At 64.3% G+C, this 89,565-nt stretch carries 87 protein-coding genes, 1 tRNA gene, 1 rRNA gene and 1 pseudogene; 33 read left to right on the top strand and 57 right to left on the bottom strand.

The window, feature by feature from the left end; translation table 11 throughout:
• The 3 genes from H292_RS0125630 to H292_RS0125620 all read right to left on the bottom strand — a co-directional run.
• The coding region (locus H292_RS0125630; RefSeq protein ID WP_020113297.1) for an MlaD family protein at positions 1 to 576 on the bottom strand (576 nt) is incomplete at its 3' end.
• Positions 577 to 731: 155 nt separating this feature from the next.
• Positions 732 to 1,595, bottom strand: coding sequence for a CPBP family intramembrane glutamic endopeptidase (locus tag H292_RS0125625; protein WP_231383928.1), 864 nt, complete (start codon positions 1,593 to 1,595; stop codon positions 732 to 734).
• Positions 1,596 to 1,680: 85 nt separating this feature from the next.
• Positions 1,681 to 2,868: an MFS transporter gene (locus tag H292_RS0125620; RefSeq protein ID WP_019667723.1), complete on the bottom strand. Its 1,188-nt coding sequence runs from the start codon at positions 2,866 to 2,868 to the stop codon at positions 1,681 to 1,683.
• Between the two features lie 53 nt (positions 2,869 to 2,921).
• Between H292_RS0125620 and H292_RS0125615 the strand changes: the two genes are divergently transcribed.
• On the top strand, positions 2,922 to 4,112 hold the full coding sequence (locus H292_RS0125615; protein WP_230620912.1) for an ROK family protein: 1,191 nt from the start codon (positions 2,922 to 2,924) through the stop codon (positions 4,110 to 4,112).
• 10 nt (positions 4,113 to 4,122) lie between these two features.
• Here the strand turns inward: H292_RS0125615 and H292_RS0125610 are convergent, their stop codons facing one another.
• Both H292_RS0125610 and H292_RS0125605 read right to left on the bottom strand, forming a co-directional pair.
• Complete coding sequence (locus H292_RS0125610; RefSeq protein ID WP_019667725.1) at positions 4,123 to 5,148, bottom strand: Gfo/Idh/MocA family protein; 1,026 nt, start codon at positions 5,146 to 5,148, stop codon at positions 4,123 to 4,125.
• Positions 5,149 to 5,182: 34 nt separating this feature from the next.
• Positions 5,183 to 6,106, bottom strand: a complete 924-nt coding sequence (locus tag H292_RS0125605) for a sugar phosphate isomerase/epimerase family protein (protein WP_019667726.1) — start codon at positions 6,104 to 6,106, stop codon at positions 5,183 to 5,185.
• A 212-nt stretch (positions 6,107 to 6,318) separates the two neighbouring features.
• Between H292_RS0125605 and H292_RS0125600 the strand changes: the two genes are divergently transcribed.
• Together H292_RS0125600 and H292_RS0125595 are read left to right on the top strand one after the other, a co-directional pair.
• Complete coding sequence (locus H292_RS0125600) at positions 6,319 to 7,350, top strand: LacI family DNA-binding transcriptional regulator (RefSeq protein ID WP_020113295.1); 1,032 nt, start codon at positions 6,319 to 6,321, stop codon at positions 7,348 to 7,350.
• Positions 7,351 to 7,473: 123 nt separating this feature from the next.
• Positions 7,474 to 8,427, top strand: a complete 954-nt coding sequence (locus tag H292_RS0125595; protein ID WP_020113294.1) for a hypothetical protein — start codon at positions 7,474 to 7,476, stop codon at positions 8,425 to 8,427.
• Between the two features lie 54 nt (positions 8,428 to 8,481).
• Here H292_RS0125595 and H292_RS0125590 read toward each other — a convergent pair whose 3' ends face one another.
• A complete protein-coding gene (locus tag H292_RS0125590; RefSeq protein WP_020113293.1) occupies positions 8,482 to 9,783 on the bottom strand; it encodes an MFS transporter in 1,302 nt (433 codons plus the stop codon).
• Between the two features lie 64 nt (positions 9,784 to 9,847).
• On the opposite strand from H292_RS0125590, the gene H292_RS0125585 reads away from it, so the two are divergent.
• Both H292_RS0125585 and H292_RS0125580 read left to right on the top strand, forming a co-directional pair.
• Positions 9,848 to 10,294 (top strand): MarR family winged helix-turn-helix transcriptional regulator, encoded by a 447-nt coding sequence (locus tag H292_RS0125585; RefSeq protein WP_019667730.1) that lies wholly within the window; start codon positions 9,848 to 9,850, stop codon positions 10,292 to 10,294.
• Positions 10,295 to 10,439: 145 nt separating this feature from the next.
• The gene (locus H292_RS0125580; protein WP_020113292.1) at positions 10,440 to 11,894 is read left to right on the top strand and encodes an MATE family efflux transporter; all 1,455 of its coding nucleotides are present in this window, start codon (positions 10,440 to 10,442) and stop codon (positions 11,892 to 11,894) included.
• Here the strand turns inward: H292_RS0125580 and H292_RS0125575 are convergent.
• The gene (locus H292_RS0125575) at positions 11,876 to 12,487 is read right to left on the bottom strand and encodes a GyrI-like domain-containing protein (protein ID WP_020113291.1); all 612 of its coding nucleotides are present in this window, start codon (positions 12,485 to 12,487) and stop codon (positions 11,876 to 11,878) included. The two genes, H292_RS0125580 and H292_RS0125575, sit on opposite strands and share 19 nt — an antisense overlap.
• 180 nt (positions 12,488 to 12,667) lie before the next feature.
• Between H292_RS0125575 and H292_RS0125570 the strand changes: the two genes are divergently transcribed.
• Positions 12,668 to 14,032 carry an MFS transporter gene (locus H292_RS0125570; protein ID WP_020113290.1) on the top strand — a complete coding sequence of 455 codons (1,365 nt, stop codon included), beginning with the start codon at positions 12,668 to 12,670 and terminating at the stop codon, positions 14,030 to 14,032.
• Between the two features lie 79 nt (positions 14,033 to 14,111).
• On the opposite strand, the gene H292_RS0125565 is transcribed toward H292_RS0125570, so the two are convergent.
• From H292_RS0125565 to H292_RS0125500, 14 genes are all read right to left on the bottom strand, one after another.
• Positions 14,112 to 14,903 carry a TIM barrel protein gene (locus H292_RS0125565; RefSeq protein ID WP_020113289.1) on the bottom strand — a complete coding sequence of 264 codons (792 nt, stop codon included), beginning with the start codon at positions 14,901 to 14,903 and terminating at the stop codon, positions 14,112 to 14,114.
• A complete protein-coding gene (locus H292_RS0125560) occupies positions 14,900 to 15,931 on the bottom strand; it encodes a Gfo/Idh/MocA family oxidoreductase (RefSeq protein WP_020113288.1) in 1,032 nt (343 codons plus the stop codon). The genes H292_RS0125565 and H292_RS0125560 overlap by 4 nt, the downstream gene beginning before the upstream one ends.
• Positions 15,932 to 16,099: 168 nt before the next feature.
• Positions 16,100 to 16,738, bottom strand: coding sequence for an ABC transporter ATP-binding protein (locus H292_RS0125555; RefSeq protein WP_020113287.1), 639 nt, complete (start codon positions 16,736 to 16,738; stop codon positions 16,100 to 16,102).
• Positions 16,735 to 17,646: an ABC transporter ATP-binding protein gene (locus tag H292_RS0125550; RefSeq protein ID WP_020113286.1), complete on the bottom strand. Its 912-nt coding sequence runs from the start codon at positions 17,644 to 17,646 to the stop codon at positions 16,735 to 16,737. Before H292_RS0125550 ends, H292_RS0125555 begins: the two co-directional genes overlap by 4 nt.
• Complete coding sequence (locus H292_RS0125545) at positions 17,643 to 18,464, bottom strand: ABC transporter permease (protein ID WP_020113285.1); 822 nt, start codon at positions 18,462 to 18,464, stop codon at positions 17,643 to 17,645. Before H292_RS0125545 ends, H292_RS0125550 begins: the two co-directional genes overlap by 4 nt.
• On the bottom strand, positions 18,457 to 19,527 hold the full coding sequence (locus H292_RS0125540) for an ABC transporter permease (RefSeq protein ID WP_020113284.1): 1,071 nt from the start codon (positions 19,525 to 19,527) through the stop codon (positions 18,457 to 18,459). The genes H292_RS0125545 and H292_RS0125540 overlap by 8 nt, the downstream gene beginning before the upstream one ends.
• A complete protein-coding gene (locus H292_RS0125535; RefSeq protein ID WP_020113283.1) occupies positions 19,482 to 21,095 on the bottom strand; it encodes an ABC transporter substrate-binding protein in 1,614 nt (537 codons plus the stop codon). The genes H292_RS0125540 and H292_RS0125535 overlap by 46 nt, the downstream gene beginning before the upstream one ends.
• A 70-nt stretch (positions 21,096 to 21,165) precedes the next feature.
• On the bottom strand, positions 21,166 to 22,044 hold the full coding sequence (locus H292_RS0125530) for a sulfurtransferase (RefSeq protein ID WP_020113282.1): 879 nt from the start codon (positions 22,042 to 22,044) through the stop codon (positions 21,166 to 21,168).
• A gap of 39 nt (positions 22,045 to 22,083) precedes the next feature.
• Positions 22,084 to 22,950: a TetR family transcriptional regulator gene (locus H292_RS0125525; protein ID WP_020113281.1), complete on the bottom strand. Its 867-nt coding sequence runs from the start codon at positions 22,948 to 22,950 to the stop codon at positions 22,084 to 22,086.
• Between the two features lie 111 nt (positions 22,951 to 23,061).
• Entirely contained in the window at positions 23,062 to 23,835 is a 774-nt protein-coding gene (locus tag H292_RS0125520) for an enoyl-CoA hydratase/isomerase family protein (RefSeq protein ID WP_019667743.1), read from the bottom strand.
• Positions 23,832 to 24,593, bottom strand: coding sequence for a 3-hydroxyacyl-CoA dehydrogenase (locus H292_RS0125515; RefSeq protein ID WP_020113280.1), 762 nt, complete (start codon positions 24,591 to 24,593; stop codon positions 23,832 to 23,834). The genes H292_RS0125520 and H292_RS0125515 overlap by 4 nt, the downstream gene beginning before the upstream one ends.
• 100 nt (positions 24,594 to 24,693) lie before the next feature.
• Positions 24,694 to 25,524 (bottom strand): SDR family oxidoreductase, encoded by an 831-nt coding sequence (locus H292_RS0125510; RefSeq protein ID WP_020113279.1) that lies wholly within the window; start codon positions 25,522 to 25,524, stop codon positions 24,694 to 24,696.
• Between the two features lie 12 nt (positions 25,525 to 25,536).
• Positions 25,537 to 26,727, bottom strand: a complete 1,191-nt coding sequence (locus H292_RS0125505; protein ID WP_020113278.1) for a thiolase family protein — start codon at positions 26,725 to 26,727, stop codon at positions 25,537 to 25,539.
• A gap of 29 nt (positions 26,728 to 26,756) precedes the next feature.
• On the bottom strand, positions 26,757 to 28,154 hold the full coding sequence (locus H292_RS0125500) for a 4-hydroxyphenylacetate 3-hydroxylase N-terminal domain-containing protein (protein WP_019667747.1): 1,398 nt from the start codon (positions 28,152 to 28,154) through the stop codon (positions 26,757 to 26,759).
• 207 nt (positions 28,155 to 28,361) lie between these two features.
• Between H292_RS0125500 and H292_RS0125495 the strand changes: the two genes are divergently transcribed.
• Positions 28,362 to 29,909 (top strand): acyl-CoA synthetase, encoded by a 1,548-nt coding sequence (locus tag H292_RS0125495; RefSeq protein ID WP_020113277.1) that lies wholly within the window; start codon positions 28,362 to 28,364, stop codon positions 29,907 to 29,909.
• Positions 29,910 to 29,976: 67 nt separating this feature from the next.
• Here H292_RS0125495 and H292_RS28255 read toward each other — a convergent pair.
• Positions 29,977 to 30,069: pseudogene (locus H292_RS28255) on the bottom strand (GTP-binding protein); the annotation flags it as partial.
• 4 nt (positions 30,070 to 30,073) lie between these two features.
• Here H292_RS28255 and H292_RS0125485 point away from each other — a divergent pair.
• From H292_RS0125485 to H292_RS0125465, 5 genes are all read left to right on the top strand, one after another.
• Positions 30,074 to 30,559, top strand: a complete 486-nt coding sequence (locus H292_RS0125485) for an MFS transporter (protein WP_020113275.1) — start codon at positions 30,074 to 30,076, stop codon at positions 30,557 to 30,559.
• 264 nt (positions 30,560 to 30,823) lie between these two features.
• Positions 30,824 to 32,284 (top strand): GntP family permease, encoded by a 1,461-nt coding sequence (locus H292_RS0125480; protein ID WP_019667751.1) that lies wholly within the window; start codon positions 30,824 to 30,826, stop codon positions 32,282 to 32,284.
• 68 nt (positions 32,285 to 32,352) lie between these two features.
• Complete coding sequence (locus H292_RS0125475) at positions 32,353 to 33,558, top strand: CaiB/BaiF CoA transferase family protein (protein WP_026348238.1); 1,206 nt, start codon at positions 32,353 to 32,355, stop codon at positions 33,556 to 33,558.
• Entirely contained in the window at positions 33,558 to 34,511 is a 954-nt protein-coding gene (locus H292_RS0125470) for a hypothetical protein (RefSeq protein WP_019667753.1), read from the top strand. Before H292_RS0125475 ends, H292_RS0125470 begins: the two co-directional genes overlap by 1 nt.
• A complete protein-coding gene (locus H292_RS0125465; RefSeq protein ID WP_019667754.1) occupies positions 34,508 to 35,497 on the top strand; it encodes a 2-hydroxyacid dehydrogenase in 990 nt (329 codons plus the stop codon). Before H292_RS0125470 ends, H292_RS0125465 begins: the two co-directional genes overlap by 4 nt.
• Here the strand turns inward: H292_RS0125465 and H292_RS0125460 are convergent.
• The gene (locus H292_RS0125460) at positions 35,485 to 36,267 is read right to left on the bottom strand and encodes an IclR family transcriptional regulator (protein ID WP_020113274.1); all 783 of its coding nucleotides are present in this window, start codon (positions 36,265 to 36,267) and stop codon (positions 35,485 to 35,487) included. The genes H292_RS0125465 and H292_RS0125460 overlap by 13 nt on opposite strands.
• Positions 36,268 to 36,343: 76 nt before the next feature.
• Positions 36,344 to 36,958, bottom strand: a complete 615-nt coding sequence (locus H292_RS0125455; protein ID WP_020113273.1) for an SACE_7040 family transcriptional regulator — start codon at positions 36,956 to 36,958, stop codon at positions 36,344 to 36,346.
• 115 nt (positions 36,959 to 37,073) lie between these two features.
• On the opposite strand from H292_RS0125455, the gene H292_RS0125450 reads away from it, so the two are divergent.
• From H292_RS0125450 to H292_RS0125425, 6 genes are read left to right on the top strand one after another with little or no spacing between them, the layout of a single operon-like run.
• Entirely contained in the window at positions 37,074 to 38,651 is a 1,578-nt protein-coding gene (locus H292_RS0125450) for a carboxyl transferase domain-containing protein (RefSeq protein WP_020113272.1), read from the top strand.
• A gap of 5 nt (positions 38,652 to 38,656) precedes the next feature.
• A complete protein-coding gene (locus tag H292_RS0125445) occupies positions 38,657 to 40,654 on the top strand; it encodes an acetyl/propionyl/methylcrotonyl-CoA carboxylase subunit alpha (RefSeq protein ID WP_020113271.1) in 1,998 nt (665 codons plus the stop codon).
• Positions 40,651 to 41,817: an acyl-CoA dehydrogenase family protein gene (locus tag H292_RS0125440; RefSeq protein WP_019667759.1), complete on the top strand. Its 1,167-nt coding sequence runs from the start codon at positions 40,651 to 40,653 to the stop codon at positions 41,815 to 41,817. The genes H292_RS0125445 and H292_RS0125440 overlap by 4 nt, the downstream gene beginning before the upstream one ends.
• Entirely contained in the window at positions 41,814 to 42,314 is a 501-nt protein-coding gene (locus H292_RS0125435) for a MaoC family dehydratase (protein WP_027499085.1), read from the top strand. The genes H292_RS0125440 and H292_RS0125435 overlap by 4 nt, the downstream gene beginning before the upstream one ends.
• Positions 42,311 to 43,126 carry an HpcH/HpaI aldolase/citrate lyase family protein gene (locus H292_RS0125430; RefSeq protein WP_020113269.1) on the top strand — a complete coding sequence of 272 codons (816 nt, stop codon included), beginning with the start codon at positions 42,311 to 42,313 and terminating at the stop codon, positions 43,124 to 43,126. Before H292_RS0125435 ends, H292_RS0125430 begins: the two co-directional genes overlap by 4 nt.
• 53 nt (positions 43,127 to 43,179) lie before the next feature.
• Positions 43,180 to 43,998, top strand: coding sequence for an Fpg/Nei family DNA glycosylase (locus H292_RS0125425; RefSeq protein WP_020113268.1), 819 nt, complete (start codon positions 43,180 to 43,182; stop codon positions 43,996 to 43,998).
• Positions 43,999 to 44,071: 73 nt separating this feature from the next.
• On the opposite strand, the gene H292_RS0125420 is transcribed toward H292_RS0125425, so the two are convergent.
• Both H292_RS0125420 and H292_RS0125415 read right to left on the bottom strand, forming a co-directional pair.
• Entirely contained in the window at positions 44,072 to 44,830 is a 759-nt protein-coding gene (locus tag H292_RS0125420; protein ID WP_020113267.1) for an SDR family oxidoreductase, read from the bottom strand.
• A 76-nt stretch (positions 44,831 to 44,906) separates the two neighbouring features.
• On the bottom strand, positions 44,907 to 45,749 hold the full coding sequence (locus tag H292_RS0125415; RefSeq protein ID WP_231383927.1) for a helix-turn-helix transcriptional regulator: 843 nt from the start codon (positions 45,747 to 45,749) through the stop codon (positions 44,907 to 44,909).
• A 49-nt stretch (positions 45,750 to 45,798) separates the two neighbouring features.
• On the opposite strand from H292_RS0125415, the gene H292_RS0125410 reads away from it, so the two are divergent.
• Positions 45,799 to 46,176, top strand: a complete 378-nt coding sequence (locus H292_RS0125410; protein ID WP_020113265.1) for a VOC family protein — start codon at positions 45,799 to 45,801, stop codon at positions 46,174 to 46,176.
• A 42-nt stretch (positions 46,177 to 46,218) separates the two neighbouring features.
• Here the strand turns inward: H292_RS0125410 and H292_RS0125405 are convergent, their stop codons facing one another.
• A complete protein-coding gene (locus tag H292_RS0125405) occupies positions 46,219 to 47,397 on the bottom strand; it encodes an acyl-CoA dehydrogenase family protein (RefSeq protein ID WP_019667766.1) in 1,179 nt (392 codons plus the stop codon).
• Between the two features lie 106 nt (positions 47,398 to 47,503).
• On the opposite strand from H292_RS0125405, the gene H292_RS0125400 reads away from it, so the two are divergent.
• Complete coding sequence (locus H292_RS0125400) at positions 47,504 to 48,316, top strand: oxidoreductase (protein WP_231383926.1); 813 nt, start codon at positions 47,504 to 47,506, stop codon at positions 48,314 to 48,316.
• Between the two features lie 30 nt (positions 48,317 to 48,346).
• Here the strand turns inward: H292_RS0125400 and H292_RS0125395 are convergent, their stop codons facing one another.
• From H292_RS0125395 to H292_RS0125350, 8 genes are all read right to left on the bottom strand, one after another.
• Complete coding sequence (locus H292_RS0125395) at positions 48,347 to 48,778, bottom strand: hypothetical protein (RefSeq protein ID WP_020113263.1); 432 nt, start codon at positions 48,776 to 48,778, stop codon at positions 48,347 to 48,349.
• 104 nt (positions 48,779 to 48,882) lie between these two features.
• Positions 48,883 to 49,404, bottom strand: a complete 522-nt coding sequence (locus H292_RS0125390; RefSeq protein WP_019667769.1) for a DUF3995 domain-containing protein — start codon at positions 49,402 to 49,404, stop codon at positions 48,883 to 48,885.
• 234 nt (positions 49,405 to 49,638) lie between these two features.
• Complete coding sequence (locus H292_RS0125385) at positions 49,639 to 51,630, bottom strand: TerD family protein (RefSeq protein ID WP_020113262.1); 1,992 nt, start codon at positions 51,628 to 51,630, stop codon at positions 49,639 to 49,641.
• A gap of 144 nt (positions 51,631 to 51,774) precedes the next feature.
• Positions 51,775 to 51,897: a hypothetical protein gene (locus H292_RS28780; protein ID WP_020113261.1), complete on the bottom strand. Its 123-nt coding sequence runs from the start codon at positions 51,895 to 51,897 to the stop codon at positions 51,775 to 51,777.
• Positions 51,898 to 52,096: 199 nt separating this feature from the next.
• A complete protein-coding gene (locus tag H292_RS0125375) occupies positions 52,097 to 53,026 on the bottom strand; it encodes an aldo/keto reductase (RefSeq protein WP_020113260.1) in 930 nt (309 codons plus the stop codon).
• Between the two features lie 74 nt (positions 53,027 to 53,100).
• Positions 53,101 to 53,595, bottom strand: a complete 495-nt coding sequence (locus H292_RS0125370) for a pyridoxamine 5'-phosphate oxidase family protein (protein ID WP_020113259.1) — start codon at positions 53,593 to 53,595, stop codon at positions 53,101 to 53,103.
• Positions 53,596 to 53,678: 83 nt separating this feature from the next.
• Complete coding sequence (locus H292_RS0125365; RefSeq protein WP_026348243.1) at positions 53,679 to 54,002, bottom strand: YbjQ family protein; 324 nt, start codon at positions 54,000 to 54,002, stop codon at positions 53,679 to 53,681.
• A gap of 423 nt (positions 54,003 to 54,425) precedes the next feature.
• Complete coding sequence (locus H292_RS0125350) at positions 54,426 to 55,046, bottom strand: TetR/AcrR family transcriptional regulator (protein ID WP_020113257.1); 621 nt, start codon at positions 55,044 to 55,046, stop codon at positions 54,426 to 54,428.
• A gap of 157 nt (positions 55,047 to 55,203) precedes the next feature.
• Between H292_RS0125350 and H292_RS0125345 the strand changes: the two genes are divergently transcribed.
• The 11 genes from H292_RS0125345 to H292_RS0125295 are packed head-to-tail and all read left to right on the top strand — an operon-like array spanning position 55,204 to position 65,818.
• A complete protein-coding gene (locus H292_RS0125345; RefSeq protein WP_020113256.1) occupies positions 55,204 to 56,433 on the top strand; it encodes a sedoheptulose 7-phosphate cyclase in 1,230 nt (409 codons plus the stop codon).
• Positions 56,430 to 57,467 carry a 3-oxoacyl-ACP synthase III family protein gene (locus H292_RS0125340; RefSeq protein ID WP_020113255.1) on the top strand — a complete coding sequence of 346 codons (1,038 nt, stop codon included), beginning with the start codon at positions 56,430 to 56,432 and terminating at the stop codon, positions 57,465 to 57,467. Before H292_RS0125345 ends, H292_RS0125340 begins: the two co-directional genes overlap by 4 nt.
• A gap of 3 nt (positions 57,468 to 57,470) precedes the next feature.
• Positions 57,471 to 58,673, top strand: coding sequence for an MFS transporter (locus H292_RS0125335; protein WP_020113254.1), 1,203 nt, complete (start codon positions 57,471 to 57,473; stop codon positions 58,671 to 58,673).
• Positions 58,670 to 59,665 (top strand): zinc-dependent alcohol dehydrogenase, encoded by a 996-nt coding sequence (locus tag H292_RS0125330; protein WP_027499082.1) that lies wholly within the window; start codon positions 58,670 to 58,672, stop codon positions 59,663 to 59,665. Before H292_RS0125335 ends, H292_RS0125330 begins: the two co-directional genes overlap by 4 nt.
• Positions 59,658 to 60,491 carry an SDR family oxidoreductase gene (locus H292_RS0125325; RefSeq protein WP_020113252.1) on the top strand — a complete coding sequence of 278 codons (834 nt, stop codon included), beginning with the start codon at positions 59,658 to 59,660 and terminating at the stop codon, positions 60,489 to 60,491. Before H292_RS0125330 ends, H292_RS0125325 begins: the two co-directional genes overlap by 8 nt.
• Positions 60,488 to 61,387: an NADP-dependent oxidoreductase gene (locus H292_RS0125320; protein ID WP_020113251.1), complete on the top strand. Its 900-nt coding sequence runs from the start codon at positions 60,488 to 60,490 to the stop codon at positions 61,385 to 61,387. Before H292_RS0125325 ends, H292_RS0125320 begins: the two co-directional genes overlap by 4 nt.
• A complete protein-coding gene (locus H292_RS0125315) occupies positions 61,384 to 62,175 on the top strand; it encodes a VOC family protein (RefSeq protein ID WP_020113250.1) in 792 nt (263 codons plus the stop codon). Before H292_RS0125320 ends, H292_RS0125315 begins: the two co-directional genes overlap by 4 nt.
• Positions 62,172 to 63,053: a TIGR03619 family F420-dependent LLM class oxidoreductase gene (locus H292_RS0125310; RefSeq protein ID WP_020113249.1), complete on the top strand. Its 882-nt coding sequence runs from the start codon at positions 62,172 to 62,174 to the stop codon at positions 63,051 to 63,053. The genes H292_RS0125315 and H292_RS0125310 overlap by 4 nt, the downstream gene beginning before the upstream one ends.
• Positions 63,050 to 63,754 (top strand): HAD-IA family hydrolase, encoded by a 705-nt coding sequence (locus tag H292_RS0125305; protein WP_019667785.1) that lies wholly within the window; start codon positions 63,050 to 63,052, stop codon positions 63,752 to 63,754. Before H292_RS0125310 ends, H292_RS0125305 begins: the two co-directional genes overlap by 4 nt.
• Positions 63,751 to 64,710: an ROK family protein gene (locus tag H292_RS0125300; RefSeq protein ID WP_020113248.1), complete on the top strand. Its 960-nt coding sequence runs from the start codon at positions 63,751 to 63,753 to the stop codon at positions 64,708 to 64,710. The genes H292_RS0125305 and H292_RS0125300 overlap by 4 nt, the downstream gene beginning before the upstream one ends.
• A 10-nt stretch (positions 64,711 to 64,720) precedes the next feature.
• Positions 64,721 to 65,818: an alcohol dehydrogenase catalytic domain-containing protein gene (locus H292_RS0125295; RefSeq protein ID WP_020113247.1), complete on the top strand. Its 1,098-nt coding sequence runs from the start codon at positions 64,721 to 64,723 to the stop codon at positions 65,816 to 65,818.
• 34 nt (positions 65,819 to 65,852) lie between these two features.
• Here H292_RS0125295 and H292_RS0125290 read toward each other — a convergent pair whose 3' ends face one another.
• The 3 genes from H292_RS0125290 to H292_RS0125280 all read right to left on the bottom strand — a co-directional run bounded on the left by H292_RS0125290 (position 65,853) and on the right by H292_RS0125280 (position 69,063).
• A complete protein-coding gene (locus tag H292_RS0125290; RefSeq protein WP_020113246.1) occupies positions 65,853 to 66,998 on the bottom strand; it encodes a metallophosphoesterase in 1,146 nt (381 codons plus the stop codon).
• A 111-nt stretch (positions 66,999 to 67,109) separates the two neighbouring features.
• Entirely contained in the window at positions 67,110 to 67,526 is a 417-nt protein-coding gene (locus H292_RS0125285) for a DUF1761 domain-containing protein (protein WP_020113245.1), read from the bottom strand.
• Positions 67,527 to 67,602: 76 nt separating this feature from the next.
• The gene (locus H292_RS0125280) at positions 67,603 to 69,063 is read right to left on the bottom strand and encodes an MFS transporter (protein WP_020113244.1); all 1,461 of its coding nucleotides are present in this window, start codon (positions 69,061 to 69,063) and stop codon (positions 67,603 to 67,605) included.
• A 186-nt stretch (positions 69,064 to 69,249) separates the two neighbouring features.
• On the opposite strand from H292_RS0125280, the gene H292_RS0125275 reads away from it, so the two are divergent.
• Both H292_RS0125275 and H292_RS0125270 read left to right on the top strand, forming a co-directional pair.
• On the top strand, positions 69,250 to 69,891 hold the full coding sequence (locus H292_RS0125275) for a TetR/AcrR family transcriptional regulator (protein WP_020113243.1): 642 nt from the start codon (positions 69,250 to 69,252) through the stop codon (positions 69,889 to 69,891).
• Positions 69,888 to 70,913 (top strand): aldo/keto reductase, encoded by a 1,026-nt coding sequence (locus H292_RS0125270; RefSeq protein WP_020113242.1) that lies wholly within the window; start codon positions 69,888 to 69,890, stop codon positions 70,911 to 70,913. The genes H292_RS0125275 and H292_RS0125270 overlap by 4 nt, the downstream gene beginning before the upstream one ends.
• A 409-nt stretch (positions 70,914 to 71,322) precedes the next feature.
• Here H292_RS0125270 and H292_RS0125260 read toward each other — a convergent pair.
• The 19 genes from H292_RS0125260 to rrf form a co-directional block, all read right to left on the bottom strand.
• Positions 71,323 to 71,396, bottom strand: a tRNA-Pro gene (locus H292_RS0125260).
• An 82-nt stretch (positions 71,397 to 71,478) separates the two neighbouring features.
• Positions 71,479 to 72,924: a ribosome biogenesis GTPase Der gene (der, locus tag H292_RS0125255; protein WP_019667868.1), complete on the bottom strand. Its 1,446-nt coding sequence runs from the start codon at positions 72,922 to 72,924 to the stop codon at positions 71,479 to 71,481.
• Positions 72,921 to 73,619, bottom strand: coding sequence for a (d)CMP kinase (gene cmk, locus H292_RS0125250; protein ID WP_020113240.1), 699 nt, complete (start codon positions 73,617 to 73,619; stop codon positions 72,921 to 72,923). Before cmk ends, der begins: the two co-directional genes overlap by 4 nt.
• A complete protein-coding gene (locus tag H292_RS0125245; RefSeq protein WP_019667870.1) occupies positions 73,619 to 74,722 on the bottom strand; it encodes a pseudouridine synthase in 1,104 nt (367 codons plus the stop codon). Before H292_RS0125245 ends, cmk begins: the two co-directional genes overlap by 1 nt.
• Positions 74,723 to 74,733: 11 nt before the next feature.
• Entirely contained in the window at positions 74,734 to 75,417 is a 684-nt protein-coding gene (gene scpB, locus H292_RS0125240) for an SMC-Scp complex subunit ScpB (protein ID WP_019667871.1), read from the bottom strand.
• Positions 75,410 to 76,249, bottom strand: a complete 840-nt coding sequence (locus H292_RS0125235; protein ID WP_019667872.1) for a segregation and condensation protein A — start codon at positions 76,247 to 76,249, stop codon at positions 75,410 to 75,412. The genes scpB and H292_RS0125235 overlap by 8 nt, the downstream gene beginning before the upstream one ends.
• A gap of 3 nt (positions 76,250 to 76,252) precedes the next feature.
• Positions 76,253 to 77,152 (bottom strand): ParA family protein, encoded by a 900-nt coding sequence (locus H292_RS0125230; protein ID WP_026348255.1) that lies wholly within the window; start codon positions 77,150 to 77,152, stop codon positions 76,253 to 76,255.
• 305 nt (positions 77,153 to 77,457) lie between these two features.
• Positions 77,458 to 78,372: a site-specific tyrosine recombinase XerD gene (xerD, locus tag H292_RS0125220; protein WP_020113238.1), complete on the bottom strand. Its 915-nt coding sequence runs from the start codon at positions 78,370 to 78,372 to the stop codon at positions 77,458 to 77,460.
• Positions 78,373 to 78,379: 7 nt separating this feature from the next.
• Positions 78,380 to 79,036 (bottom strand): NUDIX domain-containing protein, encoded by a 657-nt coding sequence (locus H292_RS0125215; RefSeq protein WP_020113237.1) that lies wholly within the window; start codon positions 79,034 to 79,036, stop codon positions 78,380 to 78,382.
• Positions 79,033 to 80,778: a CTP synthase gene (locus H292_RS0125210; protein ID WP_020113236.1), complete on the bottom strand. Its 1,746-nt coding sequence runs from the start codon at positions 80,776 to 80,778 to the stop codon at positions 79,033 to 79,035. The genes H292_RS0125215 and H292_RS0125210 overlap by 4 nt, the downstream gene beginning before the upstream one ends.
• 152 nt (positions 80,779 to 80,930) lie before the next feature.
• The gene (locus tag H292_RS0125205; protein ID WP_026348256.1) at positions 80,931 to 81,875 is read right to left on the bottom strand and encodes a copper transporter; all 945 of its coding nucleotides are present in this window, start codon (positions 81,873 to 81,875) and stop codon (positions 80,931 to 80,933) included.
• Positions 81,872 to 83,056 carry a putative cytokinetic ring protein SteA gene (gene steA, locus H292_RS0125200; protein ID WP_026348257.1) on the bottom strand — a complete coding sequence of 395 codons (1,185 nt, stop codon included), beginning with the start codon at positions 83,054 to 83,056 and terminating at the stop codon, positions 81,872 to 81,874. The genes H292_RS0125205 and steA overlap by 4 nt, the downstream gene beginning before the upstream one ends.
• A gap of 157 nt (positions 83,057 to 83,213) precedes the next feature.
• On the bottom strand, positions 83,214 to 84,980 hold the full coding sequence (gene recN / locus H292_RS0125195) for a DNA repair protein RecN (RefSeq protein WP_027499081.1): 1,767 nt from the start codon (positions 84,978 to 84,980) through the stop codon (positions 83,214 to 83,216).
• A 2-nt stretch (positions 84,981 to 84,982) separates the two neighbouring features.
• A complete protein-coding gene (locus H292_RS0125190) occupies positions 84,983 to 85,939 on the bottom strand; it encodes an NAD kinase (RefSeq protein WP_020113233.1) in 957 nt (318 codons plus the stop codon).
• On the bottom strand, positions 85,936 to 86,763 hold the full coding sequence (locus H292_RS0125185; protein ID WP_020113232.1) for a TlyA family RNA methyltransferase: 828 nt from the start codon (positions 86,761 to 86,763) through the stop codon (positions 85,936 to 85,938). The genes H292_RS0125190 and H292_RS0125185 overlap by 4 nt, the downstream gene beginning before the upstream one ends.
• 1 nt (position 86,764) lies before the next feature.
• Positions 86,765 to 86,980, bottom strand: a complete 216-nt coding sequence (locus H292_RS0125180; protein WP_019667883.1) for a hypothetical protein — start codon at positions 86,978 to 86,980, stop codon at positions 86,765 to 86,767.
• 58 nt (positions 86,981 to 87,038) lie between these two features.
• A complete protein-coding gene (locus H292_RS0125175) occupies positions 87,039 to 88,055 on the bottom strand; it encodes an HAD-IIA family hydrolase (protein WP_020113231.1) in 1,017 nt (338 codons plus the stop codon).
• Positions 88,052 to 88,945 (bottom strand): hypothetical protein, encoded by an 894-nt coding sequence (locus tag H292_RS27995; protein WP_020113230.1) that lies wholly within the window; start codon positions 88,943 to 88,945, stop codon positions 88,052 to 88,054. The genes H292_RS0125175 and H292_RS27995 overlap by 4 nt, the downstream gene beginning before the upstream one ends.
• A 383-nt stretch (positions 88,946 to 89,328) precedes the next feature.
• Positions 89,329 to 89,445: ribosomal RNA gene (gene rrf, locus H292_RS0125165) — 5S ribosomal RNA — on the bottom strand.
• Positions 89,446 to 89,565 lie beyond the last annotated feature (120 nt).

The raw sequence follows: 89,565 nt of genomic DNA, 5'->3' as shown, positions 1-89,565 counted from the left end.
ACCCTTGAAGATCGTGTCCAACCGATCGATCGTCAACCCCAACTCCTGACCACGACCACTCAGACCCTGCGCCAACGCACCCAACGTGCTCGCCAGATCCTGCGGCGGAATCGCTTCGAGCAACGGCAGCAAGTTGTCCAACAACTGACCGACCTCGATGGCACTGCCACTGGTGTCCTGCCTGAGCACGGTCCCGTCGGTGATCGGCGACGCCGTGTCGTTCTCGGGAATCTGCAACGCCACGTACCGCTCACCGAACAACGTCTTGGGCAACAACCGCGCCGTCGCGTTCGACGGAATCAGATCGGCCTTGTCCGGATCGATCGCCAACTTCGCCGTCACCACACCGTCGACCGACGACGCCGACCGCACTTCACCGACGATCAAACCGCGAACCTTCACATCCGCGTTGCTGGGCAACGCATTACCCACCGAATCGGTCACCAGGTCGATACTGACGACTTTCTTGAAAGTCTTGCTGTACGAGGTGACCGACCACGTCACGAACACGATGATCATGAGAAACAGCAGCAGTCCCAGCAGCCTGCGCTTCACCGCGGAGGTGGATTCGATCATTGTTCGGAGCTTAATGTAACCGGCGGTAACGCCCACTACGCGGCGACGGTTACCTGTATCACCTGCACGAGGGCCACGTGCTGCGCATCACACTCACGGTGTCGGTTACCGCGGGTACGGTCGCTGAACCGGTCACGTCCATTCGGGAGTGACGCCTACCGTTCGACGGGCGGCGTTGTCGGCCGCGGGACCTCGTCGGACACAGGGGTGGACGGAATCCCTCCGAGGGCGCGTGGCACCAACCACATCGTCAACGCACCGAACATGATCAATATGTTCGCCCACTGAAGAAGCGTGGCGGCGCTGTCGAGCGGAATCACTCGGTCCAGCACCTGAATGTTCATGGCGATTCCGTGAACGACGACGAGCACCCACAGTCGCCGGTACTTGAAGTACACCCATACTGCGGCCGCTCCCCACAGTGCGGCCCACACGAAGCCGCCGCCGCCGAAGAACAGGTACAGGAGCCCTCTCATGCACCCGGCGAGGATCATGACCCACCCGATGGGTATTCGACCGACCAAGAGCAACACAGGAAGTGCTGCCAGCAGTGGTTCTTCACGTAGTCCGGCGGACAGGGCGGTGAGCACTGCCAACGCCGGAGATTCGACCACTGCCGGCACCGAGAAATCGAACCGCGCCACCGAGAGTCGGTCCAGCACGAGAGCGAGGGCCGACGCGGCGGCGATCGCGGCACACCAGGCGACTGCTGCGTCGACGGCCGTTCCTTGCCTGCGCGGTAGAAGTTCCCCGATGTCCGATCGCCGTAGGTAGGCGACCGCGGTGATCGCGATCGTGCCGAGTGCGAGCTGTACAACCAGCACCGCGAGGTCGGCGGCTTGATCTCGGACGCTCAGGATCGGCATCGGTGCGTTCGGATCGCGCAATCGCCAGAGAGCGCCGAGGATGCTGACCGAATACACGGCCGTCCACAGCGACACCAGGACGACCACCAGCGCGCACGTGACCGCCGGGTTCGGGCGATACCAGTCGGCGGCGCGCCCCCACATGCGAGACATTCTCGACCCCGCCTTCGCTTCGTGTCGTCCGCGTCGCTCGGTAGGTGCTGCGCGGTCCGGCCTGTGTCTACCACGAGGGACACGGTCACGACGAGGTGGCGGAGGCCGAAACGCTGGTTCGGGCGAAGGATGCGACGAGCAAACCAGCGGCGACCAACGCTGCTCCCGTGAGTGCGAGGCCGCCGAGGCCGAGCCACGGCAGAACGATGCCTCCCACCCCGGCACCGCCCGCGATCCCCACGTTCGCCGTCGCGTTGATCCACGCGCCTGCGGTCTCCGGTGACGTCGGTTCTGTTCGGACTGCGGCGGACTGGTACATCGACGGAACTCCCCCGAACGCACCGGACCACACAGCGGTGCACACGAGAAGCGGCAACAACCACAGGTGTGTGCTCCCGACTGCCACGATCGATGTCGCGACGAGACCGAGCACCACGAGCATCGTTCGGCGCGGACTGCGGTCGAGCGTACGTCCGGTGAGCCACAATCCGAGCACGCCGCATGCTCCGAGGATCAAAAGCACCGGTCCGAGCGCAGATTCGACGACTCCGGCATTCAGAAGCAGGATGCTGATGTAGGTGTAGACGGTGTAGTGGCCGAGGAAGGTGAGCGCGTTGGAAGTCACCACGACCGAGAGACTGCCGTGGCCGCGAGACTTTTCGCGTCGGCCCGCGTCGCCGGGGACTGCAGGGAGAAGGATTGTCACGGCGACGACGGTGGCGGCGGACAGCACGGCAAGTACCACGAAGGACGATCGCCATCCGATGGCATTGCCCATCGATGTCGAGATCGGCACTCCCAGTACATAACCGGCCGTGGCACCAGCTGCAGCGATCGCCAATCCCCTGCCGAGGTTCGCCGGTCCGACGAGTCGGGGCACGTACCCGATGCACAGAGAAAAGAACAATGCGTGCGCGACGCCGCCGATGCCGCGACCGAACGCAAGCCATTCGAGTGAGTGCGACAGGGCGACGACGAGGTTGCTGACGACGTATCCGCCGAGCGTCGCGACGAGAATCGGTTTACGTGGCAACCGGCGTGTCCAGATGGTCATCGGCACGGCGAGAAGCGCCACAAGACCCGCGTACAGGCTCACCAGAAGGCCTATCGACGATTCCGCGACGCCGAACGATCGGCCCATCACCGGGAGCAGCCCCACCGGCAGCATCTCGGTGGTCACCGCCAAGCACGACGCCAGCGACAGGGACAGCAGCCCCTTCGTATTGGTGCGCAGGCCCCCGTCGGTTCGCGTGCTCGTGTCTCCGGTCGACATCGGACGTAATATACTCAATTGTTGAGTTTAATCAAGTGAGAAGATGATCCGCGATGGCAACTACTTCCGATACGTCCGCGCGCGCTCGATGGCTCGGCGCGGCCCAGTTGACGGCCGTCGTACGCGCGAACCCCGGCATCACCAGGGTTGAAGCTGCTCAGCGTCTGGGCATCGGGAGCGGAGGGGCAACCGAGCTCGTCGCCCGACTGAAGCATGCGCGCATCCTCGACGAAACACCGGCGAAGACACGCGGCCGCGGTCGTCCGACGACGGTCCTCGGACCGCACCCCCAAGGTCCGCTGGTACTTGCTGCGGAACTCCGCTCGAGCGATTGGCGGCTGGCTGTCTCCGACATCTTCGGAGATCCGGTCATCGTGTCGCGCGCTCCTCGCTCGCGGCCGGATCCCGACGAGGTGCTGGCGGGTATGGCCGAGGAGATCGAGCGCATCCACCTCGAATCCGACGGCAGGGTCCGCGCGGTATCCCTTTCCGTGGCAGGCACGGTCAGTGACAACACACTCGTTCAGTTCACGCCGCGTGGCTGGACGGATGCAGACCTCACACCGATGACGGCGGGGCTTCCGTCGGATGTGGCGTTCCTTGTCGGGAACGATGCAACGTTGGCCGGGTTGGCAGAGGCGAGAACAGGTGCGGCCAGAGGAGCGTCGACGGCTCTGCATCTGATCATCGCCGTCGGAATCGGCGGGACGCTCGTCGTCGACGGCACGCCGACCACCGGTGCCCGCGGCGCGGCGGGCGAGTACGGCCACATACCGTTCGGAGACCCTGCCGTGCAGTGCCCGTGCGGCGCGCGGGGTTGCTGGGATCTGTCGATCGACGGGCGCGCACTGGCGTCGTCGATCGGCGACGCTCCCCCGGCGGATCCGGTTGGCTACGCCCGCGACCTCGTGGCGAAGCTGGACGCCGGAGACAGCGGACTCGCCCCTGCGTTCGACTGGGTCGCCAAGTCCCTCGGGCGCGGGATCGCCGGCTTGGTGAACTTGCACGACCCGGAGGTCGTCACGCTCGGCGGCCTCGCTCCTGCCCTTCGAGGCGCAGCGCAGGACAGTTTTCGCCGCGCGTACGTCGAGGGCCTCATGTCCTTCAGAAAAGCCGCTCCCCCCGAGGTTCTCGACGGGGTACACGGCGACGACGGCCCGCTGTACGGGGCCGTGCACCGAGGAGTGGACCACATCACGACGGATATCTCCCTCGCGGAGTGGTCCACCCTCGGACTCGGGTGAAGCGGGTGTGTCAGATGCTGGAGCGGTCGACCATGTCGACGGCGACACGCTCACCGGACTCGAGCGACTTCACGCCTGCTGCACAGACGGCTGCAGCCGCGTAGCCGTCCCATGCGCCGGGTCCGTCGATGTAGTTGCCGGTCTCGGCGCCTGCCTTGACGGCGTTGACCCACCGCTGGATCTCGGTGTCGTACGCCTGTCCGAAACGCTCCTTGAACGACGGAGTGATCGTGCCACCCCAGTTGCCGGGCTTCGTCTTGCGCACGAGGCCGACGTCGAGGCCGATCTGCGCGCTGCCCAGTTCTGCGACGACCTCGGTGCGAACCTCGTACGCAACGCCGGTGGTGACGAACACCTCGGCGTCGACGTGGCGTCCGGACTCGGTCGCGAAGATGGCGATCTGCGGATCCTGTAGGCCTTCGGGTGCATTCGCGTTCGCCGACGGCTTGATGATCTGGACCGACGTGATCTCCTCGTCGAGGAGGAAGCGGGTGACGTCGACCTCGTGCACCAGTGAGTCCTTGACGATCATCGCGCTGTCGAAGTTCGGCGGCACGGCGGGGTTGCGGTGCGCGCAGTGAACGACGAGCGGGCGGCCGATGTCACCGGAGTCGATGAGCGCTTTCAGCTCTGCGTACTCGTTGTCGAATCGACGCATGAAGCCGACCTGGATGAGGGTCTTACCCAGGGCTGCTTCGGCTTTCACGACGGCGAGTGAGGTTTCGACCTCGGTGGTCAGCGGCTTCTCGCAGAGGACCGGCTTGCCGTGCTCGAGGCATGCGAGGAGCTGCTTCTCGTGGGTGGGTCCCGGCGTCGCGAGCAGGACGGCGTCCACCTCGGGGTCGGCAATGGCTTCGAACGGGTCGGCCACGGCACGAGCACCAGGGATCGTGGCTGCCAGTTCCTCGGCCTTCTCGGTGAAGTAATCGTTGACCACGGCCACACGCGCGCCGGCGATCTTGTTGGTGATTCGAGCGACGTGGTCGGCGCCCATCATTCCGACACCGAGTACGGCGATGCGGAGTTCGTTCGACATTGAAGATCTCTTTCGTCAGGGTGCGGCGGGCGCGTTACTTGAAGGTGACGGAGGGAATTCCGCAGGAGCTCAGGTACTTCTGGGTCCTCTGCGCGATCGGCAGCGGCACATCGGGAGCGCACGGGTACATGTCCTGCTCGACGATTGCGAAGATGTCCGCGGTCAGCTTGCCCTCGTCGGCAAGGCGCTCGATGGTTCCGAGCAGCGGCGGCATGTCCGGGATTCCCAGCGGCGGCTCGGTCATCGCGCCGAGCTTGCACGCCTCACCGAACGGAAGATCCTCGGCTTCGACCTTGGCCCGGACCTCGACGTTGACCTGCTTGAGGTGGAGGTATCCGATGCGCTCGGGAGCGCGCTCGATGATGGCGATGTTGTCGCCGCCGCAGTAGCTGATGTGGCCGGTGTCGAGGCACAGGTTCACGAACTCGCTCGACGTTCCGTCGAGGAATCGGTAGACGTTCTCCTCGGTGTCGACGTGGCTGTCGGCATGCGGGTGGTACTGCGCCTTGACGCCGTACTGCTCGAACATGCGCTTGCCGAGCTCGTTCATTCCCTCGGTCTTCTTGCGCCACTGGTCTGCGGTGAGGTTGCGGTCCTCGAGAACGGCGCCCGTGCCCGGGTCACGCCACATCTCTGGGATGACGACGACGTGTTTGCCACCGACCGCAGCGGTCAGCTTGGCGACGTCCTCGATCTGGGTCCAGACCGCATCCCAGGAGTCGTCCTGGTGCAGGTGTTCGAACACGGTTCCCGCCGAGAGCTTGAGGTTGTGTGCCGCCAACTCGTCGGAAAGCTGCTTGGGGTCGGTGGGCAGGTATCCGAAAGGACCGAGCTCGATCCACTCGTAACCGGATGCCGAAACCTCGTCGAGGAATCGGGTGTACGGCGTCTGCTGCGGGTCTTCCGGGAACCACACGCCCCACGAATCCGGTGCAGATCCAACGCGGATCACGCTCATGGTTGTCCTTTCGAGAAGTCTCGGTGCGCGCCTCGACGCGCTTACGAGGAAGATCTGGATCTGACGCGCGTTACTGACGCGCTTCAGTCGTATACTATGATGATCCACTGTGTGATTGTCAAGACATTCTGAATGCCGCTTCGTACGCGGTCACTTTCCAGGGGGACACCGTGCATCCATCGCCGGAATCAACGCCGCATCGACGTCCGACGATGGCCGATGTCGCCGAGCGTGCGGGTGTGTCGCGGACACTTGTGTCGCTGATCTTCAGCGACAAACCGGGTGCTTCCCAGGAGACACGCGACCGAGTCCTCGCCGCGGCCGACGAGCTCAGTTATCAACCGGATCGGGCGGCACAACTGCTCGCTCGTGGCCGGAGCCGCACTCTCGGAGTGTTGACCGACGTGAAGCAGACGTTCCAGGCCGAGATGCTCGGGACCGTCTACGACGCCGCCGAAACCGCCGGATACGACGTGTTGTTGTCGGCCAGCGGCCCGACTCGCGACGAACGCAAAGCGATCGAGGCCTTGCTCAGCCACCGGTGCGAGGGGCTGATTCTGTTCAATCCGCTCTCCGATTCCGAGTACCTGCGGTCCGTCGCGGCCAGAGCCGTCCTGACGATCGTGGGCCGCAAGATTCCTGCCCGTGGGCCCGATTCTCCCCCGGTCAACACGGTTCGTTCTGCGGACAGCAGAGGCATCCGTGCGTCGGTCGATCATCTCGTCGAACTGGGTCACTCTCGCATCGTCCATGTCGACGGCGGTGATCACGCTGTGTCGGATGCGCGCAGACGCGCCTACGTCGCGTCCATGCGAAGGCACGGACTCGATACGTTCGCCCGCGTCGTGGGCGGTGCGCACGACGAAGAAGCAGGCGCCGCTGCTGCGCGATCGTTTCTGTCCGAGGCACAGCTTCCGACGGCGGTCATGGCAGGCAACGACCGATCGGCGCTGGGCATCATGGACGAACTCACCCGGGCGGGGGTGTCCATTCCGGGCGACGTGTCCATCGTCGGCTACGACGATTCGCCGTTGTCGCGGCTGGCGCGTATCGACCTGACCACGGTGCGCCAGGACGGCGAGGAATTGGCCAGGAGGGCACTCGAGTTCACCGTCACCCGGCTGGACGACGATCGGACCGAAGGCTTCGAGTGCGTCATCGAACCCGAGCTGGTCGTTCGATCGACGACGGGTCCGCCCAGGAGCGAGGGATCCGACGGTACCGCCGACTACCGCGGCGCCTGAGAGCTTGGTCACACATCCGCTCCACGGTTTGCCGTGGTCGTGCGTGGGCTACCCGACGACACAGTGCCTGGCACGACAGTTGGCACCGATCGGAACCACCCACTCGACCAACAGGAGCGCACGATGGCTACACCCACCCTGTTCGCGCAGTTGCGAGCCGTACTTCAGCTGACCAACACCGAAATTCAGGTCGCGGAAACCCGTGTGGCGCAGGCCCGCACGGATGCCGTCCGTACCGAACTCACACAGAACGCCGCGAACGGGCGCGAACGTGCGGCCGCCATCGAGTCGGAGTTGCGTGATCTCGGCGGGCTTCCCGACATCGTCGGGCCTCTCGTGGGTCGGACGCTTGCATTGTTCAAGACGCTCGCCGAGCAGGCCCAGCCGTTCGACGAGGCGCTTCTGGGCGACCTCGCTCTGGAACACCAGCTGGTCAGTCGCTCCAAGTACATCAAGGCGCTTGCGACGGCGGATTCCGAGCGGAGCGTCGTCCAACTGGCAGACCGTCTCGTTCGTGCGCACTCGGCCACGGTCGAGTGGCTGGAGACAGTTCTCGCCGAGGAAGCACTCGGAGGCCCCGTCGCCCTGCGCAGGACACCGCTTCAAGCGGCTGCCGGTGGGGCCGTCAAGATCGTGAACGCGCCCGCGACGTGGTCTGCTCGGGGCATCGACCGCGCACTGGATGTCGCCCGATCCACACCGAATCGTTTGTCCGAGCTGTTGGGCCGCGGCGCGCATGCGGGCGACATCGCCGCTCGAACGCTGTCGGCGAGCCGCGACGCGGCATTGGAGGCTGCGGAGGACGTCGTGCGCGAGGAAGGTGTCGACGGCGTCGCCGACGCCATCCACTCTGCACGTTCCGCCGCAGGCGTTCTGGACGCCGACGAGCTACCGATCGACGACTACGAATCCTTGAACGTCGCGGAAGCCGTGGCAGCGATCAAGGACTCGAGTGATCCGAAGGAGCTTCGGACGATTCTCGCGTTCGAGGAAGCACACAAGAACCGCCACGGTGTGGTCTCCGCGACGCAGACGAGACTGGCCGCGATCGCCGGTTCCATCATCGCCGTCGACTGATACTGCGGTCCGGCCCCACTTCCGTTGGGGCCGGGCCGTTGTCGGGCCCTGCGCTCACGCGCGCGTGACACGCGGCGGAAAGGTCTCCTTCAGCCCGCTGGGCCCGATGCCTCGGTCGAGCGCGACGAGAAGGACCAGGCATCCGATTCCGGACAGAATCAGTGCAACGCCGAAGACTGCCGTGAACCCGAATGCGTCGCCGACCACGCCGGCAGCGAGCCCTGCAGCACCCTGCGAGAACACCACCGCACATGCGACCAGTGTGTAGTCGGCTCCTGCGAAACGCTTGTCGGCTGCATCCATCATCAGTGCGAAGATCGCGACGGTCGCTGCGCCTCCGAGTACGTGCTCTGCCACGCTCGCAGTGACGAGGAGTGGAAATCCGCCGACGCCCAACGATGCGACCACATAGAGTGCCAGACTTGCGGTTTGAGTGACACCACCGACGAGCAGTGACCGCCGTCGTCCGTAGCGCACAGACAGCCACGCGCCGAGTGCAGCGCCGCCGAGCGCCGCCACCGAGGACAGTCCCCCGTCGACGAACGCGATCTGGGCGAGAGTCAGGCCGCTGTCGGACATGAAGGGGCCGACGAGCGCCGAGCCCATCGAGTTACCGAACTTGAACAGCGCGACGAGCCCGATGAACGCCACCATCCCCGGGCGTCGCAGCCTGGCCAACCATCCGATGGTCAGGAGCGAAGCCCGAACGAGCGGGCCCGCTTCGGATTCGTCGGTGGTGTCCACGTCGGCTTCGGCTAGTGGTCGACGGGCGAACAGGACCGGAATCGTCGTGGCGATCAGCAGCACGGACATCGTGACGAACAGCGCGCGCCATCCGGCGAGCGAGAAGAGCCACAGCAGCAAACCTCCCCCGCAGATCATTCCGATCCGGTATGCACCGACTTGAATTCCGTTGCCCACGCCGCGTTGTCGGACACCGAGGAGTCGGACGGCGAGGCCGTCGGTGACGATGTCCTGAGTCGCGGACAGAACGTTGACGAGGAAGATTCCGACGAACAGCCAGCGCAGGCTCGTGGACAGTTCGAGGAAGGCCATTCCCAGGGCCACGGCAGCTGCGCCCAGTTGCAGGCCGAGCAACCACCGTCGCCGGGTGCCGTAGCGATCCACGTACGGTGCCCACAGGAACTTCAGTGCCCAGGGCAGGAACAGGAACCCGGTCGCGCTGATCTTGACGAGGGAGTATCCGGACTCGCGCAGGACGACCGGCAGCGCAGTGGTGAAGAATCCGTAGGGAAGACCCTGGGCGAAATAGAGCGCGGTGAGCAGCGTGAGAGTGCCGACCGTGAACGAAGTCCCCCGCAACGCGAACGTCATGACCGACATCGTGTCAGACATCGGACTGAGGCAGGGATCGAGCACGCCGTTGACAGTTTGAACTCTAACGGTTAGATTTCTAACTATGACCGGACCTGACGTCAATCTCACCAGCACTCTCGACCTACTGAGGTGGATCGGATGGGCTCAGCAGCAGGCCGGCCTCGACTGGATTCGTGAACGCGACCTCGGTCACCAGCAGAGTTTCGTCCTCGGTTACCTGACCAGGTCGCCCGGGGCGATCCAGCGGGACATCGCGAACATGACACGGACCACGCCCGCCAGTGTGTCGAGTCTTCTGCAGGGACTCGAGGCACGAGGGTTGATCGAGCGGCGTCCCGATCCGACGAACGAACGCATCAAACGGGTCTACGCCACAGAATCCGGCAGCGCACTGATCGCCGGATTCGACGACGCGATGAGGGCGATCGAGGACAAGCTCCTCGGGCCGCTCGACGACGACGAACGAACCACTCTGCACACGCTTCTGAGCAAGGTCACCGCAGAGCTCGCGCCCCCGTCCCGCGACTGACCGACCTCGCCCCACCTCCGACGCATCGACGACGCCGATGCGTCGACCGACCGTGCCCGCGTACCGCGTTGTCGGACAGGGCTTTCGCACCCATGCCCGGATCCCAACCATGCCCGGATCCCACCGCTGCACACGAGGAGTTGCCATGAATACCTCCACCGCCTCTACCGAGAACGTCACCGAGACCGAAGGTTCGAACCGGTGGTATCTGTCGTCCGCACCGATTTTTCGTGCGCTCGTGCACTTGTGTATTCCGATGGCCGCCGCGCTGATCGTGACCGCGGTCTACAACGTGGTCAACGCAGGGTTCATCGGTTCGCTCCACGACGCCACACTCCTCGCTGCCGTCACCCTCGGTTCACCGGTTCTGGGAATCGTGATGGCCGTGGGCGGAGTGTTCGGCACCGGCGGTAGCGCATTGATCTCACGGCTGCTCGGAGGGTCCGAGGCCGATCCGTCGAAGGCCGGAGAGATCAAGCACGTGGCCTCGTTCTCGGTGTGGGGAGCTGCCGCGGTGGGTGTCGTGATCGGTGCCGCCGGAGTCGTTTTCGTCGATCCACTCGTTGCGATGCTCGGCGCGCAGAGCAACGAGGTCCATGCCACGACGGCGTTCGTGGTGGTGCTGCTGGTGTTCGTTCCGGTGCTGACGACGTCCTTCTGCCTCGAGCAGCTGGTGCGAGCAGAGGGCGCGACGCGGCAGGTGATGATCGGCCTGATCCTGTCGACCGTCGCGAACGTGGTGTTCGACGTACTGTTCATTCTCGTACTGCACTTCGGTGTCGCCGGTGCGGCACTGTCGGTCGGCCTCGCGAACGTTGTCACCGCCGTGTACTTCGTGACGTGGCTGTCACGGCACAGTGAACACGTCAGCCTCGCACCGAGGCATGTGAGGCTGACGCGGTCGATCACCGGGCCGGTGTTCGGAATCGGCGTCGGTGAGCTGACTCAGGCAGGTTTCCTGGTGGTCACCTCGTTGGTTCTGAACAACCTCGCCGCTGCGTACGGTGACGGACCGCTCGCGGCCATGGGTGTAGCGGTACGCATTGCGCAGGTGCCTGAATTTCTCATCATGGGTGTCACGCTCGGTTGCCTGCCGCTGCTCGCCTACGCCTACGGCAAGGGTGATGCGCGGCGACTGTATGCATCGGTGCGGGGTGCCGGTGTGGCCGTCGGCGTCATCGCGCTGGTCTTCTCCGCTGCGGTGTTCGTGTTCCGCGAGCAGGTGTTCGCAGCGTTCGTCGCAGACACCTCGCTGCTCGCCCTCGGCGGTGTCGTGATCACGGCTCAGTTGGTGTCGATGATCTTCAACGGTGCCGCGGGACTGGTCACTACACTGTTCCAGGCAACCGGTCGCGTACTTCCGGCGACGATCATGTCGATGACGCAGGGTCTTGCGTTCGTCCCCATCGTCGTTCTCGGCAACCTCTGGTTCGGGCTGAACGGCATCATCTGGGCGCTGACCGTCAGTGAAGGTCTCGTGCTCGTCGCGGGCGTCGCTTTGTGGCTCGCCTCGCGAACCGCCATCGCACGAGGCCTGGACGAGGGTGATGCCGAACCGGCCGACGCCGTACTCGGTGCCGGTCAGGGAGAGATGGGCTGACGCAGAATCGTTCTGAGCCTGGACGGTTCGACCCGTCGTGCATCGCTCAGGTATATCTCGTGATGCTTCCCCGTCATCGACGCACCGGTTCGTGGGATGACGTCGTCGTGCATCGTCGCCAGGATTGCTGCCTCGTCGTCGTACGGGCCGACGTGCAGTGTCTGCACGCACCGGCCTTCGTCCAGCGTCATGGTTCGGATTCGCCGAAGACCCACTGGGTTACCTGTTCGCTCGACGGAATCTTGTGCGGCAGAAACTTTTTCGTCGTCGATCCAGTCGGGGATCAAGCTCATCGCCGTCCACTTCCACTGCGCCTTGTCTCGGGCGGTGGTGAAGGAGTTCATGTTCGGTGCCCACCAGAGCGCTTCGAGCGGCATGACGACGTAGTCGCGCCCGAGCTCGTTCTTGCTCGCGAATTTGATGGCGTAGGCGACGGGGAACAACGCTTGGAGCGCCTCTCGGTACTCCGGGGCGGTGTTGGGATCACCGGAACCGTCGATCGCGATGTACTGCAGGGGCGGGACCTCCACGACGTCGAAGCGCCCCTGCCGCGCGGAGTAGGTCGGGATCGTCTTCTTGAAGTCGATCTTCATCGCCTGCTCCCCTCGCGCCGTTCAGGTGGCCAGGGGATCACCGTACCGCCAGGGGTCCCTCGCGTGCGATCTTCTCGGTGGACCGGATACCCCCATGCGGGGGTAGTCGACTATGGCGCGCGTCACATAACGTCTCGATCCTGAACCGACCACCCTTTCGGCGCCGATTCCTGGAGAGACATGACATCACTGACACCCGACGACGCGGTCACCCGTCGAACCCCCGACGCGACACCGTCGTCCGCACCGCATCCGGTACCGACGACGAGTGTTCGCAAGGTCGCGGTCGCGAGCGGCATCGGCACGACCATCGAGTTCTACGACTTCTTCATCTACGGAACCGCCGCCGCACTTGTCTTTCCGACGGTGTTCTTTCCTGCTCTCGGCTCGACGGCAGGAACGGTCGCATCGTTCGCGACGTTCGCGGTCGCCTTCATCGCGCGTCCGGCGGGCGCAGTGCTCTTCGGCCACTTCGGTGACCGGATCGGCCGTAAGAAGACGTTGATCTCCACGCTCCTCCTCATGGGAATCTCCACCTTCGTGATCGGACTTCTGCCCGGTGCTGCCACGATCGGTGTTGCGGCGCCGATCATCCTGGTCGTTCTTCGGTTCGGACAGGGGTTCGCAGTGGGTGGTGAATGGGCGGGCGCAACGCTGTTGACCGCCGAGTACGCGCCTGCGAAGAAACGTGGCTTCTACGGTATGTTTCCGCAGCTCGGCCCGTCGGCGGCGTTCATTCTCTCGAGTGGGACGTTCCTCATCACCGGGGCGGTGTTCGGTGACACCAACGAGGTCTTCCTCGACTACGGCTGGCGAATTCCGTTCCTTCTCAGCGCGGTGCTGGTGTTGATCGGTCTCTACATGAGGCTGGCGATCGAGGAGACACCGATCTTCCGTGCGAACCAGGCAGAGGAAGAGAAGGTACAGGCCCGCGCGACGAAGCTCCCCGTGCTCGACGCGTGGCACGTGCAGAAGCGCGAGGTCCTGCTCGCCGCAGGTGCACTGGCATCGCTGTTCTCCCTCTTCTACATGGGCACCGCATATCTGACCAGTTACGGGACCAAGACTCTGGGATTCGACCGGCCGTTCGTACTGTGGACCGGAATCCTCGGGGCCGTGGTGTTCGGCATCGCAATCGGGCTGTCCGCGGTGTACTCCGACCGTGTCGGCCGTCGCCGCGTCATCATGGCGTCCTGCTCGGTGGCGATTCCGTGGACACTCGTCCTGTTTCCGCTGCTCGATACCGGCAACCCCGGTGCGTACGTGTTTGCGATGTGTGTGACCCTGTCCATTTTCGGTATTGCGTACGGTCCCACGGGCGCCCTGCTTCCCGAGCTGTTTCAGACCAGGTTCAGGTACACCGGAGCGGGACTCGGGTACAACCTGGCGGGTGTACTGGGTGGCGCGATTCCTCCTCTGCTTGCGGCCCCGTTGACCGCGCAGTTCGGCAGTATCGCCGTCGGCGTGATGCTTGCACTGCTGTCCGTTCTCAGCCTCGCCTGCACCAAGGCCCTCGTAGAGACGAAGGCTGTGGACATGATCTGACCCCCACGTAGCGGGTCGACTGCCCGGGGACGCCACCGACGGTGTCCCCGGGCCTTGTCCGTGTCTGTGTCGTCCCAGGTCAACGCCTGGCTGCGGCAAAGGCTGTCTCGAACGCGTCGAGAGCATCGTCGGAGTCTGCGGACGCCCATGCCTCGAGCCCCACGACCCCGGTGTAGCCGATGCGTTTCAGCGCGGACGCAATTGCGGCGTAGTTGATCTCTCCGGTACCGGGCTCACACCTGCCGGGCACGTCCGCGACTTGGATCTCACCGATGTACGGCAGAGCTTCCGTGACCGACTCGATCAGATTCCCCTCCCCGATCTGAGCGTGGTAGAGGTCGAGATTCAGACGAAGGTGGGGATGGTCGACAGCGCGCACCAGGGACAGGGTGTCCGCGGCGGATGCGAACGGTGTGCCGGGATGATCGACGGCGACGTTGAGATTTTCGAGCACGAACGTGCGGCCTGCCTTCTCCCCCAACTCCGCGAGCGTGCGCAACGTGTCGGCAGCCGTGAGCCACATCGTCGGTGTGACCACCTGTACGGGCCGTAGTGGCAGACCGCCCTCGCCGAGGCCGGTACCGTGCAGATTCAGCCGAGGGCATGCGAGACGGTCGGCAACGTCCAGGGACCGCGCGGCGGACGCGAGTATCTCCGCGATACCGTCGGGTTCGGTCAGGTTCCCGGTGAGATAGCCTGTCATGGAGGAGAATTCGGCCCCGGACGAGGCGAGAGCATCGATGTCCTTGTTCGACCAGTCCCAGATTTCCACCAGCAGGCCACGGTCGGATATGCGCCGAACTCGTTCGAGCATCGGCAGATCGAGATAGAGCATCTCCGCGCACGCGGCAAGGTCGACCCCGCCGATCATGCGTCGAACCCGGTTGCGTCGATGTCCACGGAGCGTGCGGTGGCTGCGCTCTCCATGGCCGCGAGTGCGACGGTCAGTGCTGTGCGCGCGTCCTGACCGGTCACCGGCGCATCGGTTCCCTCACGGATCGCATTCACGAATGCGACGAACTCACCCAGGTACGCGTCGCGCAGCAGATCGGTGTCGCGACGGGCAGTGTCGACTCCGATTCCGCCCGGACCGTAGTAGGTCATGTCGCTCGACCGTGCGTTGCCTGCGGTGACCATGCCGCCCGATCCGAACACTTCGGCGCGTACGTCGTACCCGTACAGCGCACTGAAGTTGGCCTCGGCAACAGCAATTGCGCCGTTGTCGAATTCGACGGTGACGACGGCAGTGTCGAGGTGGCCGTCGGCTTTCGCGTCGGGACGGATCAGCGCATCGGCGATTGCGGTCACGCGCGTGGGGCTCGCGCCCGGATTGAGGAACGCCAGTGCGTCGAAATCATGGATGAGTGTCTCGAGGAAGATCGTTCCGGGCGGTATTCGTGCCGGATCGGCTGTGAACGGACCTGGATCGCGGGTGACCGACCTCAGAAGCTGCGGGGTGCCGACTCGTCCGGAGTCGATTGCGGCGCGAGCAGCGATCCAGCCGGCCGCGAAGCGGCGATTGAACCCGACCTGCAGCACCACGTTCGCAGCGCCGGCAGCGGCGATCGCTCGATCGGCGTCGGCCAGCGTGATGGCCATCGGCTTCTCGACGAAGACGTGTTTGCCGGCTTCGGCGGCCGCGACCACGAGCTCTGTATGCGTCCTGGCCGGCGTGGTGATGACAACTGCGTCGACGTCGGCGCGCGCGAGGATCGCCGCTGCGGATGTCTCCGCGATGTCGACGCCGAGTAGATCGGCCAGCCGTTCACCGCTCGGCGTCGGGTCCGCAATGGCGACGAGCTCGGCTCCGGGGACGTGGCGGGCGATGAGTTCGGCGTGGCTGGAGCCGATTCGTCCGGCACCGATCAGGGCCAGTCGAACTGGATTCTTCGTGGACATCGTTATTCCGTTCTGAAGACTAGTACGTACTAGTAGTACGTACTAGTGCAGACTAGGGCTACACCGGTCGACGGTCAACCACGTGGCGTCCGAGAGTGCTCTAAAGCGCTACCACCTTCCCGGCAGCTCTGGTTGCCGGCGAATCACAATCCTCGGGCCACTTCGTCTTCAGCTCCCGATGAACGTGGTGTCGGCGCCGATCGCAGACAGGAGTTCGACGTCGTGACTGATCATCAACACACCCATGCCGGCCGCATCCGCAGTTCGTTGGATCAAACGGACGATCGCCGCCGTGGTCGCGGCATCGAGCATGGCCGTGGCCTCGTCGCAGATCAGATACTTCGGTTGCTGCGCGAGAGCTCGTGCCACGCAGGCACGTTGAAGTTGACCGTCGCTGACCTGGTGAGGCTTCCTGGCCAGGAGGTCGGTGGTCAATCCGACACTGTCGGCGAGCTCGTCGACATCCGCGGCACGACGCGCGATCACAGCGGGTTGCTCGATGATCGACCGCAACGTCATGCGTGGATCGGTCGCCGATCGCGGAGATTGGAAGAGCAGCGCAACCTTCCGCCGCACATCGGGTGGGACGGAGAACCCCACCCCGCTCACGTCCACGCCGTCGATGCGGACGACACCTTCGCGCGGCGCGAGAAGTAACGCGAGGACTCGGGCCATGGTGGATTTGCCGGAACCGGACGGTCCCGCGAGACCGACGAGTTCGCCGGGAGGCACCGACAAGGACTGCCGGACGAGTACATCGTTCGTGCCGGGGTACGCGGCCGTGATATCCGACGCGTCGAGGCTCATGATGTCGCCTTCGTTCTGTAGGACCTGGCCCCGACGGTGACCAGCTCCGTCGGTCCACCCGAGAACATCGTGTCCGGTCGTCGGAGGTGGTACACGCACTCGTCGGGCAGGTCGGTCAGCTGCGGCGGTATTCCCGGCATCGGGTTCAGGCCACGGGACGGCAGGGCGTTCAGGAGGTCGCGGGTGTAGTCGTGCAACGGATCGTCGAGCACGGACCGAGCTGGACCCGTTTCCATGATGCGCGATGCGTACATGACGGCGACTCGATCGGCGACGGACGATCTGAGGAGGGACGACAGGTCGTGGGTGATGAGCAGGACGGCGGCACCGTTGTCCGCCGACCGACGCAGCAGTGCCAGCACGCGATCGGCGAGTTCGGTGTCGAGGTTGGCCGTCGGTTCGTCGGCGACGATCACCGAGGGATCCCCGACGAGCGCCCCGGCAATCGCGACCCGTTGCGCCATGCCCCCGGACAACTCGTGTGGATGGCAGTCCAGCGCCGCCGGGTCCAACCCGACTCGAAGGGCCAAGTCGTCCGCAGTGTGGGTGGACCCGAGCACCCGAATCGTTTCGTCTAGTTGTGAGCGCGCTGTCCGTACCGGGGTCAGATAGGACGAAGCCGACTGCGGAATCAGTGCCACGTCCCGTCCGCGGAAGGACTTGTCGGTGAACACGTCGACCGTCCGGGTGTCGGTCCTGACCGAAATCGAGCCCGTCACCGACGATTCCTTCGGGAGCATCGACATCACGGCAGACGCGAGAATCGATTTGCCACAGCCGGATTCGCCGACAAGCGCCGTGATGGTACCCCGTTCGACCGAGAGGTCCACGTTGCTGGCCGCGTGCACGACGCCACCGCCGCGCACCGGAATCCTGACGGTCAGATTCTCGATCGTCAGAGCGCTCACAACCGCAGCTCCGATGGCACGGGTGGTGCGATCGACGAGCGCAAGGCCGAGCCCGCCAGCGCCACGGACACCGTTGCGAGCACGAGAATTCCCGCCGGAAACACCAGTGTCCACCATCCTCCGAGGAGCAACGAGCTTCTCGCTTCGGACAACAGAGTTCCGAGGCTCGGCTGGTGCGGTGGAAGTCCGAAGCCCAGGAACGACAACGTCGACTCGTGCCAGATGGCGTGAGGCAACAGGAGTACGACAGCGATCAGGGCTTGCGGCATCACTGCAGGCAGCAGGTGCCGCACTGTGACGTGGCGTCGACTCGCGCCGGCAAGGATGGCGGCGTCGATGTAGGGCCTGCCCCTCAGTCCGAGTATCTCCGATCGAACGATGCGAGCGACCTGCGTCCAATGTGTGAGTGCGATCGACAGCATCACCGCGGTCGCACTACCTCGGAACATCGCGACGATGACGATACCGAGCAGCAGATGCGGGAGCGCATTGACGGCGTCGGTGCCCCGCATGACGACCCGGTCGAACCAGCCACCACGGAGTCCGGCCGCTGCACCGACGGCAGTCCCGATCAGCGTGGCGAGCACCGCGCACGACGCGGCGATCAGGAGGGACGTCCGTATCGCGCTTGCGCTGCGTACGAACAGATCTCGGCCTGCCGAATCGGTACCGAACCAGTGCGAGAACGATGGCGCCAACCTTGCTTGCTCGAAATCGGTGATGCGATCGTCGATGCCGGACAACCAGGGAACGCCGACGGCGTACAGCGCGAGGAGCGAGAGAACGGCGACAGCGACGACCGAGCGTCGCCTAGCCATCGGTGTTCACCCGGGGATCCAACACGGCTGCGGACACGTCGGCGATCAGGGAGCCGAGCATGACCGCAACGGTCGTACCGACCGTCAGAACGGCCAGCAACGCCATGTCGAGATCCCGCGCGGACTGAACGAGGGCGCCTGCGATGCCGGGCCACGAGAACACTTCCTCGACGAGTACGGCTCCGACGACGAGCTCCGGTAATCGGGCTCCCACGACGTTGACGAACGGGGCGAGTGAGGCCGGGACGATATGCCGAGTCGTGACCGTCCGGCCCGGAATTCCTCGCGCGACAGCGCCCGCCACGAAGTCCTCACCACGAGAGGTCGATACCGATTCGCGCACCGCCAGCAGCAACCACGGTAGCTGTGACAGGGCGAGCACCGACACCGGAAGCGCGAGGTGTTCGAGCACTCCGACAGGAGTCGGGTCGGCACCCGCCTCGGTGAGTCCTGCTACCGGTAGCCATCCCAGTCCGAGCGCGAACAGCGCAATCGCGCCGAGAGACAGCACGTACGGCGGCACTCCTTGCACAGCTAGGCAGACTCCGGTCGTCACGCGGTCGAGCCATCCTCCGCGACGACTACCGGCAAGGACGCCGAGCACCAGCGCAAGGGTCGCGGCAAGCAGCAGACCGAGTCCTGCGAGCAGCAGAGTCCACGGGACGCGCTCCACCACCACCTGAGTCACTGGTTGTCCGAACGATCTCGACGTTCCCAGATCGCCGGTGAACACGCCCTGTACCCACTGTCCGTACGCGTCGTACCACGAACGGTCCAGACCGAGTTGTTCGGTGAGGACAGCCTTGTCCGCCTCCGATGTCGTGGTGTACCGCACACCCAGGTATGCCACGAGAGGATCGAACGGCGACGCCGCCGCAGCCGCGAACAGCCCGACCGACACGGCCACGCAGACCGGCACCACGAACAGCAGTCGCCTACGCACCATGGCGACGATCGAACGCCGTCGGGCGTGGCGATCCCGCCGAGCCGTCACCCGTCGCCGAAGCAGTGTGGAGGTCACGGTGTTGTCGTCCAGGTCTGCAAGGACCACCATGGTCCCCACGTGACGCCGTGAGAGTGCGGCTCCAGAATCGGGCCCGACACTGTCCAGTCCGAGTCCTTCGCGACGTAGGTGTGATCGAGAAACACCAAGTACACGTACCCCGGATCCTCGACGTAGGCTCGCTGCATGTCGCGGTAGGCACGGTCACGCTCCGCGGTGTCCAGACTTCGACGCCCCCGCTCCAACGCAGCATCGACGTTCGCGTTCGAGTAATCGCTCGCGTTGTCGTACACGCTGCCGACATCGGGGCGAAGAAACACGGAGTTCAACGCGTTGTATGCCTGCGTGTCCGGGTCGTACGGTTCGGAACCACCGCCGAGGAGTGTCCCGTCGTACGAAATCCTGGGATCGATCCGGTCCCAGGACAACGCCTCCAGACTCACGTCGATACCGACCGCCGATGCGTCGGACGCGAAGGCCTGAGCAAGGTCTCGACGTACTGTGTCCGTCGAGTTGTACATCACCGTGAACGCCGCGCGGGTGCCGTTCCTGGCGCGCACCCCGTCCGCGCCGAGCCGCCACCCCGCGCCGTCGAGGACACGCGCCGCACTCCCGGGGTCGTACGAGAACACCGCCGACGGTTCGTACGCGTCACCGTAGACCTCCGGGATCGGCGTAGCCGCCGGCCGCCCGAACCCACCCAGGATGCCGTCGACCATCGATTGCCGATTCACCGCGAGGTTCAACGCCATCCGCACGGCCTCGTCCCCCGCCACCGGATTGTCCGTCGGGAGGGACACCCCGCGCCAGTCCGCGGAAGTGTTGGACGCCAGCGACATTCCGTCGCGCCCACCGATCGACTCGGCGAGCAGTGGAGGAAGGTTCGTACCGTCGATCTCCCCGGCCGCCATGCGTTGGGCGCGCGTGTTGTCGTCCGGCACGTACAGCAGGGTCAATTTCTTCACCTCGGGCGCGCCACCGAAGTACTTCTCGTTCGCCTCGAATATCGCGCGGTCCGGTGTCAGGTCGACGAGAGTGTAGGGTCCGGTGCCGATCGGCGCGGTGTTGAGGCTCGATTCCGCAGCAAGACCCGGCGTGGCCACCGATTCCGAGGGAACTATGCCGATCAGCAGTTTCGTGGGCAGCGCCGAGTACGGATAGGCGAGACGGAACTCGACCGTACTGTCGTCCACTGCAACGACGTCGCTGATCATGTCGAACGACGACCGCGCTTCCGAAGCCGATGCCGGGTCGAGGATCGCACGGTAGGTTGCCACCACGTCGGCGGCATCGAATTCCGAGCCGTCCGAGAACGTGACGCCGCCGCGCAGCGGCACCGTCCACACCGTCGCATCCGCGTTGGCTGTAGGGATCTCGGTGGCGAGAGCAGGTGTGAACCCAGGGAGACCTGGTGTGCCATCCAGGCGTAGGAGCCCGTCGTACATCTTGGCCTCGCCTGCGGAGCCGTAACCCGCGATCGGGTTGTAGCCACCGAGTTGATACCCGTCGGCGAGGACGATGCCCCCCTCGGACGACACATTTGTCGAACCGGTGGGCGCACCGCAGGACGCGAGCGCGAGGATGCAGACCGCTCCCGCGGCGCAGCGATGTCCGAAACGTGTGTTCATCTACCTTCTTCGTTCGTACGGAAGTTCAAATGTACAAACGTTCAGATGAAAATGCGCGTCGGCGGTGCACTCACTCGCGACGCAATTCGGCGGCCGACGCCGGTCCGATCGCGACAGATCGGGTCGAGTCGTTCGACCACTGGGACCACGAACCCGGGTACAGGGCCGCCTCCATGCCCAGAATGTTCAAGCCCGCGATCACATGAGCGGCGGTGACTCCAGATCCGCAGTACACAGCGGCAACGTCGGTGCCGTCCCCCACGTGGTCGGTCAGCGCCGATCGAAGCTCGTCGTCGGCAAGAAATGTCCCGTCCTCCGCCAGCAGAGCGCTGGTCGGGAAATTCTTCGCGCCTGGAATGTGACCGGCCTTCGGATCCACCGGTTCGACCTCGCCTCGAAAGCGTTCGGCTGCGCGTGCGTCCACAAGTCGGCCCGACTCGGCGAACCGTGCCGCGCCATCGGCATCCACCGTTGTGAGGCTGCCTGCACTCAGCGTCACGTTGCCGGATTCGACCGATGCCTCGCCCGATTCGACTGGACGATGCGATCGGGTCCACGCAGCGAAACCGCCGTCGAGGATCCGCACGTTCGCGACCCCGGCCCACCTCAGTAGCCACCACGCCCGCGCCGCCGACGTACTCGGACCCGCGTCGTACACGACGACGTCGTCTCCGTTGTCCAATCCCCACCGACGGGCGGACGCCTGAAGATCGGCGATGTCCGGCAACGGGTGCCGCCCTGCTTCCGGCCCCGCGTTCCCGGCGAGTTCGGTGTCCAGGTCCACGTAGACTGCGCCCGGTATGTGCGACTGCCGGTACAGCTCGTGGCCGTCGCTTCGTCCGAGTGCCCACCGCACGTCGAGAACCACGACGAGTCCGTCCGCCGACGCGGCACGACCGAGTTCCTCGACGCTGACGAGCACCGAACTGCGGGATGTCTGCGAAGTCATCTTTTCTGTCCTATGGTTGGTGAGACCAAGACCTTTCGATCAGTGCTTGACCAGGTCCAATGCGAACTCGATGTATGCGGCTGCGACGTCCTCCGGTCGCTCGTTGCGCGCGGTGTCGAACCACTGGGCCACGGCGACGCACATCGCCACGACGGCGCGTGCGGCCTCACGCGGCCTCGTGGTGCCGAACAACCCCTGCTCCACCCCCGCGTAGACCTCGGCATCCACCATGCGCTGGACCTCGACACGTTTGGCTGCGATGCGCGAGTAATTGGAGTCCTCGAGACTACGCATTTCACTGGACCCGATGAATCCGAGCTCCTTGCGGTAACTGTGATATAGCGTCAGGCTCTCGATCAGCCGGGCGAATCGACTGATCGGAGAATCTCCTTCCACCTCGTCACGGGCGGCGGTGACACGACGTAGGAGGTCGGTCATCGTGAGCTCGAAGATGGCTACGAGCATTGCCTGTTTACTCGGGTAGTAGTGGTAGAGAGCGGATACACTCGAGTTCGCTTCCTCGGCTATGTCGCGAATGGAAGAGCCCTCGTATCCCTTCCGCACGATGCACGCCACCGCAGCTCGCAGCACGACGTCCATGTCGAGCTCACCGTACTCACGCCAGTTCGGGGGCCGATCTCCAGCAGCGTTCGAGTTCGCGCTGCCGGACGCTGCTGGGGCGCCCGTGAACAGATCACCGGGCGCGATGTCGAGGACAGTCGCGATAGCGTGCAAACGATCGATGCTCATCGTGGTTCGACCGGTCTCGAGAGCCGTGATGGTAGCCGGGCTCAGGTCCAGCCGGCGCGCCAGCTCCCGGAGGGATATCCCCTGCTGAGTACGCATGTCCCTGACCCGGGCACCGACATACGCGCCGGGACTGGGCGACGATTCTGCACTGGTCATGCGTTCAGCCTACCAACCCACTGCCGTTCACCAGCACTGAACAGCGGTGCCGGGTCCACCTGTTCTGCGGTTGATCCCCTCGTTCTGGCACCCCGCACCGTGCCGGATCGATCATCTGCCGGCGAAACGGCCGATACGGCCTTGGGCATCGTCGGACGTACTGACCCTGGCGATCGTCTCGGCTTCGTCGTCCAGATGCTCCTGATACGACGACGTCATCGCCTTGCGCATCAGCCGCCGTGTTTCACCGAGTGCCGGATGGGCACCGGCAACGAGGGCCGCCGCCAGTTCTTCTGCGCGGGTGGTGATGTCGGAATCGTCCACGAGGTCGGTGATCAGGCCCGTGTCGAGCGCCTCCTGGGCGGAGACGACGCGGGATGTCAGCAACATCCGAGCGGCGTTGCGTGCGCCCACGACCGCCGGCAGCAGCGCGGACACTCCGCAATCCGGAGACAGACCCACGCCCGAGTACGCCGCAGCGAACTTGCTCGACGGTCCGGCGACGACGAAATCGGAAGCGAGAACGAGGCCGAGCCCTGCACCCGCGGCCGAACCCTGCACGGCAGCAACGACGATGACCGGCAGTGTGTCGAGCTTCGCCAGTGCCCGGTGAACCACACCGGCCAGATCGCGTAGAAATCCGGGAGTGTCCTCCGCCGCCGCCATCTGCCGTACGTCGCCACCGGCGCAGAAGTTCTTGCCGTCTCCGCTCAGCAGGACCACGCGGACCGACGGGTCCGCGGCGACATTCTCGACTGCTCGTTCGAACGCCTCGGCCAGATCCGTATCGATGGAGTTGGACGCGGCGCCGCGCGAGAGACGGATGCGAGCAACCGCGCCGTCTGTCGAGTAAATCACCGGCTCGTCGACGATCGCGTCGGTCATCGTGGTGCCATACGGATGGCGCCGTCCAATCGGATGACCTCACCGTTCAGCATCGGGTTCTCGACGATGTGGCGTACGAGCGCACCGAACTCGTCCGGGTCACCCAGCCGCGACGGGTGTGGCACCTGCGCACCGAGAGATGCCCGTGCGTCTTCCGGCAGCGTCTTCAGCAGAGGTGTGTCGAAGATTCCCGGCGCGATGGTCGCGACACGGATCTGGTGACGCGCGAGCTCACGGGCGATGGGGAGAGCCATCGACACGATGCCGCCCTTGGATGCCGCGTAGGCAGGCTGACCGATCTGGCCGTCGAACGCCGCCACGGACGCAGTGTTCACGATGACGCCCCGCTCGCCGTCGACACTGTCGGTGGCCGCAATCCTCTCTGCTGCAAGGCGAATGACGTTGAACGTGCCGAACAGGTTGATCCGAACGATACGTTCGAAGTCCTCGAGGGGAAGCGGGCCGTTCTTGCCGAGGACCTTTCCGGGAGGGCCGACGCCTGCGCAGTTCACCACGACTCGGAGCGGTCCCTGCTCCGACAGTACGTCCAGTGCCTGCGACACGTCCTCGGTCGAAGTCACGTCTCCGGGCAGGAACGTGACGGAACCCGCGTGTGCTTGCGCGACGGCCTCACCGGGGGATCCCGGCAGGTCGAGGATGCCCACATGAGCTCCTGCAGCCACGAGCGCCTCGGTGGTGGCCAGTCCAAGACCGGACGCACCTCCCGTGACCAATGCGGTGATGTTGTCGGTCTTCAACGAAAAGCTCCTGTTCTGTGTCCACGACGAGTGTGTTCCGTCGTGAGTGGTGGTTCGATCATGGACGGGCGAGTGAAACAGCCGGTCGGACCGGGGAGTGTCAGCGTGGATCGACGAAGATGTCGTAGTCGAGTGGTTCGACTCCCCCGTACTGCTGCAGGTCGGTGACTCCGGCCTCGGCCAGCACGTCGACATCGATGGTCGTTCGTCCCGTTCGGTGGCTCGGGCGGTGAGCCAGCAGCAGCGCCGCTGCATCCGCCATGATCTGCGGATCGCGTGCGTGAGATGTTCCTTCTTCTCCGCCCAGCAGGTTCTTGACGGCAGCGGTTGCGATCGTGGTCTCGGGCCACAGGCAGTTGCTTGCAATACCGAACTCGGCGAACTCGGCGGCGAAACCGAGTGCAAGCAGGGTCATTCCGTATTTTCCGAGCATGTACCCGGGATGTTTGCCCAACCATTCGTTCGACATGTTCATCGGTGGAGACAGCGTCAGAACCTGCGCGGAATCGGACTTCTTCAGGTGCGGAAGGCACGCCTGCGTCAGCGCAAACGTCCCGCGCACGTTGACCTGCTGAATGAGGTCGAACCGTTTGAGCGGCAGGTCCTCTGTCTTCGCGAGATTCAGCACGCTCGCATTGTTGATGCAGAAATCGATTCCGCCGAACGTGTCCATCGCGGTCTGGGCAGCTCGCTGAACGTCGGCGTCGATGCGCACGTCTCCGACGACTCCGACGGCCTTCCCGCCTGCGGCCTCGATCTGTTCGACGGCGGAGTGAATGGTCCCGGGAAGCCGGGGGTCCGGGTTGTCGGTCTTGGCCAGCAGGACCAGGTTGGCACCACCCTTCGCCAGCTGTGTGGCGATGGCCAAGCCGATTCCGCGGCTGCCACCGGACATCACCGCGGTGAGTCCGTCGAAGCGTAGGTCGCTCATGATGTTCCTCCGTCAGATTCGTTCGATGATCGTCGCGTTGGCCATGCCGCCGCCTTCGCACATGGTCTGCAGGCCGTACCGACCGCCCGTGTGCTCCAGGTAGGTCAGCATCGAGGCCAGAAGTCGACCGCCGGACGCTCCGAGGGGATGCCCGAGCGCGATCGCGCCGCCTGCGGGGTTCAAGCGCTCGGGGTCGGTGTCGAAGTGGCTCTGCCACAGCAACGGAACCGGCGCGAACGCTTCGTTGACCTCGTACGCGTCGATCCGGTCGAGCGTCAGACCCGACTTGGCGAGAATCTTCTCGGTTGCCGGAATCGGACCGGTCAGCATCAGGAGCGGATCACTACCTGCGACGCTGAAGCTGTGGAACCGAGCGCGGGGGGTCAACCCGAGCGCCGACGCCTTCTCCTCGCTCATGATGAGGGCCGCCGACGCGCCGTCGGTCAGTGGCGAGGAGTTTCCGGCGGTGATCGACCAGTCGATCTCCGGGAACCGGGCGGACATCTCGTCGGTGCGGAACACCGGACGAAGCGATGCCAACGACTCTGCAGTAGTGGACGATCGGACGGTCTCGTCGACGCTCACCAATACGTCGTTTCCTGATGCGTCCGTGGTCCTGACAGGCACGATCTGGTCTGCCTGCAGGCGCTCGGCTGCCTGCGACGCGAGCCGATGCGAGCGGGCTGCGTACGCGTCCAGTTCCTCACGACCGAACTTCCACCGTGCTGCGATCAGTTCGGCTCCGATGCCCTGTGACACGAGCCCCTCGGGGAATCGTGCCTTCAACGGTCCCACGTTGGGATCGGCGCCCCCGACGTTCGAGAACATCGGGGCTCGGCTCATCGACTCCACACCGCAGGCGATGACGATGTCGTACGCACCCGCGGCGACGCCTTGAGCTGCGAATGCTGCGGCCTGCTGGCTGGAACCGCACTGGCGATCGATGGTGGTGGCCGGTACGGATTCGGGAAATCCGGCAGCAAGAACAGCGGTACGAGCGATGTTCACGGCCTGCTCGCCGGACTGGGTGACGCAGCCTGCGATGACGTCGTCGACGAGAGCCGGGTCGAGATCGTGCTTGCGAACCAGCTCCGCCAACAGATCGGCGAGAAGGGTGGCCGGGTGTACCGATGACAGCGAACCGCCGGGCTTGCCCTTGCCCGACGGTGTGCGGATGACATCGACGATGACTGCTGTGCTCATGGGAATTCCTCGCTGGAGTTGATCGAATATCAGAAGCCGAGAAGCTCGGACACGTAGCCCCGAGCTCTGGATGCGTCGAAGGACCGTGCAATCTGCATCTTTTCGGCCTCGGCCGAACCTTCTGCATGGGTAGCGAGCACCGACTGGTACCCACCCCAGCTGCCGGTGCAGAGATCGCCGATCAGATTGATCAGCCGAAGTCTTTGCTCGGCCGGAACCGCTGCCGCAAAGTACTTCTCGAGGACCTTACGGGTGTCGGGGTCCGCCCAATCGCCCGCGCCTGGACCGGTGGCCACCAGTCCGCCTGCGAGGTCGAGGACAGCCGCGGTCGCTGCATGGAATCCGTGTGCGAAGTGATACTTGGCCATATTCACAGCGAGCGGGTCGGGCAACTGAACTCCGTTGTCTCCCTGCGTCGACCGGATCGCGGCGAGTTGGCCGAAACCACGAACGGTTTCTGTGTACGAAATCAGCTCGGTCAACTTGCTTTTCACGTGACCGGCCTTGGAGATTCCGTTGGCCTCGGCGACCATCGTCGCCGATCCGACGAGCAGGTCGAGCAGAGGCAACTTGTAATTGATGGCGGTGTACCGGTGGTAGTCGACGAATGCGATCGCAAGCGGACCTGCCAGTTCGGGTTGCCGAGCGAGGAACACGCGGTTCTTCGGGACCCGAACGTCGTCGAAGACGGTCAGGCTCTCCAGGAGCTTGTGCTTGGAGGAGAGCGGGTGGGTGAACTCGTCCCTGTCTCCGTGCAGGTAGGGCGAGACGTACAGGGTGAGCCCGGGTGTGTCCACCGGCACAGCGAAGCTGAGCGCATAATCCGCATCCGCGGGACCCATTGCGCGCGTGGGCAGGACCAGGATTTCGTCTGCGTTCGCGGAGAAGGAGGTGTGCACCTTCGCGCCACGAACCGTGATCGTCTCGGCGTCCTCGTCGACGATGTGCAGGTACAGATCGGGATCGGCCTGCTGATGTGGTGCAAGCATCCGGTCGCCCTTGACGTCGGTCTGTGCGACCGCGATCGCGACGTCGTTCGCGCAGCAATGCTCGTAGAACGCCTTGGCGTTCTCCAATCCCTCCCCGGACAGAGCACGCAGGAGACCGAACAGTGCGTCGCTACCGACCTCCTTCAAGACGATCGTGCCAGTGCCGAGTTTGCACACACTTTCGATCAGCCGCCCGCGACGCTCGATGTCCTCGGCGGTACGTGGTACTCGATAGAACGCGGTGTACGGACCCTGTCCATCGTCGGCGATGGCCAGATCGGGTTCGAGTTCCGCGATGTCGTACGCAAGCCCCGAGTGAGAGATCGCCGTGTCGAACTCGGAGAACGCCGTGACGTCGTCGACCTTCTGGCCCTGGTACACGACGTTACGGCCGTCTCGCAGCCCCTCTCGGTACTGGCGTGCTGTGCGAATGCCCATCTGACGAACCTCTCGGAAGTGACTTGCACACGACTACAACGGTACGACAGACCGTTCAACCGTTCGACTTCTGTTTAGTTTGTCAGCGGTGCATTTATGTGTCAACGTCTGAATTCCAAACCACGACCTTGATACTCGCGGAGTGCGACCCCGATCGTTGATACGGTTGCATCGATCGAACGTTCTCTGTTCAGCGAAAGGCATGCCATGTATCCCGGGGCCCACGTTGCGACCCACCCGAGCAAAGCTGCTGTAGTCATGGCCGAAACCGGTGAGACAGTGACGTTTGCCGAACTGGAATCCCAGTCCGTCCGCATTGCTCGCTATCTGCGCGACGCCGGACTTCGCGTAGGCGACCACATTGCGCTCGTCAGCGACAACACGGTCAGGGTGTTCGAAGTGTATTGGGCTGCGCTCCGGTCAGGTCTGTACATCACTGCCGTCAACCGTCATCTCACCCCCGCCGAGATGGCGTACATAGTCGACGACTGCGGAGCCCGCGCTGTCATCACCTCCGCTGCGCTCGGGGACACTGCCACGAAGGTTGCCGACTTGGTCGACGGCGTGGACATCCGCTTGGCCTTCGGGGGTCCGGTTCCGGGGTTCGACGACCTCGACGACGCGATCGTCGACCTGTCGGACGAACCCTTGGCCGATCAGCCGCGCGGCGCGGACATGCTGTACTCCTCCGGAACCACGGGCAAGCCCAAGGGGATCGAGCCGTCACTTCCGAATCGGCAGATCGAAGAACCCGGAGACACGATGGCTGCGTTGGCGTCGACGATCTGGAGTGTGGATTCGTCGACGGTCTATCTCTCGCCGGCCCCTCTCTACCACGCTGCTCCCCTTCGCACCGCCGCAGCGGTACAGGCTCTCGGCGGAACGGTCGTCGTGATGGGGAAGTTCGATGCCGAGCGCGCACTGTCCTACATCGAGAAGTTCGCTGTCACGCACAGTCAGTGGGTGCCGACAATGTTAGTTCGTATGCTGAAACTCCCCGACGAGGTCCGAGCGAAGTACGACTTGTCGACGCTGCGGGTGGCGATCCATGCAGCGGCGCCATGCCCGGTCGACGTCAAACACGCCATGATCGAGTGGTGGGGGCCGATTCTCGTCGAGTACTACTCCTCCACCGAACTGGCCGGATTGACGAGCATCACATCTGCGGAGTGGCTGAAGAAGCCCGGTTCGGTCGGTAAGGACGGGTTTCTGGGCACAGTGCGCATCTGTGGTCCTGACGGCGAGGTCCTGCCTCCCGGCGAAATCGGCGACGTCTATTTCGAACGAGACGTCATGCCGTTCGCCTATCACAACGACCCTGCCAGGACGAAGAGCGCACAGCACCCACTGCACGAGAACTGGTCCACAACAGGGGATGTCGGCTACCTCGACGAGGATCGCTATCTGTTCCTCACCGATCGTGCAACGTTCATGATCATCTCCGGTGGGGTGAACATCTATCCGCAGGAGATCGAGAACGTCCTGGCCTCGCATCCGAGCATCCTCGATGTTGCTGTGATCGGCGTACCCGACCCGGAAATGGGCGAGCAGGTGCTCGCCGTCGTGCAGTTGCTGCCCGGTGTCGAATCTTCCGACGAACTGGCCGAGTCGATCCTGAGCGAGGCACGAAACTCGTTGGCACGGTACAAAGTTCCGCGTCACATCGTCTTCACTTCGGACCTCCCGCGCACACCGACGGGCAAGCTCGTCAAGGGACGCCTGAAGGGCAAGTACGACAGCGTCGTACTTGGATGACCACAACATCGGACCGCCCGAAAACGGGAAGTTCGTTGCCCTAGGATTCACCGATGCGGCAGGACCTCCACCTGCGCTCGAGGGCCGGCGCTCCGACGGTCTCGACGAGATCCTCCCGCAGCGTGCAGCAGGTGCACCCGTAGCTGAGCTCGACGAGTTTCGTCGTGGGCATCGCCTTCGTCGGTCTTACGTGGGCGATCGCATGGCAACTCGCATCGACGGACGATCCGCGCGACAGTTCACGGGTCGACGCCGCCGAGCTCGCATTGATCAGGAAGGACGCCGGCACCGAGCAGCGCACTGCGCAGGAAATTGCCGGTGCGAGTCACTCGGCCTGGCGGGCAGTGGTTCAGCCCTCCGTGCTCGCAATCGCGTTGTCCCTGTTCTGCTACAACTACATCCTGTTCTTCTTCATGACGTGGTTCCCCGACCATCTCGTCGACGCGCAAGGCGTCAGCCTCCGTGACATGTCTTTGTTCACCGCCGTCCCGACCGTCACCGGCGTCATCGTCGCGGGCGACCACTACGGCAGCGCCTTCGCGACCGCCGGTGCGCTCGGCATCGTCGGTGCGGTCATCGTTCTTGTTCTCGTCCGGCAACGCGAGCATGCAGACGTTTCAACCGAATCGAGCACCACGTCGAACCCCTGAAACAGCTACAACGGGCACCGAACGGGTGAGCCGGCAACCCCTACACATCGAAGGCGCCTGCGAGCGAGGGCGGGCTCCTCCCACACGGCCGATATCTGCACCACTTCTGGACTCTTACCAGCGCACCCCGGGAGTGTTGCAAACTCCGCCGAATCCAAGCTTGCTCACGAAGTAAATGTATGCCCATAATGTGGGTGACAGTGTGGCGCGTCACAGCCAAGTTTCCTCCATGACGCCACTCACAACTCGTGGGAAGACCAACCGATGTCCGACATGTGGATCGTGATCAACACCGCCATAGCAGTGCTGGCGGTCGTTATCTTCATCGTGCGCTTTCGTTTCAACCCCGTCGTTTCGCTCGTCCTCGGTGCCGCCTACCTCGGCCTCGCCACCAAGCTGGGCGTCGAGAAGACGGTCGACACCATTGCCGGCGGTTTCGGCGAAATCATGGCCGAAGTCGGCCTGCTCATTGCATTCGGCGTTCTCATGGGCTCCGTGCTCCAGGAGATGAACGCCATTCAACGGCTGGTGGGCACACTGCTGCGCACCTTCGGCCCGAAACGGATGCCGTACGCGTTGTCGCTGACGATCGCGACCGTACTTCAATCCATCTTCCTGGACGTTCTGCTCGTCATCTCTGCACCACTCGCCCGGAACCTCGGACCCAAGATCGGTAAGTACGGCACCGCCCGCATGGCCACGGCGCTGGCCATCGCACTCGAGTGCGGCATCGTGTTCATGGTTCCCGGTGTTGCCGCCCTGGCTCTTGCGGGCCTACTCGGTGTGCCGCTCGGCAAGATGATGATCTACGGACTCATCCTCATCGTCCCCGTCGTCGTGCTCTCGGTCGCGATCATGTCGTTCGTCTTCCGTCACGGCTGGTGGAACGAGGAGAAGGACGAGGAGCAGGTCGCGGTCATCGACGAGACGGTCGGGCCCATCGACGGTGCGGACACGAACGACGAGCTGGGCGGAACGCCCGCTGCAGGAGGTTCCGTCAGCGGTACGTCGAACGACGGTGCGTCCGGAAACGGTGGCTCGGGCGCGGTCGGTGTCGCCGAGAAGGTGCGTGAGGAAAAGCAGACCCGCCTCATCGTGTTGCTCTCCCCGTTGCTGCTCTCGCTTTTCCTGATCGCCACCGGCGCGGTCTTCGAAGTCGCCGAACTTTCCCAGCCCATCGTGGAGTTCGTGGCGAGCCCGGTCATCGCTCTGCTGTTCGGTCTCGTCGGTACGTGCCTGATCGGCCGGTACCACGTCGGGCAGAAGCGCGTCGAGAAGGCGTTGGCACGAGGATTCGCCGAGAGTGGGCAGATCCTCATCCTCACCGGTGTCGGCGGATCGTTGGCGGCAGTCATCAACGAGGCAGGACTCGGTGAGATTCTGGGGCAGTACTTCACCGCGAGCACCGCAGCGCCGTTGTTGATGGTGTGGGTCATCGCTGCCGCACTGCACATCGCCGTCGGCTCCGTCACGATCTCCGCCATCACCTCGGCCGGAATCCTGGCCCCTGTCGCGCCGCTGATCGGACTAGACCCCGTCTTCATCGCTCTTGCGGCAGGCGCCGGTTCACTGTTCGCGGTTCACGTCACGAGCAACACCTTCTGGCTACTGCAGTCACTGATGGGCCAGACCACCCGCGGAACGCTCAAGACGTGCTCGGTCGGCGTGTCCGTCGCCTCCGTGATCGCCATCCTGCTGATCATGCCGATGAGCCTCGTACTGTGACACCCGACTCGAGCCGCACGGACCGTGCACACGACCAGAATGCAGTGCCGAGTACCGAAAGGAACACCATGACCGACCAAGCCCTACCACTGAGCGGAGTACGGGTACTCGAGCTCGGTAACTACATCGCCGCACCGACTGCTGCCCGTATGCTGGCCGATTTCGGCGCCGAGGTGATCAAGGTCGAGCGACCGGGCACCGGCGACGAACTCCGCAACTGGCGTCTGTACTCCGGCACCACCTCGATGCTCTACCGCACGATCAATCGCAACAAGAAGTCCATCGTTCTCGATCTTCGAACCGACCAGGGCCGGCAGGACGTCATCGACCTCGCCGAGAAATGCGACATCGTTCTGGAGAACTTCCGCCCAGGGACGCTCGAAAAATGGGGAATCTCGCCGGAAGTTCTCAGCCGCAAGAATCCCGACCTCATCATCACCAGGATCTCCGCATTCGGACAGACCGGACCCATGTCCGAGCGTCCCGGATTCGCCGCAGTTGCCGAGGCATACGGGGGTTTCCGCAACCTCGTCGGCGATCCCGACCGACCACCGGTGCGCGTCGGAGTCTCGATCGGTGATTCGATCGCAGGTCTCTACGCGGCGTTCGGATGCGTCATGGCCCTGTTCCAACGGCAGACCGCGAAATCCACTCTGTCTCTGACACAACGGTCCATCGACGTGGCCCTGAACGAATCCATCCTGTCGATGATGGAATCCCTGATTCCGGACTATCTTGCCTACGGCGTCGAACGCGAACGCGTCGGAGGCCGCATGGAGGGCATCGCACCGTCGAACGCCTACCCGTGCAACGACGGTCACTCCATCATCATCGCGGGTAACGGCGATGCGATCTTCCAGCGCTACATGGAGACCATCGAGCGACCCGACCTGGGCGCAGATCCCGACCTCCAGTCCAATGCCGGCAGATGGAAGCGTCGCGACGAGCTCGACGCCGCGATCAGTGCGTGGACCGGGTTGCATTCTCGTGACGACGCCCTGAAGCTCCTCGATGCTGCCGGTGTTCCGTCCGGCCCGATCTACACTGCCGCCGACGTGGTGGCAGACGCGCAGTACAACGCGCGCAACATGATTCAGAACTTTCAGGTCGACACCGGTGACAGTGAACCGGCGGACGTCGGTTTCGTGGGCATCGTTCCCGTCATCGGCGACACGTCGCTACCGATCCGATCCGTCGGCCCCGAGCTGGGCGAACACACAGCAGAAGTACTGAAGAACCTCCTGGGTAGAGAATCCGAAGAGATAGGCGCCTGATGTACACGTTCACTCCCACAGCGCACTTGCGCGACGTCACGTTGCGCGACGGACTCCAGCTGACGGGCAAGTTGCTCTCCGTCGAACGCAAGCTCGACATCACCCGACAGCTCATCGCTCTCGGTGTGCCCGAGATCGAGTTGGGCTCGCTCGCCAGACCGGACAAGGTTCCCCCGATGGCGGGAACACTCGAGCTGATCGGCGAACTGACACCGGAAGAGCTCGAGCGGTGCTGGGTGTGGGTCGCCACGCCGCGCCACGTCGAGAAGGCCGCAGCGGCCGGTGCACGTAATTTTCAGTACTGTCTGTCGGCGTCGGATGCACACAATCAGGCCAACATCGGCCGTTCGACGGAGACCTCGATCGCCGCGATGCCCGACGCCACCGCGATCGCCGAGTCGGTCGGGGGCAAGATCGAACTGTGCATCGCCACGTCGTTCACCTGCCCGTTCGACGGCCACGTTCCCGAGGATCGCGTACTGTCCATCGCCAACGACGACAGAACGGCCGGATCGGTCGACATCGTCATCTGTGACACTCTCGGACAGGCCGTTCCCGCTCAGGTGACATCGCTCGTTCAGCGAGTTGCTGCCGAGTCCCCGCAGCGACGCATCGTCTATCACGGTCACGACACGTGGGGCCTCGGGGTTGCGAACACGCTCGCCGCGATCACTGCAGGTGCCACTCTGGTCGACGGGTCCCTCGGCGGTCTCGGGGGTTGCCCGTTCGCTCCCGGTGCGAGCGGAAACACCTCGACCGAGGACATCCTCTTCGCCACTCGTCCGGACTGGTTCGACCCCGATAAACTCGCCACCATGGTCGAACTATCGGAGAAACTGCTTGCCGAGCTCGGTGAACCCATGCGGTCCAAGACCGTTCAGGGTGCACGCTCGAGTCGCGGCACCCGCACCGAGGGCACCGGATCCGCCAACGCATTCGAGTGGGTCATATGAGCAAGATTCTGGTCACGACCCCCATCCCGGCTCCCGGCATGGACATCCTGGCTGCAGCCGGTGAGGTCGAGGTGCTCGCGCTCGATCACGCGGGCCTCGTCGAACGATGTGCGTCGGGTGAGTATTCGGTCGTCGTGTCCCAACTTCGCGACAAATTCGACGCCGAGTTGTTGGAATCGGCCAAGCTCACCGGAATATCCAATTACGCAGTCGGATTCGACAACATCGACGTGGCAGCGGCAACCGCGCGCGGCATCACCGTCGGAAACACCCCTGGTGTGCTGACCGACTCGACGGCAGACATCGCGTTGCTGCTCATGCTGTCGACGGCACGCCGCGCGGTGGAGGCGGACAGCCTCGTGCGATCCGGAGGCTTCACCGGCTGGGCACCCGAGTTCATGCTCGGCACGGACGTGTCCGGGCGGGTTCTCGGCCTCGCCGGTTTCGGCCGGATTGCGCGCGCGACGGCGCGGCGTGCACTCGGTTTCGGTATGCAGGTCAAGTTCTGCCCACGTCCACCGTCGGATCGAGACGTCAGCGACGCCGAACTCGGTGAATTCGCCGGGCGCGTCGAGCACGTGACGTGGGACGAGCTGGTGACGACAAGTGACTTTCTGTCCCTTCACGTTCCGCTGAACGACGCGACGCATCACCTCGTCGACGCCGACGTGATGAAGGCGATGAAGGACTCGGCGATTCTGATCAACACAGCGCGCGGACCCGTCGTGGACGAGGCCGCGCTCGTGGAGGCACTCGGACACCGAACGATCGCCGCTGCAGGACTGGATGTGTTCGAACGCGAGCCTGCACTTGCGCCGGGTCTCGCGGAGCTCCCGAACGCTGTGCTACTCCCGCATGTGGGCAGCGCGACGGTGTCGGTGCGGTCGGAGATGGCCAGATTGTGCGCCGAGAACGCCGCCGCAATGTTCGGAGGTTCCCTTCCTCCGCACCCGGTCAACCCCGAAGCGTGGACTCACGCCGGGTAGCGACCACCGAGAGTTCGGGTGATCTGCTCGGCGTGCGAGACCAGCAGATCCACCCACTCCTCGCATTTCGAGAGAGGCATCCGGAGCGTCGGGCCACTGATCAACACGGCGCCGATGACGTCGGCCGCGGAATTGAAAACCGGGGCCGACAATCCGGATGCTCCTGTGTCCCGCTCGCCCGTCGTGATGGCGTAACCGTCGGATCTGGTTTTCCGCAGCAGTTCCCGAAGAATGTCGGTATCGGTCACCGTTCGGTCCGTCACCGGCTGAAGTTCCTGTGCCAGAATCTCTTCCGCCAAGTCGTCGTCGTACGCAAGCAGCACTCGCCCCGCAGAACCCGCGTTCAACGGAGCGATCTTGCCCACGTACATGTCGCGCCGGAGGGGATGCCGCGTCTCCGCCAACGCGACACACACTCGATAGTTCTGTTCCGCTCGAAAAAAGCACGTCGTCTCGGTGGTCTCGTCCCGCAAGTTCTTCAGGATCGGGGTCACGATGGACAACACGTCGAGGTCCTTGGCGGCAGTCGCGGCCCAGTAGGACATTCGCACGCCGATCCGAATCCGGTCGCCGCTTCGATCGAGAAAACCCTGTTGCACCAGGTTGGTGACCAGCCGCTGAACCGTCGACGTCGGAAGACCGGTGGAGTGCTGGATTTCACCCAGTGTCAACGACGGACGATCGAAGGAGAAGGCGTCGAGGATCTCGGTGATCTTGCCCAGAACGAGCAAGGGCTGCTGCTTGGATCCCGAAGAGTTGTCCGTGCTCACGACTCAAATGTATCCCGATATGCCGCTACGGTCCGACACATCCGAACCGGAGAAGCGGCCCGCATTCTGGCGAGCATCATGCATCGATCCCCAGCGCACCGGTGGTCATCTCCCGCAGCAACGGGCGGACATTCTTGGACCTAGTGCGCCCGGCGCTGTAGGGAGTCGAGTTGATCAAACCGAACACCGCGTGCGCTTTTGTGCGAGCATCGCTTTCGCTGAGGTTCGTGTCGTGAGCCCTCAGTTGGGCAACCCATAGCTCAACGTATTCGCGCTGCATCCGGCGCACCTTTCGCCGGGCTGCGTCCGGCAAATTCTGCAGGTCGCGGTCCTGGATTCGAATGAGCGCCGGGGATTCGAAGGCGAAGTCGAGGTGGAACTCGATCAGGTCGTCCAGCACGGTACGACCTGCAGGCTCGCGCTCTGCTACTCGCCGTCCACCGTCGAGTAGGTACTCCGAAATTCCGACGAGAAGTTCCACGAGAACGGACTCCTTGTTGGGAAAGTGCCGGTAGACGGCCGGCCCACTGACACCCACTGCAGCGCCCAGATCTTCGAGCCGCACGGATGCGAAACCGCGGTCGGCGAACAGTTCGGCCGCCGCGGAGAGTAGCTGCGCACGCCGTTCCGCCTTGCGGCGCTCGCGCAGCGTTTCCGGCTTGGGCTCGCCTTCCACGGTCTGTTCGGCCATCGATTCCCCTCCCCATCCTGGACAACTCGGTTAATTCTAGTTTACTATAAGTTCAGTTATTTCTAGTTAACTGAAACTATTCGTTTCGCAGGATCGGACCGAAGGCGCGCACCACATGGCACATGAACCCAACGCCAGCAGGGCAGAACACCAGCTCCTCACCGCCGAACTCTCCGAACGCCTCGCCGGCGCCGCGCTCGGCGGTAGCGAGAAGTCGAGAGAACGTCACGTTGCTCGAGGCAAGCTGCTCCCCCGCGATCGCGTGAACGAACTGCTCGACCCGGGAAGCCCCTTCCTCGAGATCGCTCCGCTCGCAGCCAACGGCCTGTACGACGACGAGTGCCCGGGCGCAGGGGTCATTGCGGGAATCGGCAGGGTGTCAGGGCGCGAGTGTGTCGTGATCGCCAACGACGCAACGGTCAAGGGCGGCACGTACTACCCGATGACGGTCAAGAAGCACTTGCGTGCCCAGGAGATCGCGCTGCAGAACACCCTGCCGTGCATATATCTGGTCGATTCCGGCGGTGCGTTTCTCCCCCGCCAGGACGAGGTGTTTCCTGACCGCGACCACTTCGGCCGCATCTTCTTCAATCAGGCCACCATGAGCGCCAAGGGAATTGCGCAGATCGCTGCGGTGATGGGGTCGTGCACCGCCGGCGGCGCGTACGTTCCGGCCATGAGCGACGAGGCCGTCATCGTCAGGAATCAGGGAACCATTTTTCTCGGTGGTCCGCCCTTGGTCAAGGCGGCCACCGGGGAGATCGTCACGGCCGAGGAGCTCGGCGGCGGTGACGTGCACTCCAAGGTCTCCGGTGTCACCGACCATCTGGCCGAGGACGATCGCGACGCACTGGACCGAGTGCGCAAGATCGTCTCGACGCTCGGACCTCGCACCCCGCGCCCGTGGGACATCGTGACGCCCCGTGAACCGATCGCAGACCAGCACGAGTTGTACGACGTGGTCCCCACGGACCCACGAACTCCGTACGACGTGCGCGAAGTGATCACCCGAGTCGTCGACGCAGGTGAGTTCGACGAGTTCAAGGCCGAATACGGTAAGACTCTCGTCACCGGCTTCGCGCACATCCACGGTCATCCCGTCGGTATCGTCGCCAACAACGGTGTTCTCTTTTCCGAATCGGCGATGAAGGGCGCTCACTTCATCGAGCTCTGCGACAAGCGCAGCATCCCACTCGTGTTCCTGCAGAACCTCTCCGGCTTCATGGTCGGGCGCGACTACGAGGCGGGCGGAATTGCCAAACACGGTGCCAAGATGGTGACTGCCGTCGCGTGTGCCCGCGTTCCGAAGTTGACCGTCGTGATCGGCGGATCGTACGGCGCAGGCAACTACTCGATGTGCGGGCGCGCCTACTCCCCCCGCTTCCTGTTCATGTGGCCCAACGCGCGCATTTCCGTCATGGGCGGCGAGCAGGCCGCGTCGGTGTTGGCGACCGTGCGCAGCGACCAACTCGATGCCGCGGGCAAGACCTGGTCGGAAGAAGATCAGGAGTCGTTCAAAGCGCCGATTCGCGCCCAGTACGAGACACAGGGCAACCCGTACTACTCGACGGCCAGGCTGTGGGACGACGGCATAATCGACCCGGCCGATACCAGAACTGTTCTTGGACTGGCATTGTCGGCGTGCGCCAACGCACCGCTCGAACCGGTCTCCTACGGCGTTTTCAGGATGTGAGACAAATGGTCGAAAGAATCGATACCGTTCTGATCGCCAACCGCGGTGAGATCGCAGTCCGCGTGGCTCGAACCCTGCGCACGATGGGGATCACCTCCGTTGCTGTCTACAGCGATGCGGACGCAGGAGCTCGGCACGTCACCGAGGCCGATACTGCCGTACGCATCGGACCGGCTGCAGCGAAGGACAGCTATCTGTCGATCCGCAACGTGATCGAGGCAGCCGAACGCACAGGCGCCCAGGCAATTCACCCGGGGTACGGATTTCTCTCCGAGAACGCAGAGTTCGCGGCCGCGTGCGCGGAGGCCGACATCGCATTCCTCGGCCCATCGGCCACGGCCATCGCCGCGATGGGCGACAAGATCACGGCGAAGGACGCCGTGACCCAGTTCGGGGTCCCGGTCGTTCCGGGCATCTCGAGGCCCGGGTTGACCGACGCCGATTTGATTGCCGGCGCCGACGAGGTCGGCTTCCCGGTACTGGTCAAACCGTCGGCAGGCGGCGGCGGAAAAGGAATGCGGCTGGTGGAGCGAGCAGAGGACCTGCCGGCCGCTCTGGCCAGTGCCCGCCGTGAGGCTGCGTCGTCGTTCGGCGACGACACGCTCTTCCTCGAACGGTTCGTCCTCCGGCCCAGACACATCGAAGTGCAAATCCTGGCGGACCAGCACGGCAACGTCATTCATCTCGGTGAACGCGAGTGCAGCCTGCAACGCCGGCACCAGAAGGTGATCGAGGAAGCGCCGTCGCCCTTGCTCGACGCGCAGACCCGCGCCCGAATCGGCGAAGCGGCGTGCAACACGGCCCGCAGCGTCGACTACACCGGCGCAGGAACTGTCGAATTCATCGTCTCCGCAGACAGCCCCGACGAATTCTTCTTCATGGAGATGAACACCCGCTTGCAGGTCGAGCACCCGGTCACGGAGATGGTGACGGGACTCGATCTCGTCGAATGGCAAGTTCGTATCGCTGCAGGTGAGGTACTGAGTCTGCAGCAGAACGACATCGTTCTCGCCGGTCACGCCATCGAGACCCGCGTGTACGCGGAGGATCCTGGCCGCGGCTTCCTACCTACCGGTGGCACCGTCGTCGGGCTCCGCGAACCCGGCGGTGACGGGGTTCGGGTCGATTCCTCGCTTTCCGTCGGTACCGAGGTGGGAAGCAACTACGACCCGATGTTGTCGAAAGTGATTGCGTACGGGCCCGATCGACCCACCGCCCTGCGCACACTCGATCGCGCGTTGTCGGAGACAGCCGTACTGGGCGTCGTCACCAACATCGAGTTCGCCCGATTCCTGCTCGACGACGACGACGTTCGAGCGGGCACGCTCGACACAGGTCTGTTGGACCGCCGACTGGAAGATTTCACTCCTGAGTCGGTGCCGGATCAGGCGCTGATCGCAGCTGCAGCCGTCTCCTGGCTCGAGATGTGGATCGGCACCGGGGCCGACATCTGGTCGTCCCCGACCGGATGGCGGGTGGGCGAGCACGCGCCGTTCACTGTGCGATTGTCCACGGGCGAAGCGGCAGTGCACGTCTCGATCAGAGGTGTTCCTGGATCTGCGACGGTTGCCGTCGGCGATGGGCCGTCCAGGCCCCTGCACGCAGAAGTACGAACGGACACCATCGTGACCGTCGTGGACGGTCACCGTGAGACTGCGCGATTCGCCCACGCCGAGAATGCGACGTGGATTTCCAGTTCACGCGGAACCTGGTCGATGTCGACGGTGTCCGAGCCGAGTGTTCGCGCCGAGGAAGCCCACTCGGGTAACGCCGAGATCGTCAGCCCGATGCCCGGTTCGGTCATCGCTGTCGAGGTCGCTACCGGCGACGCCGTGAGTGCAGGAACCGCCGTCGTCGTCGTCGAAGCGATGAAGATGGAGCACGCCCTGACTACACCTGTCGACGGAACCGTCGAACTCGCAGTGTCGGTCGGAGACCAGGTTCAGGTGGACCAAGTTCTCGCCCGCATCATTCCCAACGAAGATTCAGAGGTGCAATCGTGACCGACTACCTGTCATCTTCCTCCCTGCCGGACGAGTATCGCCAACTCAAGGACTCGGTAGCCGATTTCGCGAAAACGGTGGTCGCGCCGGTGTCGGCGAAACACGACGAGGAGCACTCCTTCCCCTACGACGTCGTGGCGAAGATGGGCGACATGGGCTTGTTCGGACTCCCGTTTCCCGAGGAGTACGGCGGGATGGGCGGCGACTACTTCGCGCTCTGCCTTGCCCTCGAGGAGCTCGGCAAGGTGGATCAAAGCGTCGCGATGACACTCGAAGCAGGGGTGTCCCTCGGCGCGATGCCCGTGTTCCGATTCGGCAACGACGCGCAGAAACAACAGTGGTTACCGAAATTGACCACGGGTAGGGCGCTGGCGGCCTTCGGTCTCACCGAGCCGGGAGCGGGCAGCGATGCCGGCGGCACCAAGACCACCGCGAAGCGCGACGGCGGTGACTGGATCATCAACGGCAGCAAGCAATTCATCACCAATTCGGGAACCGAGATCTCCGAGCTGGTGACGGTGACCGCAGTGACCGGGGTCGACGAGGCGACAGGCAAGAAACGCATCTCGTCGATCCTCGTGCCGACCGACACACCGGGATTCGTCGCCGAACCCGCCTACAACAAGGTCGGGTGGAACGCGTCGGACACACATCCGTTGAGCTTCACCGACGTCCGCGTACCCGTGGAGAACCTGCTCGGGGACGAGGGGCGCGGGTACGCCAACTTCCTGCAGATCCTCGATGAAGGCCGTATCGCCATCGCTGCCGTGTCCGTCGGTGCGGCACAAGGATGCGTCGACGAGAGCGTCAAGTATGCGAAGGAGCGCGAGGCGTTCGGCGCACCGATCGGACGCAATCAGGCGATTTCGTTCAAGATCGCGCGGATGGAAGCGCGTGCGCACACCGCCCGTACCGCGTACTACGACGCCGCCGCGCTGATGCTGGCAGGTAAACCGTTCAAGAAAGCAGCGTCGATTGCCAAGCTCGTCGCCTCCGAGGCTGCGATGGACAATGCCCGAGACGCGACGCAGATCCACGGTGGATACGGATTCATGAACGAGTACGTGGTGGCTCGGCATTATCGGGACAGCAAGATCCTCGAGATCGGCGAAGGAACGACCGAGGTCCAATTGATGTTGATTGCGCGGGGGTTGGGACTGTGAGCGGGAGGACTATTCGGCAGCGAGGCCTGTGGTTCGAGGAAATGGAGGTCGGCGTCACCTACGAGCATCGGCCCGGCCGAACCGTCACCGAGGCGGACAACACGCTGTTCACGACCCAGACGATGAACACTCAGGCACTGCATCTCGACGCCGCGTACAGCGAGAGCACATCGTTCGGTGAGCGGTTGGTCAATTCGATGTTCACGGTGTCCACCGTCGTTGGCCTGTCCGTCGCACAGCTGACTCAGGGCACCATCGTGGCGAATCTCGGATTCTCCGAGGTGACGTTCCCCAAACCGCTGTTCCACGGCGACACGCTGTACGCCGAGACTTCGATCTCGGACAAGCGTGAGTCCAAGAGCCGGCCCGGCGAAGGCGTCGTCACGTTCACGCACACCGGGCGTAACCAGCACGGCGACGTTGTCGTGGTCGCTGTCCGCAAGACACTGGTTCGGATGAAGCCGGCCACGGACCCACTGTCGGAGGATCGTTCATGAACTGGGTGCCGCCCGGTCCGGCCTGGTTGTTCTGCCCGGCGGATCGACCGGAACGGTTCGAGAAAGCGGCCGCGCGCGCAGACGTCGTCATCCTGGACCTCGAGGACGGCGTTGCACCGGCGGACAAGGCTGCTGCGCGCGAAGCACTGGTTGCCACCCCACTCGACCCGACCAGAACCATCGTCAGAGTCAACGCGCACGGCACCGACGACTGCTCGGCGGATCTCACCGCACTGAACAGAACCGACTACACCGTCGTCATGCTTCCCAAGTGCGAGAGCCCCCAAGACGTGTCCGCCCTGGCGCCCCGCGATGTGATCGCGTTGTTCGAGTCACCGGCCGGGGCCGTCGAGTGCCACCGTGCTCTGGGCGCCGACAACGCTGTCGGCGCGATGTGGGGCGCCGAGGATCTCATCGCCGCCTTGGGCGGTAGCTCCAGCCGATTGCCGGACGGCTCGTATCGAACTGTCGCGCACCATGTCCGGTCTCAGGTTCTGCTCGCCGCGAAAGCGCGGGGTTTGTTCGCCCTCGACTCGGTCTATCTCGACATTCCCGATCTCGACGGTGTACGCGAGGAGGCCGACGACGCCGTGGCCGTAGGCTTCGACGGCAAGGTCGCGATCCATCCCAGTCACATCCCGGTGATCCGCCGCGCCTTCGCGCCGACGGACGACGAGATCGATTGGGCCGAGCGCGTTCTGGACGCCGTGCAGTCGAACCGCGGCGTGTTCAGCCTGGACGGCAAGATGGTCGACGCGCCGGTGCTCACCCATGCTCGACGAATCCTGGCGCGTCGGACCACGTCCCCGTAGCTCGGCGCACCGGTGCAGGCATAGACGATCGCCCGACGGGGTAAGGACCATCGGTGCCCGAACTCCCCGAAGTCGAGAACGCCAGACAAGTCGTCGAGAAGGCGCTCGATCGCGTCATCGTCGAGATCGACGACGCCGACACCTTCGAATGCAGACCCCATCGTCCGGGCGACATTGCCCGGGCACTCACCGGCGGCATGCTGGTCGAAGCGCGCCGCCGCGGCAAAGCGATGTGGTGCGAGACCAGGCTCGCCGACGGCTCCGACGGCCCGACTCTTGGAATTCACCTCGGTATGGGTGGACGCATCATCGTCACCGCACCGGACGGCGAGCAGACGTCCCGGTACGGCGGCGGCGATCCGCATGTCGGCGAACGGGACGCGGACAAACCCGAGTGGACTCGGTTCGCGATCACGTTCGACGACGGCGGACAGCTCCGTCTGTTCGACAAGCGGCGGCTCGGCCGTGTACGGCTCGAACCCGATATCGACGCGCTCGGCCCGGATGCCGCCGAGATAACCCGCGACGATTTCCGGCACCGCATCGGCATCAGCGGTGCTCCTCTGAAAGCACGCTTGCTCGATCAGGCCGCGGTGTCCGGGATCGGAAACCTCCTCGCCGACGAGGTTCTGTGGCAGAGCGAACTGTCACCGTCACGCCGTGCGAAGACCCTGACGGTCGACGAACTCGACGAACTCCGAGTGATTCTGCGGCGCGCGATCAGGTCCGCCATAAAGAAAGGCGGAGTACACACCGGTGAGATCATCCCGTTCCGCAAGAAGGATGCGACGTGTCCTCGCTGCGGCGCACCGATGTCTCGCGGAACCGTCGGCGGCCGTACGACGTGGTGGTGTTCCCGCGAACAGGAGTGATGTCGTTCCCAGAGTCTATTCGGGCAGAGTAAATTCGGGCAGAGTCGACCCGGGCAGAGTCGACTCCGACGAGTCAGCCCCGTCCCATGTACGGCATCCGGTTCGCCATGATCGTCATGGTCGGGACGTTCACGTCCAGCGGCAGGTCCACCAGCTGCACGACAGTGTTCGCGACGTGCACCGGATCGAACGTAGGTTCCGGGCGGCTGGACCCGTCTGCCTGCCGAGCGGCGTGTGCGATGCCCGCGGTCATGTCGGTCGCGGCGTTGCCGATGTCGATCTGGCTGCAACAGATGTCGAAATCGCGGCCGTCGAGGGCGATGGACTTGGTCAGCCCGGACACTCCGTGCTTGGTTGCGGTGTAGGCGACACTCCCGGGACGCGGCGTGTGCGCGGAGATCGAACCGTTGTTGATGATCCGGCCGCCTCGTGGGTCCTGGGCCTTCATGATGCGGACCGCCTCGCGCGCGCAGAGGAACACCCCGGTGAGATTCGTGGCAACGGTCTGCGACCAGTCGGCGGGATCGACCTCGTCGATGCTTCCCGACGGCCCGAACGTGCCCGCGTTGTTGACGAGCACGTCGAGTCTCCCGAAGTCCGCGACCACTCCTTCGAACAGTCGTTTGACCGAATCGGGCACGGACACATCACATTCACGGACGTCTGCTCGATCGTGTCCTTCGGCAACCTCGTCGAGACTCGACCGGGTCCTGCCCACCAACACCACACGATGGCCGACGTTCAGCAGGCCTGTCGCCATGGCGCGCCCCAGCCCGGATCCCGCTCCGGTCACGACGATCACACGAGGCGCACGTTCGACTTCGGTCACCATGACTCCATTCCATCACGCCGCCAGAACGAGGCTTGCATCTGCGCACCCGACGCGCTCGACGCCCTACCGCCGACGGTCAGGTTTCAGTCGGTCGTGCCTGTGCATAGGTTCCCGGCGGAACGCCGACGAGTTCGGTGAACTCCCGCGTGAAGTGAGCTTGGTCGAACCAGCCGTAGCGAGCCGCGAGGTCCGCAAGCGATCCGGAGTAGCCGTTGTCCAGATCCGTCACCGCGTCGTGAATGCGATAGCGCGCCAGTACCCACTTGGGTGTGGCGCCGACGAGCTTCTCGAAAAGTCGCTGCAGCCGCCTCGTCGCGATCCCGCACCGGTCCTCGACCTGCTGGACTCGGACGAGGGAGCGGTCGTGCAGCATCACCTCGATCATGTCCAGAACTGTGGAGTAGTCCGGCTCGACGCCCCGCACGTACGGGCGGAGTGCGGCGTCCATGTGCAATCGACACTCGTCCGGCGTGAGATGCGAATCCAGAGTTGCCAGCGACCCGACGGTCTCCGTCGAGAACGCGACGGGAGGTGCGACGAGCACGTCGCGCAACGTGCGGGCGTGAGTGCCGGTGAACGACGCGAATCCTCCCGGACGAAACTTGGCCCCGAACACCCATCCGGAGTGCGCCAGTCGGACGTCGAACCGTCGAGTGAGTACGCCCGTCACGACCACCGGATCGGTCACCCCTTCTCGAAGGTGCCCGCGTTCGACGCTCAAGGTGCATGCTGGGTGCGCAAGCGTCGAGCTGGCGTACGTCGATCCGGACGGCAGATCCCAGCGCAGAAGCCAGTAGTTCTCGATCCACGGAGACAACGGAGCCGAGCAGGGAAGCCGAGTGAGCTCGACGTGGCGTGCGAGTTCAGCGGGTCGTAGAACACCCGCAGTGGTTGCTGTCGCATTTTTCCTATCCGCCACGTGGAGCAGTCTAGGAGGCTGTGACGACACCGTTCGTCAGGAGAGAGACATGAACACCACGCCCGTGGCAACACTGAAGATGGTCACACTGGACTGCGCTGACCCCGAGGCCAGCGCGACCTTCTGGTCGTCTCTGCTCGGATGGGACGTCGTCCACTCCGAGAAGGGCTACGCGATGTTGGCGGGCCCCAGCAGCGCGTTGGGGTTCGGACGAGTCGAGGACTATGCCCCGCCCACGTGGCCCAACGAACACGGCAGCAAGCAGTTTCACTTCGATCTAGCCGTGGCCGATCTCGACGACGCAGCACGCGCGGCCGTCGACCTGGGCGCCACCCTCCCCGACGACCAGCCCGGCGAAACCTGGCGGGTCCTGCTCGATCCGTCCGGTCACCCCTTCTGCCTGACCAAAGCCGAGAACTGGGGATAGTGCGAGAAGAACGACATCCCAGGGTCCGGTCCGTCCTGCGAGCTACTTGTTCCGCTTCTGTTCCGCTCGGATCAGCCCGCCGCCGACGATCAAACGCTGTATCTCGCTCGTACCCTCGTAGAGACGTAGCAACCGCACGTCGCGGTAGATCCGTTCGACCGGTATCTCGCGCATGTAGCCTGCACCGCCGTGGATCTGGACCGCGAGATCGGCTACCTTGCCGACCATTTCGGTACAGAAAAGTTTCACGGCAGAGGGGGCGATGCGTCGGTCTGTTTTCTCGACCCAAGCCCTCGCTGCTTCCCTGACCATGGCGCGGCCGGCCATGACCCCTGCCTGCTGGTCGGCGATCATCGCCTGCACGAGTTGAAAATTTCCGATCGGCTCACCGCCTTGCCTCGACACCGCAGCGTGAGACACCGACTCGTCGAGCGCACGTTGTGCCTGACCGACGGCGAGTGCGGCGATGTGCACTCGCCCACGCGCCAACGACGTCATCGCCGCTTTGTACCCGATGTCGCCGTTTCCGCCGACAAGCGAATCGGCCGGGGCCCTCACGTCGGTGAACGTCACGTCCGCGGTTCCCGATCCCTGCTGGCCCATCTTGGCGTCCTTGGCCCCGACGGTGATTCCAGGAGTGTCGGCAGGGACGAGGAACACTGCGATACCGTTACCGCTCTCCGGTTTCGGATCCAACTTGGCGAAGACGACGAACATATCGGCGATCGGCGCGTTGGTGATGTACCGCTTGTTGCCGTTGATCACCCAGCCCGAACCGTCGACTCTGGCCGTGGTCGCGAGCCCAGCAGGATTGGAACCGGCACCGTCCTCGGTCAGAGCAAACGAGGCGACGATGTCGCCTGCTGCCATACCCGGCAGCCACTTCGCCTTCTGCTCCTCGGTGCCGAAACCGACGAGAACCTGCCCGGCAATCCCGTTGTTGGTACCGAACATCGACCGCAGGGCCAGCGACGTGTAACCGAGCTCCATCGCGACTTCGACATCCTGAATCAGGTTGAGACCCAGTCCGCCCCATTCCTGCGGTATCGCGAACCCGAACAGGCCCATCTCCGCGCACTGCGCCCGCACATCATCCGGTACGGCATCAGCGTTCATGATCTCCACTTCGCGCGGTACGACGCGTGACCGCACGAATTTCGAGATCTGCCTCAGCACATCGGAAAAGACATCGTCGGGTACATCCGGGTTCAGGGTGTCCATGCATCCACTATCGACCCGGACACCACTTTGCAGCAATCACCAAGCGACTGGTTCGCTCGCACCGACAGCTTGACTCTCCAGTGCAGGGAGACTGGATGGTAGGAGCATGAACGAACCAACGCCGCCGGAAACAAATACCTTCTACCCGACCACCCTGTCGCTGAAGGGTCGAAGGGCCGTTGTGGTCGGCGGGACCAGAGGCCTTGGATCGGCGGTCATCGATCGTCTCGCCGACGCCGGAGCACAGGTGCTGTCGGTCGGTCGAACACCTGCGCGCAGGACCAGGGTTGACGGCACGATAGAAGTTGACGTCACCGACCCGGTGTCGGCGGGCAAAATTGCTCGCGCGGCGGACGATGCAGGCGGAGTCGACTTCGTGGTGCACGTAGCAGGCGGTTCCTCGTCCCCGGGCGGCGGCCATGCGACGATGACCGACGCCCACTGGTACGACGAACCTGCGCTCAACCTGATGTCAGCGGTCCGCATCGACAGAGCGTTGGTGCCGCTTCTGTTCGCGAACGGAGCGGGTGCGATCGTGCACGTCGGGTCGATACAAGGCAGGATGCCGTTGTACGACGGGACACTGGGTTATGCCGCTGCCAAAGCCGCGTTGCGCACGTACAGCAAGGGGCTCGCGAACGAGCTCGCTCCTCGTGGAATACGCGTCAACACGGTCTCACCCGGCGGGATTCAGAGCGACGGCGCACTCGATCTGGCCAGGCGGATAGCCGCGGCTCGCGATGTGAACGAGCAAGAGGGCATGACTGTTGTCATGGACTCGCTCGGTGGGATTCCGGCCGGCCGATTGGCGCCGGCCTCCGAGATAGCCGACGTCATCGGATTCGTCGTGGCCGACGCGGCTGCATCGATGACGGGACACGACGTGATCGTGGATGGGGGCACCGTGAAGACGACGTGACCGCCGCACCCACGACGAGTCGACGGGTGCTCAGCGCGAGTGCGCAGTGACCTGTGCCGACCGCGGTCGGGTCAGGCTGCGCGGACCGACAGCAGCGGTACGGATGTTCGGGTACGACGGCTTCGGCGTGGAGGGCGCGGTCGTCGGCTCGGTGCGTCGTTCGCCCACACGAACCGACTTTGGACCGGCGCACGGGTATACGACGCCGTCGATCCGCAACGAAACCTCGTAGTTGCCCTTCACCAGCGCGAAGGTCGACATCGTGACGCCCGTGTGACCCTCGGGAACCACCACGCGGTGACTCAGTGCGAACACCCCCGCGTGCAACACCTCGCAGACCTGACCTGGGCGAACGTTGTCGGCTCGGACTGCGATCACGTTGGCCGCACCGCTTCGTGGGACCGACGCGGACACTTCGGGTGCATCGTCGACGAGCCTGAGATGGTTCCTGTCGCCCCGCATGAACTCACTCCTCCAGTCAGCAGGCCCCGACATCGACGTCGAATGCCTCTCGATGGGTATTCGGATTCCGTCGCTGCAGGTATTGGTTTGTCCGCGGATCGGCTTCAGCGGTGACGCACTCGGCCGAGGCCCGCAGTCGATGATTCTGCGGTGCGCGTCAAACCCAACGCTGTCAACAACGCGATTCCCCACAGCGCGAACAGCGGATCCCACACGATCGCGTGTCCGATCATCGTCGTCTCGTTGTATCCACCGCTCGGTGTGAACAGTCCAGCCAGCACCGCGCCTGCCGCGATGGTCGACATGCCGCCCCACCCGACCAGAACGAATCCGCCCGCCCAACCGACCACCCGCAACGGGCGGTGGAAGCGCCCCTGATGACGCTCGTCGACCCACGGCACGACCGCCGCAACCAGCTTGACGACAGCGATCGTCCCCAGCGCCAGCCCGGTCGTCAGCGGGTGTTCAACCGAAAGCTGGACGGCCCACTCCCCGACCGATTCGAGCTGCCATCGCCCGCCGAGCGCCCAGTACATGCTTGCCACCGCGTGAACCACCCCGGCCCCGGCGGCAACCGCGAACGCTGCAGTCGAAGCCTTCGTTCGCTCGGTGCCCCGTGTTCGCATGGAACAACGGTACGAATTACCCGAGGGCGGCACATCCAGGATTACCCGGAGTGCTGCCCTGACCGCACCCGGATACCGACACCCAGTTTCCGGCGCCGCACTACGGGAGCGAATTCGCTTGCACGGTGACTGTTGTCGTGGGGCTCGAGCATCACGCTGGGGCTACCAGTGCGCGATGGGAACTGCATCTCGCTCCACTCCATGCGCCGCTATGAAGCACGGAGGTTGGCATCCTCACTCCGAATCGACCGTGCTCGTGGTCGATTCCGGCGCCGACGGCACCCAAGGCTTCAGCGGTTGCACCACATCACGGTAGAACGCATCTATCCCATCGGTGACACTGCCGATGAAGCTCGCAGCAGTTCCCGACCGCTTGCTGCCCATCTTCGAGGGTGACGTGAGGGTGAACCGTCGCAGTTCACTGACCCGCCCGGAAGTCAGTGATTTCGTGTCAGCGCGGACGGTCGCCAGGTTTTCGCACGATACCTCGCTGACATCGGCGAACACTGCCTCGACGAGCACGTCCGCCGGCGCATCCTTCAATTGTTTCAACAACCACGACGCGCGTCGGAGAGACGTTCCGTCGGCCGGGGCGTCGATACTCGTACTGCACTGAATCTTGTTGGTACGCAGATCCGCTTCGACGGTCACGTCACCCGCTGCATCGGGTATGCGGAGCGTGGCAACAAGACAACCGGTAGCGGCGAGTTGGTTGACGATGAACTCGTTCCGAGCCTGCGGGTCGCTGCCGAGTTTCCTGGGCAGGTGATGCTTCACCGTTGCTCCCAGATCCGCTGTCATACGCAACGCCAGATGCCGTGACAACGACGCCCATGTGTTGGCGACCGACAGTGCCTTCGCGTCGCTCGGACGAAGCGTGCCTGCCGACACCGAATCGCGCACCGCGACCCAGTGACGCCCCATGTCCACGAACTCCGTCGCGCCGGACTTGGGATGAGTCAGATATCGAACGAACTCGCTCAGGATCCAAACTTGCAGTGAGTCCGTGAGATCGCCGTGTGACAGCAACATTCGAGCTTCGTGAATAACTTCGGACCAGGACATGTGCCGCAAGGCAACATTGTTCAGCTTGAACTTGTTCACCTGAACCGGAAGTTCGCCCACCGACGCCGGAATGTCGTTGGACACGCTGAGCACGACCTCGTACTTGTGCCGTTTGGCAACGTCGAGATAGTTCTCGAGTTGCTCCTTCGTCAACTTGCCGGTGCCGGTCTTCACCTCGAGCAGTGCCGTCCATACGTGTCCGGCGCGGGACACCCGAAAGACGCCGTCGGGGATGACCTTGCCATCACCTTTGACGAAGGGAACCTCGAGGTACCCCTCGAACGGACCGGCCGGCGCCCCAGCGCGCGAACAGATGGCGCGAGCGAACGGACGCACCGCCTGCATCGTTGCGATGAGTGCGGAGGTCGCCCGCTTCTCCTGCTCTTCACCCGAGCCGACACCCGAGATGGAGAACAAACGGGCGGTGTGCCACCCCTCCCCTCCCGCCAGAGTGAATTGAGGCGGCGACGCCTTCTTCGCCACTGGCTTCTTCGTTCGAACGCCTCGTTTGGGCGGATCTACGTCGACTATCGAGACTTCGACGACCTCGCCCGTTTCCGTCCTGGCCTGCGCATGCGAATCTGCGACTTCGACCACGACGACGTCGTCGACCTGTTCGGTTCGATCAGCGTCGTCGACGTCGACACCGAAATCCTGCGCCAAACCGGCAAGTCCGGACTCCCACCCCTGGCCCACCGCCCGAAGCTTCCACACGCCGTCCCGGCGGTACACCTCACCGAACACGAGGGCATGCTCCGATGTCGCATCGGCTGTGACGAACTCACCCAGAATCGAACCGGATCTATCTCTGACCTGCAGCGCCAGCTTTCCGAAGTCGCTCAGTGGGCGCCCCTCCGAACTTCCCGCGATCACAACCTTGAGCACGTCCGCCGGAAGCGAGTGGAGATGGATCGATATCCGCTCCTGCTTGCCCTCGTCGGTACTGCTACGTCCCAAGTATCGAACTGCGGCATCGGCAGACTCGGGCTGGTTGTAGAACACGAAGTCGGAGTCCGATCGAACCCGGTTGCTGTCGTCGACGAGGAGAGCCGATGCATCGAGATCTCGGTCCGGATCCACCCACGACACGATGACATCCAGTTCGGTTACCTCTGCCGGTAACGCGACGTTCTCGCCCTTGGTCAGAAAAGGTGAACTCACGCGCAATCGCTCCTGTCGCACAAACAGACTCCGAAGTCTCAGAATATGCAGTCCGCCGGACGGTCGGGCGCTCTCCAAAGACATTCATTCGACCGAATGACTCCGGGACTGCCCCGAAGATCGACGATTCCAGCCTCGCCGGCGCTACCCGCCCCAACGCTTCAATTCGTCGGGCGCGAAGTACATCTGTTGAGTAGCACCGAAACGAACCAGGATCTGGTTCTTCTCCTCGTAGAACCAGACAACAGTGCCGTAGACACCGCTCATGGGCCCACCCGTCGTTGTTACCCCGTCTCCAACCTCGAAAGCCGCCATTCCCCTAGATTACCTATCGCCCAGATGCGACGACGTGCGCAGAAGTAGTGAATCGACGCATTGCCTCTCGACCACTGCACCTTTGGGACTGCACGACCTCACAGTTATCCGAGGATGGTTGAAAGGAATCCGAGCAAACAAGCGCTGACCGTCAAGGCAGGCGGTATCCGGCAGCACGGAAGAGTCGATACCACTCTTCCCGGCTCAAACTGATATCGCTCCCGGCCACGGCTTCAGCTACTCGACTCGGCGTGGTCGTCCCCAGGACAACTTGCATCTTCGCCGGATGACGCGTGAGCCATGCCGTCGCAATGGAAGTGGGAGTCCCACCGTGATCGCGGGCGAGGTCGTCGAGAGCGTCGTTCAGTTCTGGGTAGTTGTCGCGATCACCGATGAAAACCTTTCCTGTGTAGCCGCTTTGGAAGGGCGACCAAGCTTGCAAGGCTATGTCGTTGATGCGCGCGTAATCCAGAAGGCCGTTGCTCAGGTCGATCGATTGGTCGAGACCACCGATGTTCGACGCCAAACCCGCAGCGATCAACGGCGCATGGGTGAGGCTCAGTTGCACCTGATCGATGATCAGCGGCTGCGTCACCTCGGTGGCAAGCAACTGAATTTGACCGGGTGTGTGGTTGGAGACGCCGAAACTGCGCACCTTTCCGGCCGAGTGCAGAGCGTCGAATGCAGCGGCGACCTCGCTGGGCTCGACCAGACTGTCCGGCCTGTGCAACAGCAGCACGTCGAGATGATCCATACGGAGCGCGGAGAGCGATTTCTCGACGGTGTCGAGGATGTGCGCCTTGGAGAAGTCGTAGAACCCGTCCCGGATCCCTACCTTGCTTTGAACGACGACCTGCTCGCGTTCGGAGGGCAGGAATGTCACTGCGTCTCCGAATCGACGCTCACATCCGTGCCGACTTGTGCCGTAAATATCAGCGTGGTCGAACACCGAAACACCCGCATCGCGAGCGGTCCCGACGAGCTTGGCGATACTCGCATTGTCGAGTGCTTCGATGCGCATCAGGCCGAGAACGATGCTCGACGCGCGCGGGCCGCCAGCGAACATCTCGTAATACTTCACGCACACCCTCGATCACCATTCGTGCCTGCACCGTCCAGAGGCCGCCACCCTACCCTCCTCCAGCGCGCCAGGTTCTACATTTCGACGGTGTCGTTCATGCCGACATCCGGCTTGTCGCCCGTGATTCTGGACTTGGCGTACGCGAGCAGGGTCGATACCTTGGACCCCGGCGCTGACCAGTATTCCGCGCCCTCCGCTTCCACAGAGATCAAAACGACCTCGGGAGACTCAGGGCCGTCGTCGAACCATGCTGCCGCCGCCTGATTCCATAGTTCCTTCTTCTTCGCCTCGTCGAGAACGATCTCTGCTCGTCCGGACACGGAAACCCAGGCTGTCCCCGACTGGAACGACACATTCACCGAACTGTCCGCGCGAACGTCGCCGACCTTGCGCGAATCGTTGCGCGCGAAGAACCACAGCGAACCGTCGAAGTCGTGCTCCTGCAGTGCCATTGGACGGGACAGCAGGTGTCCGTCACGGCCGTGTGTGGTGAACATGCACAGCTTCGAATCCTTCAGGAGCTCGGTCACTTTGGAGATACCGGCCGTACGGTCGTCGTCGATTGTCATTTCAGGGTTGTACCCACAGTGAGCCCCCGCAAACGACAACGGACTTGGACCCGACCGTTATCGCGCCCGTCCGGATGAAACCCTCAACTGGGTTCGGTGGTGACCGCGGTGCCGTAGGCGCACACCTCGACTCCTCCGGTGTCGCCGTAATCGTTGGTTTCGAATCGAAACGCGACCACGGCATTGCCACCCTTCGCCGTGGCTTCCGCCGACAATCGGGACAGCGCTTCGGTGCGAGTTTCCTGCAAGAGCGTGGTGATGCCCTTCAGCTCTCCGCCCGCGAGCGCTTTGAAGGAGGCACCGATATTCGATCCGATGTGGCGCGAGCGCACGGTCAAACCGAACACCTCACCGTGTACCGCTGTGATGCGATGGCCAGGAATCTCGTTCGTAGTCACGATGATCATGCACTGCACGATAGGCGGTGATTCACGACCGCGACAACGTATTCGACAAGATGCACTGGCGGTGCCAGCCGCGGTCTCCGAAGCACCGACAACCACTCCGAAGTAGGTTCCGAGCCGTACTCGAATGTCGAATCGAGGGCGCATTTCAGGGAGCCTCCCCGTTTTTCGAAACGCGCAACCCGATGCTCGTTCCGCGAACGGCGCCGCAGAGTCTCGAACTCACGCCGGGGGTGAGAAACACCTGAACCACGCCAACCCATTCTCACGCAGCCTTCGGAGTTCAGCCCCAGGGTGCAATGACGTCGATGATCCAGGTGGCTCCGAAACGGTCGGTGAGCCGAACGGAACGTGAATCGTGATGCGCTCGGACTCGATCCGAATTCAACCGACTAGGTCATGAGTCTTCGACAGGGCGGGCAGTGATCATGTGCGCAGGGGCGTCGCAGCCGCTGTACCCAAGGACGCCACGGTTCGGTCAGCCACCCGCTCGAGCTGCGCACGCGTGGCGCCGTCGCGGGCTCGTTGCGACATGCCCTGGATGATCACGCCGATGTATTCGGAGATCTCGATCGGATCCCAGGATGTCGGGAGGACGCCGTCGGCAATGTCGGCGGTGATGCGCTCCGACAGAAGCGCCACGTTGGCATTGCGCATGTCGCGCAATCGATCTGCGACACCCTGGTTGGCGTCGGTGACGCTGACGGCAGAGCTGATGATGAGACACCCACCCGGACACGACTCGTCGGTGTAGTGCGACGCGGCGTCATACAACAGCCGGGAGATCAGCTTGGCCGCATGAGGTTCCTCCGAGAAGGCGCGGTCCATGAAGTCACCGCGTGTGGCGAGGTAATGCTCCACGGCCGCGAAGAAAACGCCTTCCTTGCCACCGAATGCGCCGTAGAGGCTCGGCGGGTTGATGTGCATCGCGGAGGTCAGCTTGGAGACGGATGTGCCCTCGTAGCCATGCTCCCAGAAGGCAAACATCGCCTGTTCCAACGCGGTGCCCACGTCGAACTTCCGCCCCTGCCCCGGTACGCCTGCCATAGGACCTCCTGGTCTCGCTCCGAATTGTGATCTAGTCTACTCCTGTAGCGATCACTACGCGAATCCCTTACCCTCGGTTACGAACTTTGGTTCGCCGAAGCACCGCAAAGGAACCGTCACAGCCCGAGCTTGCAGTTCATCGTCCAGGGGGATCGAAATGCGTAGTGCCGCTTCATTCAAACTCGGCCTCAGCCACACGGCGGACGCCGACTCCGCGTGGAAGGTCGAGGCCGTCAAGCAAGTCGAATACCATGTCATCGCCGCGCGAAACCTGTTCGCGCCGAGAAGTACGCAGCTACTCGACAGTTGCAGCGCGGCACCCTTGACCCGCGGCGACCGTCGTCTGATCATCATCGATGCCAATGTCGACCGCATCCACGGCGACCGTATCCGCAGTTACTTCGAACACCACGGCGTCGACGCACACTTCGTGCCCATGCGAGCCGACGAGACAGTCAAGGAGTGGAGCTCGGTAATCCGGGTGGTCGACGCCATGAACGGCTTCGGCATCGACCGGCGCCGTGAGCCGGTCATCGCCATCGGTGGTGGCGTACTGCTCGACGTCGTCGGATTCGCCGCCAGCGTGTACCGCCGTGGAACCCCCTACATCCGCATCCCGACCACGCTCATCGGCCTGGTCGACGCCGGTGTCGGCGTCAAGACCGGCGTCAACTACGCCATGGGCAAGAACCGTCTCGGAACGTATGCGCCGGCGATCGCCACCTACGTCGACCGCGCGTTTCTCCGCACCCTCGACGACCGGCACCTGTCCAACGGTCTCGCGGAGATTCTGAAGATGGCGCTGATCAAGTCGGTCGACCTGTTCGAGTTGCTCGAAACGTACGGTCCGCGTCTGATCGCCGACAACTTTCAGGGGACGTCAGGCGAACTCGACACTGCCGCAACGCAGGTCATCGCGGAGTCCATCCACCTGATGTTGGAGGAACTGCAACCGAATCTGTGGGAGTCCTGCCTCGAACGGTGCGTCGACTACGGGCACACGTTCTCCCCCACTCTGGAGATGGAAGCGCTGCCCGCGTTGCTACACGGTGAAGCCGTCGGCATCGACATGGCCCTGACGTCGGCACTGGGTTTCCTGCGCGGCAGCCTCGGCAGCGCCGACCTCGACCGGATACTGACGGTCATGAAGCAGCTCGGGCTGCCGGTCTGGAACGACGTGTTGGACAAGACAGGACTGCTCGACGCCGCACTCGCCGACACCGTCCGTCACCGTGACGGTCGGCAGCGATTGCCGCTCCCCGTCGGCATCGGCGGTCACCACTTCGCGAACGACGTCACGCCCGGCGAAATCGCCTCCGCGCTGAAATTGCTGAGCCGAAAGAACGCCGAACTCGGAGAACCGACGGTCACGAGGGTCGCGTCATGAAGTGGGACAGCCTCTACATCGAGGGCTTCGGTTCGTATCTTCCGGATGCGCGAGTCCAGGCTGCCGACATGGTCGCCGCGGGCCGCTTCGAGGAGGTCGAGCATCAGAAGACCGGGCAGACGTCGGCGGCAGTGTCCAACCCCGACCTCGGCGAGTCCGCTCCGGACATGGCCGTTCTCGCGGGCCGAGCTGCGTTAAAAGACAGCGGAATCAGCACCGAGGACGTCGACCTCCTCGTCCACGCCGTAGTCCTGCACAACGGGCTCGAGGCGTGGAACTGCGGCGCATACATCCAGAACGAACTCGGTATCGAGGACTGTTTGCCGATCGAGATCCGGACCGCCTGCGCCGGCGCGATCGTCGGGATGGAGATGATCGGACGCTGGTTCGACGGTCGCGGCAAGGGCCTGGTCACCGCATCCGACGCGTGGCGTGAGCCCCTGTTCGATCGGTGGACCTCCGACAGCGGACTGGTCTACGGCGACGGCGCGGGGGCCGCCGTCATCGGTCCGGATCCCGGCCCGTTCCGCCTGCTGTCCACCTCCGTGGTGAGCGACGCGCACCTCGAGCAGATGCACCGCGGCCACGACAGTCTCGCCATGCAGGTCTATAGCACCGACGGTCCGCTCGACCTGCGGAAGCGGGTAGCCGGATTCACCGAAACGCATTCCATCGACGAATTCTGGTCCCGCAACTCGGCAGCCCTGTCGCGTTGCGCCGAAACAGCATTGGGTGATGCCGCCACGCACCACGGTGAGATCACCCGGTGGATCGTCCCGAACTTCGGCAATGTGCTGCTCCGCAAGCAATGCTTCGAGCCGCTGAAGATCCGCCCTGATCAGACACTTGTCGAACTCGGCCGCGAGATCGGCCACACCGGTGCCGCCGATCCTTTGCTCGGTCTCGATCTGCTCCGCCGTACCGAGACGCTGGACCCGGGTGACCGAATCATGCTCACCGGCATCGGCGTCGGATTCACCTGGGGATGTGCAGTCGTCGAATACACCGGCCACGACAACTCAACGAAGGGATAGACCATGGTCACCGAGACACGTCTGAGCGAGCCCGCAGCCACGCGTCCTACCAACGCGAACGTCGCCATCCTCTGGATGCTCCTCGCCGTATTCGGCGTCGGCACCGTCGAATATCTCGTCGCGGGTGTCCTCCCGGACATCTCGTCCGACGTCGCCGTGAGCAATTCGACGGCCGGCCTGCTCGTCACGATCTACGCCGTCACCGTCGTGATCGGCGGCCCGCTGCTCACCATCGTCACCACCCGGGTCCCGCGAACACCGCTCATCGCAGCGCTGATGGCCCTGTTCATCGTCGGCAACATCGGCACCGCATTGGCGCCGAACTTCGCCACCCTGGTCGTCTTCCGGGTCATCACCGCGCTTCCGCACGCGACGTTCTTCGCGCTGTGCCTCGTGCTGGCCACCTCCCTGGTGGCCCCCGAGTTCCAGGGCCGCGTCATCGCCCGCGTCACGCTCGGCCTCAACCTCGCTACGGTTCTCGGTGTTCCGCTGGGCACGTTGATCGGCACCCAACTCGGCTGGCGCTGGTCGTTCGCCATCATCGCGATCTTCCAGCTCGTCGTCACCGCAGCCCTCATCGTCTCGACCCGACGCGCAGCGCCGTCTCATCAGACCGGCAGCGTCACCTCGGAACTGGGCGTGTTCACCCGCGGCCCGGTGCTCTGGGCCATCGGCCTCACCGCGTTGAGCCAGGCCGCGCTGTTCGTCGTGTTCACCTACATCGCGCCGTACCTCACCGACCACGCCGGGATCTCGGCGTCCACCGTCACCATCGTGCTGTTCGTGTTCGGGGTCGGCTCGGTGGTCGGCAACCAACTCGGCGGCCACTTCGCCGACAAGGCCCTGGACAAGACGCTCTACGTCGCGCTCACCGCACTCGCCGCGGCACTGCTGGTGCTGTTCCTGTTCGGCGGCACCCCGTGGTTCGCGTTCGCATGGATGTTCGTCCTGGGCGCCGCAGGCTTCTCCATCATTCCGCCGTTGGCCTCCAAACTGATCGGCGCGGCCAGTCAAGCGCCGCACCTCGCCGCGACGGTCAACATCGCCGGTTTCCAGCTCGCGAACGCCGCCGGCGCGTGGATCGGGTCCATTGCGTTGTCCGGCGGCTACAGCGTCGGGATTCTGCCCGCCATCGGGGCTGTTCTCGCCGTCGCCGCCGTCGGATTGCTGTTCCTCAGTCGCCGTACCGCCCGGGTGGCCGTGTGAGAGCGGCCGTGATCGACGCGCCTCACTCGGTGTCGGTCGTCGAACTCGACGCGCCTGTCTGCGGTCCTGACGACGTCGTCGTCGCGGTGAAGTACGTCGGCCTGTGCGGTACGGATCTCGAACTACTGCACGGCACGTCGTCGTATCTGATGGACGGCAAGACGTCGTATCCGCATCACTTCGGACACGAGTGGGTGGGCATCGTCCAGGAATCGGGCGCTCACGTCCATGACCTCGCCGCCGGCGATGCCGTCACCGGCAGCACGATGATCTTCTGCCAGTCGTGCACGGCCTGCGGATCGGGTCGACGCAATCAATGTTCCGACCTCCGTGAGGTCGGCCTCTACGAGCACGGCGGCGCCGCAGCCGAATTCCTCGTCATGCCGCGTCGCGCCCTGGTATCCCTGGGCCGCGCTCCGGCCGAACCGGAACACGTTCTCATCGAACCCCTGGTCACCGTGCTCGAAGCCGTCGACTCGGCGTCGGTCTCCCCGGGCGATCGCGTCCTCGTCATCGGAGCGGGGACCATCGGCAGCCTCGCTATCGCCATGCTGTCGCAGTACCCCGTCACCGTCGACGTGCTCGAACCACGACCCATCGACCACCTCGGTCCCGGCGCCGCCGCACACAGCTTCACCAGTACCGAGGCCCTGGCAGGACCCTACGACATCGTCGTGGAAGCCTCGGGTGCCGACGGCGCGCTGGGAACGGGAATCGGCGTACTCCGACCGGGCGGAAAGTGCATACTCGTCGGGGTCGCCGCGCAGTCGGAGTCCATCGACCCCGGAGCGGTTGCGCTGGCCGGAATCTCGATCATCGGGGTGCGCCATGGCGTCGATCACTATCGGCGTGCAGCGGCCCTGTTCCCCCTCATCCGGCCCGCCCTGGCGTCGCTCATCGACAGCGTCGTGCCCCTCTCGGACGCGAAATCCGCCTTCGATCGACTCGAAAGCCACCGAACCCGGCCGAAGGTGGTGATCTCCATTGACTAGACCCGGCTACACGGTCGTCACCGGCGCGAGCAGCGGCATCGGCCGCGCCATCGCGCTTGCGCTCGCCACGGAAGGGCACAACCTCATCCTCGGCTACGGCAACGGAATCGATCGAATCGACGCCCTGGTCAACGATATTCGTGCGGATCATCCCGTCGATGTCGTCCCGCTTCGGCTGTATCTGCGCGACGCCCATACCGCCGTCGAGACCGTTCTCGACGCAGCAGATCGCCTCGGCGAGATCCGATGCCTGGTCAACAACGCCGGTGTCAACGACCGTTCTCCGGCCGATGCGCTCGACGTCGGCCGCATCGAGGATGTGCTGGCGATCAACACGGTCACGCCGTTGGCGTTGGCGTCGGCGGTGGGTCGCCGCATGATCGCCGACGGTATCGCGGGATCCATCGTCAACATCACCTCGGTTCACGACTCGGTGCCCATCACCCGGGGATCGATCTACTGCGCGAGCAAGGCGGCGCTGGCGGCGTCGAGCAAGGTGCTCGCCCTCGAATTCGCGCAGCACGGTATCCGCGTCAATTGCGTCGCACCGGGCGAAACGGCGACCGCGATGAACGGCGTCGACGACGAGTCCTCCTACGCCGCCATCGACCGGCCCGCGATCCCGCTCGGTCGTCCGGCGGGTGTGCACGAAGTAGCCACTGCCGCGGTGTTTCTCGCGAGCTCCGCGTCGAGCTATGTCACCGGAACCACCATCACTGTCGACGGCGGACTCGTACTCACCGCCGCCGAGGAGAACGCACGCTATGCCGGTGAACTGCACACGGCCGATACATCGAAGGCCGCCACATCGAAGGGAGCTGCATGAGAGCCATCATCGTTCACGGCAAGGGTGACCCCGACGTCCTCACCGTCGGCGAGATCGAGGAGCCCACCGCGGGGCCCGGCGACATCACCGTGTCGGTGGCCGCCGCGGCCGTCAACCCGGTAGACCTCAAGACCCGGTCCGGCTTCCTGCCCATCGAACTGACGTATCCCGCGGTGCTGGGATGGGACGTGTCGGGCACGGTCGAAGCAGTCGGCTCGTCCGTCACTCGATTCGCCCGCGGCGACACCGTCATCGGGATGATCGCGCAGCCGGCGCACCGTTTCGGTACGTACGCCGAGCGCGTCGTCGCCGACGAATCGCTGTTCGCCCACGCCCCCACCGGCGTCGGCCTCGAGCATGCGGCCGCGATCCCGTTGGCGGCGCTCACCGCCGTGCAACAGCTCGACAAGATCACGCTTCCGGCAGGCGCCACCGTGGTGGTGACCGGTGCTGCGGGCGCGGTGGGGCGCATAGCGTCGGCGATCCTGTTGTCGCGGGGCCACCGGGTCGACGCGCTGGCGCGGGAGACGGACACCGACGACCTTCTCACGCTCGGCGTGGGGACGGTGTTGGCCAAGCCCGTCGATCTCGAGCCACGGAAGTACGACGCGGTGGTCGACACCGCCGGAGTGGTCGAGGCCATCGACGGTGTGCGTGACGGCGGATCGTTCGTCTCCATCGAAGACGGCGACCAACCCGAACCACAGCGGGGCATCACCCCGGGTAAGAGCTACGTGAACGAGGACGGGCCTGGCCTAGCGGAGTTCGCCTCACTCGTCTCCTCGGGGGAGATCACCGTGCCGATCGCTCGCACATTCGGATTCGACGAAGCCCCGCAGGCTCACGCCCTGCTCGCTGCCGGTGGAACACGAGGAAAGGTGCTGTTGATCCCATGACCGTCACCACGAATGCCCGAACATCGCTCAGCACGATCGGAATCACTGTTCCCGACGCGCACGAGGCAGCCGATTTCGTCGCGTCTCTGCTCGGCGTCGAGAGTGGCAACGGCGCGACGGTTCCGGTCGGCTCCACATCGATCGAATTCACGTCCTCGCACAGCCCGAATCAGGCCCCGCCGCGCCTGGTCGACATCGGCACCAATCACCTCTGCTTCACCGTCGGCGACATCGAACGCGCTGCCGATCACCTTGCCGGGCTGGACGATGTGTCCGTTCTCGGCGAGGTGATCACCGTGCCGGAAGGCCCGATCGCCGGCAACAGATGGGTCTACTTCCGTTCACCGTGGGGGACATTGTTCGAACTGCAGAACTGGCCCGAGGTGCCGGGCTATTACGGCGACACCGACGCCCGCCTGCATCACCGACGCGAGGACCTACCGTCGGCCACTCTGCCCACGTGCCGCGGATTGGACCACTCGGGGTACAGCGTCGCCGATCTGGACGCGGCCATCGACCGCCTCGTGAATCACCATGGAGCGACGGAAGTTCTGCGGACCGACATCGAGGCCGACCGCGGCTTCATGACCGCGCAGTTCGACCTCGACGTGGAAGGTACGTCGCGGATGGCAATGGTGTCGGTGGGAGAGCTGAACATCGAGCTGTTCGAACACCACGTCGGCCGTCGATACGCCGCACGCCCACTCACCGCGAACGGCAGCAACTTCCTGACGCTTCCTGCTGAGGGTCGGCGCGACGGCGTTCGACTGTTTCCGGGTGCGCTGTGAGGTACGGACTCAACCTCCCGAACTTCGGGCCGCAGATCGATGCCGACGGGATCCTTGCGTGGGCCACCACCGCGGAAGCCGCCGGCTTCGACAACGTGCTGCTGTCGGATCACGTGGTGCTGACCGACGACGCCCATCGCCGCTCGCCCGCGCCGTTCTACGAGTGCCTGGCGACGCTGTCGTGGTTGGCGGGTCAGACCCACACCATCCGTCTGGGTAGCGGCGTGCTCATCGGCAGCCACCGCCATCCGGCGCACCTCGCGCACGCGACGGCCACCATCGACACACTCAGCGGTGGGCGGTTGATCGTCGGCGTGGGTGTCGGGTGGACGTCTGAGGCGTTCGACGTGCTGGGTGTCCCCTATCACCAACGCGGGCGGCTGACCGATGTCACCCTCGACGGCCTGGTGGCGGCATGGTCGTCGGAGACCTACGAGGCCCTCGGCGCCAGTGGCACCCCGCGCCGCGTGCACGGTGGGCCGCTGCCCGCCCAGACGCCGCACCCGCCGCTGTGGATCGGCGGCAACGGCCCCGCTGCGATCGCGCGGACGAACCGCGTAGGCACTGGGTGGCATCCGCTGCACCCGTCGAGGCAGCTGTGCGCGGCCGGCGCCGACGCCCTCGACGACGGCAAGGACTTCGTCCCACGTATCTACTTCCTGCCCACCGAGACTCCGGTCCAGTCGCCGAACCGTCCCCTCGGGTACGGCAGCGTCGAGCAGATCCACTCGGACATCCATTTCCTCGCGGGGCTCGGCGCCGGCACCGTGGTTCTGGATACCGATCCGGGCGATCAACGGTTGCGGCGATCCACCGAGCACGATCTCGAACTCGTCCGCTTCGCCGGAGAAAGCCTGGGGATGGGGGTCACGGTATGAGTCTGCAGCCCAGCCCGATTCGGCAGTCCATCACTGCGGGCGCGTTCCTGTTCGACATGGACGGCACCCTCGTCGACTCGCACGCATCCATCGAGGCGGTGTGGTTCGAGTTCGCCCAGCGACACGACGTCGACAGATCGATTGTTGCCGAGGCACTTCCGGGCCGACTCGCCGCCGATATCGTTCTGCGCGTCCTCGGACCCGCAGCCGACGTACGATCCGAGCTGCAGTGGATACGGGAGCACGAGCGCCGGAGCGTGGTGCCGGTTCAGCAGATTGCCGGCGCCGCGAGATTCCTTGCGTCGGTGCCGCCCGAGAGGTGGGCGGTGGTCACGTCGGCGACGCGATCGATGATGGTCCGACGCCTCACCGCCGCCGGGCTACCGACGCCGCGGATCGCCGTCGCCGCGGAGGACGTGACCGTCGGCAAGCCCGCCCCGGAAGGGTTCCTCTCCGCGGCAGCGCAGCTGGGCGCGTCCATCGAGTCGTGCATCGTGTTCGAGGACTCGTCGGCCGGAATGGCTGCCGCGGCGAATGCCGGCGTGCGGTGCATCACCATCGGCGACGAGCCCGGCCAGAACATCGCACGCGTCGACAACTTCGACTCCCTGCGGGTCGAGATGCGCGACCGGTCGCTGGTCATCGACCTGCACCCGGCGAAAGACGTGCATCCGGTGATCGACGCGGTTCCCGTGCGATGACCGATACTGTCTCCGTCGATCTGGGTGGTACGTGGCTGCGCATTCGTGCAGGGAGCGCGATCGAACGGTTCCCGGCGCCCAGTGTGCTGCAACAGCCTGGCCTGTCCGTGGACAGGTTGCTGCAACAGTTGGTGGATACGCTCGACGTCCACGTGCCGCACGGTGCAAGGGTGAACATGTCCTGCGGCGCGGCGCTCGACGAGCAGAAGGGCGTGGCACTCGGTTCCGGGCCACTGTGGGGCGGCGCGCCCTCGGGCGAGATTCCGCTACTGCACATGCTGTCGTCTCGACGCCCCGATGTGCGCTGGACCCTGGTCAACGACGTGACGGCAGGATTGGCGTCGTACGCTCAGGGGTTCGCTCGCCCCACCGATCGGCACCTGGCGTATATCACGATCAGCAGCGGCATCGCGGTGCGCACGGCCTACCTGGCCGAGAAGGTTGTTCCGGTCGATCACCGCGGATTGCAAGGCGAGGTCGGGCACGTGCGCGCCGTCAGTTCCGCGCCTCCGGCCGTGCTGCAGTTGCCGTGCGCGTGCGGTGGCGTCGGGCACATTTCGTCGATGTCGTCCGGTCCCGGAGTGGCGGCGGTCGCGCAAGTCCTCGGAATCGACTACGAGGAGCGGAGTTTCGCTTCTTCGCTGGCGGAGGGTATCGATGACCTCGCTCGATTGCTGACCGTGGTAGTCGAACCCATTGCCGAGTTGATCCGCACCATGATCACGCTCGATCCGCGACTCGACCGCATCGGGATCGGCGGCGGGGTAGCGGAGGGACTGGTCGGGTTCTACGAGCGCGAACTCATTGCGCAACTTGCCGGCTCGCGTTCGTATGCCGACTCGCTCACGTCGGATCGGGTTCGCGAGATCATCCACGTGTGCGCGCCCGGCGACATCGACACACTCTCCGGAGCGGACGCAATCGCCGACGGTTACCTTCGTGTGACTAAGATTTGAAAGAGGAACGATGACAATCGAACTCACCCACCGCGCCATCGTCCGGCACGGTAGCCACTCGTCCGTCGAGATTCGCCCGACGCCCTCCCCTGGGCCCGGCGAGCTGCTGCTCGCGCCGGAAGCGGTGTCGCTGTGTGGAACCGACATTCAGATCGTGCGGGGAGACCGGAACGATCCGTCCCCGATCGTCGGGCACGAGGGTGCTGCGCGAGTCGTCGAGCTGGGCGAAGGAGTGTCGGAATTCGCAGTGGGTGACCGCGTGGTGGTCAACCCGACCCATCCCCACGATTCGTCCTTCCTACTCGGCCACAATGTGGAAGGTCTGTTTCAGGAACGCGTCGTGATCGGAGCGTCCGCAGTCAGCAGCGGTCTGGTGTCGTTGCTGCCGGACGACTTGTCGAGTGTCCGAGCGACCCTTGTGGAGCCGTATGCCGTGGTTCGCTATGCACTGTCGTGTCTCGCGCGCGAGACCCCGCAAACGCTTCTCATCTTCGGGGACGGTCTGATCGGCAACCTCGCGGCCACACTTGCACCCTCGGCGATGTTCCCGACCGTCGAGGTGGCGATGGTGCACCGTACGGAGCTGGGTGCGAAGTGGACCGCCAACTACCTGCCCTCGGTGCAGAACTTCTCCTCCGGCGACGACTGGGAACGTCACATCACCGGGTCCGTTGCGGTGCTCGGCGCGACCCACCGCGCGGGAACTGTCGCCTCGATCGACGAGGCGATACGGCGTCTCGGGGATCGGGTAGTGGCCGTGCACCCTATCGGCGGGGTGCCGGCCAAGGCGACGTCGGGCCTGCTACCAGGTGTGGACATCGCCGGGGTGAGGCAAGCCAACACCGGTGGCCCGACGCCTCCCGCGGTCACCACGTTCAGCCGCGGTGCGCAGCGAGTGGCATTCACTGGTAATCGAGGCGTCACGAACGACCAACTCACCGCGGCGGCTACGGCACTGACCTCAGCGGACGACGCGATCGACGGACTACTGACCCACCGGCGCGACATCGTGGAGGGCACGGCGTTGATGAACACCATCTGCGAACAACGGACCCGGGTGGTGGACGGTGAACTCGTGATGCGGTTGGTGGTGGGGTTGGGGGCGTGAGGGGCCCGTGCCTACTTCGATAAGTGCCTCGAGGTCACGCACCAACCGAATGTAGTTCCAGCATCGATATTTCCGGCTCGGCACCTACGCGCACGGGCGGTCCCCACGTACCGGCGCCGCGCGTTGTGAAGACGGGGGTGCCCGAAACGGTCACGAGCCCTTCGATCGAGGGTTGTTGCAAGGGAACGAGATACCGCAGAGGCCACAACTGACCTGCGTGAGTGTGTCCGGAGAGCTGGAGATCGATTCCGGCACCGACGGCGTCCAACGCCTGAACTGGTTGATGAGCCGCCAACAGGGTGAATCGATCGGAAGTTCGCTCGCCGAGGGCGCGGCCGAGGTCGGGAGCATGTGGCGGCGGAGCGGAGACATCGTTGATTCCCGCAAGATCGATGAACGCGCCGCCACGCTCCAGTGTCGCAGTGGCATTGCGCAGAACTTCCACACCCAGGCTCGACCACAGCCTGGTCCATTCGTCGGCGTCGGCGTAGTACTCGTGGTTGCCGGTGACCGCGAACACTCCGAGGGGGGCGTTCAGCTCCGACAGTGGCGTCAACACATCGCCGACCAACTCGACCGTCCCGTCGATGAGGTCGCCGCCCAGAATCACCACGTCGGGATCGTGCTGATCGATCTCGCCGACGATCGCCTCGACGAAACCTGCACCTCGCGTGGGCCCGGCGTGGATGTCGGACACGAACGCGATCCGTAGACCGTCGAATTGCTGTGGGAGGCCATCCGACGCGATGGTGGTGTGCGTGACCTGAGGCTGGGCCGCTTCGACGAGACCGTATCCGACGGTACCGGCTGTTGTCAGCGCGACCACGGCGGCACCGACCCGCGCAACTCGCATCCTGGTGGGCGCACTGTCGCGTTGTTGCGCAACACCTTTGATCCGGATCGCAAGCAACACTGCACCGACCACAAGACCGCCGAGGCACAGATACAGCAGTGCGGCAGCCCACGTAGCTCCGACGAACCCCGGGCCGCGCGCCCAGGACGGATCGAAGATACTTCCGCTTCCGTAGCCGACCACCGTGAGGCACAACAAGACCGCGAGAACACAGTCCACGGTGCGTGCCAACGGACGTGACAGACGCAGAGGAGAAACGAACATGACGCGCACGAAGATCGACAGCACTGCGACGATTGCGACGAGCGCGAGAAGAGGAGCAGGCATAGTGAACGATGACCGGGTTTCTGTTGAAAGAACCATTGCAGCAGACGACGTGAGTTCGTCACGTCGGGTGCCGCTACGAAGCTGCTGGGCAACTCCGGAGCGACGGACGTCTCAGCCGATCCAGACGATGATCACGCTGGTGAGCACGCTGGTGATGATGAAGAACGGGGCATTGAGCACCCCGTAGTACAGCGGACGGGGGAAGTTGGGGTTGAGCGCAATCTGAAACGTCATGGCCGTGAGATAACCGATCCCGACGAGGAGACCGAACACGACGGCGTCGCCGACCGCGGTGATGTCCAGCGCGGTGATCAACACCGCACTCGTGATGGTGGTGGCAAGGATGCACACCACCGGGCCGAGATTACGCACGAGCGAGGACTCGGGCTCCCGCGCGTTCTCGCGGCCGAGTGCAACGATGTACGGCTTGGCGATGAGGACGGGGAAATACACGCCTGCGCTCACCGCGGAGGCCACGAACGCGGCAAGCACTGCGAGCCACTTGATATCGGTCAGAACATCGAACATTTCGGATTCCTTCGAGAATGAGCGTCCGTCGACGCCCGTTGAAGTCGGTTGGTGAAACGGGTGTGTGGTGTGCCGCTCAGAGCGCTGTCACGGCCACCTCGCCCCGCTGCGCCGCAGCAGCATGCTCACGACTGTCCCGAGAGGAGATCGACAACGCCGCGAAAACCATGCCTGCCACCGCGACACCCGCCCCGACGAGAAACGCGTCGTGGAAGCCGTCAGTCAACGCCACGGTTCGATCGACCCCGCCGGACATCGCGCGTGCAGTCGTCGCTGTTGCCACCGCCGAGATGACCGCCAGCCCCACTGCCCCACCGATTTGGTTGCCGGCGTTGACGAGACCTGAAGCGAGGCCGGCCTGTTCGTCCGTCGTTCCGGTGAGGGCGGCTACGGTCACGGCCACCAAGGAGCCACCCAGTCCGAGGCCGGTCAGAACGGACGGACCGAAGACGTCGGAGATGAATCGACCATCGGCACCGACCTGCGCGAACCAGGCCAGGCCTGCAGCCACGAAGCCCAAGGCGACGAGAAGGACAGTCTTGAACCCGAACTTGGTGATCAGCGGTGACGCGCCGCCGGCCGAGGCGATGATCGACAGAGCCAGAGGCAGGTACGCAAGACCAGCCTGAAGCGGGGTGAACCCCAGGACCTGCTGTAGGTACAGGGTGATGAGGAAGAAGCCTGAGATCAAGGATGCGCCCACGAGGAGCATGACGACGTTTGCGCCACGAAGGGTACGTAGTCGGAAGATCGACAGTGTCACCAGCGGTGCCGCACTGCGCCGCTCGATCACCACGAAGACCACCAGAAGTGCGACTGCAGCCGCAGCTCGCAGCAGTGTCGTAGTCGATGTCCATCCGGCTTTTTCGGCGTCGACGAGTGTGAACACCAACAGCGCCAGGCCGGCCGTCACGCTGATCGACCCGGGTAGGTCGAAGCTGCGGGCCCCGTCGACTCTGCTCGACGCCGGGAACAGGCGGAATGCTTGCCACACCATGAACAATCCCACGGGAACATTGACGAAGAGCACCCATTCCCATCCGAGATACTCGGTGAGCACACCGCCGAGCAGCACGCCGGCCGCCCCGCCCGCACCGGACATCGCACCCCACACCGCGAGCGCGCGGTTACGTTCGGAGCCTTCTTTGAAGGTGGTGGTGAGGATCGACAGGGCAGCAGGAGAAACGATGGCCGCCCCGAGTCCCTGCACTGCTCGGGCAATGTTGAGCCATGCGTCGTTCTGCGCCAAGCCGCCCATGAGCGAGGCGACCGTGAAGATGAGCAATCCGGTGACGAACATCTTGCGCCGTCCGAGTAGGTCGGCGAGCCTGCCGCCCAACAGCAGGAACCCGCCGAACGCGAGGATGTAGGCGTTGATCACCCAGGACAGGCCGTCTTGACCGATCCCCAGTGATTCACCGATCGACGGCAGCGCGACGTTCACGATCGACGCGTCGATGACGATCAGAAATTGAGTCAGGGCAAGTAACGCGAGAGCAAGATTTTTTGCTCTCGACGTCGAAAAATCTCGTGACATTGTGTGGACTTTCTCGAGTGAGAACTGTGCGACCCGGCGCGCGATACGCGAGCGATCGGATGTCGGGGTGCCGACTGTTGGAGAGCTGTCGAACGAGACGAACTCTCATTACGGTACTTGCTAGTATCGGATCTGTCCAGTACCGTAATTACCAGGCCAGTATCCAACCCGGAACAAGGAGGAACCGTGCCAGATAGGACAACGACGCCCGATGCGCCGACGCCGCGCGGACGCAAACGCGATCACTCCCGCGACGGCGACATCCTGGACGCGACAGTCGAGGTTCTCGCCGAGCACGGCTACGACGGAATGACGATGGATATGGTCGCTGCCCGCGCGAAAGCCGGAAAGGCCACGGTGTACCGGCGGTGGCCGTCGAAGGCGCACATGATCGTCGACGCCGTCGCGCGTGTGTCCAAACAAGAAGTCGACGTCGACGAGCTGCCGGACTCGGGAACCCTTCGGGGCGATCTCAAGGCCTTGATGCGCCCGGAGGCGTTCGACAGCGGCAACAAACAGCTGAAGATCATGAGTGCGGTGGCAAGCATGCTTGCCGCCCAGGACGATTCAGAATTGGCAGCGTCGATATCCGGCACCAATCCGTGGATCGCAGCCAATCGCATCATGATCGAACGTGCCGTCGCGCGTGCTGAAATCGCCGCCGACACGGACGTCGAGTTCATGGCCCGAGTCATTCCCGCCATGTGCTATTACCGCGTGACCGTGGAGGGTCGCTCCCTCGATCCCGAGCACGTACTCACACTGATCGACACTCTGCTGCTGCCAGCACTGACAAACCCATCCGACACCACAGAAGGTGGACAATGAAGTACCGAACCCTCGGACGAACCGGTGTACGAGTGAGCAACCTCTGTCTGGGCACCATGATGTTCGGAACGTGGGGCAACAAGGATCACGACGAATCGATCCGAGTCGTGCACCGCGCGCTCGACGCCGGAATCAACATGATCGACACCGCAGATCTGTACTCACACGGTGAAGCCGAGACAATCGTCGGAAAGGCTCTGGCCGGCGGACGCAGAGACAATGTGGTGCTGGCGAGCAAATTCCACAACCCCATGGGCGACGACGTCAACGCACGAGGAAACTCCCGCCGTTGGATCGTGCAAGCCGTCGAGAACAGTCTCCGCAGACTACAGACCGACCATCTCGATCTGTACCAAGTGCACCGCCCCGATCCGGACACCGACATCGAAGAGACATTGGGCGCGCTGACCGATCTGCAACGAGCCGGAAAGATCCGGTACTTCGGCACAACGACGTACCCCGCACACGAACTCGTCACTGCACAATGGACCTCGGAACGGCGAAATTTCGGCCGCTTCGTCACCGAGCAGCCTCCCTACTCACTGTTCGCACGAGGAATCGAAGCCGACGTTCTCCCCGTCGCACAACAACTTGCTCTCGGAGTCCTGGTCTGGAGTCCGCTCGGCGGGGGCTGGCTTTCCGGTGCATACAGAAAGGACTCCCCCGACTTCGTCAGCGACCGAAACAAGCTCATGCCCGGCCTGTTCGACATCACCGCACCGCACAACGCGGGCAAGTTGGACGCCGCCGAAGCCCTCGCACTCCTCGCCGAGGAACTCGGCATCTCGCTCATTCATCTCGCACTTGGATTCGTTCTGTCCCACCCGGCTGTGACCGCAGCCATCATCGGCCCCATGAACGTCGATCAACTCGAAAGTCAGCTCGCGGCCAGTGATCTCGTGCTCGAACACGAGACACTCGATCGCATCGACGACATCGTCTTCCCCGGCCGCAACATGACCGAGCGCGACGCGGGCTACCTTCCCCCTGCCATCGTGCAGTCTTCTCTGCGTCGGCGCTGAACCTCCGACCCGACAGCGGGCCCACAGAAAGAGTCGTCGCATGAGTCGCCCTCCGGAGACCGCTCCCGGCAACGAGATTCACTGCCCGGCGGAAGCGAACAACCCAACAAAGCACCATCCCCTCGCCGACAGCCCACCGTTCGTTCAGATGTTCTTCGAAGCCACGACCGATGGACACACCTCGAACAGCAACCGTTGAGACACAGGCCTCACCTACATTCCCGCAGTGCTGACCTCCGGTCGAGGCTCGAACACTCGACGCCTCGACCGGCTGCACAATGCTCGGCAGCGGATGCACCGAATGGACTCAGCCCCCACAACGGCCTGCGCTCGTCTTCTCGATTTCACATAGGCGCAACTGAAAAAGGCGGCCTCGGATTTCTCCGAGACCGCCTTTGAAACTGCATTGTCGGGCTGACAGGATTTGAACCTGCGACCACTTGACCCCCAGTCAAGTGCGCTACCAAGCTGCGCCACAGCCCGCCGCGCCGGTTAAGGCGCTCGATGAGATTACCCCAGCCCCACCCCTGACACGAAATCGCCTGGTCAGGGGTGGGCGGAGAATCTATCGGCGGTTGTTGCCCTTGCCCGGCCGCTCGCGCTTTTCGCGGATACGGACCGAGACACGGACGGGGCTGCCGTCGAAGCCGAACTCTTCACGCAGACGCCGCTCGATGAACCGGCGGTAGCCGGCCTCGAGGAAGCCTGTGGTGAACAGAACGAATGTCGGCGGACGGGTGGTCGCCTGGGTGGCGAACATGATTCTCGGCAGACGCCCACCACGCATCGGCGGGGGCGTCGCGGCGACGACCTCCTTGAGCCAGTTGTTGAGCCTGCCGGTGGGGATTCGCTTGTCCCAGGATTCGAGAGCTGTTTCGAGGGCCGGAACGAGCTTCTGCACGGCCCTGCCGGTGTGCGCGGAGATGTTGACACGCTGCGCCCACGGCACCCGAGCGAGATCGCGATCTATCTCCTTCTCCAACTGCAGTCGACGGTCCTCGTCCACGAGGTCCCACTTGTTGAACGCCAGCACGAGCGCACGGCCCGCGTCGGCGACCATCGACAGAACACGCAGATCCTGCTCCGAGATGACCTGTGACGAGTCGATGAGCAGGATTGCGACCTCGGCGGCCTCGATGGCCGATTTCGTCCGCAGCGACGCGTAGAACTCGGCGCCGCTGGCATGGCTGACTCGCTTGCGCAGGCCGGCCGTATCGACGAAACGCCATGTCTTACCGCCCAATTCGACGAGGGAGTCGACGGGATCGACGGTCGTACCTGCAACGTCGTGCACAACGGATCGCTCGTCGCCGGACAGCTTGTTGATCAACGACGACTTGCCGACGTTGGGCTTACCGACCAAGGCGACTCGTCTCGGACCGCCGCCGGGAATACCTTCGCGGGGAGTTTCCGGGAGCGCTTCGAGAACGCGATCGAGCAGATCACCGGTGCCGCGGCCGTGCGTCGCCGACACCGCATTCGGCTCGCCGAGGCCGAGCGACCACAGTGATGCAACCTCGGACTCGGTGCGTCCGTCGTCGACCTTGTTGGCCACCAACAGCACCGGAGTTTTCGAGCGGCGCAGCACTCGCGCAACCGCTTCGTCGGTCGTCGTCGACCCGACGCGTGCGTCGACGACGAGCAGAATCGCGTCGGCGGTGTTCATCGCCAACTCGGCCTGGCGCGCAACGGACTGCTGCAGTCCCTTGGCGTCGGGCTCCCACCCGCCGGTGTCCTGCACCAGGAACCGACGTCCGGCCCAGTTGGCCTCGTAGGACACTCGGTCACGCGTGACGCCGGGAATGTCCTCGACAACTGCTTCGCGTCGGCCGATGATGCGGTTGACCAGCGTCGACTTTCCCACGTTGGGCCGTCCGACGACTGCGAGAGTCGGGACTGCGACCGCTGCCTCTGCATCGTCACCGTCGACGTAATCGAGAAGGTCCCACTCCCCCTCTTCGCTCCACGTGCCGTCGCCTGCGACCTCGCCTGCGTAGAATTCCTCGGTCACTGCTTCACTCCAGTTCTGTCGTGCACAACCTGGAGCAACGCGTCGATGACGCCGTCCATGCCCAGATCGCTGGTATCCACGATCACGGAATCCTCGGCAGGCCGCAACGGAGATACGGCGCGAGTGGAATCCGCATGATCGCGGCGTTGGACGTCGGCGAGAACTGCCTCGTAATCGTCGACCCGTCCCTGAGAGATGTTCTGTTTGTTGCGTCGGTCCGCCCGTGCTTCCGGCGACGCCGTCAGGAAGACCTTGACGTCGGCGTCGGTCAACACGACGGTCCCGATGTCGCGACCCTCCACGACGATCCGCGGAAACGACGCCGAGATGTCGCGCTGCTTCTGCACCAGGAGCTCCCGCACCCGAGGAACGGCCGACACAGCAGAGACCGCCTTGGTGACGGCCTCTCCTCGGATCTCCTCCGAAACGTCCTCACCTGCAAGAGTGACTGCCTCCGCCGCGGGGTCGGTGCCGATGTCCAGAGGAAGCGTCGCGACGACGTCGGCCACCTTCTCCGAATCCGTCGGATCGATTCCGGCGCGCAGCACCCACACCGTCGCCACGCGGTACATCGCACCGGTGTCGAGGTACCGAGCGTCGAGTGCCGTGGCGAGCTTGCGCGAGACCGTCGACTTACCGGTTCCCGACGGCCCGTCCATGGCAATGACCAGCCCGTCGATGCCGAGATCGTTCATCACAGACCGACCGACTCGTAGAGCTTGCCGACCTCGCCGCGTCCCAGCACACGCAACGTGCCGGGACGCTGGTCGCCGAGAGCAACGTTGCCGACGTCGGTGCGCACGAGGCGACCGACCGGGAATCCGACCGAGTCGAACAGGCGCCTGACGATGTGCTTGCGGCCCTCGTGCAGCGTGACGCGCACGAGTGACAGGCCGTTGGAGATGTCGAGGAGCGCGAACCCGTCGACCTTCACCGGACCGTCGTCGAGGGTGACGCCGGCCTTGAGCTTCTTGCCCAGATCCCGCGGGATCGCGCCGAACAACGTGGCCAGGTAGGTCTTCGACACCTCGTACGACGGATGCATCAAGCGGTGAGCAAGATCACCGTCGTTGGTGAAGAGCAGAAGGCCCTCGGTGTCGGCATCGAGACGTCCGACGTGGAACAGTCGCTGCCCTGCCTGCACGCGCTCGGAGACGATGTCGCCGACGCACGGGCGTCCCAGATCGTCGGACATGGTGCACTGCCATCCACGCGGCTTGTTCATCGCGAGGTGAACGAGTTCTTCCTTCACGACGATGCGTGTGCCGTCGACGCGGACGATCGCGACGTCCGGATCGATCCGGATTCCCTGCTCGGTGACGATGCGGCCGTCGACCTCGACGCGACCGTCGGCGATCAGTTCTTCGGCAGCCCGGCGCGATGCGACACCGGCCTGAGCGAGCACCTTCTGCAGACGCACACCCTCACCGCGCGGGACGTGACGCCGCTTGGCGTCGGGCTCGATGTACTGGTGCTTCGCGGGCTTCGCGTTGGAAATGGTGGTCGACGGAGCCTGCTTCTTCTGCGGCTTCGGTGGCTTGGGCCGAGAGGGCTTCTTGCGCGGCACTGCGTCGTTGCTGCGATCGTTGATGCCACTGTCGACCGGCTTGTTCTCGAAGGGTTTGCGCTGGTCGACGCCTTTGCGCGGGACAGCCTTGCGGGGTCCTCCGGCGCGGGGTGCATCGTCCCTGCGTCGGTTCTCGCGCGGATCCTCCGACCGTCCGGTCGTCGGCTTCCTACGCGGAGCCTGTCGTTTGTTCCTGTCCGGTGTGCCATCACGGCGAGCGGGCTTGTTCACTTCTTTACCTATCAGTCGTCCGAGTCGAGCTCGGCTACCGGATCGGGTTTCGATCCGCGGTTCTTGGTGGAGCGGGTGACTCTCGGGTCGGTATCCATGCTGTCACTGATCTCGTCGATCAGGTCCACTCCCGGCAACAACGGTGCCAGCGGTGGCAGATCCGTGAGCGAAGCCAGACCGAGCCGTTCGAGGAACAACTCGGTTGTGGAGTACATGGTTGCGTTCGATTCCGGATCCACTCCAGCTTCCGAAATCAGTCCGCGAGCGAGCAACGTGCGCATCACTCCGTCGACGTTGACCCCTCGCACGGCGCTGACTCGCGCGCGGGTCAACGGTTGACGATATGCGATAACGGCGAGAGTCTCCAATGCCGCGCGTGTGAGCTTGGACCGAGCGCCGTCGAGAAGCAGCCTCTCCACGTACGGCGCGTACACCGTGCGCGTGTAGAAACGCCAGCCGTCACCGGCGTATCGGAGATCGATTCCGCTGCGTCGTTCGGTCAGATCCGCGGACATCCTCTGGAGAATCGGCTTCACGCGTCCGACATCGCTCCCGACGGCCGACGCCAACTGCTCGTTCGATGCCGGCGAATCCACCACCAGCAGGACGGCCTCCAGAGCCGAGACGAGCGTGGCGTCGTCCAGCTCGTCCGTCTCCTCCGCAGACTCCACGTCGAGCGGCTGTTGCTCATCCATAATCCACCGCCGAGACCAGAACCTGCCCCGACTTCTCCTTACCCGTCCACGTCACCAACAGCTCACCCAGCGGCTCGGGCTGCTCGAACGCCAGAACCTGCTCGCGAAACAACTCGAGCAGCGCAAGGAACCGCGCGACGATCTCCACGGTGTGTTCGCATCCCTCGGTCAGCTCCGAGAACGGCGTCCATGCGCCCTCGCCTTTGCTCTCCAGCCGTTCCATGACCCACTTCGCCTGCTCGGGAACCGACACCGAGTGCTGGTGAATGTGATCGAGACCGACCTTCGGGATCGGCTTCGGCCGGAAGGCAGCCGCCGCGATGTCCGCAAATCGAGCTGCATCGACGCCCAACAGCACCTCGGGGATCAGGTCGGTGTAGCGGTCCTCCACGGAGACCGACCGCGGATACCGACGCAGGGCTGCTGCCTCGAGCTCGCCGAAGAGCTGAGCAACCTGCTTGTACGCCCGATACTGCAACAACCGCGCGAACAGAAGATCGCGCACTTCGAGAAGGGCAAGATCCTCGGCGTCCTCGACATCACCCGACGGCAGCAGCCTCGCCGCTTTCAGATCCAGCAGAGTCGCCGCGACGACCAGAAACTCCGTCGTCTGATCGAGGCCCATCTCCTTGCCCAGGCTCTTGGTGAAGGAGATGAAATCGTCGGTGACAGTGTGCAGCGCGACTTCGGTGACGTCGAGGCGATGCTGACTGATCAGTGTGAGGAGGAGATCGAACGGCCCCTCGAAGTTGAGCAGCCGAACACGAAAACGCGACGGGTCCTCGTTCTCGGGTACTTCGATCGGCGTGGTCTCGGTGGCGGTGTCGGTCATCGGTTACGGACCGGAACGGTAGATGACCTCACGGGCCAACGACCGATAGGCTTGTGCACCAGACGATTTGGGCGCCCAGGTGGTGATCGGCTCGCCGGCGACGGACGTCTCGGGGAACCGGACCGTCCGAGTGATCACCGTGTCGTAGACGACGTCGCCGAACACCTCGACGACACGAGTCATGACCTCACGCGAATGCAGCGTCCTCGCGTCGAACATCGTCACCACGATGCCGGCCAGCTTCAGCCGAGGATTCAGCCTGTCGCGCACCTTCTCGACGGTGTCGTTGAGCAGCGCCAGACCGCGCAGACTGAAGTACTCGCACTCCATCGGAATGAGCACCTCGTCGGCGCAGGTGAGTGCGTTGACGGTGAGCAGACCCAGGGACGGCTGGCAGTCGATGAGCACGTAGTCGTACCGATCGAGCACCGGATGCAGAACCCGACCGAGCGTCTGCTCGCGGCCCACCTCGGTCACCAACTGGATCTCGGCTGCCGACAGGTCGATGTTGCTCGGCAGGAGATCCAGATTCTCCACCCGCGTGCGCATCAGGACGTCGTCGGCGGAAATCTTCGGTTCGACGAGCAGGTTGTAGACCGTCAGATCCAGCTCGTGGTGCGCGACGCCGAGGCCGGCCGACAACGCACCCTGAGGGTCGAGATCGACGAGCAGGACACGCCTGCCGTAGGCGGCAAGCGACGCACCGAGGTTGATCGTCGACGTCGTCTTGCCGACGCCACCCTTCTGGTTGCACATCGCGATGATCTTCGCGGGACCGTGCTTCGCCAAGGGCTGGGGATCGGGGACCTCCCTGGTCTTGCGACCGGTCGGGCCTAATTCGGTTGCCGCAGGAATGGTTTCTCTCGTCTCACGGCTGGTGTCGGGCTGACGCGTATGGAACAACGCGCCTTCGTTGTGCGGATGCTGGGGCGTGAGGCCGTCGGGAGTGGCCTCGTAGCTTCGATAGGACGAGTCACTCGCCGGAGCCGAGTGCGTGGCCGGGCCCTGCGGTGCCGGTGGAGCGGGAGGCGTAGGGGTCGACTCTTCCCAGGTCTTCTCCGAACCAGACTCCGCCGCTGGCGGCCACGGTGTCGACACGTCTCCAGCGCTCCCCTGTCCGTTCGTACTGTGCGATTCTTCCTTCGCGACTGCTGTCCAACGCTACCGCGTGCTCGGTCGACACCTTCGCCGGACACGCGCAAAGCATGTCACCGGGCGCGCGGATGCGCCTCGGCCCACACTTCACGAAGCGTGTTGACGGTGACAAGGGTGTAGATCTGCGTCGTCGTCACCGATGCGTGCCCGAGAAGCTCCTGAACGACGCGCACATCCGCACCACCGTCGAGCAGGTGCGTAGCGAACGAATGCCGCAATGTGTGCGGGGAGACCGCGGTGGCGATACCGGCCCGTTCCGCCGCCGTGTGCAGCACCTGCCACGCACTCTGCCGTGACAACCGCCCGCTCCGAGCATTGAGAAAGAGCGCAGGAGTCGCCTTCTTCGCCAGCGCCGGTCGACCCCGCACGAGATACGCGTCGACGGCGTCGACCGCCGGACGGCCGATCGGTACGACGCGCTGCTTGTCGCCCTTGCCGCGCAGCAGTACCGCACGGTTGTCGGTGTCGATGTCGTCGACGTCGAGGCCTACGGCTTCCGAGATACGAGCGCCCGTCGAGTAGAGCAACTCGAGTAGCGCCTTGTCCCGCAGCCCTCTCGGAGCGTCGGCGCCGTCCGTCGTCGCAGCGTCGAGAATCGCGATGACCTGATCCAGCGGCAGAGACTTGGGTAACCGACGACTGGGCGTCGGCGGCTTGACCGCCCTCGCCACGTCGACGCGGGTGAAGCCTTCGAGTGCCGCGAACTTGTGCAGCCCGCGGACCGCGATGAGGGTGCGCGCGGCGGAACTCGCAGCGAGAGGTGGAAACTCGTCTCCCCCACGTCGGAGCTCGATGACGAACGCGGTGACGTCCTGTTCGCCGACGGCTCCGAGATCGTCGATGTGATGCCCGGACAGGAAGGCCTCGTACCGCCGAAGATCCCGGCGGTACGAGGACAGAGTGTTCTTCGCAGCACCGCGCTCGACCTCGAGGTGATCGAGATACGCGGATATCTGCTTCGCCAGCACCCCTGACCTATCCGTGAGAACGCTTCCGCAGCTCGAAGGTCGTCGGAAGATCCGGCCACGGGGCGTCGGCGGGCCGCAGCGGCGTCGACCCAGCCCTGGACGCTGCCAAGGCGAGGATCCCCGACACCGCGGAGGCGTTGATGAACTCGCCGGACAGGGCGCGTTGGACGGCTTCGGTCAACGGGACGAATTGCAGCACCAAGTCCGCTTCTTCGTCCCGTGCTTCCGGGCGGTCCACCTCGGACAGATCTTCCGCGAGGAAGATCCGCACACACTCGTCGGTGAAGCCTGGCGACGCCGTCACGTCGACGAGCACCGACCACGTGTCCGCGGCAAGACCGGTCTCCTCGGCCAGTTCGCGCTTGGCGGCGTCGACAGGTGGCTCGTCGAGCTCGTCGAGCAGACCGGCAGGCAGCTCCCACAGGCGCCGACCGATCGGGTGACGGTACTGCTCGATCATCGCGACGCGGTCCGACGAGTCGAGTGCCACGATCGCCACAGCGCCGTGATGTTCGACGACCTCACGCTCGGCCACACGTCCGCCCGGCATCTCGACCTGGTCGAGCCGAAGCGCCAGAATTGCACCCTCGTACACGGTTTTGGTTGCGACGGTGGTGAACTCGTGGCGGTCCTGCGGACTCGAGCCGGATTCCGAAGTGGTCATCCGACGCTTTCGGTAGTGGCACCGGACACCGGGAACTCGGAATCCTTGGTGGCCTCTTCACCGTGCACATCGACCGGAAGACGCTCGGCGGCCTTGTACTTCAACGCCGCATTGATCAGTGCCGCGAAGAGCGGATGCGGACGCGTCGGGCGGCTCTTCAGCTCGGGGTGAGCCTGCGTACCGACGAAGAACGGATGCACCGACGCGGGCAGCTCGACGAACTCCACGAGGTGGCCGTCGGGTGAAGTCCCGCTGAAGACCAAGCCGCTCTTGGAGATTCGGTCACGGTAGGTGTTGTTGACCTCGTACCGATGACGGTGACGCTCGGACACCTCCGTCGCACCGTACGCACCGGCCACGACAGATCCCTTGTTCAACTTCGCCGGGTAGGCACCCAGACGCATCGTTCCACCGAGATCTGCCTCACCGGCGACAGCATCCTCCTGGTCCGCCATCGTCGAGATGACGGCGTACTTCGTGTCCGGCTCGAACTCGGCCGAATTGGCGTCGGTCAAGCCCACCGAGCGCGCCGCCTCGATGACCATGCACTGCAACCCGAGGCACAACCCCAGCAGCGGAACCTTCCGTGTCCGCGCGAACTCGATAGCTCCGAGCTTGCCCTCGATACCGCGAATACCGAACCCTCCGGGAATCAGCACCGCATCGACATCGCCCAAGGCAGCATGCGCACCGGCAGGCGTCGCGCATTCGTCGGACGGCACCCACTTGATCTCGACCTTCGACCGGTGCGCGAAACCTCCGGCACGAAGCGCCTCGGTGACCGACAGGTAAGCGTCGGGTAGATCGACGTACTTGCCGACGAGGCCGACACGCACCGTCTCGCGGGGCTCGTGAACACGCTCGAGGAGACCGCCCCACACCGTCCAGTCGACGTCACGGAACGGAAGTCCGAGCTTGCGGACGACGTACGCGTCCAGGCCTTCCTTGTGCAGGACCTTCGGGATGTCGTAGATCGACGGCGCGTCGGGGGTGGAGATGCAGCCGTCGACGTCGACGTCGCACATGAGCGCGATCTTGTTCTTGAGGCCCGGAGTGACCTCCCGATCGCAGCGCAGAATCAACGCGTCCGGCTGAATACCGATGCTGCGCAGCGCCGCGACGGAGTGTTGCGTCGGCTTGGTCTTCAGCTCGCCCGACGGGGCGAGGAACGGAACCAGCGACACATGCAGAAAGAAGACGTTCTCGCGTCCGACGTCGTGACGGACCTGGCGAGCGGCCTCGAGGAACGGCTGCGACTCGATATCGCCGACAGTGCCGCCGATCTCGGTGATGACGACGTCGGGCTGATGCCCCTGCAGATCCGGCCCGTTCATCGCAAGGATGCGACTCTTGATCTCGTCGGTGATGTGCGGGATGACCTGAACGGTGTCTCCCAGGTACTCACCGCGGCGTTCCTTGGCGATCACGGCAGAGTAGACCTGACCGGTGGTGACGTTCGCGAACCCGGAGAGATCGCGATCGAGGAACCGCTCGTAGTGGCCGACGTCCAGGTCCGTCTCCGCGCCGTCCTCGGTCACGAAGACCTCGCCGTGCTGGAACGGATTCATGGTGCCCGGATCCACGTTGAGGTAGGGATCGAGCTTCTGCATGGTGACGCGAAGGCCACGTGCGGTCAGTAGCTGCCCGAGGCTCGACGCCGTGAGGCCCTTGCCGAGCGAAGACGCAACGCCTCCGCTGACGAAGATGTGCTTGGTGTCAGATCGCGACTGAAGGCGTGACAATGATGCTCCCGTGACCAATCTGCAGGGCTTGCTCCTGCCAGAGAGCTGACAAGAGAGGTACAACGTCCATAATGGGCCTGCTACCCACGGGTCTTCACGGTAACACCACTACGGCAGTTCACGCGAACGACTCGCCACTTCTGTGCTGCGAGTTACCGCGCGGGGGCCCCCACCGTCACTGCCGTCGAGTTGGCCCCGGTGCCGTACCGCCCCGCAGCACCGTCCAATTGCTCCTGCAGCGCGAGGGTTGTCGTGATCCGTCCCGCCTCACGGTCGACGTTGTCGACCGTGCTCACGCCCGTGGACAACGCCGGATCTGCCCGCACGACGGCGACCGGCCCGTTCCCGTTCGCGGCTCCGGTGCGACCGGCAAGAACCGTGCCCGCTCCCCGGGCGTCGAGTCCGCCGGCGAACCTCGCGACGATCGCACCTCGATTGCCGTCACCGTCCTCGGAACTACCACCGGTGACGACCACTGCGAGCTGAGCGGGTGCAACAGCACCGTTGTCGTACGCGATGAACCCGCCGCTGCGCAGCGTCTCGAGAGCCAACGCGAGCTCTTCCGGCGTCGACTGAGGCTCTGCGGTCTGTGCGTTCAGCAACAACACCGAACCGAGCAGATCGCCGGCCATGCTGCCCTGATCCACTGCACCCGTGCGCAATTGAATCCCGGCAGGCACCACGTTGGTGAGGCGCGTCCGCAGATCGTCGCCGCTCGCAGCGGAGACGAACGAATCGGTGAGCGACACCCGGCCCGTCACCGCAGCACCCGACGCCTCGATGGACCGCGTCACGCCGTCGACGTCGCCTGGGTCCGCGTCGGGAGTGGTGATGACGACGACACTCCTGTCCAGCAACGCGTCGCGTACGACGCGGCCTGACACCGCAGCGTCGAAACCGTCCGCGGAGTTCAGCTGCTCGCCGAGTTGATTGTTGGTGTCCTGCAGCGCACCGACTTCGTTCTCGAGATCGGTCTTGTCGTCGCGAAGGCCCGAGACGAGGCCGCTCGACAGCAACCCGGAACCGAGAACCACGCCGATCGCGAGAGCAACGAAGATCGCCGCGATCGAAATGGCATGTTGACGCATCGAAATCACGCGAGCAGCCCCTGAACCCACGTCGCGAACTGATTCCAGAGGTTCACAGCCCAATCGAGCACGTCGCCGCCCATGTTGGACACCACCAGAGCGACGATCACCGCAACCAGAGCCGCAAGAATCAGCAGTGCGATGGCCCCGCCGGAGACGCGACTGCGATACAGAGTCGCAACGGCTTTGGCGTCCACCAACTTCGCGCCCACCTTCAGTCGGGTCATGAACGCCGCGGGATTGGTATTGCGGCGACCGCGGTCGAAGAACTCGTCCAGACTTGCCGGGCTACCGACGGTGACGATCAACGACGCCCCGTGGTGGTCGGCCAGCAGCAGTGCCAGATCGGCGGGCGCGCCCGTCGCCGGGAACGTCATCGCGCCGATGCCCAGATCCTGGATGCGCTCGAGACCGTTGGCATGACCGTCGGAGTCGGCAGGAAGAACGACCTCCGCGCCGGACTTGAGGGTCTGCGCCGTGATCTCCTCGGGGTCTCCGACGATCAGATCGGGTCGGTATCCCGCCTTCATCGCCGTGTCCGCGCCGGCGCCGACACCGATGATGATCGGCTGGTACTCCTTGATGAACGGCTTGAGATTCTTCAGATCCTCGGCGTGACCGGGACCGTCGGCCACCACCACGACATGGCGATCCTGCAACACGATGTCGATGTCCGGCACACCGACACCGTCGATCAGCAACGGACTCTCGGTGCGGATGAACTCGATCGTGTTGCCCGAGAACGCCTCCAGATGGTCGACCAGACCGGTCTTGGCCTCGATCATCCGATCGGAGATCTCGGCTTCGCTCTGCTCCTCACCTTTGGCGAGGCGACGGTCGCCCGTGTAGACGCCGCCGTCGTTCAAGCGGATCTTCGACCCGTCCTTGATCTTCTTGAACACCTCGGCGCCGGCCGAGTCGATCAGGGTGATGCCGTTCGCGACGATCACCTCGGGTCCGAGATTGGGGTACCTTCCCGAGATCGACGGGGAGGCGTTGACGACCGCCAGCACACCCGCCGAAACGAGCGCATCCGCCGTCAGCCTGTCCAGATCGAGCTCGTCGAGCACGACGATGTCCCCTGGACCGACGCGTTTCAGCAGCTTGGCAGTGTTGCGATCGACCCGGGCGATACCACTGATTCCGGGCAGCGAATCCTGATTGCGTGACAGCAGAGCCGGCATCTTCATGGCACCCATGATGACGCCGACGACACGCCCGACGGTGGAGGCGCGCCGAACCAATTACCACACTGGTCACATCTGTACCAGCAGGAGTGGAGCCTGCAGGAATGACCGGAAGGAAGGAGTGGAGCCTGCAGGGATGACCGGATCGAAGCTGCGGCGGTTATTTTTGTCGGTCTGCGCGGGCGGTGGCGAGTAGTTCTTCTGCGTGGGCCCGACCGGTTTCGGTGTCGTCCAGACCTGCCAACATTCGGGCCAACTCGACGACTCTTTCCGACGAGGACAGTGTTTTCACGCCGCTGTTGGCAGCGCCCTTCTTCGTGTCCGCTTTGTCGACCACCAGATGTGTGTCGGCGAATGCAGCTACCTGAGGCAGGTGAGTGACGACGATGACCTGGTGCGTCCTCGCCAGGCGAGCCAGCCGTCGTCCGACCTCGACCGCTGCGCGACCACCGACACCGGCATCGACCTCGTCGAAGACCATGGTGGCGCCCTTGTCGGACCCTGCCAACACGACCTCGAGCGCCAACATCACGCGGGACAGTTCGCCGCCTGAGGCGCTCTTGCTGATGGGTAGCGCCTGAGCCCCGTCGTGCGCCGACAGTTTGAACTCGACCTCGTCGACACCGCTGGCACCGGCATGAAGCTCTGCACCGTCGACCGACAGCGGCGCGGAGTCCTGGGGTCCGGCGGGGATCGTGCGCAGATCCAGCTGCAATTTGGCTTTGCCCATCGCCAGACCCGCCAGCTCCGTGCTGACGGCTTTGGCCAGCTTCGCGGCTGCCTTGGCTCGCGCAGCCGTCAGTTTGCTCGCTGCCGCGGACACCTCGACCGCAGCGGATTCGACCTTCGCGGACAATTCGGCGAGAGCGTCGGCCGACACATCGATCTTCGACAGACGATCACGCGCATCGTCGGCCCACGCGATGACACCGTCGACATCCGCTGCGTACTTCCGCGTCAACGACTTCAGCTCGGACTGACGGTTGAGCATCGTCTCGAGCGCGGACGGATCGGACGGTAGGTCGGAGAGGTAGCTCGTGATGTCCGCGCCGATATCGGTGACCAACGCCAACGCGTCGTTCAGCCGGGGCAGCAGATCGGTCAACGTGGTGTCGTCGGTCTGTTCAAGCCTTGTTCTGGCCTCGCCCAGAAGATGAAGAGCCGAAATGCCGTCGCCGACGTCGTCCGCAGCCCCCACCAGCGCTGCGCCGGCACCTTCGGCGGCTTCGCGCAGCGAATCCAGGTCGCCGAGCCGTCGCACGTCGGAGGCGATGGTGACGTCCTCGCCCATCTCGGGCGCGATGGCATCGATCTCCTGTAGGCCGAACTGCAACCGGTCGGCTTCCTGTGCCAGCTCGCGGCTGCGCTCGGTGCGGTCGATGAGTTCGGTTCTGGCAGCGAGCCACTCGGTGCGTGCGGTGCGATACTTCTTCAGCGGCGTGGCGACCGAGTCACCTGCGAACCGGTCGAGCGCATCGAGCTGACGGTCCGCGCGGAGCAGCCGCAACTGATCGTTCTGGCCATGGACGGTCAGCAACGAATCGGTGAAGCCGGACAGAATTGCTGCCGGGACACTTCTGCCCCCGAGGTGGGCGCGCGATCGTCCGTCTGCGTTGACGGTCCGCAACGCGATGATGGAGTCGTCCTCGTCGCGCTGAGCCCCGGCCGATTCGAGTACACGCTCGACCTCGTCGACAACTTGCGCCGACGCGGTTTCGGTGCTGAACCTGCCCTCGACGACTGCACGATCGGCGCCGAGGCGCACCCTGCCTGCGTCGGCGCGGGCACCCGACAGCAGGTGCAGGCTCGTGACGACCATCGTCTTGCCCGCACCCGTTTCACCGGTCAGGACTGTGAGTCCTTCGTGGAACTGTGCGCTTGCAGTTGAAATGACTCCGAGGCTGTCGATTCGAATCTCTTCGAGCATGCTTACCTCGCTCTCCCCCGCCATCCTGATGTAGGTAGCGCGAACTTGGTGACCATTCGATCGGCGAACGGTGCCGAATCCAGGCGAACCCACCGAATCGGCGTGCCCCCACGGATGACTTCGACGCGGCCGCCGGCAGGCAACTTCATAGTTCTACGTCCATCACAGAACACCAACGCGTCGTGCCCGGCGGCATCCGTTTCCACGGCGATGAACGACTCAGGACTGGTCACCAAAGGACGCGCGAACAACGCGTGCGCATTGCTGGGGATGACCAGAATCGCCTCCAACTCGGGCCACACCACCGGACCGCCGGCAGAGAAGGCATACGCCGTCGACCCTGTGGGCGTCGCGATCAACACCCCGTCGCAGCCAAACGCGGAGACGGGACGATCGTCGACCTCCAACACGACCTCGAGTACGCCGAGGCGTGAACCGTTCTCGATGCTGGCCTCGTTCAAGGCCCAGCCTCGCTCGACAACCCGGTCGCCGACGCGCACCGCGATGTCCAGCGTCATTCGCTGCTCGACGCGGTACTCCCGACTCACCACTCGGGTGAGTACCTCTTCGAGATTCTCTGCCTCCGCTTCGGCAAGGAACCCGATACGTCCGAGATTGATCCCCAACACCGGAATGTCCGCGCTGCGTGCAAGTTCCGCTGCCCGCAGAAACGTACCGTCCCCGCCCAGCACCAGCACCAGCTCACAACCCGCAGCGGCGTCGGGACCGAACTCGACGACCGACAGTTCCAGATCTGCACCAAGTGTCACGTCGGTACCGGAAGGGCCGACGGCTTCGATACGCGACGAATCCACCTCGTCCAACAACACGCGCAGGCGAATGCCCGCTTCACCCAGCACCTTCGCGACCCGTCTGGCGGTGTCGGCGATCTCGCGACGACCCGGATGAGCGACCAGCAAGACCTCGCGCACCGGAGTAGTCGCCGGAACGAAAGTCATTGTGGGCCCTCCTCGACCGCGCGTTCTACCAAGGCCTGCACATCGGCCTCCGCAGCAGGTTCCTGCGCGGACGAGTGCGATCGTAGCCACAAAAAATACTCGACGTTGCCCGAGGGACCGGGAAGCGGACTCGCCGTCACGTCCCGAAGCGACAAGTTCAGCTCGGCAGCGGCTCGTGCCACGTCGACGACCGTCTCGATGCGCAGCTGCGGATCACGAACCACACCGCCTGAACCGACACGGTCCTTGCCGACCTCGAACTGCGGCTTCACCATCAAGGCCAAGTCCGCATCGGGCGCCGTGCACGCCACGAACGCAGGCAACACCAGTTTGAGCGAGATGAACGACAGGTCCGCGACCACGACCTCGACACGACCTCCGATCGTGTCCGCATCGATGGAACGCACGTTGGTTCGATCGACGACATGAACCCGCTCGTCGGACTGCAAGCGCCAGACGAGTTGGCCGTATCCGACGTCGACAGCGACGACTTCCTTCGCGTCCTTGCTCAGCAGAACGTCGGTGAACCCGCCCGTCGACGCGCCTGCATCGAGGCACCGTTTGCCCGCGACCGAGAAGCCATCTCGCTCGAACACCTCGAGTGCTCCCAGAAGCTTGTGTGCACCTCTCGACGCCCACTGAGTTTCGTTTTCGGCCTCCGACACCAGCAACGGCGTACCGGCCTCCACGGCCGTCGCAGGCTTGGTTGCTACCGTTCCCGAGATCTTCACCCGCCCGGCAGCGATCAGCTCCACAGCGTGTTCCCTCGAGCGCGCCAGGCCACGACGAACGAGCTCGGCGTCGACGCGTGCGCGTCGTGCCATGTCAGCTCTTGTCCACGGAGGAGAGCGCATGAACGAGGACGTCGTGCGCCCGTCCGAGAATCTGCGCCTGAACGTTCAGATCCATCGGTGCGTCGCCCTCACCCGGCAGCCGGTCCAGCAAAGCGTCGACCTCCGACACGACGGCGCTCGGGTCGACATCGGGGGTCGCTGAATCCTGCGGGCGGTGCTGCCCTGGAAGTGGAATCGACGTGCTCATCGACGCTAACGCTATCGGATAGGTCCGACGTGTGCCCGAGCGCCCGACGCCGCGCCGGTTACGTAAGCAGTCGAGCGAGCACCTCGGTGCCGACCCCGTCGACCGTCACGGTGTTCCACTCTCGATCGGAACGATACGCAGCGTCGGCTACTGTCAGGAGTCCGTCCACGGTATCCGGTGCGTCGGTTCCCCTGTAGGTCACCACCAGCGCAGCGTCCCGGACCTCAGCGGACCAACCTTGCTTCGCCCCGACCCGAGACTTGTCGGAGGGCAGATTCAGCACGTCGAGGTCGAAACCGATGTGCGTCGGACGCTCCGACGGCACCGCACGCACCGCATCCAACGCACTGCTGACGCCGGTGAGCACGAGCAGCGACGGAATGCCGATGGTGCAGGCACCGGCGATGTCCGTGTCCAACCTGTCGCCGACGACCAGCGGGCTCGCAGCCTCACTCAATCGAATGGCGTCCTGCATGATGGGCGCCGCCGGCTTTCCTGCCACCAGCGGCTCGCTGCCGGTCGCCGTTCGAACGGCAGCGACCATCGATCCGTTGCCGGGCGCAAGACCTCTTTCGGTCGGCAGGGTCGCGTCGGTGTTGGTGGCTACCCACACAGCTCCTCCGCGGATGGCGAACGCGGCTTCGGCGAGAACTCCCCAATCCGTCGCCGGATTGTGCCCCTGAACGACGGCAGCAGGCTCGCCCTCGGCTCGACGAACCGGACTCAGACCCACCAGTGAAATCTCCGCCGACAATGCATCCGTGCCGACCACCACGACCGTCGAGCCGGCAGGGACACGCTCAGCGAGCATCCGAGCAGCGACCTGGGCACTGGTCACCACGAACTCCTCCGACGTATCGAACCCGAGCTCGACGAGATGCTGCGCAACATCCGACGGCGACCGACTCGCATTGTTGGTGACGAAATACTGCTTCTCGATACGCCCGGAGTCCTCCGAACGACCGCGCAGGTACTCCACCGCTCCCGGAATCGGATCCTTGCCCTGGTAGACGGTGCCGTCCAGATCGAGCAACAGAACGTCGTGTTGAGACCTCAGAACCGAATCAGTGGTCACTGCCCGGACAGCTCCTCGACGCGCTCCTCGGCGTCCGTCTCTCCGTCGACGTCGGCTGCGGCCGCGTTGAGGAACCACTTGACGCCCTCTTCGACGCGGCCCGCCGCCACCAGAGCGTCGGCGTACACGTAGAACAGCCGCGCAGCCGCGGTGCCCGAACGCGATGCATCGAGATCAGGAGTCTGCAGCGTCACCACTGCCTGATCGAATTGGCTCAGATCCATACGCGCACCGGCAACGACGATACGCAGCTCCGACGCCGCCTCACCGGTCAGCTCCCGCGCCTCGTCGCTTCGACCGAGTTCGATAGCTCGCTCCGGACGACCCAAGCCGCGCTCGCAATCCGCCATCACCGCCAGATGGCCCGGTCCACCGGCCATACGACGAGCTGCACGGAGCTCGGACAGAGCCTCCGCCCACTCACCGGCGTGATAAGCGGTCACACCTGCAGTCTCGCGGACCACGGCGATACGCCCCGCCCGCTGCCGCGCAGCACGCGCATGCTGCAGCGCGAGTTGCGGATCGTCGTCGAGCAAGCGGCTCGCCATCACGAGATGCCGTGCAACAGCAGTGGCATTGTTCTTGTCGAGACTCAACAGATCACGACGGATCGCAGGCTCGAGTTGACCGGCCTCGACCTCGTCGGGCAGATCCGGCTCCTCGGGACGCGGCGGACGCCTGTCCGCGGGTCCGCTTCCCCTGCGATCGCCTGAGAATCCGCCTTCACCGCCTCGACGACGAGGAGGCCCGTCGGACCTACCTCCACCGCCCTCGCCTCGACGAGGATTGCCCGAACGGCCTGCGCCACCGCCGGCACGGCCCCGCGAATCGTTGAAGCGAGGGTTTCCGTCGCCACGGAAGGAGCGGCGGTCGTTGCTGTCTTCCGGCACAACGGGTCCTTTCTATAAAGAGATAAAGCTCTGCGTCGGTCGACCGACACCGTTCATCCAAACAGAGAATGGGTTGAAAACTGAAAATTGCAGACCCCCGATGTGGGTTACGCAACTACACATGCGCAACGACCAGAACATAGACGCATCCACTCGTACTGCTTCGGACCTCTGGTTTCGTACTGAGTCTCCGGGTCCGGAAGGGTCGATTCACCCTCGTGTTGTGCGTGTGGCGGTGGTGGTGTCAGCGCACATTCGGGGGGTGTTTTCGTGGGTGCTCGACCGGTGTCCGAGGGGGTCCTGCACGGTGGGGTGTTTTTGGTTCGGGTATGCAGAACACCCCCGGGGACCGTGTGGTTCCCGGGGGTGTTCTGTGAAAGTGTGTTCGGCGGTGTCCTACTCTCCCACACCCTGTCGGGTGCAGTACCATCGGCGCTGGAGGGCTTAGCTTCCGGGTTCGGAATGGGACCGGGCGTTTCCCCTCCGCTATGGCCGCCGTAACTCTGTGAAACAGTGTCACGAACGAACCGAAGTCGGAGACACACACAGTGTGTGTGTTCGTTCTTGGTTTTCATGTAGTTGTGTACCTGAAAATACAACTTTCGTGTGTTGTTTCAGAT

The sequence above is a fragment of the Rhodococcus sp. 114MFTsu3.1 genome (assembly GCF_000383555.1).
GTDB lineage: Bacteria > Actinomycetota > Actinomycetes > Mycobacteriales > Mycobacteriaceae > Rhodococcoides > Rhodococcoides fascians_E.
The sequence above is the reverse complement of the archived record's forward strand: the minus strand, read 5'-3'. Positions and strand labels throughout refer to the sequence as shown.

Excerpts from the sequence above, each read along its gene's own strand:
- H292_RS0125625 (WP_231383928.1), bottom strand. The coding sequence starts at position 1,595 with ATGTCTCGCATGTGGGGGCGCGCCGCCGACTGGTATCGCCCGAACCCG.
- H292_RS0125370 (WP_020113259.1), bottom strand. The coding sequence starts at position 53,595 with ATGACAATCGACGACGACCGTACGGCCGGTATCTCCAAAGTGACCGAG.
- H292_RS0125590 (WP_020113293.1), bottom strand. The coding sequence starts at position 9,783 with ATGTCTGACACGATGTCGGTCATGACGTTCGCGTTGCGGGGGACTTCG.
- H292_RS0125320 (WP_020113251.1), top strand. The coding sequence starts at position 60,488 with ATGAGAGCCATCATCGTTCACGGCAAGGGTGACCCCGACGTCCTCACC.
- H292_RS0125470 (WP_019667753.1), top strand. The coding sequence starts at position 33,558 with ATGTACACGTTCACTCCCACAGCGCACTTGCGCGACGTCACGTTGCGC.
- recN (WP_027499081.1), bottom strand. The coding sequence starts at position 84,980 with ATGCTCGAAGAGATTCGAATCGACAGCCTCGGAGTCATTTCAACTGCA.
- H292_RS0125520 (WP_019667743.1), bottom strand. The coding sequence starts at position 23,835 with ATGACCGACGCGATCGTCGACGAGCCGGTGATTTACTCGACAGACGGC.
- scpB (WP_019667871.1), bottom strand. The coding sequence starts at position 75,417 with ATGGATGAGCAACAGCCGCTCGACGTGGAGTCTGCGGAGGAGACGGAC.
- H292_RS0125430 (WP_020113269.1), top strand. The coding sequence starts at position 42,311 with ATGAACTGGGTGCCGCCCGGTCCGGCCTGGTTGTTCTGCCCGGCGGAT.
- cmk (WP_020113240.1), bottom strand. The coding sequence starts at position 73,619 with ATGAACGATCTCGGCATCGACGGGCTGGTCATTGCCATGGACGGGCCG.
- H292_RS0125315 (WP_020113250.1), top strand. The coding sequence starts at position 61,384 with ATGACCGTCACCACGAATGCCCGAACATCGCTCAGCACGATCGGAATC.
- H292_RS0125215 (WP_020113237.1), bottom strand. The coding sequence starts at position 79,036 with ATGACCACTTCGGAATCCGGCTCGAGTCCGCAGGACCGCCACGAGTTC.
- H292_RS0125400 (WP_231383926.1), top strand. The coding sequence starts at position 47,504 with ATGAACGAACCAACGCCGCCGGAAACAAATACCTTCTACCCGACCACC.
- H292_RS0125510 (WP_020113279.1), bottom strand. The coding sequence starts at position 25,524 with ATGAGCGACCTACGCTTCGACGGACTCACCGCGGTGATGTCCGGTGGC.
- H292_RS0125475 (WP_026348238.1), top strand. The coding sequence starts at position 32,353 with ATGACCGACCAAGCCCTACCACTGAGCGGAGTACGGGTACTCGAGCTC.
- H292_RS0125605 (WP_019667726.1), bottom strand. The coding sequence starts at position 6,106 with ATGAGCGTGATCCGCGTTGGATCTGCACCGGATTCGTGGGGCGTGTGG.
- H292_RS0125505 (WP_020113278.1), bottom strand. The coding sequence starts at position 26,727 with ATGAGCACAGCAGTCATCGTCGATGTCATCCGCACACCGTCGGGCAAG.
- H292_RS0125350 (WP_020113257.1), bottom strand. The coding sequence starts at position 55,046 with ATGGCAGGCGTACCGGGGCAGGGGCGGAAGTTCGACGTGGGCACCGCG.
- H292_RS0125295 (WP_020113247.1), top strand. The coding sequence starts at position 64,721 with ATGACAATCGAACTCACCCACCGCGCCATCGTCCGGCACGGTAGCCAC.
- H292_RS0125500 (WP_019667747.1), bottom strand. The coding sequence starts at position 28,154 with ATGGGCATTCGCACAGCACGCCAGTACCGAGAGGGGCTGCGAGACGGC.
- H292_RS0125345 (WP_020113256.1), top strand. The coding sequence starts at position 55,204 with ATGCGTAGTGCCGCTTCATTCAAACTCGGCCTCAGCCACACGGCGGAC.
- H292_RS0125180 (WP_019667883.1), bottom strand. The coding sequence starts at position 86,980 with ATGAGCACGTCGATTCCACTTCCAGGGCAGCACCGCCCGCAGGATTCA.
- H292_RS0125495 (WP_020113277.1), top strand. The coding sequence starts at position 28,362 with ATGTATCCCGGGGCCCACGTTGCGACCCACCCGAGCAAAGCTGCTGTA.
- H292_RS0125420 (WP_020113267.1), bottom strand. The coding sequence starts at position 44,830 with ATGGTGACCGAAGTCGAACGTGCGCCTCGTGTGATCGTCGTGACCGGA.
- steA (WP_026348257.1), bottom strand. The coding sequence starts at position 83,056 with ATGAAGATGCCGGCTCTGCTGTCACGCAATCAGGATTCGCTGCCCGGA.
- H292_RS0125615 (WP_230620912.1), top strand. The coding sequence starts at position 2,922 with ATGGCAACTACTTCCGATACGTCCGCGCGCGCTCGATGGCTCGGCGCG.
- H292_RS0125450 (WP_020113272.1), top strand. The coding sequence starts at position 37,074 with ATGGCACATGAACCCAACGCCAGCAGGGCAGAACACCAGCTCCTCACC.
- H292_RS0125570 (WP_020113290.1), top strand. The coding sequence starts at position 12,668 with ATGACATCACTGACACCCGACGACGCGGTCACCCGTCGAACCCCCGAC.
- H292_RS0125530 (WP_020113282.1), bottom strand. The coding sequence starts at position 22,044 with ATGACTTCGCAGACATCCCGCAGTTCGGTGCTCGTCAGCGTCGAGGAA.
- H292_RS0125335 (WP_020113254.1), top strand. The coding sequence starts at position 57,471 with ATGGTCACCGAGACACGTCTGAGCGAGCCCGCAGCCACGCGTCCTACC.
- H292_RS0125575 (WP_020113291.1), bottom strand. The coding sequence starts at position 12,487 with ATGAAGATCGACTTCAAGAAGACGATCCCGACCTACTCCGCGCGGCAG.
- H292_RS0125620 (WP_019667723.1), bottom strand. The coding sequence starts at position 2,868 with ATGTCGACCGGAGACACGAGCACGCGAACCGACGGGGGCCTGCGCACC.
- H292_RS0125395 (WP_020113263.1), bottom strand. The coding sequence starts at position 48,778 with ATGCGGGGCGACAGGAACCATCTCAGGCTCGTCGACGATGCACCCGAA.
- H292_RS0125585 (WP_019667730.1), top strand. The coding sequence starts at position 9,848 with ATGACCGGACCTGACGTCAATCTCACCAGCACTCTCGACCTACTGAGG.
- H292_RS0125300 (WP_020113248.1), top strand. The coding sequence starts at position 63,751 with ATGACCGATACTGTCTCCGTCGATCTGGGTGGTACGTGGCTGCGCATT.
- H292_RS0125525 (WP_020113281.1), bottom strand. The coding sequence starts at position 22,950 with ATGACCAGTGCAGAATCGTCGCCCAGTCCCGGCGCGTATGTCGGTGCC.
- H292_RS0125555 (WP_020113287.1), bottom strand. The coding sequence starts at position 16,738 with ATGAGCCTCGACGCGTCGGATATCACGGCCGCGTACCCCGGCACGAAC.
- H292_RS0125610 (WP_019667725.1), bottom strand. The coding sequence starts at position 5,148 with ATGTCGAACGAACTCCGCATCGCCGTACTCGGTGTCGGAATGATGGGC.
- H292_RS0125545 (WP_020113285.1), bottom strand. The coding sequence starts at position 18,464 with ATGGCTAGGCGACGCTCGGTCGTCGCTGTCGCCGTTCTCTCGCTCCTC.
- H292_RS0125445 (WP_020113271.1), top strand. The coding sequence starts at position 38,657 with ATGGTCGAAAGAATCGATACCGTTCTGATCGCCAACCGCGGTGAGATC.
- H292_RS0125565 (WP_020113289.1), bottom strand. The coding sequence starts at position 14,903 with ATGATCGGCGGGGTCGACCTTGCCGCGTGCGCGGAGATGCTCTATCTC.
- H292_RS0125365 (WP_026348243.1), bottom strand. The coding sequence starts at position 54,002 with ATGATCATCGTGACTACGAACGAGATTCCTGGCCATCGCATCACAGCG.
- H292_RS0125600 (WP_020113295.1), top strand. The coding sequence starts at position 6,319 with ATGGCCGATGTCGCCGAGCGTGCGGGTGTGTCGCGGACACTTGTGTCG.
- H292_RS0125580 (WP_020113292.1), top strand. The coding sequence starts at position 10,440 with ATGAATACCTCCACCGCCTCTACCGAGAACGTCACCGAGACCGAAGGT.
- H292_RS0125455 (WP_020113273.1), bottom strand. The coding sequence starts at position 36,958 with ATGGCCGAACAGACCGTGGAAGGCGAGCCCAAGCCGGAAACGCTGCGC.
- H292_RS0125595 (WP_020113294.1), top strand. The coding sequence starts at position 7,474 with ATGGCTACACCCACCCTGTTCGCGCAGTTGCGAGCCGTACTTCAGCTG.
- H292_RS0125535 (WP_020113283.1), bottom strand. The coding sequence starts at position 21,095 with ATGAACACACGTTTCGGACATCGCTGCGCCGCGGGAGCGGTCTGCATC.
- H292_RS0125465 (WP_019667754.1), top strand. The coding sequence starts at position 34,508 with ATGAGCAAGATTCTGGTCACGACCCCCATCCCGGCTCCCGGCATGGAC.
- H292_RS0125405 (WP_019667766.1), bottom strand. The coding sequence starts at position 47,397 with ATGGACACCCTGAACCCGGATGTACCCGACGATGTCTTTTCCGATGTG.
- H292_RS0125270 (WP_020113242.1), top strand. The coding sequence starts at position 69,888 with ATGAAGTACCGAACCCTCGGACGAACCGGTGTACGAGTGAGCAACCTC.
- H292_RS0125185 (WP_020113232.1), bottom strand. The coding sequence starts at position 86,763 with ATGGCACGACGCGCACGCGTCGACGCCGAGCTCGTTCGTCGTGGCCTG.
- H292_RS28780 (WP_020113261.1), bottom strand. The coding sequence starts at position 51,897 with ATGAGCGGTGTCTACGGCACTGTTGTCTGGTTCTACGAGGAGAAGAAC.
- H292_RS0125285 (WP_020113245.1), bottom strand. The coding sequence starts at position 67,526 with ATGTTCGATGTTCTGACCGATATCAAGTGGCTCGCAGTGCTTGCCGCG.
- H292_RS0125340 (WP_020113255.1), top strand. The coding sequence starts at position 56,430 with ATGAAGTGGGACAGCCTCTACATCGAGGGCTTCGGTTCGTATCTTCCG.
- H292_RS0125280 (WP_020113244.1), bottom strand. The coding sequence starts at position 69,063 with ATGTCACGAGATTTTTCGACGTCGAGAGCAAAAAATCTTGCTCTCGCG.
- H292_RS0125410 (WP_020113265.1), top strand. The coding sequence starts at position 45,799 with ATGAACACCACGCCCGTGGCAACACTGAAGATGGTCACACTGGACTGC.
- H292_RS0125560 (WP_020113288.1), bottom strand. The coding sequence starts at position 15,931 with ATGTCCACGAAGAATCCAGTTCGACTGGCCCTGATCGGTGCCGGACGA.
- H292_RS0125390 (WP_019667769.1), bottom strand. The coding sequence starts at position 49,404 with ATGCGAACACGGGGCACCGAGCGAACGAAGGCTTCGACTGCAGCGTTC.
- H292_RS0125190 (WP_020113233.1), bottom strand. The coding sequence starts at position 85,939 with ATGACTTTCGTTCCGGCGACTACTCCGGTGCGCGAGGTCTTGCTGGTC.
- H292_RS0125480 (WP_019667751.1), top strand. The coding sequence starts at position 30,824 with ATGTCCGACATGTGGATCGTGATCAACACCGCCATAGCAGTGCTGGCG.
- H292_RS0125290 (WP_020113246.1), bottom strand. The coding sequence starts at position 66,998 with ATGCCTGCTCCTCTTCTCGCGCTCGTCGCAATCGTCGCAGTGCTGTCG.
- H292_RS0125235 (WP_019667872.1), bottom strand. The coding sequence starts at position 76,249 with ATGACCGACACCGCCACCGAGACCACGCCGATCGAAGTACCCGAGAAC.
- H292_RS0125305 (WP_019667785.1), top strand. The coding sequence starts at position 63,050 with ATGAGTCTGCAGCCCAGCCCGATTCGGCAGTCCATCACTGCGGGCGCG.